The sequence below is a fragment of the Echinicola shivajiensis genome, assembly GCF_018642165.1.
Taxonomy (GTDB): domain Bacteria; phylum Bacteroidota; class Bacteroidia; order Cytophagales; family Cyclobacteriaceae; genus Echinicola; species Echinicola shivajiensis.
Genome location: NZ_JAHHZM010000007.1, coordinates 173015 through 260441, shown reverse-complemented (window position 1 = coordinate 260441; position 87427 = coordinate 173015). Strand labels below are relative to the sequence as shown.

The window sequence follows — 87427 nt, the reverse complement described above, 5'->3', positions numbered from 1 at the left end:
TCCATTGTAAAGTTTCTATTGACGTGCCTACCGAAGTAGGCAACTCTTCTTTTCCTTACCGACCTTGGTCGTATCTTATTATCGTCTTACAATACTTCAATGAACTTGTCCGACGGCGCTTTCGCCGTCATTGTGAAACCGGACTCTTTTGACCAAATCCCGTTTTCAAAACACCTGCCAAAAGCTTTCTTCTGACCGCTTTTCCGTTTCGCTGTGCAAAGCTCCGAAAAAGAATTTGTTTTCAAAAATACTTTTTAAATTATTTTTTAAGAAAGTTTCTTTTGATGATTTTAAAGTTTCACCACCTTATCTTCAATCAAACTTTCTTACTTCCCCTCGTTTGGGTCTGCAAAGTTAAAAGCTTTTTATTTCTTAAAAAACATTTTTCTGAAAAATATTTTTTAAAGCTTTTTTCAACCTCTCTTTTCAATATTTAAGCACATCCTTTTGATATGATTTCCCCGAATGGGAATGCAAACATAGAACTCTTTTTTATAATTACCAAACCTGAATTTCAAAAAATCATCAACTCACCCACAACCTACTCAATTTAAATAAAATACGTTTATTATTTTCTTGTTTGCTTATACAAAGGTACCGTACTACACGGCTCCCCATACATTATTGACTTTGCTTTACCCTTTAATAATTTCACAATTTCCCCATAGGCAAATAAAGGCACAGGAAACTTACTACAACCTTTGACCACCACAGGCTTTCCTTCAAAATCATCAGGAGAAAGATCACCTAGCGCCTTTTGAAATAAAAACTGCTCTAAATTTGCCAAATCTCCAACAACAGCTTCCTTAGCCAAACCTGAAAGATAAGTCATCACCAACATAAATGCCCAAGTAGGAACAATAGCATCTGCTGTACAAGTAACCGCAACACATTTACCACGGTATTGCTCCCAATCCAAGCCCTTCAAGTCTTTTCTAAAATCAGCCTCTTTCAAAACCAGTTGCTGAAACAGATAATCCTTAATATCAAACACCAACCTTTCCTCCTCACTATAAAAGTTTTCAAGATCAATGGTAATAATAGGACTATTAGCTACCCTGTTAACAATTTCACTCATGACAATAATGGATTTTTCTTTGATTTCACAACCCTAAACTCCTTCAAGTAGTTCGGCTCAAAGTAAGCTATATCAACAAATTCTTCTCTTTCAAACTTTTCATGTGCTATCCCCCCTACAGAAACAGCTGAATTAGTAATATCGAAAAAACGGGCATTAGAATGCATTATGACTTCTGACACCTTTTGGGCACCATCTCCTAAAAAATAAACCAAGCCATTTTTCAAATACTCCTTATAAGAGGACTCATCAATAATCTCTGGTTTTATCTCTTCAATTATGGCAAGCGAACTATTGAACACCTTACTATAAACCTCCATTCTTCTCGCATCGATCATAGGAACAATCACGGTGCCTTCTTCTGCAAATCTTCTAACCTGGTAAGCAAGCGCATCCAAACTTCCCACCCCAATCAAAGGAATATTATGCGCAAAGGATATCCCCTTAGCAGTAGAGACTCCTATTCTTAACCCCGTGTATGAGCCAGGCCCTTCTGAAACTGCCACTGCATCTAATTGGGAAGATTGCACACCCGCTTGCTCCATCAACTCTTTGATAGCAGGCATTAGTTTTTGGGCATGCACGTTTTCTTGGTGCAACTCCAACAAAGCTAACAATTGACCATCCTGATGCAGAGCCACAGAACAAACAGAAACAGCAGTATCTATTGATAATATTAATCCCATTTTTTTCTTTTTTATGTCCCTTAGTAAAAGGGTTAGCAAAGATAACAAAATCTTATTTCATGCTTCCCTAAGACAAATTCACCTAAGCTCCCTTTAAATAAAGCCTCCAGAACAAAAAAACTCCTTCCCATTCACGATTTTCATCGAAACTGAGAAGGAGCTCAAAATCTTTCTGACACCTTACTTTTTCGCCATTACAGGCCGCAAGATCTCCTCGTATCTATTTTGATCAGCTAAGACTTCCAGCGCTTTCTCTATCTCTTCATCTTTATCAATAGAAGCTTCTACTACACCTCCCTGATAATAATACCTAGAAACAATCTCATCTTTTAAAGCCTCTTTTATTTCGTCTTTATAAGTAATCAAGTCTTGTTCTTTATTATGACTCAAGCTTTTCTTCAATGAGTCTATTTCACTTTTGATGTCTTCAAAGTATTTTTCCTCCTTGGCATAAGCCTCCAAATCTTCAATAGATTTTTCCACTCTGGTAACATAATCGTAATCCTTACCTTCCAACCAAGAAACGAATTCATCATACTCCTCATCACTCACCTCAAATTCTCTTGGAGCCTCAATACTATCATGATCGTAATAATATTGGTTAACAAATTCAAAGACCAAGCTTCGTGCTACCAAGCTATAAGTAATAGGTGCGTATTTTTTCTGCTCCACATTCTCATCTGGCTCAACACCTGCCCCATCCCAAACTGTCCTGCCATTCTTAGTTTTAAACTCCTTTCTCAATGAATCAGCCACAAGACCTACATTTCCATTTTCATCCCTGTGACTATAATCAACTTCCTGAATACATCGGCCACTTGGTATATAATACTTTGCGGTGGTCACCTTTACCTGGGCATTATAAGACAAAGGAATAGTACTTTGTACAAGTCCCTTACCAAAGGTTTTTCTACCTACCAATACTGCTCTGTCATAGTCCTGAAGCGCACCAGCAACAATTTCAGAAGCTGAAGCAGACCTCTCATTAACCAAAACAGCTAATGGCATCTCTTTATCAACTGGTGATCTTGAGGTCTTATATTCAGCATTTACATTATCCAATTTACCGATAGTACTCACGACCTCTTTACCTTTTGGAATAAACAAGCTGACAATATCAACAGCTTCTTTAAGAATTCCTCCCGGATTATCTCTTAAATCTAAAATCAATTCTTCTGCCCCTTGTTCTTTTAGGTCCACCAAAGCTTTGCGAACATCATCCCCAGCATTGGTCGTAAAATCGGTCAGCTTGATATATCCGACTCTATCATTGACCATTCCATAATAAGGGACATTGGTAATGACAATCTTTTTTCTGGTCAAGTCAAATGACAAAGTATCATTATTCCTTTTAACCACTACCTTAACAGGAGTATTTGCTGGTCCTTTCAGCATCTTGGAAATATCACTTGTTGGTAACTCAACCACATTCACGGAATCAACTTCCAACAATTCATCCCCAATTCTCAACCCTCCACTTTGCGCAGGAAAACCTTTATAGGGCATCAATACCATATTAATACCGATTCTATTACCTATCAAGGCACCAATCCCTCCGTATTCCCCGGTGGTCATCGTCCTGAAATCGTCAGATTCCTCTTCAGGAATATAAGTTGTATAGGGATCGAGTTCTTCCAACATGGCATTGATCCCAACAGTCACCAACTCTTCCGGATTGATCTCATCCACATAGTAGGAATCCAATTCCCTGATTAGAGAGGCAAAAATGTCCAGATTTTTAGCTATCAGAAAAAGCTTATCATTCTTGCCTTTGAATGAAAACAAAAGTCCTGCACCTACAATGAGGACCATAACGAAGGCAATAACTCTATTTCTTTTCTTCATCTTGACTAGATTTGTTCCCTTGCTGGGCTGCAAGGCGGTTTAATATTTTAATCACCTTAGGTTGGATGACCTGAAAGGTTTCCAATTTTGATGAAACGTACACGAAAGCTATCAATTTTTTCTCGGTTTCACCATCTAAAAGAATGGATTTATTTAGCCGGTAGGCCTCTTTCACACGTCTTTTGATGAAATTCCTGTCGACAGCCTTCTTTACTTTTCTTTTGGAAACAGAAAAAAGTACCTGGTTGGTTTCCTCAGTGTGATCTAAAGGCAAATAAATTACCTTGAAGGGATATAAAAAAAAAGAGGAACCTTTATCAAAAAGTTCCTTTATTAACTTTTTAGAATGTAATCGTTCATTCTTGGGAAGCCTATAGTTCATAGCAATAAGGCATCAAAACAAAGAAATGAATTCAATTACTTCTTAAGCGTTTTTTCTGAAGACACTGTTAATTTATGTCTACCTTTAGCTCTTCTTGACTTAACTACCCTTCTTCCGTTAGGTGTTGCCATTCTTTCCCTAAAACCGTGCTTATTTCTTCTTTTTCTGCGAGAAGGTTGGAATGTTCTTTTCATGATCGTCTAATTTTCTATCAGTAAAGCGGAAATATGAAGTGATAATCTTACCAGCCCCTTACTTCATTACCGATTTATGTTTTAATTTTTATTGCTTTTCTTTGACTTCCCTTTCCAGTTGACCCCGAAAAGGATTGCAAAGATAGATAGGATTTTTTTATTTACAAACCAGTGGGTTACTTTTGTTTATTGTCAAAGCACAAATGTAAATGGAATACCTGATAAAACGAAATAATCCACTTAGTCAATTTATTGAAGTTCAGCTAAACCTTCATTGCAATGAAGGTGAAAAAATAGATTTGCAGCTCCCCTCTTGGAGGCCCGGAAGGTATGAAATCACCAATTATGCTCAAAAAATCCGGGGGTTCTCAGTTCTTCATGATCAATCAGCAATTACATGGAACAAGCAAAACAAAGATTTATGGTCTTTTAAAGCTTCCAACAAAGGGTTTTATTCTATTTCATATGAATTTCATGCCACCCAAATGGATGCTGGCGGCAGCTGGTCCGATGATGAACAGCTTTATCTTAACTTTATCAATTTCGTTTTCGAAATAAAAGGAAGGGAACAGGAGGACATCAAAATTTCCATTGAAATCCCTGAAAATTTCCAAACCGCTACAGCCCTGCCAAAAACAGGCAAAAACCAATTCAAAGCTAATAACTTCCAACATTTAGTAGACAGTCCTTTTCTTAGCAGTGCCACATTAAATCATTACACTTATCAAGTGGGGCAATCAAACTTCCATCTTTGGTTCCATGGGGAAATCCATTTTGATGTAGAAAAATTAATTGGGCAATTTACCTCCTTCACAAGCAAACAGATTCAAGCATTTGGTGAATTTCCAGCACCAGATTATCATTTTTTCTACCAACTACTACCTTATAAACACCATCATGGCGTAGAACATCAATTCTCCACGGTCATTACATTTGGACCTGCTGAAAGTCTTTCAGAAAAGAAAAATCTGGATGAGCTTTTTGGCGTGAGTTCACATGAGCTTTACCACTTTTGGAATGTTTGCCGCATCAGACCAAAGGAATTATTGCCTTATGATTTTTCTAAAGAGGCCTATATCAAAACAGGTGTCGTTGCTGAAGGGGTGACTACCTATATGGGGGACATCTTTTTGTTAAAATCTGGCTATTTCAATTTGGAAGAATATCTAAACGAAATTCTAGAAAAGCTATTCCAAAGAGAATTCGAATCATTTGGTTGGAAAAACCAATCCATTGCAGAATCCAGCTTTGACCTATGGTTGGATGGATATAAACTGGGACTTCCAGACAAAAAAGTCAGTATCTATAATAGAGGGGCCTTGATATCCCTTTGCCTTGATCTAATGTTATTGGATGAGGGCAGTTCCCTGCATAAGGTCATGAAAGACATGTGGATTAATTTTGGTAAAAACCACAAAGGTTATGATCTGAACGATTATAAAAAAACGATTTCCGATCATCACTCCACTCCCCAAATAGTCGAAAATTTCTTTGACAACTACATAATAGGCAAAAAGGACATATTTCCGATACTAAAGGAACAATTAGCAAGTATTAATATAAAAATCACAAGTAAAGTGAATAGCGATGCTTATATGTCCCAGTTTGGGATCAAAATCCAAAGTGACGGAACCATCACCAAAATCCACCCTAAATCCAATGCGTTTAGCCTCTTGATGCTTGGAGATAAAGTCGAGTTGGTAAATGGGAAAACATTTGATCCCAATAGGCCATATAAAGGCCAAAAGATCACATTCTCAATCAATAGGTTTGAAAGAACAATAAGTGTTGAACTGGAAGACAACAAAGGTTCTTATTATCCTACCTATCAATTTCAAATAATGGAAGAAAACGATAAAAGAATAAAATGGATGAAATAATTATAAAAACCCAGGGGAAACACCAGCATTTAAACCCATGATTTTCACCATCATAACATGATATTTCGTATATTATATAGCAACAAAACCCAAAAATATCATGGCAACTATTTCAGAAATCGAATCATGGGCAGATTCCCACCATCCTAAATGGATTGATTTTATCCGAGTAGTCCTTGGGCTATTCATCTTTTATAAAGGCGTCATGTTTATTGCGAATACCAACGCCTTAATGGAAATGATGAGCAATAGTGATCTCAGATTTTTCAATTTGGCTTTGGCGCATTATGTTGCCTTTGCGCATTTGGTAGGGGGAGGATTAATTGCCTTTGGTCTACTGACCCGATTTGCAATTGTTTTCCAAATCCCCATTTTGATCGGTGCGGTATTCTTTGTGAATATCAACCAAGGATTCTTATCTGTATCCAATAATATGGAGTTTGAAATTTCTTTAGCTGTACTTATTTTACTTATTGTCTTTTTAATTTACGGTTCGGGAAAATTCTCTCTTGATTATTGGATGAAAAATCATCCTAACTGGTAAAAAAACAGGGATCCAATTGGATCCCTATTTCATTATAATTTTTTATCAATTAAATAATTGATCATCGAGTTCCTGATTCATTTTCAGCGAGATCACATTTACCTCCATTGGCATAGGCATCATATTATTGGACATCGTAATCTTGGATGGCAAAGTTATCCCATCCCAATCCTTGTAATCTTCATAAACAACCCTACCTGCCAATTCCGACTCTGTCATTAACTTCAAGCCAGATTCAACACTATAATATTCCCTGGTCTCTACACCATTTGTATCCTTCAACAGCAACTTATGCGCCTCTTCTCCATCTACCTCTCCAGTCCCATCATAGCTGATTTCATAGCCCAAATCCACATAATGCATTTCAGGAATAATATAAGTTTGACTCATCATGGATTTCAATTGATCACCATTGATTTCCTGCTCCTGTCCCATACTGATCACCTTACCCTTACCATCCTTAATCAATGTTTTGGCAACCTGATTTCCATTCATTTCTGTAAGGTTCAAAGCACGCTCATTCTCCTGGTCTGTCACAACAGTAATGTTCAAGGACATTCCTTGAATATCAGCTTTCATGACCATTTCGAGATTTCGCAGATTATCGACCATTTCCTGACCACCAACAGCAGCAATATAGTTTTGCACTACCTCTTCTACCGTCACCTCCTGCCTAACTAGCTCCAGTCTGGACTCCCCTTCCATCAAAGCCTTACTTTCAAAATTTGCCCCAGCTAGCATTACAGCCAAGGCCAAAACTTTCTTTTTCATTGATTTTTATTTAAAGTCTTCGTCAGTTAGTGAAGGATTGAATTCCAAGCTCTCCACGGTAGTGTTTAATGGTACTGGAATCATAGGAGATTTCACAATGTTTTTCATTGGGTATTTCACCCCATTCTGCTCCTTGTAATCCAAAAACATCATTTCTCCTGACTTTTCGTTTTCACTCTTGATTTTTAAACCTGAATCAACACTGTAATAGTTGACTGTTTTAGCTCCAGTAGGATTAGAAACCACTACCTTATAAGCATTTTCACCTTCAATATCTTTGACACCATCTAAACTTAGGCTGTACATCAATTCCTCATAATGCAATTCTGGTACCAAAAACATATTCATTTTGGCTTCCTCATACTGTTCATCACTCAGTTCTTGAGTATTGCCCATTGCTATAACAGAGCCTTTACCGTCCGCCAAAGTAGTGCTGGAAACCGTATTTCCCATCATAGCCACTTTTTGGTTAAAGCGCATTCCAGGATCATCATAGAGGACAGTCATTTCAATAATCTGCCCCTGCACCTCTGCCTTCATGACTATCTTGGCTGTTTCTAGGGAGCTCACAGCCTCCTCTCCTCCGATGGCATCAATGTATTTATTAATCACTTTTTCAGCTGTAATATTGGCATCTGTCATCTCAATCTCCTTTGCAGGGTTCCCCTGGTTATCATAAAGACTTACAGAACCAAACTGATCCAATTTCCCCTTAAGTTCAGACCCATTGCCCACCACAGTGATATACATGTTTTCAGGCTTGATATATTTCTTTGCTGCTGTATTGATATCTTCAACTGTAAGAGCACTCAATCTTTGCAGATAGCTCGTGTAAAAATCTTTTGGAAGATCATAGCGATCAATATTTATGGCAAAGGTGGCCAAGGTCGATGGGCTTTCCAATGCCCTACCAAAACTTCCACTCAAACTTGCCTTCGCCGCATCCAGTTCTTCTTCATTAACCCCTTCTTCAACTATCCTATGAATTTCATAAATAAACTCATGAATGGCAGAATCAGTTACAGCAGTTCTAACAGAAGCGCCGGCAGAAAAGCTGGTTACCAATTTATCCGCTCCGATGGTAGAATAAGCACCGTAAGTATAGCCTTTATCCTCTCTCAAGTTCATAAATAAACGCGAAGTAGAACCACCTCCCAAAATATAATTCAAAACCCTTGTATCGAGATAGTCATCATTATCTAAACTCATCTCCAAAGGATAAGTAATGTCAATAACCGATTGTACAGAAGCAGATCTGTCCACAAGTGCTACTTCATTGTTTTCAGGCAAAGCAGGTTTTTCATACTTGAATTCTGGCACATCTCCTTTCTCCCACTTTGAAAAATGTTCTTTAACCAGCTTCTTTGCTTCCTTCTCATCTATATCTCCCACTATTGCCAGATAAGCTATATTCGGCTTAAAATAAGTTTTATAGTAAGCTTTGATATCCTCAATAGTGATATTTTCAAGACTTTCCTCTGTTTGAATTTCACCGTAAGGGTGCCCCTTACCAAACACCAAAGCAGCCGTTAGCTTTCCACTAATGGAATTAGGATCATCCTTTGATGTAGCCAAAGCTGTAATTGCTTGTTTTTTGAGCTTGTCCAACTCCTCTTGTGGAAAAACAGGATTGTAAAGCACATCAGACATCAAGTCCAAAATCTTGCCTTGGTGCTTTTTCAAAGAAGAGGCATAAATAGAAGTAGATCCTGCACTCAAGGAAGCGCCTATAAAATCCACCTCTTCATCCAGTTCATCTTTTGACCTATTGATTGTACCCGCAGTCAGCATATCTCCGACAAAACCGGTCATCCCTGCTTTTTCATTTTCCAATAAGGGATCTCTATTGATCACCAATGAAAAGGCAACCCTTGGCAATTTGTGGTTCTCAACCACAAAAACCTTTAGGCCATTGTCCAGGATAAAAGTTGCAGGATCCTCCAATTCAATTTTAGGAGCAGGCCCTGGTTCTGGATATTTACTTCTATCTACTTGTGCATAGCCTACCGTTGATAATACCATGCAAATAAGGATATATATATATGTCTTTTTCATAACAGTCACAAAATTGTCATTCACTATTGTTGAGTTTGTTCAGACTTCGGAAGGTAATACAACACGACTCTACCATCTAAGGTCAAGTATTTCTTAGCCACCCGCTGCAAATCTTCCCTGCTTACCTCTCTATACTTTTCCAATTCATTATTAATATGATCTGTCTCGCCAAAGAAAACATGTGATTGAGAAAGGTTTTGAGCTATCCCCGCCATTGTAGCGTTCTTGCTCACCAAATCATTCTCTATAATGTTTTGTAGTTTTTTAAAGTCTTGCTCTGAAACACCTTCGTTCTGAACCTGCTTTACCAATAGATCTATTTCGGATTCCAAATCTTCTGCTTTAACTCCCATATTAGTAATTCCATACATGATAAAAATACCACCGTCCTCCAGATCAAGTGGAATAGCCGCCACAGCCAATGCTTTTTGTTGCTTGTCCACCAACTCCTTGGTCATTAATGAAGAATTCCCTCCTGTCAGATAAGTAGATAACATATCCATGGCATAAGAATCAGGATCATTTTTTGGAGGTAAATTGTAAGCTTGAATCACAGCAGGTATTTGGATATTGTCATAAACTACGTCCCTGATCTCTGTTTCCTTTTTAGGCTCTTCTATTGACGGACGGTAGACTTCCTTCACCCCAGCTGAAATCTCAGAAAAATACATCTTTACCCACTCTTCTGTTTGATCATAATCAATATCTCCAGCGATGGTCAAAGTGGCATTATTGGGGACATAAAATGTTTTATAAAAATCCATAAATTCATCCAGTGATGCTTCATTTAAATGCTCTAATGAACCAATAGGAGCCCACTGATATGGATGTTCGGCATATGCCCTTTTTAGTGTTTCTGGCAAAATAGTACCATAAGGCTGATTATCATACCTTTGTCTTTTCTCCTCCTTGACAACCTCCCTTTGGGTTTCAACTCCCACTTCATCAATTTTAGCATGCAACATGCGCTCACTTTCCATATACAAAGCCATCTCCAACTTATTGGAAGGCAAGGACTCGTAATAATAGGTAATATCATTACTAGTATAAGCATTTAGTGTCCCCCCCTCTGACTGGATTTTTTTGGAATATTCTCCACGGTCAATATTCTCGCTTCCTTCAAAAAGCAAATGCTCAAAAAAATGGGCAAATCCAGTTCTTTCTGGATTTTCATTTTTGGACCCAACATGATAGAGTACAGAGGTCACTACAATGGGCGTAGTATTGTCTTTGTGCATGATCACATGTAAACCATTATCAAGCGTAAACTCCCTGAATTCAATATCATTCTGCGCGATGATTGGCGAGCATACGGAACAGGCCCATAACATCAAAAGTGTAAACTTTTTCATACTGAATGTTTAAATTAAAATTATAAAAAAGCCCAAGAATTGAGCCTTTTAAATAAATGCAATGAATACTTTAATCCCTAACGATTAAAAATATTACTTATAGTATTCACAAACAAATTTCTCTGTAGTAATACTAAAGCCCTGTACCAATTGTCATTTTGCACAAATTACCCGTAAAATTTGAGTACTTTTTAAAACAACATTTGGGTTACCTTTCAAAAAAGAGACCATTGGCCATAAAAGAAAAATCACCAAGAATCAAATTCTAAATTATAAGTATTTATAATATAAGGATTTTGCAAAACAAAAACTTTCACCTCACTATTTTTATACAATAATATATTTTATCTTTAGCGAAGTTTATTTAAAACTAAAAAAAGGGATACACCACACATGTATCCCTCTGACGTTAATCAACACGAGCACTAAATAAGTCACCAACATCATTAGTGCTAAAAAATTATCTTTAAAATTTTATTATTACGCTTACTGAACCCAGTTGAATTTAGGATCTCCTATTTACCATTTTTTTGGATCTCCTTAATTCTTAATACTAAGATAAGGGGAGTCCGTGCACTAAACTTGCACGGATAGAATTTCTTCCAAAAGAAATCTGTAAAAAATCACTCTAAGAATATTATATACAGGATATACGAATAAAACCAGCTTCTAGATCTGTCCAATCATAAAACCTTTTTTAGGTTCCAGATTATTAGAATTTACAAAAGCCTCAAAATTAGGACCAACAATACTTTGGTCTTGAAATACGCTTTGTGCCACGATGTTTATCAATTGAAAAAATCAAAAAGAAAACATACATCCCGCCAATCATAAATTTCCAACCCTAAAAATCAACCTTACCAGGTTCCAAGCCAGTCCAACTCAAGTTCTGCATCTTCAATGAAAGGAAAATAAACCCCTCCATAAATACTTTCTATTTCTTCTGGCCCTATTACTTTGAGGCTGAAATTCATTTCCAAATGCTTTTCGTCCACATAATAAAAACTATTTAGCTTTCTGGAATAGGAAACCTCCAAGCCCATATCTTTAAGGCTTTCTAAATGATTATAAAGCTGCCTTCTACTAATTCCCAGTCTTGCCGAAAGCTCCTCAGGACTCCCTGTCTTCTCTTCCCTGATCAATTTATTTATCAACTGGATTCGCTCAATATGCTTTATAAAATTCATAATACTATATTTTATAATCCTCGAAAAGTTAATATTACCTAAAAATCATTTCATGGTATTTACCTTCTAGACCAACAAGGGAATCATGAGACCCTTGCTCTACCACCTTTCCATTGTCCATGACAATAATTTGATCAAAATCTTTGACCGAAGTAAGATGATGTGTAATGAAAATAACGGTTTTCCCCTGATTTGACAACAACTTTATAACAGTGTGTAAAAATTCTTGCGCTTTCGGATCCAATGACGCACTGGCCTCGTCCAAAATCAAAATCTCTGGATCACGATAAAGCGCCCTTGCTATTGAGACCAACTGCCTTTGTCCACCGGACAAACTGGCCCCATATTCTCCTAAATGACTCGATATTCCATTCGGCAAAGCTTCGATAAACGATGTCATCCCAAGTTGATGGCATATCTCAATAATTTTCTTGACATCTGGTCGCAGATCTCCAAAAGCAATATTTTCTATTAAGCTACCCGAAATCAACTCCACCTGTTGGGGAACAACAGCTATTTGCCTTCTTAAACTATGATGACTTACATATGCTATATCATATTGACCGATTTTGATTTGACCCGACTCCACTGGATAAATATGCTGCAGTAAGGCCAGTAATGTTGATTTTCCGGATCCACTTTCACCTACTATTCCTGTTACCTTTCCCTTAGGAACACACAGGTCAAGTCCATCAAATACTTTGGCATGACTGCCATATCTAAAGGAAACATTTTGGAAAACAATATCTCCTAATGAAGAGGGCTCAAGGTCAAATTTCTCTGAGGAATTTTCCTCCATTTCCAAATCCATAATTTCAAAGAGACGGTCCGCTGCGATCATTGCATTTTGTACAGTCTTGTTCATTCCTACCAAACTGGAAACAGGAGTGATCAAATACCCCATTATAGCGTAAAAAGCCACTAACTCACCTGGGCTGATCTCATTACCTATCACATATCCAGCGCCAACCCAAAGCAACACTATTATAAACAGCCTTAATATTAAATCCGTGGCATTTGTTGAAATCACATTATTGAGACTCGACTTATATACCGAATCTAAAACAGATACAAATTTAGACTCGGTCCTTAGCTTGGCATAATCTTCCACACCAAACTTTTTGATCAACCCAACAGAACGAACAGATTCAACCATTTGAGACTCCAAATTGGCAGATTTCTCCATTAAAGTACGCTCCACCTTTTTATTGAACTTATTGGTCAATACATAAATCAATAGATAGAATGGTATTACCAATGCCATCACCAATGCCAATTTCCAATACAAAGCAAACATCAAAGCAAAGGAGAATAGGACAACAAAAACATTCACCATCAAACTGACGGACACTTCATTGATCAGTGAACGAATCTTAACGGCATCATTAATCCTGGAAATGATTTCACCCACTCTCATTGTATCAAAAAACCTTTGAGGTAAGGTCATCAAATGCTTATAATAACCTAAAATCAGACGTGCATCTATTTTTTGCCCTACTTTAAGTGCAAAGACCTTCTTATAACCACCAATAAAAATCTGAAACAAAAGCAAAACCACCATTGCCACACTCATCAAATTGAGCAAATTGGCATTCCTATCTATAAAAACATTGTCAATGATTTTTTGCAAATAGATGGAAATGGACAAACCCAATATTGAATAAACCACTGCACCAATCATTGCTTGAAAAAGCACACTTTTATGGGGACTGATTAAAAACCAAAAGCGCCTGGTCACGGAAACCGTTTGGTTCATGGCTTTAAACTCCTCGTTGGGCATTAGTATCACCATCACCCCGGACCATAACTTCTTAAACTCCTCATGGCTCATCTTTTTCATCCGTCCATCCATTGGATCCATGAGCTTAACCGATCTCCTACCTATCTTGTACACCACCATATAATGGTGCAAAGCTTTATTGATCATCATATGAACAATAACAGGCTTGGGAGATATCGCCAAACTTTCAAAAGTACCCTTTAATGCCTTGGCGGAAAATCCCAATCTCTCTGAAGCTTCCACCAATCCTAAAACATTGGTCCCCTTTTGACCTGTAGAGGCCAACAACCTAATCTTTGAAAGAGGCATCTTCAACCTGTAATAACTAGCTACTGAAGCCAGACAAGCTGCCCCACAATCTGTAATATCCCTTTGTTTGATTTTAATCACCATTAATTAAGCATTTCAGACGTTACTGCATAGCAGGATTTAGCCAATCATCCACTTGGTCATATAATAATTGATACAAACTCCTACGGGTCACCAAAAAACGACCTTTAAAAGTCATTCCTCGCCTCACTTCGCCCTCAATTCCATTTTGTAACTTCAAAGCTTTTCTCTTCAAATCACAAACCACCCTAAAAGCCACTTGGTTTTCCGAAATCATTTGAAGGTCTTTACTAATTTCACTTACTACCCCTTCAAGTAAGCCCCATTGGTTATAATCGTAGGCATCAATCTGAAAAAGGACTTTTTGCCCAGGCTTAACAAATGCAATGTCTGCGGGAGAAAGAAAGGTCACCGCTTTTAATGTACTGTCAGGAGAAATCTCTGCTATTTTCTGATTGGCAAACACAAAATCACCTGGTCTGATATTTTCAAAGTTCACTATGGTTCCTGAAACTCCCGCAAAAATCTTAAACTGGTGTAGCTTATCCCTGAGTAATTTCTTATCGTTACCCAGCTTTGCCATTTCCCGCTGGTAGCTCGACAGCTCCTGCTCCCAAATAGAAAGCTTTTTGCTCTGGAAAAGATCTAGATTTGTCAGAGCCCGCTCGAACTTTGCCCTTATTTCATCATATTCAACTAATGATAATGCCTTAGAATCAAACAATAGTTTGGCCCTTTTCACATCCCTCTTTTCCTTTTCAAGGACATTTCTAAGCTGCTGCACTTCCGAGTTATATTCATAATAAGCAGCCTTATAATATTTTGATTCCAAATCTCTTGGGGAAAAATCGCTGGTGTTAGTAGGGCTCACCTCCATCAACTTTTTAAGATCAGAGATAAATTCTTGCAATTGTATTCCCCTACTGTCAAGCCCATCTATTTCCAAATCCACTTGGTCGGACTTGATTTCTGCCAAAATACTTCCTTTCTGCACTGATCCATTCTCGACAATGTTTATAGATGAGACCCTTCCTGAAATGGGAGCATATATCTCATTTCTACTTAATGAGGTTTGAAACTTCCCATCTCCCTTCACTGATACATCCACTTCTATAAAAGGCAGGCTGCAAAAGATTCCAATTACAAGAATCAGTAAACTGATGTAGATAATGCGGGACCTAACAGTGATTTTATTCTGATAATATTCAGACGTCTGTTCGACAATGGATGAAGGAAAAACAGTCTTCATGAAAATTAATTTATAAATGAAATATACTCTATTATTCCTTTAAATAAAAAATGCAACAAACAAGTTATTTACACCTGTGAAACGTTTATTTATAAAATCACCACATACACACCATATTATATTAAGGCAATGTATAACGATGAGACGCCTAACTTGTGTTAATCAGGATCAATCTATTAAACAAGATAATGATTCAGAAAGAATTCATTCAATAGTCAAAAAAAAAGCTGCTCTTAAGTAAAAGAGCAGCTTCTTAATATTTCTTTAATCGAAAATCTTAAGCTTCAGCTGGAATTACGCTTACATAAGATTTACCATCATGCTTTTTCTTAAATTCTACCTTGCCATCAGCTACAGCGAACAAAGTGTGATCTTTACCCACTTTTACGTTCAATCCAGCGTGATGCTTGGTTCCTCTTTGTCTAACGATGATGTTTCCTGCAATAACAGCTTCTCCGCCGAATTTTTTCACACCAAGTCGTTTACTATGGGATTCTCTACCGTTTTTGGAACTACCGACACCTTTCTTGTGAGCCATAATTTTAAATGTTTTGGACTACCCTCAGATAATCTTAAAGAGTAATGTTTTCAATAAGTATTTTAGTGAATTCTTGTCTGTGACCGTTTTTCTTCTTGTAACCTTTTCTTCTCTTCTTTTTAAAGACGATTACTTTGTCACCTTTTACATGATCAAGAATTTTTCCTGTCACCTTGGCGCCAGCCAATGTAGGGGCACCTACCGATACTGCACCGTTGTCATCTGCCAACAATACCTCATCGAATTCAACGGAAGCGTCAACATCGCCTTGCAACTTTGGTGCATAGACAAATTGATCTTTAGTTACTTTGAACTGCTTTCCTGCTATGTTAACTATTGCGTACATACTAAGAACTTTTTATCAAAATTGAGGTGCAAATATACAGAGTATTTTTATAAGTAAAAAACTAATGCATAAGATTTAGAAAAATTCCTTAATAAACTCCCTTCGAGGCACTTAAGTTAATGCTATAGATCAGACAGTCAATCGGATTCAAAATTTGCATAAATAAAATCTTTACCCCATACATTTTATCCAAAACAGGCCTCCTATATTTGCGGCCCCAAATGAGAAGCATAGCCGAACCGCTAAGCGACCATATTTTGGAGGAAAATTAAAAATTATTTTAAAAACACTTGATTTTCTTTAGGATTTGAGAATCAACAAGTTCAATAATTGAAAATATAAAAACCATATAAACACCTGCTAAACAGCTATTTACACACAACATCCTAATTTGACCAAAAGTCAAATTACACTTGAATTTTGGTTCGAAATATTTTTTTTAAATTTTTTCGGACCATCCTGAAATGCCCTTAGAGGACGTTTCAATAGAATTAACACTTTAAAAAAAGCTACTCTATTAATTGAATTACAGTTATTTATGACTATTTTGACCAAGAGTCAAAAACTAAAGTAACGCACTGATGCGGGGGTTTTATTTTTGGAATTTGTTGAGCATATTTGTTCAGCGGCTCAAAATTAAAACTACTACAAACTCACTATTTTACGAAGTGAAAAGCATTAATCAGTAGCTGATTTACCGAATTTAAGAATATATACATCTTACTAATATTAGAACAAATAAGTAATGCAAAAACCGGAACCCCTATTAGCGCAAGGAGATAACAGCAGGTTCGTATTGTTCCCAATCCAACATGATGATATTTGGGAATACTATAAAAAAGCTGAAGCCAGCTTTTGGACTGCAGAGGAGATAGACCTTAGCCAAGATATTAAGGACTGGAAAAACTTGACAGCTGATGAGAAACATTTCATCTCTCATGTTTTGGCGTTTTTTGCAGCCAGTGACGGTATCGTAAACGAAAATTTAGCTGAACACTTTGTGGCAGAAGTTCAGTACACAGAAGCTAAGTTTTTCTACGGATTTCAGATCGCTATGGAAAACATCCATTCTGAAACCTATAGTTTATTGATCGACACTTATATCAAGGATGCTGCTGAAAGGGACCGACTGTTCAATGCTATTGAACATCTGGATTGTGTTAAGAAGAAAGCAGACTGGGCCCTTAGATGGATTGACAAGGGCAGTTTCCATGAAAGATTGATTGCCTTTGCGGCAGTTGAGGGAATTTTCTTCTCAGGTTCATTCTGTTCTATTTTCTGGTTGAAGAAAAGAGGCTTAATGCCGGGCCTAACCTTCTCCAATGAGTTGATTTCAAGAGATGAGGGACTACACTGTGACTTTGCTTGTCACCTGTACACCCAGCATATCACCAATCAATTGCCAAAAGAAACGGTATCTGAAATTATTCAGGACGCTGTGGCCATTGAAAAAGAATTCGTAACCGATGCCCTTCCAGTAAGATTGATCGGTATGAATGCTGAATTAATGTGTCAATATATTGAGTTTGTAGCCGACAGGCTGTTGGTAGAATTGGGCTGTGAAAAAGTTTGGAACAGCACCAATCCTTTTGACTTTATGGACATGATCTCATTACAAGGTAAGACCAATTTCTTTGAGAAGAGAGTTGGGGACTACCAAAAGGCTGGGGTTATGAAAGGTAAAGACGCATCTGATTCCTCTAAATTTTCTATTGAAGAGGACTTTTAATTAACTTTTCTTCCCACCCTTAAACTCCCCATTAGCATGTTAGTAATAAAAAGAGACGGTAGAAGAGAATCAGTAAGATTCGACAAAATCACCACAAGAATTGAAAACTTGTGTTATGGATTGGATTCACGTTATATCCACCCCATCGAAGTAGCCAAAAAAGTTATTGATGGACTTTATGACGGTGTTACCACCTCAGCTTTGGACAATCTCGCAGCAGAGGTTTGTGCATCCATGACGGTTAAGCACCCTGAATACGCCATCTTAGCAGCGAGAATTGCTATTTCAAACCTCCATAAAACTACGAGTCAGTCCTTTTCAAACACCATGAAAAGGTTATACACTTATGTAGATCCAAAAACCGGCGACAACGCTGCTCTGATTGCCCCTGATGTTTATGGAGTAATCAAAAAACATGCTGCCAAACTTGATGAAGTAATTGATTACAGCAGGGATTTCAACTATGATTTCTTTGGTTTCAAGACGTTGGAAAAAAGCTATTTGATCAAACTGGATGATAAAGTAGTAGAAAGACCTCAACATATGCTTATGAGGGTAGCTATTGGTATTCATAAAGAGGATATCGATGCGGCTATCGAAACTTATACCTTGCTATCGGAGAAATGGTTCACCCATGCTACTCCTACATTATTCAATGCAGGTACACCTAAGCCTCAGCTATCTTCTTGTTTCTTGTTGACCATGAAAGAAGACAGCATTGACGGTATTTATGATACATTGAAGCAATGCGCTAAGATTTCACAGTCAGCAGGTGGTATCGGACTTTCCATTCACAATGTGAGAGCAAAAGGCTCATATATCAAAGGAACAAATGGGGTTTCCAACGGTATTGTACCTATGCTTAGAAACTTTGATATGACCGCAAGGTACGTAGATCAAGGTGGTGGAAAGAGAAAAGGAAGTTTCGCTATCTATCTAGAACCATGGCATGCAGATATCAAGGATTTCCTTGAACTGAAAAAGAACCATGGTAAGGAAGAAATGAGAGCCAGAGACTTATTCTATGCCCTTTGGATTTCTGATCTATTCATGAAGAGAGTAGAAGCCAACGAAGAATGGTCTCTATTCTGCCCTAATGAAGCCCCTGGCCTTTCTGAATGCTATGGAGAGGAATTTGAAAAGCTTTATGAAAAATACGAAAAAGAAGGTAGAGCAAGAGAAACTGTAAAAGCGCAGGAGCTTTGGTTTGAAATTTTGGAATCTCAAATTGAGACAGGCACACCATATATGCTTTATAAGGATGCTGCCAACGGCAAATCAAACCAGAAAAACCTCGGTACTATCAAGTCTTCCAACTTATGTACTGAAATCATGGAGTACACTTCTCCTGATGAGGTAGCAGTTTGTAACCTTGCCTCCATCGCGCTTCCTAAATTCGTTACTACTGATGCCAAAGGAAACAAAACCTTTGATCATCAAAAACTATATGAAATCACTAAGGTAGCTACTCGTAACCTTAACAAGGTGATTGACATCAATTATTACCCAGTAGAAGAGGCTCGTAAGTCCAACTTCAGACATAGACCAATCGGTATCGGCGTGCAAGGCTTGGCAGATGCTTTTATCTTATTGAAAATGCCGTTTGATTCTGAAGAGGCTGCAGGTCTTAACGAAGATATCTTCGAAACCATTTATTATGCTGCCATGGAGACTTCCATGGAGTTGGCAAAGGATCATGGAACCTATGAAACCTATCAGGGTTCTCCAATTTCTGAAGGCAAATTCCAGTTTGACCTTTGGGGAGTAACACCAAAATCAGGCAGATGGAATTGGTCAGACCTTAGAGACAGAGTACTAAAATACGGTGTAAGGAATTCCTTGTTAGTTGCGCCGATGCCTACTGCCTCTACTTCTCAAATCCTGGGTAACAATGAATGTTTCGAACCATACACTTCTAATATCTACACAAGAAGAACCCTTTCAGGTGAATTTGTGGTGGTAAACAAACATTTGATGAAAGACCTTATCCGTTTAGGACTTTGGAATGACAACATGAAAAACAGACTGATTGCAGCTAATGGATCAGTTCAAGACATGCCTGAAGTTCCACAAAACATCAAGGACCTCTACAAGACAGTTTGGGAAATCTCACAAAAAGTGATTATCAATATGGCCGCTGATAGAGGTGCCTATATCTGCCAATCCCAAAGTATGAACGTATTCATGCAAGAGCCTAACTTTGGTAAGTTGACCTCCATGCACTTTTACGCGTGGAAAAAAGGTCTTAAAACGGGAATGTATTACTTGAGATCCAAAGCAGCTACAAGTGCCATCCAGTTTACTGTGGACAAATCAAATTTGCAAAATGCCGATCAGAAATCAACAGAAGTTGATCCAAACATTGGCCAGCAAAACAAGGACGCTATAGCCTGTTCCTTGGACAATCCTGATGATTGCGAGATGTGTGGAAGTTGATCCTTTCCTACCTAATTAATATTACAAAGTGCCCGAAAAAATTTCGGGCACTTTTTTTGTGCCCGAAATTAAACATCCCCAGACCTTATTGAGTTTTTAAATTAAAAGAGGCTATATCTTAAAGTGGGATAAAAAAATGATTATATTTCAGTCTTGGTGAGGCCTAAAAATTTGATATATCTTGATAATTTAATGAAGTCACATCTGATCAATTAATTACCCGGAAGTAAAATGAAAAGGTCACTACTATTTGTCATCTGCTTTATTACTACTGTTCTATTGACACAAGGACAGGGTATAATAGGTTCTCGAAAATATAAACCGTTCAAAGTAGACCTTGGAATTAACCTCACTTTTCCTACTGAATCAGCATTAACAACTGGCGGAGGATTATATGTTGAACCAAGATATGGCATCAACGACCACCTACAGGTAGGTTTACAGCTTGCCAGCAATATTTTGGGTGAAGGAGAATCCCTTTTCAACCATAAAGAAGCCATCTTTAGAGCCCAGGCCATTAGTAATTTATCAGTAAGTTCCGAATACCAATTTGGCCAAAACGAAACCCGACCATTTATTGGTGTGTTGGCCGGGATGTACAGAAGAAGCAATTATGAAATTGTCGACAGTGCTGACGGCACCATCATTACTCGCTATAATGACAAGGTGAATTTCGGTTTGGCACCAAGGGCCGGAGTGATTGCAGGGAAATTCAGGCTTAATGCCACTTACCATTTTACAGGAAAAACAATAAGTGATTTTGTCAGCATAGGTGTAGGCATGCAGTTTGGTGGTGGCAAAATAAAAGCCAAACAAAGGACCAATAACTATAACGAAGATTGGTAAACAAGCCTATTCGTTTTCCATGCTTTCACTTGACTTGGTTTGTTTCTCATATAATTCAGCATAAACGCCTTTCTGCGCCATCAAAATATCATGGGAACCTTCCTCCACTACCTTTCCATCATCCAGTACAATTATTTTATCAGCCAGCTTAGCAGAGGAAACCCTATGGGATATAATTATGGATGTCCTATTTTCCATTATACCCTTTAGCGCATTAAGAATCACATTCTCTGTTTTGGTATCTACAGCTGACAAGCAATCATCCAAAAGCAAAATGGAAGGGTCCTTGGCTATAGCCCTTGCTATAGAAACTCTTTGTTTCTGCCCACCACTAAGGGTAATCCCCCTTTCGCCTAACCTGGTTTCAAATCCAGCTGGGAAGTCAATTATATTTTGATAAACATCTGCATCCTTAGCCGCTTTTTCTACAACTTCCTTTGGAAACTTATCCAAGCCAAATCCAATATTGTTATATATGGAATCACTGAAAAGGAAAACATCCTGAGGCACATATCCGATTTGATTCCTTAGATAGGAAATATTGAATGCTTTGATATCCTCACCGTCCAACTGAATATTCCCTTCTGAAGCATCGAACATCCTCATAAGCAAATTGGCAATGGTGGATTTCCCAGAGCCCGTTGTACCAATAATGGCCAAAGATTGTCCAGGCTGAATATCAAAGCTCACTTTGTCCAAGGCTTTAATGCCAGAATCTGGATACACAAAGGAAAGCTCATTGAATACAATTTGCCCCTTTATAGGAGTGGTTAAATTCTCTTCACTGATAATATCATTTTTCTCATCCAAAAACTCATTGATCCTTGTCTGAGAGGCTGCAGCTCTTTGAACAATGCTGGTCACCCAGCCCAGCGAAGTCACTGGCCAAGTCAACATATTAACGTACAGAATAAACTCGGCAATCACACCGTAACCTATTGCTCCTTCTATTACTTGATTTCCTCCCACATAAACGGTAATGATCGTACTGACTCCAATCAATCCCATTATCAAAGGATAAAACAAAGACTGCACCTTTGTGAGGCTGATGGATTTTTCTTTGTAATCCTCACTTGCTTGGGTAAAATCCTTGCTACTATCATCTTCTCGAACAAAAGCTTTAATCACCCTGATTCCTGAAAAGGATTCTTGAACAAATGTGCTCAAGCCTGACAAACTGCGTTGAATATTTTCTGACCTTTCATTGATCATATTATTGACCAAATAAATACTAATCGAAAGGACTGGCAAAGGCAATAAAGAATAAATGGTTAAGGGCACATTGACACTCAACATATACCCAATCACCAAAGGAAAAAGCACCAATAGGTTAATTCCATACATCAATGCCGGACCAAAGTACATCCTAACCCTACTGACATCTTCCGTTACTCTTGCCATCAAATCTCCTGTACTGTTTTTTCTATAAAAACTGAGGGGCAATTTCTGATAATGATCAAAAATCTCATTCTTAAGATCGTACTCAATAAATCTGGACATCACAATAATGGTCTGCCGGATCAAAAAAAGGAAAAAGCCTCTTAAAAAGGCCATGACTAAGATCAGCACCCCAAAAACAAAAATATAATCCAAGAATGCACCCCTAATTGCTGAGGCCCCTTCCCCTTCGGGAAACATTTGATAGAAACTAAAGCTTTCCACCACATAATCGATAGCTACCCGCACCAACTGGGCAGGTATCATTACGAATACGTTGGAAATAATGGTAAAGAGTATACCTAATAGAAGATAGCCCTTATACTTGAATAAATATTTGTTCAGACGCCAGAGGGAGTTCACGAAATAAAAATTTTAAAATATCTTATTTTGTTTTATAATAATCTTTTATGTAGCTTTACCTAGCCACTATTTAGTATTTAATTCTAAATGACATGGTAAACCAAAAGACTTACCCAAATATAACATAATCTAAACTTCTAAGTTCATTATGATAGAGATTAAAACCGAGGAAATGGTCAAAGGAGACTCAATTTATGGACAAATCACATCTTTAGGGCATGAGCAATTGGTCATGTGCTACGATGAGCCTACAGGACTGAAAGCTATTATTGGTATTCACAATACAGTTTTAGGGCCAGCACTAGGTGGAACCAGAATGTGGAATTATGCTTCTGAGGAAGAAGCCATTACTGATGTATTGCGCCTTTCCAGAGGCATGACCTTCAAAGCAGCCATTTCAGGACTGAATATTGGAGGAGGCAAAGCAGTCATCATAGGTGATCCAAAACTGAAAAATGAAGCTTTTCTAAGAAGGTTTGGAAAATTTGTTCAAAGCCTAGGAGGAAAATATATTACTGCTGAAGATGTAAACATGAAAACATCTGACATGGAATATATTGCCATGGAGACCTCGCATGTTACTGGCCTTCCCGAAGTAAAAGGCGGTGGTGGCGACCCATCTCCTGTAACAGCTTATGGCGCCTATTTAGGCATGAAAGCAGCTGCAAAAAAAGCCTATGGCCAAGACAGCCTAGAAGGCAAGAAAATTGCAGTACAAGGTATTGGGCAAGTTGGTCGACACTTGATTGACCATTTGGTAAAAGAAGGTGCTGAAATCTTCATCACTGATATCTTCGAAGACAGATTGAAAGAAGTGGCTAAAAAAACCGGAGCTACGGTCATTTCACCTGAGGACATTTATGATGTAAACATGGATATCTATGCTCCATGTGCCTTAGGAGCTACGGTAAATGATGAAACTTTAAGTAGACTTAACTGTCAGGTTATTGCAGGAGCTGCCAATAATCAATTGAAGGACGAGGAAGTTCATGGACAAGCCTTGATCGAAAGAGGTATCATTTACGCACCTGACTTTCTTATCAATGCAGGTGGCCTGATCAATGTTTATGCAGAATACTTAGGTAACTACAATAGAGAACTAGCTTATCAGCAAGCGGAAAAAATCTATGACACTTGTCTGGCCATTCTCAACAAATCAGAAAAAGAGGGCATTCCTGCCCAACAAGCAGCTATTGAAATGGCTTGGAACAGAATAAACAGTATCAGTAAGCTAAAATCAACTTACTGATAAACTTACCTTTTTCATCAAACCAAATGCAATGGAAAATAAAATCCGTGCATTTGGTTTTTTTATTTTTTAACTTTGCAGAAGCAATAAGTGAAAGGGACCAATTCGTTTCACTACAAACAATTCAAATTTTACGTTCTTTATATTCAGGTAATGTTAAACAGAAGAATACTTAGAGTTAAGGCTTTTCAGAACCTTTACGCCTATGAACAGTGTAAAGCTTCCAATCTAAATTTAGCCAAAGACTACATTAGGGATGCTTTCCTTCCAGATCTAAATAGCATGGAAGTGCAAGACAAAGCCCAATTAAAAAAGGATGCGGAAACGACCATCGCACTTTTTTCTAAAAACCTGAACAATAAAGCCCTTATAGCAGCAGGTGACTACGGCACCAAAATCAAATCCATTGCTATAAAAGCGGTAAATCTTTACCACCAATACAATCAAAAAGACTTAGAATTCCTGGAAAAGAATATGGTCAGTGCTGCAGAAAGCATTCCGCAGTTATATCTTAAAGTCATCCATATTCTGAGCGGATTTAGCAATCATGTCCAAGGCGAATACGACAGAAAGCGCAAGCTAAATCAGGAGGCCCTAGTCTCTCTTTCTGGAGATTTGAACCTGGCCAATAATAAAACAATCAAATACCTTAAGGATGCTCCTGCATTTAATTCTGAAACTATCCGTCAACAAGCTGATGTAGAAGAGTTGGAATTAGAAATTCAAGAGTGGTTCCGTGAATACATCAAACCTTGGGAAAAATACCAGGAATATATCAAGTTAAACGAGCCTACTGAAGAGGAAGACTTGAACATTTTATTGGAAATGATCAAAAAAATCATTTTCAAAAACGAGGCCATCATGAGCTATTTTGCCGAGCAGGACCTTAACTGGACTGAAAACAAAGCGGTAGTAAGAAGCCTCGCAGTAAAAGTCCTCAAAAACATCAGTGAATCACCTGACAGCCAAGATTACGAACTTCCAGAAATCGCTATAAACTGGGAAGAGGATAAGGAATTTTTCCAAAATATATTTAACTTGACTATCGAAAATGACTACGAAAACAGGACATTGATAGCAGAAAAAACAAAGAACTGGGATATAGAGCGTGTCGCCTCAACGGACAAAATCATCCTCTCTATGGCCATTACAGAAATGTCATTTTTCCCTAGCATCCCTGTAAAAGTAAGCATCAATGAGTATATTGACATTTCGAAGACATACAGTACACCTAAAAGCAAGCAATTTGTAAATGGTTTATTGGATGTTTTGGCAAAAGAGCTAACCGATCAAGGAAAAATCCGTAAGAGTGGAAGAGGCCTTTTAGATAACAAGTAAACATTATTTAATTATGAGCAAACAAAGTAATTCTATTTTAGCTTTTGTTTTAGGCGCTGGAGTAGGTGCCGCGTTAGGGGTATTATTCGCACCTGATTCTGGTAATAATACCAGAGACAAACTTTCTTACCAACTTTCAAAATACAAGGCTGAACTTGAGGACTTGATCAATGACCTTATCGAAGGCAAGGATCTCCCTATGAATGAAGCAAAGACAGAAGGCAAAAAGGTGATTTCTGAAGCCAAAAGCAAGGCTGAAAATCTACTGGATGATGTCAACAAACTCATTGACCAAATCAATAAGGACAAAAATTAATAATCACAATTATTATGAAATATTTAGGACTACCTGCAATACTACTTGCAGGTTCTCTTTTTGTATCCAGTTGTGATACGAACAACAAAGAGAAAATAGAAGAACTAGAACAAAAGATTGCAAAGTTAGAGGCAGACCAAAGCACCAAAACCCCACCGGCCAACGTGCAAAATGTAGCAGCAATCGACCCTGCTAGTTTGGGTAAATTCAAATTCCCAGAAATGGAATATGATTTTGGAACCATCACGCAAGGAGAGAAAATAGAGCATTTGTTCAAGTTTACAAATGATGGAGAATCCCCATTGGTGATCTCCAATATTCAGGCTTCATGCGGATGTACTACTCCTGATTGGTCCAAAAAGCCTATAAAACCGGGTGAAGAAGGCTATGTCAAGGTCAGCTTCAACTCAGCAGGCAAGTCGGGAGCGCAAAGCCCTACTGTAACCATCACAGCCAATACTTCACCAAGCGTAACCAGACTAAAATTAAAAGGAACAGTAAACACAAGTAATACTTCGACCACCAAAACTGTTGGTCCTGTTAAAAAGTAAAGATGATTAGTACTATATTATTACAAGCACCAGCTGCCGGAGGTAGCGGTATCATGGGACAAGTTTTTCTATTTGGAGCGATCATTTTGATCATGTATTTCTTCATGATCAGACCGCAACAGAAAAAGCAAAAAGATGCCAAAAACTTTGTCGATTCCATTAAGAAAGGAGACCTAGTAGTAACCATCGGTGGAATTCACGGAAAAGTGTACAGCATCGAAGGAGAAACTGTCATTCTTGATCTTGACAAAGGATTGAAAATCAAAGTAGAAAAATCAGCCGTTTCAGCAGAATTCTCAAAGAAAGCTAATGGCACTAAATAACAAGAGGTATTGAACAAATTTGAAAAATACTTCGGGAAGCTTAAAAAAAAGAAAGCCTCTGACATTAAAGTGGTGGTCCTATGTGTGATAGCGGCCACCACTTTTTGGGTTTTGAATGCCCTTAATAAAGATAATTACCTCACAGTTGTCAATTACCCCATAACTTTTGAATACAACAGTGAGGAATATATGGCAGTGGAAAAACTCCCTACCAATATCAAGATTGAAATCAATGGCAACGGATGGGACCTATTCCGAAAATATTTCAATGTAAATGTCCCTCCTTTTTCTATAGAGCTCCCCAATCCTGATAAACAGAAATACTTACTTTCTTCTGCATACAGAAGAAGCCTAAGTGAAATATTGGAGCCTACCAATCTTTCTGCCATCCTAACTGATACCTTAAAGTTCAATATTGATAAAATCATCACCGAGGAATTTAAGGTAAGGCTGGATACGAGCGAACTTCAACTTGCCCCTCACTTTAAATTTGCCGATTCTATATTCGTGGAGCCTGTACTTATTCAAGTTAAAGGCGCCGAATCAAAAGTGGAAGCATTAAAAGACAGCTTATTTATCAATATTGAGGAAAATGGCTTGAATGGGAACTTTGACCAACTCCTTCCATTAGAATTTCCAGAAAAATTGGCCCCCTACTTAACCTTAGAACCTAAAAGTGTTCAGGTTAAATTTGATTTGGTCGAGTTCATAGAAGGGAATAAAAGAATTTCCGTTGAACAGAAAAACTTCCCGAAAAATGTAAGTATCGAACAAGAAATCAATTCAATTCTCCTCAATTACAGGGTAGATGAAAGAAGAGTAGGAGACTTGCAGGAAGTAGAGCTCGAGGGAATTATAGACTATTACCAAAGAAACAAAGACGATAGCACCGTCCGCATAGAAATACCTGATTTGCCAGATTATATTGAATCAATAGCATTCGAACCAAATACATTTAAGTTAAAATATGAATAAGCCCAAACCACTTTTAGTGGGCATCACCGGAGGCATTGGTGCTGGTAAGTCCACTTCAGCTAAAATCTTCAACATTCTGGGAATACCGGTTTATTCTGCAGACGATAGGGCCAAGTGGCTTATGGCAAATGACAAAAACCTGATTGCTGCTATCTCTAAATCTTTTGGGGAATCTTCTTATAATGCTGACGGGAGCTTAAACAAAGCCTTTCTAGCCAATGAAGTATTTTCTGATCAGGAGAAAACCAAGACTATCAATGGACTAGTCCACCCCGTTGTAAAAAATGATTTTGAAAATTGGGCCAGTAAACAATCGAGCCCTTATGTCTTAAAGGAAGCAGCCCTGCTTTTCGAATCAGGTTCTTATAAAGACTTGGACAAAATCATCAATGTAAGCGCACCGATCAAAGTTCGAATCTTAAGGGTTTTGACAAGAGATCCACAACGTTCTGAAGAACAAATCAATGCAATTATTGACCGTCAACTACCTGATGAGCAAAAAAACAAATTGTCGGATTTTACAATAAAGAATGTGGACAATAAAATGCTAATCCCTCAAGTCTTAAAAATCCATCAAAGCCTCATTGAGAAATAGTCAATCCATTTTGATATTGATCTGATCAAGATAAAACTTCATCCTCGTGTGTTCGTGGTTTAAAAAATCAATTTTATCAATCTTATCTAATTTGTGGTTATAAAAGACTTCCACATATTCATTGTCCAAAAGATAAAGGTTTACCTTATGCCCATAATACCTTATCCCTACCACAAAGGTCCCCTCTGTGTAGAGCTTTTGTATTTTCTTATGCATAGGCAATTTTTTGAATTCTCCCTTAATCATCTTTATTCCAATAAATAATCAACACCTTCCATTTGCCACCAAGTTATAAAACTATTAACCTTCTGACTTAACGTCAAGTTTCAGACAAATAATATTTTTTTATCATTTATTAAATTTAAATAGGTATATATACAACCCGCCACATATTGTTTAGCTGATAATACTTATGTATAATTGAGTAACGTTTAAATATCAACAATTCATTCAATGCGCATCAAAACAGATTCACCTTTCCTGTTAATCCTATTTTTTTCTTCCCTGATATTTTTCAGTTCATGCTCAGCTTCCAAAAAAGCATATAAAAGAAAAGTCAATACTGTAGTACAAACAGCAAAAACCTACCGGGGCACACCTTATCGCTACGGAGGCACCACCCGTGCAGGCATGGATTGCTCCGCCTTATTATACTTATCTTTTAAAAGTGTTGGGGTCACCTTACCCAGAACTTCTGATGCTCAAAGTAAAACAGGAAAAAAGGTCTCTGTAAACAAACTGGAAAAAGGAGATGTGTTATTTTTTGCCACAGGCAAAAAGAAAAGACAGGTTACCCATGCAGGCATTGTCACAGATGCTGATAGAAAAAGCATACAATTTATTCATTCATCGTCATCTCTTGGTGTAACAGAGGACAATTTATATTCTAAATATTGGCACCCAAGGTTTATTAGGGCTAGGCGCTATTTTTAATAGCTATCGGGCCTAAAATTCAATTAGGCAACTTTTTAAACAAGAATCGAGGCCCAGTACCAGCAGATTTTTAAGCTATTAAAGTCTGACTCAAGGCCTTAAAGAATATAAAAATTTGAACTAAAGCAGATTAATTTTGAAAACATCCTTTGGTATTAATCATTATTAGTTAATTTTGCAGTCGAATAATAGAAATGCATTAATTCCTTTTACATTAATACACAAAAATGGCGAATACTGGTAAGATAACTCAGGTAATTGGCCCCGTAGTAGATATTTCATTCGAAGGGGGAAAATTGCCGAATATCCTGGACGCACTCGAAATCACCAAAGAGAATGGTCAAAAAGTAGTATTGGAAGTTCAACAGCACCTCGGTGAAGACCGCGTAAGAACCATTGCGATGGACTCTTCTGAAGGTTTGACCAGAGGAATGGCTGCTGTAGACTTGGGCGCTCCTATCTCTGTTCCAACTGGAGAGGGAATCAAAGGACGTCTCTTCAACGTGGTTGGTGAACCAATCGATGGTCTACCGCAAGTAGAATCTTCTAATAAACTTCCTATTCACAGACACGCTCCTAAATTTGAGGACTTGTCTACTTCAACTGAAGTGCTTTACACAGGTATCAAAGTTATCGACTTGATCGAGCCATATGCAAAAGGTGGTAAAATTGGTCTTTTCGGTGGTGCCGGTGTAGGTAAAACCGTATTGATCCAGGAATTGATCAACAACATTGCAAAAGCTTATTCAGGTCTTTCTGTATTTGCTGGTGTTGGTGAGAGAACCCGTGAAGGAAATGACCTTTTGAGAGAAATGATCGAGTCTGGCATCGTAACTTACGGTGATGACTTCGTTGAATCTCTTGAGAATGAAGGAGGATGGGATCTTTCTAAAGTAGATCTTGAAAAACTGAAAGATTCTAAGGCAACATTTGTGTTCGGTCAGATGAACGAACCTCCTGGTGCCCGTGCTCGTGTGGCCTTGACTGGTCTTACACTTGCTGAATATTACCGTGATGGTGAAGGTGATGGCGCTGGTAAAGATATCCTATTCTTTATTGACAATATCTTCCGATTCACCCAAGCTGGATCTGAGGTATCTGCCCTATTGGGACGTATGCCATCAGCGGTAGGTTACCAGCCAACCCTAGCAACTGAGATGGGTGCCATGCAGGAGAGAATTACCTCTACCAAAAATGGTTCAATTACTTCCGTACAGGCCGTTTACGTACCAGCGGATGACTTAACTGACCCTGCTCCAGCGACTACTTTCGCTCACTTGGATGCTACTACCGTACTTTCCCGTAAAATTGCCGAGTTGGGTATCTACCCTGCTGTGGATCCATTGGATTCTACTTCTAGAATTCTTGAGCCAGGTATCTTGGGCAACGAGCACTATGACTGTGCTACTCGAGTTAAAGAATTGCTACAACGTTATAAAGAACTTCAGGACATCATCGCCATCCTTGGTATGGAAGAACTTTCTGAAGAAGATAAATTGGTTGTTCACAGAGCTAGAAGGGTTCAGAGATTCTTGTCTCAGCCTTTCCACGTAGCTGAACAGTTTACAGGACTTAAAGGTGTGCTTGTAGACATCAAGGATACCATCAAAGGTTTCACCATGATCATGGACGGTGAATTGGATCACCTTCCTGAGGCAGCATTCAACTTGGTAGGTAACATCGACGATGCTATCGCTAAGGGTGAGAAAATGCTCGCTGAGGTTAAATAATCAAAGCCCTCTAAATCTCTTTAGAGGACTGAATCACAGGGCAAAAGCTTATTCGTCTGCTTTTCCCTGTGATTTTTTAAAACAAAACTAGCAGCAACATGCATTTAGAAATCATAACACCGGACAAAAAGGTTTTTCACGGAGAGATATCAGAAGCCAGTTTTCCTGGTGCCTCTGGCGCTTTCCAAGTATTGAAAAATCACGCTCCTATTGTGTCTGCACTGGCAAAAGGAACCGTTTCTTACACTACCAATGACGGCAAGCAGTCTCTAGAAGTGGACGGCGGTGTAGTGGAAGTAAGAGAAAACGAGATTATTCTTTTAGCTGAAAAAATCCTCGATTAATCAGCTAAACATCAAGATAAATTAAAAGCGAACCAAAATTGGTTCGCTTTTTTTATTTCATTGAAAAGTCACCTCCACTAGGTAAAACCCTTCCAAATCTTTTATTTTCTCCTGAAATGGGCTGTTTTGCATAAGGATGTATTCCTTTAACAAGGCTCCCTGCCAAACCCCAACAAACATGTCTTTTTCTTCATCAACTACTTGAATAGGAGGCAATGCCATTTGATAACGATCCTTTTCGATGAGTGCTCTTCCATTAGAAATTACTTTATTGCCAGATTTTGAATAAAGTGAATAAAAACGATTATAATTTTCATCAAACGAGTTGATTATAACATACTTAGCTGACTCCTTCCAATCCCCAGCAAATCCTGATTTTCCTTTAAAAATAGACTTAACTTTTTCAAAATCATGTTCCCTAGATTTAAAATATGCCCCATTTGGCAAAATAACCTCCTGCTCCCAATTCTCTGGCATTGGATGAGGATGGTATTTTATAGCAAAACGCTTTATCAAAGTACCGGGTGATTGAACATGATAAATAGTGGCATCAAAGTTTTGATAAAACCTTATAGAATCCCTATAAAGCTCAAATGGATTTATTGGCGTAACAATTAAAGTCCCATCTAATTCAGGAGAATAACTCAATGCCGTATTTTTTAACCCGAAATCCTTGTCTAAAAAGCCCAGTTTATAATGCAAATTATTAAATGGGCCATTATGATGGCTATATGATTTAAACCCAACATAACCTTCATGACCTAATAACTTCGTGACATTACTAAAAATCAGGAGATCTTTTGTTCTAAAAGAGCTATCTGCATTAAAATCCTTATCAAAAACCACAATTTTTTTCAGATTGAAATCATAGATTTCCAAGGAGCCTTCATCATTTAACCAATAATCATTTATTTGTCGCACTTCTAATGGTCCCTCTCCTTTCTCACCTAATCGCTTAACGAACTTCCCCTGCCGATCGTAGACTTTAACTTCATCGGACATAAATCGATCAAATAGTATATAATGATCCTCCGTAATCAAAACCCTATCTACACCCTTCAAATAATTATCTTCTATCTCCTCTAGCGGAACAAGCCTAATTTCTTTTATTAAGGATGAGACATCCACACTGTCCTCAATTTCTTCCGTATTTATCTCGATTGTTTCAACACGATTTTTGATGCTTTCCTTAGCGTGGGAGCAGGCCATTAATAAAGCCAGCGCTAAAAAATAATATTTTCTCATTAGATAAAAATCCCATTTTAGTTTGACAAAAATTAACTCACGCCCAAAAATAAATACAAAAAAGCCGCCAAGCAAGCACCGGTCAAAGGACCCAAAATGGGCACCCAGCTATAGGCCCAATCACTACTGCCTTTTCCTTTTATTGGAAGTATCTGGTGCGCGATTCTTGGTCCTAAATCCCTGGCGGGATTGATAGCATAACCAGTTGTTCCCCCCATGGCTAATCCAATCACCCAAACCAAAAAAGCTACAGGCAATGCCCCTAAAGCACCAAGGCCTATAGGTGTATTGTTCACATCCTCCAACTTCGCGCCTGTGGAATATAAAATCACAAAAATCAATATAAATGTCCCGACCACCTCAGAAATAAAATTGGAGGGGTAATTTCTAATAGCAGGAGCCGTGGCAAAAGGGGCAAATTTAAGGCCTTTATCCTCTGTTGCATCAAAATGATCCTTGTATACCATCCATGCTATAAAAGCCCCAAAGCAAGCTCCTAAAACCTGCGCAAGCACATATCCTGGCACTAGGGCCCAGTCAAATAATCCTGCTACGGCCAATCCTACGCTAACTGCAGGGTTGATATGGGCACCACTGTATGGACCTGCCACTACCACCGCCACAAATACTGCCAATGCCCAAGCAGTGGTTATCACAATCCAGCCACTTTGATGCCCCTTAGTTTCCTTTAAAACCACATTGGCTACCACTCCTGATCCTAATGAGATCAAAAGGGCTGTACCAATAAATTCAGCTACATATATATTCATTGTTTATCTTAATTATTGAGATGTGTTGAAAAATGAAAGTTTTAGGATTCCTCCCAATTCTTAGTCCGCTCTACTGCTTTATGCCAGAAATGCAATTTCTTAGCCACCTCTTCATTGGCTTTCTGTGGACTGAAGCATGCATCTTCTTCCCATAATTTCTGTAAAGTAGCTTCACTATCCCAATAACCAACTGCTAAACCAGCCAAAAACGCTGCCCCCAAAGCTGTGGTCTCAGTAACCTTGGGCCTTCTAATATCACTTCCAACCAAATCTGCTTGAAATTGCATCAAAAAGTTATTGGCAGACGCTCCCCCATCCACACGCATTTCGATAGTTTTCCCTCCCGCATCTTTTTCCATGGCATTCAGTACATCGTAGACTTGAAAAGCAACAGCTTCTAATGCCGCCCTCGAAAAATGTGCCCGCGTAGTCCCTCTCGTAATACCAAAAAATGCCCCTCTGGCATCTTGATCCCAATATGGAGCGCCCAATCCTGTTAAAGCAGGAACAAAATAAACTCCCCCATTATCCTTCACTTCTTGCGCAAGGGATTCACTTTCTTTTGCGTCACGGATGATTTTTATACCATCCCTCAGCCATTGAATGGCTGCACCTCCAATAAACACACTTCCTTCTAAAGCATATTTAACTTTGCCCTTAATCTCCCAGGCAATTGTAGTCAACAACTGATTATTGGAATTCACTGGTTTTTCACCAGTATTCATTACTAAAAAACAACCTGTACCATAAGTAGTCTTGGCCATCCCGGATTCAGTACATAGTTGCCCAAAAAGTGCTGCCTGCTGATCTCCTGCTATACCAGCTATAGGAATTTTTGCAGACAGAACATCCCCGGCTGTCTCACAATAAACTTCGCTGCATGACTTTACTTCTGGTAATATAGACTCAGGAATATCAAACAAGGCCAACAGTTCTTTATCCCATTTTCTTTCATGGATATTGAACAACATGGTCCTACTGGCATTGGTAATATCTGTAATATGTGTTTTTCCCTTGGTTAACTTCCACACCAACCAGCTATCTACTGTACCAAAACAGACCTTTCCCTGCATGGCTTTTTCTCTAGCTCCTTCTACGTGATCTAATATCCATTTGATCTTAGTTGCTGAAAAATAAGCATCAATGACCAAGCCTGTCTTTGACCTGACCATATCGGAAAGTCCTTTGTTTTTCAATTCATTACAATAAACAGATGTCCTACGATCTTGCCATACAATAGCATTATAGAGCGGCTTACCTGTTTCTCTATCCCATAAAATTGTCGTTTCACGCTGATTGGTAATCCCCATGGCTGCAATTTGCTTCGGAGAAATTTCGGTCTCCGCTACCAACTCCAAAATTACAGAAGCTTGAGAGGTCCAAATTTCTGTTGCGTCATGTTCTACCCAACCTGATTGGGGAAAATACTGTTTAAAATCCTTTTGGGTCATCCCTACTGGCTGGCCTAATTGGTTAAAAAGTATTGCCCTAGAACTGGTAGTTCCTTGATCCAAGGCCAAAATGTACTGATTACTCTGGGTCATGGTTAAATAGTTAAATCATATATTTATTTGCTGTTTTCTTAAAATCTTCCAACTCACTCATTACCCACTCATCACCCTGCTTTAATTCGGCCGCCATTACTTCTGCTACCAAAGGAGCCATTTCATATGCTGCTTTGGCATCCAAAAACAATATCCGCATCCTGCGGGCCAGCACATCCTCTAATTTCATGGCCATCTCCCTCCTTACTGCCCAAACCACTTCCCCGACAGTATAAGGATAGTCCTTGTGAAGAATCTTAGCATATTCGGGTTCATCTTTGATCATTTGCAGGAGTTCCATTGCATCCGAACCATATTGCCTCCAATGCCCTTCCAAAAGGATGGGGCCAAAACCATGTATCCGTTCTTTCCAAGACTCACTTTTCTTTACACTTTTACCGGTTAAGTCTGAAAAACAATCCACTGTATCCTCCCCCATTTTCCTAAATGTAGTCCATTTGCCGCCAGTCAAGGTCACCAAACCAGATGAAGAAATAATCACCTTATGATTTCTTGAAATCTCCTTGGTCTTTGCATTTCCTTCCTTTGGAGCTGCTAATGGCCTCAATCCTGCAAAAACTGCAAGTACATCCTTTCTATTAGGCTTCTTAAGCAAATATAAACCAGCAGTCTGAAGTATAAAATCAATTTCACTGGACAATGCCTCTGGTTCGAGTTTAGTCTTTTTGCGTAAAGTATCTGTTGTACCCACTACCAATTTCCCTAACCAAGGTACCGCAAACAAAACCCTGCCATCACTAGTTTGAGGAATCATCAACGCATCTTCACTCCCTAAAAACTCCATGGGCAAAACCAAATGAACACCTTGGCTTGGCCGGATCATTTTTGGAGCATCCGGCTCATCTAACTTCAAAACCTTATCCGCAAAAACTCCAGTAGCGTTGACCACCATGCGCGCATGCACATCATAACTTTTCTTTTCTAAAACATCTTTTACCCTTACACCATTTATCCTCCCATCACCTGATTTCAATAATGAGGTTACTTTGGCATAATTAAGCACACAACCTCCCAAATCATCACAAGTCTGGGCCACACTTAACGCCAATCTGGCATCATCAAATGCCCCATCATGATAAACCACCCCCCCCAACAGTCCTTCCTGCTTGATAGTAGGTAGGCGTGCTCCCACTTCTTCCTTTGAAATATAAGAGGAATCCCCCAGACTTAACCTACCACTCATCCAATCATAAATTTTCAAGCCTATCATATATTTCAATTTATCCCAATACGAATATATAGGTATAACAAAAGGCTGTACACTTGCCAAGTGTGGCGCATTTTGGAGAATTCTGCCACGTTCACGTAATGCTTCCCATACCAAAAACACGTCCCCTTGAGCCAAATACCTCACTCCGCCATGAACCAATTTCGTACTTCTACTAGAAGTCCCTTTGGCAAAATCATTCCCTTCAAGCAGCAACACGCGAAGGCCTCTGGACAAGGCATCCAAAGCAACTCCCAAGCCTGATGCCCCTCCCCCTATCACCACAATATCCCAAGCCTCTGCAGCTTCCTTTAATTTCCTTATATTTCCTAATCTATCCATAAAAACAACTTAATACCGGAAAAGTAACACAAAAAGAAATAAAAAGAAACAAAAGGATATAAAATAATTAAATACTTGTTAAAACAAATCTTTAGTAATAATTGATTATTTTCGTTCTATCATGACAATAGCAGAAAGACATAAGTTAATATTGGATAAATTGGACCAGGAAGGATATGTGAGCGTATCCGAGCTGAGCAAAAGCATGAAGGTCACTATGGTAACCGTCCGGAAAGATCTCAAAATCCTCGAAGACAAAGGACTCCTCTATCGGACCCATGGAAGTGCCACTCCTGTACCTCCATATGTAAACGATCGGTCTGTAAATGAAAAGCAGCTGGAAAAAGTTGACGAAAAGAAACGAATAGCCCAAAAAGCTGCAGAAATGATTCTTCAGGATGACGCTATCATCATTGGATCTGGGACAACCGTCGTTGCCTTTGCACAAGTTATTCCCAAAAACTTAAGACTGACCGTACTTACAGCAGCCATGAATGTCACCATGTCACTAATAGACCTTCCAGAAGTGGAGGTGGTTCAATTAGGTGGAGTTGTAAGAAAGAGTAGTTCTTCTGTCGTTGGATACTATGCAGAAAACATGATGAAACAGTTTTCCTGCAGTAAACTTTTCCTGGGAGCAGATGGTATCAGCATGGATTATGGACTTAGCACCTCCAATATGATGGAAGCTCACCTAAATGCACAAATGATCAAGTCCGTCCAAAAAACCATTGTACTGGCTGATTCAAGCAAATTCGAAAGAAAAGGCTTTGGGAAAATATGTGATATAGAAGACATCGATGAAGTAATAACTGACAAGGGCACCCCAAGCCACTTTATCAAAAAATTAGAAGAAAAAGGGATCACTGTTACCGTGGTATAAAAAAAGGAGCAATCAAAGCTCCTCTTCTCTTTCCAACATCAATATAGCGTTTTGGGATACTATATAAAACTTCTCTTCTTCATAAATCACCTCATGTGCTCCATTCAATAAAAAAATGGCCAAATCACCTTCTTTCGCCTGCAAAGGAATATATCGAATATTCTCCTCTTTTTCCTTCCATGGCTCATCCTCTTCCACATGCATTGGGATAGGATAACCAGGTCCTGTTTTAATAATATAACCTTGCTGTACCTGCTCCTTTTCCTTTACACCTGGCGGCAGATACAGCCCACTAGAAGTTTTTTCCCCAGCCTTTTTGAGTTTGATCAATACCCGATCTCCCACTACTACCAGTTTTTTCAACTTATTATCTTCAGTTAAGCGCATAACTTCTAAGCTTTGTACTACTTTATAAAAACAAAAGCACCCCGAAAAAATCGAGATGCTTTCTTTATCCTTGATCCCGAAGAAAATTATTTCTTATCTTCTTCGTTTACTTCTTCATAATCTACATCGGAAACACTATCACCAGCGTTCGCACCTGCATCCGCAGTAGCCCCGGCTCCTGCTCCAGCAGCACCTTCAGCACCAGCTCCTTGAGTAGCGTTATACATTTCTGTAGAAGCTGCTTCCCAAGCTTTGTTAAGTTCTTCAATAGCTGGAGTGATGGCTTCCAAATCTTGAGCTTGGTGAGCTGTTTTCAATTTCTCCAATGCACCATTGATATTGGCTTTATTGCCATCAGAAAGCTTATCACCGAACTCCTTCAACTGCTTCTCAGTTTGGAAGACCAAACTGTCAGCTTGGTTAAGCTTTTCGATTTTTTCTTTCTCCTCTTTATCAGAAGCGGCATTAGCCTCAGCTTCTTTTTTCATTCTTTCGATTTCCTCGTCAGAAAGGCCGGAAGAAGCTTCTATTTTGATTTTCTGCTCTTTACCAGTTCCCTTGTCCTTAGCAGATACGTGAAGGATACCGTTAGCATCAATATCGAAAGTCACTTCGATTTGAGGCACTCCTCTTGGTGCTGGCGGGATATCGCTCAACTGGAACCTACCGATACTTCTGTTATCCTTCGCCAATGGTCTTTCACCTTGAAGCACGTGGATATCTACTGCTGGTTGGTTGTCAGCCGCAGTTGAGAAGGTCTCGGACTTCTTAGATGGAATGGTAGTGTTGGCTTCGATCAATTTGGTAAATACTCCTCCCATTGTCTCAATACCCAAAGAAAGAGGAGTTACATCTAGCAACAACACATCTTTCACTTCACCAGTCAATACTCCACCTTGGATCGCAGCACCAATAGCCACTACCTCATCAGGGTTAACACCTTTAGATGGCTTTTTACCGAAGAATTTCTCTACTTCTTCCTGAATTTTAGGGATTCTAGTAGAACCACCTACCAAGATCACTTCGTCAATTTCAGAAGCGGACATTCCTGCATCTGACAAAGCTTTCTTACAAGGCTCCATAGATCTTTTCACCAAGTCTTCAGACAATTGTTCGAACTTAGCTCTTGAAAGATTTCTCACCAAGTGCTTAGGACCAGTCTGCGTAGCTGTAATGTATGGCAAGTTGATTTCAGTAGATGAAGAGCTTGAAAGTTCGATTTTAGCTTTCTCAGCAGCTTCTTTCAATCTCTGAAGGGCCATTGGATCCTGCTTCAAATCAATATCTTCCTCTGCTTTGAATTCATCCGCTAACCAGTTGATGATCACTTGGTCAAAATCATCACCTCCCAAGTGAACATCACCATTGGTAGACTTAACTTCAAATACACCATCACCAAGCTCAAGGATAGAGATATCAAAGGTACCACCACCAAGGTCATACACAGCGATTTTCATGTCCCTGTCTTTCTTGTCCATACCATAAGCTAGGGCAGCTGCGGTAGGTTCGTTGATTATTCTTTTCACATCCAAACCTGCAATCTGGCCAGCTTCCTTGGTAGCATGACGCTCAGCATCGTTAAAGTAAGCTGGAACAGTAATTACCGCTTCAGTTACTTCTTGTCCTAAGAAATCTTCAGCTGTAGACTTCATTTTTTGAAGAATCATAGCTGAAAGCTCCTGAGGAGTATAAGATCTGTCACCAATTTTAATGGCTACAGTGTCATTAGAACCTTTTTCTACTTTATATGAAGCATGCTTTTTCTCATCAGAAACTTCTGAGAATTTTTTACCCATAAACCTTTTCACAGAAGAAATGGTATTCGCCGGGTTGGTGATAGCCTGCCTTTTGGCGGGATCCCCTACTTTTCTTTCTCCGTTTCCATTGTCCAAAAATGCCACAATAGAAGGGGTTGTTCTTCTTCCCTCACTGTTTTGGATTACCACAGGTTCGTTACCTTCCATTACGGCAACGCAAGAGTTAGTGGTTCCCAAGTCTATACCGATAATTTTTCCCATAACTTTTTATATTTCTTTATTGCTGTTTTCTATGTGATTACTCGAAAACATAATTAACAACTCATGTGCCAAGCCCTATTTCTTTCCTTTCTGTGTCAGATTGTCAGCAATCATGACAAACAGCTTAGTTTTCGGTATAAAAATCTGTCAAGCCTATCTGGAATAGCAGACATTGGAATGTTATTTTGTCAAATACACTTTTCCCTGAACCATTTTTTAAAAACTATATCCATCACATTATTCACCAGATTAGTCGCATTTTTTATTAATTATCTCATTTAATGAAGTACTTGGTGCAACCATTTGATGCTTATAAGCATCTATAAAGAGGAAGCCATGAAAAGAATGGTATTTGGCCTTGGAGCCAATGCCGTTAATACTTTTAAACAATAAACTTAAGACACAACTCCTTTATGTCAACAATAACAACTTGACCAATGAATGCTTCACTAAATAAAGAACGAATAAGATGGGCAATTGTCATTTTGATAGGCTTGATAGCTTCTTTGATCATTTCCGAGTGGGAAAAGAAATCCAAAGCTCCCAGCAACTTAAGCCAATCAGTAAATCCTCGCACTATAGGCGAATTGAAGCAACCTTTGGAACAAATATTTCTCCCTTCCTTTTCTCCAAAAAAGAAAAAACAAATCGGGCATTTATTTTTCTGATTATCGTCTAACTTAGCTGGCAAAAGCCATTTATGAAGATCCAAGACATTTATATCTACCCCATCAAGTCATTGGGAGGAATTAGATTGCAGGAAGCAGAAGTCCAAACCAAAGGCTTAAAATGGGATCGTAGATGGATGCTGGTGGACGAACATGGTATTTTCCTCAGCCAACGCAGCCTGCATCACATGGCATTGTTACAGGTGGATATCGAGACCGATGGTCTCAAAGTATTTCTTAAAAACAAACCTGACAACAATATATACATTCCCTTTGAACCCGAGACAAAGGATTTCATCCAAGTTCAGGTCTGGGAGGACAGGCTATTGGGCCAAATTGTCAGCCCAATAGCCAACCAATGGTTTTCCGAGATCTTGAACATCAATTGCCAACTGATCTTTATGCCTGAAAGCAGCCTTCGGCCGGTAGAAGAAAAATATACAGTCAATAATGAAACTGTCAGCTTTGCAGATGCTATGCCTTACCTTTTGATCGGTCAAGGCTCTCTAGATGAACTGAACTCAAGATTAGATAATCCAGTTCCAATGGAGCGGTTCAGGCCTAACCTAGTATTCAGTGGTGGAGCCGCTTTTCAGGAGGATCAATGGACGCATATTCAAATTGGAGATTGCAGCTTTAAGGTTACCAAACCCTGTGCTAGATGTGTACTGACCACTGTAGACCAAAATACTGGCATAAAGGGAAAAGAACCTCTAAAGACCTTATCCACCTATAGACGTAAAGACAATAAGGTACTGTTTGGACAAAACCTTATTTCCTTAAAAAATGGAACGGTGAAGGTAGGAGACAAACTAATTATCAAATAAAAAAGCCTCCACTAGTTGGTGAAGGCTTTGTGTTTTTCAGCTTTCTAAATCCTTTAGACCTTTTCTGCTCTCAGTTGAGCACTGTACTCCTTTACGGTATTGATAAATACTTTTACTTTCGCAGGGTCAATATCGGGATAAACACCATGACCCAAATTGGCTATATGCCTTCCAGTTCCAAATTGATCCAACATCCTTTTGGTAGCAGCTTCCACCTCAGCATCTGAGCCATACAAAGCAGCAGGATCCAAATTACCCTGAAGGGTTTTATCTGGACCTATCAATCTCCTTGACTCTTCAATTCCCATATTCCAATCCAGGCCAATAGTTTCGCAATTTAGCTTGGCCATTTCTTCTCGGGCAAAGAACGCTCCTTTTGCAAATACAGTCACAGGAACCTCAGTGATGGCATCACAAATAGCTGAAATATATTTTAGGGAATATTTCTGATAATGGTCAGGAGGAAGAATTCCGGCCCAACTGTCAAAGACCTGTACAATATCGGCACCAGCAGCAATCTGCGCTTTAAGGTAATTGATGGTTGACTTGGTGATCATATCCAATAGCGTCTCCGCCAAATCTGGATCTTGATAAAGCATGGCCCTGGACTTAGAAAAAGTCTTGCTACCTGAGCCTTCCACCATATAGGCAAAAATGGTCCACGGCGCACCTGCAAATCCAATCAACGGCACTCGACCATTCAAGGCTTTTTTGGTGATTTTTATGGCTTCAATAACATAACTAAGATCATCCACCCCATCTGCAATTCGCAGCTTTTTCAGATCAGCAGCAGAAGAAACTGTATTTGGGAATTTAGGTCCACGCTTTTCAATCATCTCATATGGCAGCCCCATAGCTTCTGGGATCACCAAAATATCTGAGAAAATTATGGCTGCATCCACCCCTAATAAATCCACCGGTTGAATAGTCACTTCAGCTGCCAGCTCAGGGGTCTGGGCCAATTCAATAAAGCCACTCACACTACTCCTTACTTCACGGTACTCCGGCAAAATCCTTCCAGCCTGTCTCATCAACCAAACTGGTGTTCTCTCTACTTGCTCCCCGCGGGCAGCTCTTAATAACAAGTCATTTTTAAATTGCATGGCACAAAGATAGTTGATGAAAAGAAATTATACGAACCCTTCCTGTCAATTGGATGGGCAGAAATAGAAAAAGCCGTTAAGATTTCAATCTCAACGGCTTCAAACATTTCTTTATTTAACTCTATTTCTTTTTAAAATCTTCTTCAGTAATTCCAAAGTGCTTCATTGTTGCCTCATAATCCGAGAAATCCATTCTGGCATCCACCAAATCGGCAGGAATGATTACGCCTCTAAAGGTCAAACCATCAGTCCAATAAGGATCCAGTTGAGTAAAATCAATTGCCCCATCCATAAATATGCTGAAATCAACAGGAGTATAATCAAAGTTATACACTAAAATTCCCTCATTGAAATAAAAGGTCTGTGGAAGCAGTCTCCAAGCAAAACTATCTTCATAAACTGGAGAAGCCTCTTCCATATAAACCAACAATGCATCACCATCCACTAGAGGCTCTGTAAATTCAAATAATTCAGCAAAAGCATTCTCATCGTTAAAATCAATAACCACCTCAAATGCCTCTCCCACAATTAATCCTCCATCTACACCTGGAGGTCCCTGAGGTCCTTCTGGGCCTTCACAGCCTTGAAAAATCATGGCTGAAGCTACAAACAATGCTAATAATATTTTTTTCATAGTTGAGATAGTTTACACTTCTTATCAATTCCTATCAGGACTCAAAGGAAGAATATTTTTTCAAATATCCAAAATGCCCTAATTATTTAACAATAACTAAAACCGTACCAGTTTTATTGTATTCTTTAGTTAGCTTTTCTTAACGGAGCTATTACCTGAACATGATCTTCTGACAATAATTTATCAATAAATAGCTCTTGAAGTCCCCATCCATTGTCGGCCGCAAATTCCCTTAACTCATCCTTGACCGTTTCGGGTCTAGGCATCACTAATTTATTCACCTTAAGGTCTGCGACCAATACTTGATCTGCTTCAATAGTCTTCTCCTCCCAATCCTTTCCGAGTTTATCATCCAAGCGATCTAAGCCCACAAAAACTTTCATCGTATCCAATTTCCCCGCAGGCTCTATATAATAGATGGTATGCATTACTCCCTCCGGATTAGCCTCCTTCAACCTTTCCACTTGCTCAAAAGTTTTCTTCAGCAATTCATCTTGTGGGGTCCCCCTATAGGTTAAACCATATAATTTGAAGGTTCCTATGGACTGTTTTTGTATTGGGATTTTTTCAAATCCACCCAAATAAGAGAAAGCTCCTACTCCCAGCAAACCTATTACCACAATGATAATCGCCGCCTTTTTCATAATCAAGTCATTAATTTATAAGGTCACCAATCGCAGGGACTTAAACTTTATTCTTTTCTCTTTAATCTTTACTCCTAAAAAAGATACCTAACACCTAAGCCTCCTTGCATTTTAATATGGCCTGGCCTGTCCACAATCTCCATCATCAAACCAATTTCCGCAAATACAGTAATCGGCAATTCTTCTAAATAATACTCTCCTCCTCCAAACACTTCTGGACCAAAATCCACGTTATTTCTATTCTCATACCTAAGGATATTGGCATCAGGTGTTTCATAGTAGGCATATTCTACAGACATACTTCTCAGCTGAAGCCCGGCCCCACCATAAGCCAATAGTTTGCCTTCTGTAATATCAAACTCTGATGTAACATCCTCATGATATGCTACACGACCATTTAAAGAAAGTCCTCCCCCTGAACTATGGTTAACATAAAAAGATCCTGGAGCAGGTTTATTATTATCAAATACTCGTCTGTAATACGATGAGCTATTGGAACTCCCCCTACCGATCATGGCTTCCAGAGATATTTTTTCTTCAATAAAAGTTTTGTAAGTAATACTTAAAGGCTCACCCAATCTCAAACCGATAGATTGTTCTTGAGCAAAGGCCATAACAGGCAAGCTAAAGATGACCAATAGCAATAATCTTTTCATAATAGTGTAAGTGTATTTTAATTCAAACGGTGCAAAATTAATTCCTATTCATCAATAACTGATCAACAGGCCCCCATATTTTAGCTGACCATGGATTTTAATTGCATCTGGTGCAACTGTGCATAATAGCCTTCCTTCTCAAGCAAGGACTCGTGAGTTCCCATTTCCTTGATTTCCCCTTTATGCAAAACAATGATATTATTCGCTTTTTGTATGGTAGACAGCCTATGGGCAATGACGATGGAGGTCCTACCCTTCATCATCTTGTCAATGGCATTTTGGATCAGCTCTTCGGTTTCTGTATCCACTGAAGAGGTCGCTTCATCCAAGATTATAATCTCAGGATTGTATACCATGGCACGAACAAATGAAATCAATTGTCGTTGACCTACAGAAAGGGTGGCGCCACGTTCCATGACATTATAATCCAATCCTCCAGGTAAACGCTCAATAAATTTTCGGGCTCCTACCAACTCTGCAGCCTCCATTACCTGTTCTCGAGTAATATCCTCATTGCCCAAAGTAATATTATAGTAAATAGTATCAGAAAAAAGGAACACATCCTGTAACACTACGCCTATATGCTTTCTTAATGTTCCCAATTCATATTCCTTGATATCTGTCCCATCCACTTTAATTGCCCCCTTGTTGATATCATAAAAACGACTTATAAGGTTAATAATGGAGGATTTACCTGCACCAGTAGCACCTACCAAAGCAACAGTTTCTCCATGTTTCACCTTAAAATTGATATCCTTAAGCACCCATTCTTCATCATTATAGGCGAACCAGACCTTTTCCAATTCGATATTACCTTTGATCTTTTCTGGAACCAGTTTCCCTTCATTTGGGATATTCTCATCACTCTCCAATAACTTGAATATCCTAGAGGCACTCACCACACCCATTTGCAGCGTATTGAAACGATCTGCCAACATTCTAATTGGTCGGAAAAACAATTGAAGGTACATAATGAAAGAAATCAACACCCCCACTTTAAGGTCCAAGCCAAAAACACCGGTGGCACCATACCATACCACCAGGCCTATTCCTACGGCTTGGATAATCTCAGCTACAGGATAATAAATAGCATAATATAATACAGACTTAACATGCGCTTTTTTGTGCTCCGTGTTGATCTCCTTAAACTTCCTGTACTCCTCGTTCTCACGATTGAAAATCTGAACTATATTCATTCCCGTAATATGTTCCTGTAGAAATGAATTGAGATTCGAAACAGCATTTCTCACCTCATTAAAGGCTACTTTTACCTTTTCCTTAAATACATAAGTAGATATGATCAGCAAAGGCAAAGTACTTAAACTCACCAAGGTCAATTTCCAGTCAACCCAGAACATCACACCCAAAATGGTAAACAATTGTAACAAGTCTCCAATTATAGCTGCAAGCCCTTCACTAAAAACATTGGAAAGCGTTTCTATATCAGAAATGTTCCTGGTAACTAGTCGACCTATAGGCGTATTATCAAAAAACTTCAAGCGCATTTTCAACAAATGCTTATAAAGTTTGACCCTAATATCTCTTATGATCACCTGGCCCAACCATCCTGAAAGATAGGTATGGGCAAATTGCACCACTGCTTGTAACACCAATAAACCCACCAGAATCATAATGATGAACATCAGCCCTTCTTGGTCCCCATACGCCACATAATTATCTATGGCTTTTTGGATAAAAAGAGGCCTGGTAGGTGCCAGTGCTGCCAAAGCAACGGTCAGGAAGATCAAAAAGAAAAACCTACCCCTATAGGGAGACACAAACCTATATAATTTACGGAGCTCTTGCGTGTCAATAATATCCCCGCTTTTTACATTTTCCTTGTCTAGACTCAAAATCTATTGCTGTTTATATAAATATTTCCTCAGGGTAAATCACACTGCTCAGAAATAATCCTCTGGCTGGCGCAGCAGCACCGGCCTTACCCCGACTTTTACTTTCTAAAATTGATTGAAACCCTTTCTTATCCATCTTTCCTGTACCTACTTCCACTAAGGTACCCACTATTGCCCGTACCATTCCCCTCAAAAAACGATTTGCCGTTATATGAAAAATCAAATGTTGGTCTTTTTGTTCCCAATAAGCCGTTTTTATTTCACATTCAAAATGGTTTACTTCTGTCTTCACCTTGCTGAAGCACTCAAAATCCCTATGGCTCAATAATAATTCGGCCGCTGAATTCATCACCTCCACATCCAGTGGGTAATAACATTGCCAGGATAACTCTTCTTCAAACGGATTTTTTCGCAAAGAGATATAGTATTCATAACTTCTCCAGACAGCATCAAAGCGAGCATGGGCTTCAGGCTTCACTTCCCTTAAGTCATAAATACTGATATCCTTGGGCAAAACAGCATTGACTTTCTTTAGAAAAGTCCGCTTATCCAAAATCTCCTCAAAATCAAAATGTAAATATTGCTGCTTTCCATGTACTCCTGTATCTGTTCTACCACTGCCCATGGTATCTACCTTGCTTCGCAAAATAGTAGCAAGCGCCTTATCTATTTCCTCTTGAACGGTAACGGCATTGGGCTGAACCTGCCATCCGTGATAATGGGTTCCCTTATAGGCTACTTCCAGAAAATACCTTTTTTGTGCTTTCATGAATCCACAAAGATACTATTCCCAATGAATATAATTTGGGAAATGAATGATTCCTTGCTAATATTCAAATTACCCTGTTTCTTTGTCAAAAGTTTTAAAATTTAATAATGATACAGCGAATTCAAACTATCTTCCTATTTCTTGTGGCTGTCGCCATGCTTTTAGTTACTTACTTCCCTATTTGGACCCAAGTAAATGTGGACCAAACTGAAAGCCTAAAATTAACAGCCTGGTCAATGACCCATATGGATGTGACCAACGATACCTTAATTGAAGAAACTGGCACTTACTATATTGGAGCACTGGCTATTCTTGCTGCCTTAGTAGCCCTTTACAGCCTTAGCCAGTTTAAGACCAGAACAAAACAGATGTTCCTAAATATGATCAACTCCTTGGTAATGGTCATTAACTTAGGTATCATCGTATACATTACTTATAGCTACAATTTAGATTTTAACCCTATGGCCAGTGGAGCCTTTATGTTGGGGTTTTATACCATTATTGTAGCGATGATCTTCAATATTGTGGCCAATAGGTTTATCAGAAAAGACGAATTATTGGTCAAATCAGTAGACAGAATTCGTTAGGCAATTACAGCTTAAAAACACAAAAGGCTAACCAATGAGTTAGCCTTTTGTGTTTTATGAATTCGCTATTTACCAAAACCGCACTCCAATAGTTGGGTAAACGGTTTTCAAATCATCTGTGGCCACTACTCCCGCCTGGATATAAAGGTGTTTGCTCAATCTATGTCTGTAAACAGCCCTCAAGGTTGTTCCTTGAAACAGTTTATAACTTCCCTGATTCAATAATATCCCCAACTGAACAGTCTGGTCATTATTTACAATGGCCCGCCCTTTATTCCAAGAAAACTCAGCATTCAAAAACCAATTACTGTTCACTTCTAAGTCTCCAGCCTCCCTATCAGGAAAATAAACAGTATTGGTAATGGAAGCGCCCAAACTGTAACCTGGCAAATTCAGATGTGCCCTAAAGCCTACCTCAGGGGTAAAATATCCCGCAGTAAAATCTATCCCCACTGGAATCCCCAATTCGATACTCTCTAAATGTCGGACATAGTTCCGGTCAATTTTATTCTTCACATTATCCAAACTCGTTGGGGCGAAATTATTGGCCAACCTAAATGCTTTGGTTTCGAACTCGGGGAATCTAGTAGCCCTTTTCATCAAGGGTTCCAACTCTGTTTTCAACTCCTCTGTGGAGAATTCACTTTCGTTGTAGTAGAACAAAACCTTTCCTTCGTTGGGCAAGCTGAACTGCAAAGTATCAGTAATCGGCCAATCTTTATCCAACCATTTCTGTTGGCTATTGGAAAGTGTATTCTCTATCTCTTGGGCCAAAACTGAAGACATAAAAATCCCCATTAGCATGGCCAATAAACCTGCCTTTTTCATTTTATCTAATGTTTTTTTGATGATTAATTCATTTAGTTGGAAACCAAAAAAGTCAATTTCACTGCCCATTAGAAAATCTCAAAACAAATTTCCCAGGACTTCTCTTTGCCTTACTCAGCTCACTTTCCGTATCCATCAGTTTGTTTTTAGCCGAGTAAGCTGTATTGATTTTGATCTTATCATTAATACCCCACGAAACAGTTACCTCATGAAAACTTTTCTCATCCCTTTTTTCTACTGGGGCATGCGCTAACTCTTTAGGCGCATTTACTGACTCCCCCATAATAAATACTGGCATGGATAACTCAGGGACTTCTATTTCATCCAAGGCAATATTATCCTTTGGAATAAAACTTTCATTGGGTATTTCCTGAACCACTTTTTTCTGAACAGGCCTTGCTTCGGCAATTTCCTGTTCACTTATTTCAGGCACCTCCCAAGGTATTTCAATTTTAGAATAAGTATTCGTCAAAAGATATTCCTGCTCATGGAAAGAAGAATCCGTTTCAACTGCCATGAAAAGTAGGTAAGCTATAACCATAGCAATGAAAATCGCAGCAGCCCCTTTCCAATAATAAAGCACGGACCTATGATTATCCAGTACTTCCTCGATACCTTGCCAAGCCTCCTGTTTGGGAGCAGTTAAAGGTAAATGTCTCAATTCTCTGGACAATTGCTTTTCCAAGCTCCTTTCGCTTTCCAGTTTATCCCAAAAATTCTTATTGGGCTGATATTCCGGTAAATCAAAATTTTCCTTCATGCCTTTAAGACTTGGTTCAAACTCTCTCTCAATAACTTCTTAGCATAAAACAGCTGAGATTTAGAAGTACTTTCCGAAATAGACAGCAGTTGAGCGCATTCTGCATGCTTATAGCCTTCCACCTCTACCAAGAGAAACACACTTCGACATCCTAAGGGCAATTTTCTAATGGCATGGTCCAACATTTCTCCATCTATCCATCCATTTATTCCCCCTTGATCAGAAAATGATTCCACTTGATCCAGTGAAGTGAAATACATCCTCTTTTTCACCATATGTATCGCTTTTCTCACTGCTATCTTTTTCATCCATGCTCCCAAAGTGCTTTCTGCCCTAAAATGTTTTATGCCTTTAAAAATCTCTATAAAGGATTCTTGTAGGGCATCATGTGCCTCAGCCTCATCATCCAAAATTCTATAAACCGTGGAATACAAGGCTACCTTATATCTCTCGAAGAGCTCAAACTGAGCTTTTCGATCCTGCCTGACACAGGCTGCAATAAGATCTTTTTCAAAAATTGACTTCATTTTGATCGGTTTCCACTATAAAGAGGCGATTAGGAGCCAAATGGTTGGAAAGACGTGGATTTTTTCTTCTATCCAATTTATAAAATTTCTAATGCATTGACACTTTCTCCTACCTGTCCTTATGTGCTCAAGATCAACACTTCAAGGTATATCAAAGAATATCTCTCATTACGGTTAATTGAGATAATCTCAAACAAATTTCCTGAATAGTTAGCTGCTAACAGCAGAATTTTATCCCAGTCTGGCCCAAATTCTTTAATTTTATTAAAAATAGACAATCATGAAGTTCGAGACCATAGCTATCCATGGAGGAAATTTGATTACGGACAGTCACAAACCGGTAGTCCAACCAATCACATTGTCCACCACATTTGAGCACCAAAAAGATTCTCTAATATATTCCCGATCCAACAATCCCAATAGAATGGCCCTAGAAAGCTTACTGGCCAAACTTGAAATGGGAAAATCTGCAGCAGCTTTTTCCTCAGGCAATGCTGCTGGTATGGCGGTTTTTCAGGCTTTACCTCATGGAAGCCATGTCATCGCCCCTACGGACATGTACCATGGTCTCAAAAAACAGTTGGTAGAAATATTCCATGACAAGTTAGAGGTAACCTTCATCGATCTAAGTAACACACAAAAACTCAAAAAATGTCTGCAACCCAATACCAAATTACTTTGGATTGAGAGCCCTTCAAATCCCTTATTAAAAATCAGTGATATCAAGACCCTATGTACCCTTGCAAAGGAAAATGATATCATCTCTATTTGTGACAACACCTTCGCCACACCTGTATTCCAAAATCCATTAAAACTTGGTGCAGATATGGTAATGCACAGCGCTACCAAATATTTTGGAGGACATAGTGATATTCTTGGAGGAGTTTTGATTACTAAGGAAGAAAATAGTTTTTGGAACCAAATACTTAATGTTCAAAAAACAGGGGGAGCAGTACCTTCTCCTTTTGACTGTTATTACTTAACTAGAAGTATAAAAACATTGGCCTACCGAATGAAGGGCCATGCAGAACATGCCGGAGTTATTGCCACTTTCCTGGATCAGCACCCACAGGTAGAAAAAGTCTTTTACCCTGGATTAACCCATCATCCCGGACATCAAACAGCAGCAAAACAAATGACAGGATTTGGAGGTATCCTTTCTTTCTTAATAAAAGGCGGGCCAGACAATGCCGATAATTTTATATCAAATCTTAAATTCTTTAGTAACGCTACCAGCTTGGGTGGTGTGGAAAGTCTAATAGAAAGAAGGGCTGCAGTAGAAGGGCCTGACACCAAAACCCCACAAAACCTTATTCGGGTATCTGTCGGCTTAGAACATTTAGATGATCTTTTGGAAGACATGGAACAGGCTTTTAAAAAAATCAATTGACTACTTAAAAAAACAAAAGCCATCCGCCTAGGCGGATGGCTTTTTTCTTTAACTGACTTTTTAAAGAAAAAGTGTGTTGAATTAGTTGGATTGTATTAATAAGGGTGACAACAACTTTGTCTGCAAATAAAAGCATTTCATACTTATTTGCAAAACTTAATAATAATTAAAGTACAATAATTTTATAAGAATATTTCAATACTGCTTTTTCAAAATACAAATACCGGAAATAATATATCACTTTTCTAATTACATAATTATTCAAATTTAGCTCAAAACTTACTAAAAATTTTGTTTTAACCCGCCCATCCTTCACGATCCAAACTTCTGTACTGAATAGCCTCGGCCAAATGCTCAACTCTTATCTGTTCACTTCCTGACAAATCTGCTATGGTTCTCGCTACTTTTAGAATTCTATCATAAGCGCGTGCCGACAATCCCAACCTTTCCATAGCAGTTTTCAACAGCTTTTTCCCCCCTTCATTAATTTGACATACTTCTTTAACCAAATGTGATGGCATCATGGCATTACAGTAAATATCCTTATGTTCTTCAAACCGTTTTACTTGCATTTCCCTGCCTGCAATTACCCTTTTCCTGATAGAAGAACTATCCTCTGCCTTTCTCATTGAGGTCATCTCTTCGAATTTGACAGGCGTCACTTCCACATGCAGATCAATCCTATCCAATAATGGACCACTTACCTTATTCAAATATCGCTGAACTACCCCAGGTGCACACACACACTCCTTATCTGGATGATTGTAGTATCCGCAGGGACATGGATTCATGCTGGCAATCAACATAAAATTAGCAGGATAATCTACCGACACTCTTGCCCTACTGATGGTTACCCTGCGTTCCTCAAGCGGTTGGCGCATTACCTCTAACACAGTCCTTTTGAACTCAGGCAATTCATCTAAAAACAATACTCCATTATGTGACAGGGAAATCTCTCCAGGCTGGGGATTCCCTCCTCCACCTACCAATGCCACATCACTAATGGTATGATGAGGAGAACGAAAAGGTCTTTGTGCAATAAGAGTAGCTTCATTCCCCAGTTTTCCAGCAACAGAATGAATCTTGGTAGTTTCCAAAGCTTCCTGCAAGGTCAAAGGGGGCAAAATAGAAGGCAGTCTTTTGGCTAACATGGTTTTGCCCGCACCTGGAGGACCTATCATCACCACATTATGACCACCTGCCGCTGCTATTTCCATGGCTCTTTTAATATTCTCCTGCCCCTGAACATCTGCGAAATCAAATTCATAATCTTCCAGACTATGGTAAAAAATATCCCGCGTATCAGTTACCAAGGGTTCTATATCCAATTCCCCTTCCAAAAAACCAATGGCTTGCTCCAAAGTTTCCACTCCTATTACATCCAGGTTATTGACTATGGACGCTTCCGAGGCATTCATTTTTGGAAGTATCACTCCTTTAAAGCCCGATCTTCTAGCCTCTATCGCGATGGGCAAGACGCCCTTGATTGGCCTCAATTGACCATCTAGGGATAATTCGCCCATGATGACATATTGCTCCAACTCCGGAAAACCAACCTGCTCAGACGCCTTTAATATCCCCATAGCAATGGGAAGATCATAAGCAGACCCTTCCTTTCGGATATCTGCTGGTGCCAAATTGACAACTACCTTTTGCCTGGGCATCCTATAGCCAAAATATTTCAGGGCTGACTCCACCCTTTGCTGGCTTTCCTTGACTGCACTGTCAGGCAGTCCGACCATATAAAAACTTGTTCCCTGACCTACATTTACTTCAATCGTAATCAGCTTGGCATCGACTCCGGACACCGTGCTTCCAAAAGTTTTAGCTACCATTTATAATGTATTCTTATAACAAAAAAGGAAATCTCCAGTCGAGATTTCCTAATATACTAATTATTATACTAGTGTTTTACTTTCTACTATTTGATGTTTTGCCGAGGTTTGATCACTGATGAATCCTTATCATCCTCTGAAACATTAATATTCTCATCACTTAGCCTTGATTTCCTGCCCTGCTCAATATCATAAAGCTTAGCCTTCAAACTATTATTTTCGGTTTCCATCTTCATGATCTTCTTGTTGAGCCCGTTGGCATACATCCCTTGAAACAACCAAGCCAATAAATACATCACAAATCCAACCAACAGCCAGGCCACCACCTTTCCAGCAGTAAGTTCCTCAATATTGAAACCATTCTTTACACTATCAAACGCCAAAAAGAAGACCAATGCAACTCCGAAAAATAGCGCTACCAAAAGCTGAAATATGCTTGTTATTTTTTTCATATGTTTAAAATTGGGTTTTCCTACCTAATATACTAAACTGACTGCATTGAGGAAAGCTTCTTGTACAATCCTTCCTTCTCTAACAGCCCCTCATGTGTTCCTCTTTCTACTATTTCACCTTGTTGGATCACCAAAATCTCATCCGCATGCTGGATGGTACTCAACCTATGAGCAATTACCAAAGTGGTCCTATGACTCATCAAATTGGTCAAGGCTTCCTGCACCAATCGTTCCGACTCTGAGTCCAATGCTGAAGTAGCTTCGTCCAGTATCAGTATTGGTGGGTTTTTCAAAACAGCCCTCGCAATACTCAGCCTCTGCCTTTGACCTCCTGACAACTTACTTCCGCGTTCACCAATATTGGTCTGATATCCATTCTCCAATTTAGCAATAAACTCATGCGCATTGGCAATCTTGGCAGCCTCTATCACTTCCTCTTCTGGAACACCTTCCAGACCAAAAGCTATATTATTAAATACGGTATCATTAAACAATATGGACTCTTGGGTTACGATTCCTATTAAACTTCTCAAGTCTGCAATTTTGTAATCCTTAATATCCACACCATCTAACTTCACCCTACCGTTAAGAGGATCATAAAACCTAGGTAACAAATCAGCAATTGTAGATTTGCCTCCGCCAGAAGGCCCTACCAAAGCAATAGTTTTCCCCTTTTCCAAAGTAAAATGAATATCCTTTAACACCAATTCTTGCTCGTAGCCGAAATTAACATGTTCAAATTCAACTGTCTTTGTAAATTGGCCAAGAGGTTTGGGAGATGCTGGATCTTGAATTTCTGAAGGGGTATCTATCACCTTGAAGATTCTTTCTGCTGATGCCAGTCCTCTTTGGATGGTGCTCATCGCCCTGGAAATCTCCTTAGCAGGATTAAGTACTTGAGTAAACAAAATAATATAAGCCAAAAACTCACTGGCGCTTAAGTCAGAGGTATTGTTAAGAACCAAGCTGCCTCCATATAGGAGGATACCTGCCACAACAAAAACCCCCAAAAACTGGGACATAGGAGATGCCAGCTCATTCCTGCGCGCCATTGAAACATTAATGGAAGAATACTTTCCCGTCTCCTCATCAAACTTATCGTAAACATAGGCCCTAGCGCCAAAAGCCTTCACCACACGCATGCCACCAATTGTTTCATCCAATATATTTACAATTCTTCCCAATGACTCTTGACTTTCAATTGCCTTCTTCTTGAGCCGCTTGGTAATTCCACCAATAAGTGCCCCTGAGATCGGAATGATAAGGATGGTAAAAACTGTCAGCTTTACCGACATAAAAAACAAGGCTCCAAAATATAAAATAATCGTAACCGGCTCTCTAAAAACAACCCTTAAAGACTGAACCACACTATTTTCGACTTCTTGGATATCATTGGTCATTTTGGACATTAGGTCTCCTTTTCGCTCATTGGAAAAATATCCGATATGCATCCTACTCACTTGGTCAAAGACATTCATCCGCATCTTTTTGATCACGTCTGCGCGCACCTTGGCCAGGACTACTCCTGATAAATAAGTAAACAAATTGGAGAGGAATACCGAAACCACGATAATTATGCACACATAAACCAAGGTCCCAAATTTACCATGCATTTCTGCCACTTGAATAAAATAGTGGTTGAACAGATGCATAAAATAATCTATGGTAAAAGAGAAATCTGGCAACATGGCATATTTCTCCAGCTCCACGGGATCCACCTGCTCAAAAATCACATCAAATAATGGCTTGAGCAAGGTGAAATTTAGCAAGCCAAAAATGATTGCCAGAAATGCATATACTATATAAAATGGAAAATATTGTCTGTACGGTCTGGCATAGGCCAGAATTCTTAAATAGGTCTTCATCTATTAAGGGAAAAACCCCATTATCTAATAATTAAAATCCTCTCGGGCAATGTTTAGCCTTAATGAAAGCTGGGAATAATTGGTCATCTCAGGACTATCAAGATCTTGGGCAGTGCGCTTTCGATAACTATGTCCTGCATCCAAAAACAAATTGTGTCGCAGCATATATGAAGCCCTTAAATTGGCAATAAACATCTTGTTTTCTACCCCCTGACCAATGGTATGCCCATATAGTCCCAAACCGTCAGTACCTTCCAATCTGTTTTTCAACAAATCACCTCCCATATTGGTTTCCTCATCTGGATCTGCCCCATAATAATGATAAACTCCTGTAAAATTAAGGGATAATTTTGGTAATGGCTGATACCTTATAATACCAATCATCTCCCTAAAATTGGCTCCCCTTGGGTGGGTAAGGGGAGTACGATAATTGGTATAGGCTTGATATTCTTCCTTTTCCTGATAGGTATAAGGTCTTGCCTGGTTATACTCCAATTGCAAATCCAAATTGGAGACATTGAACACATTGATATATTTATACCCTACTTGTAAGCCATGCTTATTTCTACTGGAGTTTTTCCCGTCCTGACCAAAAAATTCCCCAAAGACAAATTCATCCAAAGCAAATTGCCCATAAAACTGCATGGAATTAGCCACATTCCATTTAAAATCCGTCCCCAGCATCACCTTATCCGGTGTCCCCAATTGATGTTCTACCCATCTGTAAAATATTATCGGATTAAAGTACGTCCAATCAGCCTTATTGGCCATGACAGATTCAAATACACCTAGATTAAATCGCTTACCCAAATTTAGACCCAAGCGATGTAGACTAAAGAACTTCTTAGGATATCTGCCATCTGTTGGCCTTCCTATTCCATCCAAAAAAACATCGGCATTTAACTGGGCCCAAGTATTGGTAAACTGGAGTTTCCATACCCTTGTGTTTAGTTTGAAAAACATATAGGGATTGGAAAAATCAGAAAGCACCATGGACCTGTACCCCTCACCAATAAAATTTCTATCATGGCCCATCTGGGCTGAAATATGCTTACTGACCTGAACAGTCACATAGCCTCTTGCAGAGAAATAACTGTAACCATTATCTCCGTAGGTTTTCCAAAATCCTTCACCTGGCACTGCCCCATTATGCTTGGCATAGGCATCTACCCAAGAAGGAAAAATCACCTCATTGGTACTCAAATAAGTATAAAAGCCCACCTTTCTGTCCACACTTCCCCTGATAGCTATACCTCTGGTATTTTTAAAATTCATAAAATCCTCTTCTGAATCCATGCCTCCCCGAAAATATAAAACTGGATTGACATGCACACCTACCACCTTATCTCTATGGTAATAAAAATCAGACGGCTTTTTATATATCGCATTCCAGAGAGGCTTTTTGGAAAAGTCTGTCTCCTCCTCCATAAACTCCCAATTATCGTTTTTGAGGAAATTCAAATTAAATGCATCCACCCTAGACATTTCTTGCCCGTCAATTGTCCCCAAAAAATTGGCCACGTCATCTCTTCTATACGGCTTGTAGCCGGTGTGGAAGGAAGAATTAAAATTCCCTCCCAATATTTCAAAACGGTCTATTAAATGATAATAGTCCCTATTGAAATCAATATAGGCACTTTGGGCAAAACAAAGCGGAAACAGGAAAATGCTTGCAATTAGGGATAGTAAAAATCTTTTCATGGGCAGCTATTTACACAATTCTTCTATTCAACTACAAAAATTAAAACATTATTAGATGAAAACGAGGTTTTTCTAATAAAAAAGCCTTTTTCAAAAGTCCATTAAAATCATCATCAATGGTTAAACTTTCAAATTTTATTGGTCCTATAGGGCTAATCCAGCATTTTTTTCCCAATTTTGCACCGGATTAGATGGCTGAACCCCTTCTAGTTAAATAATTCATTGATAAACATTTGGAGGCTTTTACAAAAAAGGATAACTTTGTGCCTCCATTTGAAAAAGCGACATTTAATATAAATAGGGATTACCATGAAAAAAGACATTCATCCAAACTACAGAGAGGTTGTTTTTTATGACACTTCCAGTGAATATAAATTCATTACCAAGTCTACTATCGAAACTAACGAGACGATCACTTGGGAAGATGGAAACGAGTATCCAGTTTACAAAATAGAAGTAAGCTCAAACTCACATCCATTCTACACTGGTAAGAAGATGCTATTGGACACTGCGGGTCGAGTAGAAAAATTCAACAGAAGATACAAGAAGAAGTAATTCATTACTTTTCTGTAAAAAAGCGTTTTAAAAGTCTCTTGGAAATTGTATTCCAAGAGACTTTTCTATTTTTGTACCATGGAGGCAATCACATTATTTGATGACCCTGCTTATAGGGGTTCACTATTACCTTTTACTTTTACGCGCCCAGTGGCTGAAATCCGAGTGGGTATTTTAAAAATCAGTGAAAAGTGGGAAAGGCACCTTAATACTAAAGTTGGTTTTTTCACCCAGGATTATTTAAAAAGTAAATTCCCCCAAAAGGAAGGGGCAAAACTATTTATCAATGGAGGACTTTGTCCAGACCATGATTTGGTTACTGCCATCAAATCCTTAAAGAAAGGCCAAGCCCTATATAAGGACAACACCCTTTTGGCGGCGATAGTAGAAACACCTACCGATTTCTCGATAGATGAAATAAAAGAGAAAGAAGAAGCCATAGAATATAAAGGAGAAACTACTCTTATTCACCGGAATTGGCATATCTTTCAGTATAATGGCCTTGAACTCAGAAAGGACTTCCTGCTTATCACTGCCAACAGAAATTCTGTAGGAATAAACGATCCACATACACGGGTTTACAATCCTGAAATGATCTTTGTGGAAGAAGGAGCCCAAATCCGTGCGGCCATACTCAATGCAGAAGATGGACCTATATATATTGGAAAAAACGCACAGGTCCAGGAAGGTGCCATGATCAGAGGCCCCTTTGCACTTTGTGAGGGCGCTGTGGTCAATATGGGAGGCAAGATGAGAGGAGACAATACTATCGGGCCATACTCTAAAGTAGGAGGAGAAGTATCCAACACAGTCATCTTTGGCTATAGTAATAAAGGTCACGATGGATTTATTGGCAATTCTGTCATAGGAGAGTGGTGTAACTTTGGAGCTGATTCCAATATTTCCAACCTTAAAAATAATTATGCTCCAGTCAAAATCTGGGATTATACCAAAGGTGGATTTGCCAACTCAGGACTACAGTTTTGTGGATTAATGATGGGGGACCATTCCAAATGTGGCATCAACACCATGTTCAATACCGGAACTGTAGTAGGCGTCGGAGCAAATATTTTCGGTTCAGGATTTCCAAGAAATTTCGTACCATCATTTGCTTGGGGCGGTGCCGCCGGGTTTTCTACTTTCCAATTCAGAAAATTTGAGGAAACCGCAAGTAAAGTCATCGAAAGGAGAGGCTTCAGCTTTGACGAGACCGAAAAATCTTTGCTCCAGAATATATTTGACATGACCACGGCTTATCGAATTTGGGATAAGAAGGTATAAGCGAAAAGAATAAACATGCTATTTTCATCCATTCCAGGCTTACAGGAAACCAAAGACAAGCTCATTAAGGCCATCAATAACAATCATTTGGCCCATGCGCTGCTATTTCATGGACCTGAAGGTTCTGCCAATCTAAAAATGGCTTTGGCATTGGCAACCTATGTCAACTGTGAAAACCCAGGGAAAAATGATGCCTGTGGAGCATGCAGCGCCTGCCAAAAAATGGCTAAATTAGTTCATCCAGATCTGAGCTTCACTTTCCCAGTCCCAGGAAGCCTTATCAAGGATGATGATGATGGAAACGGCAAGAAAGTTGACATTTTGGCTCCTTGGAGGGAATTTGTACTTCAAAGACCCTATGGAAATCTTCAGGATTGGATATACCATAATGGATTCGAAAAAAAGCAGCTGAACATTTCAAAGGCTGCAGCGAAGCAAATCATAAAAACCATTTCCCTTAAATCATTTGAGGGAGGCTATAAGGTAATTCTGGTTTGGATTCCAGAATTGATGAATACATCATCTGCCAATGCACTATTGAAGGTATTGGAAGAACCACCAGAAAAGACGCTGTTCTTAATGGTAGCCAATCAACCTGAGCAATTGCTTACCACTATTCTTTCCAGGACCCAAAAAGTCTTGGTAAGGGCATTTACAGATGAAGAGATCAAAGGACATCTGATTGCTGAAGGGCTTTGCTCCAAGGAAGCGGGGATGCAGATCGCTCCATTGGCAAATGGCAATATGCGAGAAGCATATCGTTTGGCGGATCAGGTAGTAGATGAAAACACCGCCAAATTCCGAGACTGGATGCGACTTTGCTTTACCTTGGATATCAACAATATCATGTCTTGGTCTGACAATTTCCAAACCTTGGACAAAGAAGGCCAAAAAGCACTTTTCCTTACGGGGCTGAACATATTAAGGGAAAGTTTATTGAAGAGAAGCCAATTGGAAGACTTGATGAGGACAGCTCCAAATGACAGGGAATTCATTGAGAACTTCAGTCTAAAGGCCCTTACGGAAAACAAAATCCTCAGCATATACCAAATGCTGAACACAGCCCATTACCATTTAGAAAGAAATGCAAATGCTAAAATCCTTTTTGCCGATCTTTCTTTTAACATGGCCAAAGTCCTAAGAAAAAAGGAGGAAGAATGAAAAAGTTCGTTATCGGCAGAAGAGAAAAAATCAGCCTTCCCGAATGGGGGCTGGACATGATTTCCTCCAAAGTGGACACTGGAGCATATACCAATGCCATCCATTGCGAATGGGTGGAAGAAAAGGAAATAGATGGTAAAAAGGTATTGGAATTCAAACTCCTTGCACCCACCCATCGCCTTTATAACGATAAATTAATCCAAACTAAAAAATACAGTCAGAAAAAAGTAAAAAACTCCTTTGGAGGTGCAGAGTTAAGATACAAGGTATCCACCAAAGTGCTGATGTTTAATCAGGAATTTGAAACAGAATTCACCTTATCAGACCGGTCTAAAATGCGTAATGCGATTCTTTTAGGCCGAAAAATGCTAAAAGGAAGGTTCATAGTAGATGTAGATGAAACCAACCTATCAAAAAAATATAAAGCTTCACAGCCATGAGAATAGCCGTACTTTCAAGAAACCCAAACCTTTACTCCACCAGGAGGCTAAAGGAAGCCATAGAAGATGCTGGACATGAGGCATTGATCATTGATCATTCATTATGTGACTTGGTCATCGAGCAGGAAGGCCCTTCTATATTTTATAAAGGGGAAAAGCTTAGGGACATTCAAGCCATCATTCCTAGGATAGGAGCTTCTGTGACTTTTTACGGCACTGCCGTAGTCCGCCAGTTTGAACTGATGGGCGCATTCTCAGCGGTAGAGTCCCAGGCAATTGTAAGAAGTAGGGACAAATTAAGGAGTTTACAGATACTTTCCAGAGAAGGATTGGGCATGCCCAAAACGGCCTTCACCAATTTCTCCAAAGGAGGGGAGAAGCAGCTGATAGACCAAGTGGGGGGAGCACCTCTAATAATCAAACTTTTGGAGGGCACCCAAGGATTAGGAGTAGTGCTGGCAGAAACCAAAAAGGCAGGACAATCCGTAATTGAAGCATTCCATGGCCTTAAAGCCAGAATTATCGTTCAGGAATTTATCAAGGAAGCAAAAGGTGCAGATATCAGGGCCTTTGTGGTCAATGGCAAAGTGGTAGGCGCCATGAAAAGACAAGGTGAAGAAGGCGAATTCCGATCGAACCTTCACCGTGGTGGACAAGCTACCGTAATCAAACTTTCCACAGCTGAAAGGAGGGCTGCCCTTGCCGCGGCCAAGGCTTTGGGGCTGGCAGTAGCTGGTGTTGACATGTTACAATCCGCCCGCGGCCCATTAATCTTGGAAGTAAACAGCTCTCCGGGACTGGAAGGCATAGAAAAGGCCACGGGAGTTAATATAGCGGGAAAAATCGTGGAGTATATCGAAGCTTCCGCAAATAAAAAAACTAGTAAAAGCAAAATCAAACAATAATGCAGCCTATCAAAATAGGAACCAGAGGCAGTAAACTTGCACTGTTTCAAGCTTATCATATAGCAGACCTTTTAAAAGCCCAAGGAATTCAAACAGAGATTGTCACCATTGAAACCAAAGGCGACAAAATATTGGATGTTTCCATTTCAAAAATAGGCAGCAAAGGCGTATTTACTGAAGAACTGGAGGATCAATTGGCATCTGGTGAAGTGGACATTGCCGTTCACAGCGCCAAAGATATGCCTTCAAGTCTTCCAGAAGGGTTTGAGCTCATTTCCTTTACTGAGCGAGAAAAGGTAAATGATATCATCTTGAGCCACAATGCAAACATCGATTATACCAATCCTGAAAAGCCCCTACTTTTAGGAACGTCTTCTACCAGGAGAGTGGCCACTTTAAAACATTTCTACCCTCATATCAAAACCGTAGAGGTCAGAGGCAACCTTCAGACCAGAATAAAAAAAATGGAGTCAGGTGTTTGTGACGCACTACTTTTGGCCTATGCAGGCGCTCATAGGATGGGCTATGATGATATGATCCGACATGAGCTTTCCCTAGATGAATTTACCCCAGCTGTGGGACAAGGAAGTATTGCAGTAGAAGCATCTTCAAAATTGGACAGCGATCTGAGAAAGCTGATCATTAATGCCACCCATCACGAGGAAACAGGCTATCGTCTAAAAGCTGAGCGCAGCTATCTGAAAGTCCTTGAAGGAGGATGTAGCATTCCCGTATTTTGTCTTGCAGAATATGACAATGGCCAACTGACCCTCAATGGAGGAATCGTAAGCCTAGATGGAAAAGAAAGAATTCAGCATAGCATTACAGGTCCCGCTGAAAAAGCAGAAGACTTAGGCAAGGAACTGGCTGAAAAAGTCATCCAATCAGGCGGCGGCAGAATGTTGGCCGAAATAAAAGACACCCTTAAAAAGTAAATCATGAAATTAAGATTTCTTTGGGTAGTTTGTTTGCTACCCTTGTTGATCTCTTGTTCATCTGACAAGGATGCATTGATCAAAATTCATACTAGGCATGGAGACATTTTCGCCATTTTACATGATCAAACTCCAAAGCACAAGGAAAACTTCATCAAATTGGCAGAAGCTGGAAGGTTTGATTCCACCCAATTCCACCGTATCATCGACAATTTCATGATTCAAGCGGGCGATGTTTTTTCTAAAGAAGGCTTGCCAGAAGATGAATGGTACACCATCCCCGCAGAATTTAACGATGACCTTATTCATGAAAAGGGAGCCATTGCAGCTGCCAGACAGGGAGATAATATCAATCCAGAAAAGCGATCCAGCGGTTGCCAGTTCTATATCGTCGAGGGCCAGGAATATACCGAATTAGAATTGACCACAGACATGAGGCGTTTACAAAAACAGTTCATGAAATATATCAGTTTGGAGAGCAACAAAGATTTGGGAAAGCGTTATGCTGAACTTTATGCTTTTGGTGATTTCAAAGGAATGAATGATTTGATGCTTTCAAAGAAAGTTATCATGGAAGACTTTTATGATATCAATTTGGATAAAAAATTAAGCCCAAAGCAAATTGAAGCCTATACGAGCGTAGGTGGAACCCCCCATTTAGATGAGGGTGGATATACTGTATTTGGCAAGGTCATCAAAGGAATGGATGTGGTGGATAAAATTTCTGCCGAACAAACCAATCCAATGGACCAGCCCATTGATCCGGTTTACATCACTGTTGAAGTGGAGAACATGAGCAAAAAGAAAATCACGAAAGATTACGGTTTTGAATACTAAAAACAATCATCAGGACACCGTCTTGGTCACAGGTGCCAATGGCCTGCTAGGTCAAAAGCTGATCAAAAGACTCCTCGAAAAAGGCTCATTCAAAATAGTCGCTACTGGAAGAGGAGGCTGCAGGCTCCCCAAAGACTGGCAAGGCTTCGACTATGAACCAATGGACATTACCGACCCCGTATCCATCGAAAAAGTCTTTGCTACTTATCATCCTGAAATAGTTATCCATGGTGCCGCCATGACCAATGTGGACCAATGTGAAACTGAACAGGAAGCCTGCTATGCGCAAAACGTAAGTGCGGTTAAAAACATCATCACAGCCTCTGAGAAAATTGACGCTTACCTGCTCCATGTTTCTACCGATTTCATTTTCGATGGTGAAGCAGGCCCATATACTGAGGAGGCAAAAGCCAACCCTATCAATTATTACGGAGAAACCAAATTAGAGGCAGAAAACCTGGTTTTCGCTTCGAAATTAAAATGGGGCATAGCAAGAACGGTTTTGGTTTACGGCCTTTCCCACGACATGAGCAGATCCAATATTGTCCTTTGGGTAAAAAACTCAATAGAGCAAGGAAAAGAATTGCAGGTAGTAGATGATCAACTTCGGACTCCTACTTTGGCAGAAGATCTCGCAGAAGGTTGCCTATTGATGGCTGAACAAAGAGCTACCGGGATTTTCAATATTTCTGGGGAAGAGCTTTTGACTCCTTATGAAATGGCTATGCAGACTGCAGACTTCTTCAAATTGGACAAAACCAAGATCAACAGGGCTGACTCCAACACCTTCCAACAAAAGGCAAAAAGACCCCTAAAAACAGGATTTATCATCAAAAAAGCGAAAGAACAGCTTAATTATCAACCAAAAAGTTTTATAAATGGAATTGGTATTCTAGCAAAACAGCTTAATTTAGCCGATTGATAAATTCAACTAATATTAGCACAATCCAATTTTATCCCTCATAATCATGAATCACATCCTTAATTTATTTAGCTCATATGGCTATAGGGATGGTATTCTTAAACCGAATACCTCCTTATCATAAACCGGAACACCAAGTCCGGCGGATGAAAAATCAGTATTTAAGGGAGATTGGATTGGGAGATATAAACTAAAAACAGAATTTATCCTAAAGTTTATAAGACTCAAATATACAAATCAAACTTAAACACATTATGTATAGAAAACTTCTATCCTTCTTAATTTTTCTACTACCCATTTCCCTATACGCACAGGAAACTTCACCTACGGAAGACTTAAGTTTTGGACAAAGAATCGACCAATCATTTCAACCTGTAGCGGATGCTTGGGAGAGCCTCGTTCTTTACCCTATCACCATAGGTGACTATAATATTCCGATCGTTTTGATTTTATTGGTTTGTGGTGCAACATTTTTCACCATTTACTTTGCAGTTCCTGGCATTACCAAAATGCCTTTGGCCATCAATACCGTTAAGGGAAAATATGATGATATGGAGAAAAACTATAAAGACCCTGAAACTGGGGAAATTATGGTGGATGACTCTAAGGGAGGAGAGGTAAGTCACTTTCAGGCCCTAGCTACAGCTGTATCAGGAACCGTCGGTCTTGGTAATATTGCAGGTGTTGCAGTGGCCATTGCCATCGGTGGACCGGGAGCTACTTTCTGGATGATCATCTGTGGTATTTTAGGGATGAGCACCAAATTCGTCGAATGTACCCTTGGTGTGAAATACAGGGATGTAGACAAGGATGGAGTAGTATATGGTGGCCCAATGTACTATCTATCCCGTGGACTAGGACATGATCTTAAAAAAGGGCGCTTGGGACAATTTCTAGGAGGACTATTTGCAGTGCTTTGTGTGGGAGCTTCATTTGGGGGTGGAAATGCCTTCCAATCCAACCAAGCAGCCTCCCAACTTTCAAACCTGTTAGGCATCAACTTCCAAACCAATGGTTTTTGGATCGGTATTGTACTTGCCATGTTGGTTGCAGTAGTAATCATCGGAGGAATCAAAAGAATTGCCACTATTACTGAGAAAATCGTTCCATTCATGGCTGGTGTTTATGTATTGGCTTCCTTGATTATTTTAGGGGCGCATTATGATTATATAGACGATGCATTTGGATTGATCATTGAAGGTGCTTTCAGCCCCATGGCAGGACTTGGCGGTATGGTAGGTGTCCTTATTGTAGGTTTCCAGAGAGCGGCCTTTTCCAATGAGGCGGGTGCTGGATCTGCTGCAATCGCCCACTCTGCTGTGAAAACCAAATTCCCTGCAAGTGAGGGTGTAGTTGCTCTTTTGGAACCACTTATTGACACTGTAATCGTATGTACGATGACTGCATTGGTTATCATCTTTTTCAATATTGACGGTGGTCTTGGCAATGTAGAAAGCATATTCAATTATGGAGGTGATGGCAGCGGAAATGTAATCCTTAAAGATGGAGGAGCATCAGTTGGTGGTGTAGAGCTTACTACAATGGCCTATGACACTGTGATTCCTCACTTCTCCTATGTGTTGACAGTAGCCATCATTATGTTTGCTTTTTCGACCATGATCTCCTGGTCATATTATGGACTTCAATCTTGGAAATTCCTTTTTGGAAGAAGTAAGGCTGCTGACCTTAGTTATAAAATCATATTCCTGGCATTTATTGTAATTGGAGCTTCTACCACCTTAAATGCCGTAGTTAAATTCTCTGATGCCATGATCTTGGCCCTGGTATTCCCGAATATGATTGGATTGTTCTTCTTATTCCCCAAGGTAAAGCAAGAACTAAAAAAATATACCGAAGCAATCAAAAACATGTAATAATATCTTCACTAAACTTCAAACACCTTGCTCTGGCAAGGTATTTGAAGTTTAGGAGAAAGCATATTTTAGATTTCAACGGATAAATATTAAGTGATGAAAAAATTATTGGCCCTTTTTGCATTTTCTTTTCTTGCATTGTCTACCCAGTTGAAGGCCCAGGACTTTTCCATAGGCCCAAAACTAGGCATATCCCAAGGAAACATCAGCGTAAACAATGGTGAGTACAAAAGTGGTAGCAGCAAGTTGGGCTACCATATCGGTGCCTTTGCCAGGATGGGTGGAAGATCCCTGTATCTACAACCAGAGGTCTTGTATGTAAATACAGGTGGAGAAATCACCAAGACAAACGGCCCTGATGAGCAAAGTTTTGAAGCTAGCTTCAACAGGTTGGATGTCCCTGTTATCTTAGGTTTTAAATTGGGAAATCTATTTAGAATACAAGGTGGGCCAGTTGGCAGCTTTTTGCTTAACTCCAAGTTTTCTGAGGAGCTTGAATCCGACCCCGTTCCTGATTATAAGAAATCCACCGTTGGATATCAGGCAGGTATTGGATTGGATATTGCCAATATGATCATCGACTTAAAATACGAAGGTTCGTTGAGCAAACAAGCAGAAAGCATTGCTGGACTGGAAACGGACCAAAGACAAAACCAGCTGATCTTATCACTTGGTTTAAGGCTGTTCTAAAAAATAAAAAGAGCGATGAAATTCATCGCTCTTTTTATTTCAATTGGTCCAAGCTTTCTCGAGGTTTGTCTTTCAATTTTTTATAGGCTGAAGGAGTCATGCCCACCACTTTTTTAAACTGGCTCGACAGGTGCTGGACACTGCTATACCCTAAACGCCAAGCAATTTCACTCAATTGCAACTCTTGGTAACAGAGCAATTCCTTGGTCTTTTCTATCTTAAGATGGATAAAATATTTCTCTATGGTTATACCCTCAGTAGTACTGAACAAATGACTTAGGCTACTATAATCTTCTGGGATAATCGAATTGATATAAGCTGAAATATTTAAATCTGTACTAAGCTCCTCCTCCTGCATCATCGCATGCAAGGCATTCTTTATCCGTTCAACCGTCTGGATTTGTTTTCCCTTCAATAGTTCAAACCCCATCCCATGTAATGCTTTTTCAAGGCTTTTCTCTATTTCTTTATCAAGAGGAGACTGAACGCTCACCTTCCCTAATTCGACCTTGTCAACAGCAACACCCTGGTCCTTAAAAATCTTTTCTACCGCCATGATACAGCGAGGACAAACCATATTTTTAATTAAAATTTCCGACATACTCTTTAAACTGATTTGACCAATTAGAAGTTCTGAAAATTTTATCAACCCCTATAGAACTCATTTTTCTTGGCCTAATCTAATTCTTTGTTTTCAATATAACTTACTGTAATTTGCTTTGATTATATTTCAATATACCATGAATAAAACCAATTCCTTGATGTTTTTTGATCGCAAAAGCCTGAGTGATGAAGTGTTAGCGTCTTTTTATCAAGCACTTTTGGTACCTAGGAAGATCGAAGAAAAAATGTTGATTCTTTTACGTCAAGGAAAAATCAGCAAGTGGTTTAGCGGATGGGGTCAGGAAGCAATTTCTACGGCTGCTGTAATGGCCATGGAACCTGATGAGTTCTTGCTCCCTATGCATAGGAATTTAGGTGTATTTACAGGCAGGGGCATTCCCTTGGACAGGCTATTCGCCCAATTCCAAGGCAAAATCACTGGCTATACCAAGGGCAGAGATCGATCCTTCCACTTTGGCTCAATAGAGCACCATATAGTAGGAATGATCTCCCATTTGGGGCCTCAGATGGCTTTAGCAGATGGAATAGCCCTTTCTCATAAACTGAAAAAAGAAAAAAAAGCCACTTTGGTTTTCACCGGTGATGGTGCCAGCTCAGAAGGAGACTTTCATGAAGCCCTGAACATAGCCGCAGTATGGCAATTACCAGTAATTTTTCTAATTGAAAATAATGGCTATGGGCTTTCCACTCCAAGCCATGAACAGTTCAGATGCGAACAGTTTATAGATAAGGGACCTGGCTACGGTATGGAAGCAGTCAAGGTGGATGGGAACAATATCCTGGAACTTTACCACTGCCTTTCAGAAATAGCAAAAGATATCAGGGAGAACCCGAGACCCTTTATCGTAGAGGCATGCACTTATAGGATGCGTGGCCATGAAGAGGCTTCAGGGACAAAATATGTCCCCCAGGGCTATTTTGAGGAAGGTGCCAAAAAAGACCCTATCAAAAACTTTGAGGAATTCTTGGTTTCAGAAGGCATTCTGAATAAAAGTAGAAAGCAGGAAATCCACCAAGATATCCAGGAAAAAATCGAAACAGGCCTTGAAAAGGCTTTTGCCAGTTCTCCGCCTGAAGCAAATACAGTAAGGGAGCTGGAGGATATTTATGCCCCTTATGATCCAATATTAATCGAAGCTACATCCAACAAAACCTCTGAAAAAAGATTGGTTGATGCGGTTCAAGATGGGCTGAGAAAATGCATGCAACGCCATCCTGAATTAATCCTCATGGGACAGGACATTGGAACTTATGGAGGGGTATTCAAAGTCACTGATGGATTTATAGAGAAATTTGGTCCTGAAAGGGTACGCAATACCCCGCTCTGTGAAAGCGCCATAATTGGCACAGCACTGGGGCTGTCCGTTGCCGGTTATAAATCTGTGGTAGAAATGCAGTTTGCAGATTTTGTCAGCTGTGGCTTTAACCAAATTGTCAACAATTTGGCGAAACTACATTACCGTTGGGGGCAAAATGCAGATGTGGTCATCCGTCTGCCAACTGGCGCCGGAGTTGGTGCAGGGCCTTTTCACTCTCAGTCTAATGAAGCTTGGTTTTTTCATACCCCAGGGCTTAAAATCATTTATCCATCCTCCCCTTATCAGGCCAAAGGCTTGTTGGCTTCAGCTATTGAAGACCCTAACCCATGCCTATTTTTTGAGCATAAAGGGCTTTATAGATCTATAAGCGAAGAAATACCTGATGACTATTACAATCTTGAAATTGGCAAAGCCCATTTGGTGAGTGAAGGAGAACAGCTTAGCATTATCACCTATGGGATGGGAGTTCATTGGGCAAAAGAGGCCACCCAAGAAACTGGCATAAAAGCGGACATCCTTGACCTATGCACCTTATTACCATGGGACAAGGCTGCAGTTGCTACCACGGTGAGAAAAACCAATAAGGTCATCATTCTTCATGAAGATTGTTTAACTGGGGGAATTGGAGCAGAAATTGCAGCTTGGATAAGCGAGCATTGCTTTGAAGAACTCGATGCTCCAGTGATGCGAGAAGCTAGCCTGGATAGCCCAGTACCCTTTGCCGCCAATCTAGAAAATAACTTCCTGCCCAAGGACAGGTTTAAAGAAAAGTTGGAAAAACTCCTTAAATACTAAAAAAGGCTGCCCTTAACGGACAGCCTTCAGCCCAAACCTATGCTACTTGGTGGGATTAGAAATAAATGTATTTCTTTCTCCCTTGGGCATCCTTGATTCTTACATATAGTCCTTCAACTTCCCTGTTGGTAATTCTATAATCTCTCTCAAATCCATCTTTAACTTTCACTATGTCACTGGCAATTTTATGGTTGCCCTCATCAAAAATATCCACTTGAGTTCCTTCTTCCTCTATCCCCAACACCATTAGGTTGATGGTATGATTGTCCACTACTTTACCAAAGGCCACTATGGGCATTTCAAAAACCACTTTTTTCTCTTCAGTCTCTACATTATAGATAGCGACTTCATCCTTGGTCTTGATTTTTACTGAATAATTTCCTTCTGGCAGATCCGTTAGATCATATGGGATTTTCATCGGGGTCTTGGCATTGTACTTATTATGCGCCAAGATTTTATTTTCTTCATCTAAGATGGAAATGGTTACTTTACCTACAGGTTCCTTAAAACTGATTTTGACCTTTTCGTCATTAGCTTCAACGCTTGTCACGGCCATTAGACTTTCTTTTGTAGAAGGATTTGGATCAACAGAAGCCTGTGCGATAAAAATTAATCCTAATACGAATACGGAGGTTAATAATGCTTTCATGATGGTGTATATTAATTAATTGAATGTTTTATTTTTTGTGATTGTACCTCCATTATTGCCAATTATGTACCACACCAAATTCACCATCTATTATTTGGCATTTTTTAATTTTTCAAAATGAAGCAATTGTTAAAAAATTTCAATATCGGCTCCTTTGGCACAGTCCCAATTCTCAGAAAGTTGTATCGTACTGATATAGGTGTCCGCTAATATGATCGCATCCGATACAGTTTTTGGCTATTTTCTACTTTCGACTAGCTACGGACTTATTGTCTAAGGGAGTTAGAAAAAAATATATTTTTTTATTATTACTCAATAAAAAAATAAAGGTATAGGATATCATTTAGTCAAAATTGTTCTATTTCGGACAATAAACTGTACTATTCCGACACAAAACAATACCAACCCGTGGCTGAAGATTCCTTCTTGACCCAGCAATTTTAAGCAGCAAGATGGGTACAATCTATATCCCTTTTCGCCAAAAGGATTTTCGACAATAGCTAGTTATAAAAACCTAAATCCCCGACCCAATAACTAAAACTAATTTTATGGCATGGACATTGGCTAATGCAGATAGAACTAAACCAACTATTTATTATGAAAAGGAATACTTTAATAATGGGGCTTTTAACTCTGGGAAGCCTAGGATTTTTATCCTCCTGTAACAATGACGATACAGATGAAATGCCCAGAGCCAATGTAACAGTAAAAGCCAGAGCAGTGGCAGAAAACAACTCAGAAGAAAACAATGGGCTCATTTCTGGAGCAAGTATTACCAGTGCAGATTTTTCCTTTGGCAACCTTTCTATCATTGGAAGCTCAAGTGCCTCTGGAAATATCCAGTTACCTGTAGAAGAATCGATGAGCTATAGCCTCAACCTGATCCAAAGTGCGCTGCCACAAAGTGAAACACTCGGCAGCATTAGTTTAGACGCAGGAAATTATTCTGGAATAACTTTGCAATTCCAACAGGATGAGGCTTTGCTTGAAAGTGATGAAATGTTTGAAAAAACCATCAATATCCAAGGAAATGTAAATGGACAGTTATTGAATATTTATACTGATACAGAAGAAATACTTACTGCTGCAGCCAATGGAGGAAGCCTTAAAATAGAAGGCAACCAAGAAGTGTACATCAACTTTGACCTCAACCTACTACTTGAAAACACTGACCTTAGCTTAGCTGTTGATGGAAATAATAATGGCGTGGTTGAAATTGAACCGAACAATATGGATGGCAATAGGAATATTTACCTTACCATGATGGGCAATTTGGAAAAGGCGCTTTATATCTCAAAAAATTAAATAAAAAAAGGCGCTTTGAGATTTCAAAGCGCCTTTTCACTAACAATATACTTATTAAAGTGCAGAGAAATATTTACCCTGACCATTTTCACTACTTACTTCAAAAACCAAGTTGTCAATAGAAGTTACTTTTTCAAACTTAAAGACCTTTCCGAACTTGTTTCCTTCGAAAGACGATTCAAAGATCACATTTCCGTTATCAAAAATCCTTACTGTTTTTTTGGCATCATCAGTTGATTTAACCAAAACGGCTACATTATCATCACCTAATACTTTTACTTTGGTGAAATAATCAACCTGCTCTTTTTTCGCTCCTACAAATACATCCATGTTTTGTAGTGTTCCTTGCTCAGGAGTAAACACTTCGATTTTATAATCTCCTTCAGCTAGTGCTGTAAGATCATATTTTTTAGCGAAAAACTTCTCACTTGAAATAATGTCTTTATATACTACTGAACTGTTTTCATCTTTGATTCTTACCAAAACCTTGCTGTTTGGTACCGCTAGGAATTTCACCTCAACTTTTTTGTCAGCAATTTTTTCGATTTTAACAACTTTGTCGTCCAAATCGGATTTAGCAAATGTACTTACTGAAATACCTAATGCTAAGATTGATGCAATAATTAATCTCATGATTTTAGAAATTTTATTTGATGCTTTATATTTTCTTAAATTTTCCAGCTCGAGACCACTAGGCCTCGGGCCATTTCTAGAGGCTAACTATTTTGGGTGGGCTTGTTATGATCTCCGATCACCTTACAAAGGTACAAACCAATAATTCTATTGCAAAATATTCAATCAAAACAATATAGTTTTAACGATTTAATAACAATTAAGCCAAAAAACTAATCATATAACATTTTATAAAAAATGAAAAGCAAAAACAGACAACACAAGTAATTCAAAATTTTAATTTGAAAAAATAAACTACAAAAAAATTAAATTTATTTAAAAAATATATGATTTAACATTATCACAATATTAATTGGAATAATACCGAAAACGGTTGCGGGACATTTTGATTCAAAATCATGTACAATAGCATCATTAAAATCAAAACCCTTTCCTATTAATTCACCAACAATAGCCCAGTATATAAAGATGTTTTCATCACCAAGAAAGCACACTTGGGTAGCAACAAAAAAGACCATCCGCCTAGGCAGATGGTCTCCATATTATGTTGGTTCAATTCTATTAAAGAGCAGACAGGTATTTGCCATCACCATTTTCACCTCTTACTTCGAATACAAGGTCTTTAAGTGATTCTACTTTTTTAAGTTTGAATAATTTCCCGTATTTATTCCCTTCAAAAGAATCTTCAAATACCACATGCCCTTTATCAAGGATGCGTATAGTCTTCTTACTTTCCCCCTGGGTTTTCACCAATAGAGCCACATTTTCATTGTCTATGACTTTTACTTTGGTGAAGTAATTAGAACCAGCTGCTTTTTCTCTACCTAATGACACTTCAAAGTTATCAATGGTACCTTCTTCTTTGGTAAACACTTCAAACTCATAATTTCCCTCAGCTAAGGCAGATAGGTCATAACTCTTTTTGAACTCCTTATCGGTACTGATGATTTCCTTAAATACCAAAGTATTTCTATCATTCTTGATTCTCACCAATATTTTACCAGTAGGTTCCGATAAATACTTTAGCTGAACTTTTTTGTCCCCAACTTTCTCAAGGACCACCGTTGATTTTTTGTCTTTTTCTTTCTCTAGGTCTTTTTGACCTGCTGAATAAGCAAATGCATTTCCTGAAATGCACACTGCTACTAAAGTTGCAATAATTAATCTCATGGTTTCAAAATTTTAAGGGTTATAACTAACACTTGTCAAACCTCCCGACTGTCCCTTGGGCGCCGGATTTTTCTGAGGCTAATTATTTTGGGCAGGTACTATTAATTACTTAATCACGTGATTGTAATTCAAACGTAAAAAACAGGATTCAAAATTGCAAATACCGCAACAAAAAATAATTTTTATTAACAATTTGACAATATTCGAAATTCAGTGATAATTATTTAATATTGAAAAGCCGAAACCGTTTGCAGGCAATTCAAACAATAGTCCAGTTCAAAAAACACCAAATAAATTACATTTTTCACAAAAGGCATAAAATGAAAAAAATTTAAAAAAAGATCAATAAACAAACCTAAAAACAATAAATACACATAATTATTTAAAATACGGGGTTTAAAACAAACCTAAAAATCACATTAATACAATAAAAGGCAACACTCATTTCTTTCCCAATATATCCAAGTCACCCTATCAATTATCTGCTTTTGGAGGCTCTGGCTATAAGAAAAAACCTTGGTTCTATATGATTTACTGTGGGCAACTTTTACTTTGTTTGCCAAATTTCAGTGTGATCCTTACCTCATCTGATTTGTTACTTTTTTCCTACAGGTGAAAAAAGTAACCTAAACCTGTCCGCCTAAGGAGGAAACCCCGCCGCTACGCCACAGCGCACAGGTATACATCTATTGAGTTAAAATTAAAGCCCTCCCTCATGCAGGCAAACTCCTCCTGCATAGCTACCTGCAACCTCTTTGTTCAGCACTTCTTCAGACCTGCCTAGCCGGACAGGCAGGCAAGCCTGCCTTATTGCTTACCCACTTCTTTAATTTCTTAACGCTCAATATCTGTAAGGCGGATTTGCAAATATAATTGAGGTCGCCTGCGACAGGCTTGCTAAGAAGGTATCCCTTATTAAGGTTTAGTCACATTATTAAATATAGAGCCACAATCTTCTGCTATTATTATCAGCTAATTCAGAGAGAGACCTTTGCTCAACTTTCTATAAGTCTATCATCTAATGTCTAGCCTCTGAGCAAATACTTTGTACTTAATACTAGCTACTTGATACTTATTTCACCTTCAGCTTATAAAAAACATTATAATCCCGCTCCACTTCCGGGTCAAGATTGTCATTAACATAGATAAATCCTTCTTCGTCCGAAAAGTTGATGCCGCCATGAACTGGCAGCTCATTGATCACCCCTACTTGCTTGCCATCCTTAATAACCATATAATATGGCTTGGCATACTGTTCAGAGGCCTCCTTAAATTCTGGCAACTGATAGTACTGCTCACTTTTGGCTCGTAATTCCTTCAATATCTCCTTAGGTATCCTGGTATAAAAGCCCACCAAATATCCATCATCCAAAACCCTTAGGTCTGTAAAAAAGGGATAATCATCCAACCAACGCTCAGCATCAAGATCTATATCTGGAGCTAAATCAGGCCTGAAACGATGACTCAGTTTGACACTATCTTTTAAAATCGGTTCTTCTCCAGAATAATCATATATAAAAAGCTGATTCCCTGCAGATGGCAGCAAAGCCATTTCTTTATTCTTCCTGTTAATGGTCACCAGAGGAGAAGCCTCTCCCACATATCGGCCAGACTTCCTAGGTTCCCATTCCTCAGGATAGGTAGTAATTAGCTCACTCTCTACATCTTCAATATTATAGTTAAAAACTGTTTTCGCTTGGCTGTAAAAACCTGCACCTAGTTTTTCTGCATTGACCTCCTTATGGTTATAGGCATTTCTTTCCTCTCCAAGAACATACAACTCACCATTTTTACTGTAGGGATGAAAGGTAGTTCTTGTCGCATTTATGGTAATGGAGAATATACCTTCGGTCACTGCAGGCAAACTTTTCTTCTTGTTTCCTTGATAGTCAAAAACATAATAACCGGTCATTAGATTTTGGGCCACCCAAGCAGTATCGTTCAACAATCTATATCCAACCCCATAGCTTCCAATTCCATTGGGGCTGTCGTTAAGAATATCATATTCCTTTATCACAGTCCCATTTTCATCTACCAATAAAGGCTGTCGACTTTGATTGTTTCTCAGCATAAAATAGCCCAAACTCGCCAGATGATCATCCATCAATAAGGGTTCCAGCTCATCTACCACCAAAGAATCCACGAGTTCCAATTCTAGATCAGCTGTCGGCCCTTGCAGTATTTGCTTTTCCTTTTTCCCACAGCCAACTAATAATACAGCCACACCAATAGCTATCAGTAATGAATTCCTTACCATGATTTGATTTCCTTTTTAATGTCCTTTTATCCTCAATGACCATCCAGTCCACATCCCAAACATAAGTAGTACCAAAAATACATTAATTAAATTTTAGTTTTAAAACTATTTTTGTAGTTTACACTATTATTATATCAACATTACTTTTAAATATGCGATACTTTATAATCTTTTCCTTTTTCCTATTAACAATAAACTGTAGCCAAAAACAGGAAACCTCCACTTACAACCAAAGAAAAAAAATAAATTTTACAGCAAAAGATATCCCTGCACCGAAAAAACTAACAGGCCTAAAGCTATCCTTCCAAGAATTCTTAAATCCAAGACATATCTTATACTTGGACAATCATCTTATTATCGCTGAAAATAGCCAACAAGAATCTGACGTTTTCTATTTGTATAACCTGGAAAAAAGGACCTTTCTTAAAACAATGGGAAAAAAGGGACTTGGTCCAGGAGAAATAATAACATCATCTAGCTTGGAAGCCGGTTTCAAAACTGGAGAATTCTGGAACTATGATTCCAACTGCAGAACAATCAATAAATTCAATATAAATGATGATGATAGCAGCAAACTGGCTACCACTCAAATAAAAGCCCCTACCAACCTAAATCTGGTCACTGAAATGACTCTTACTTCACAAAGCTCATTTATCGTTAAGACAGCAAATATTTGGGATAAACTGGCAGAAATAAATTTTGAAGGAGACACCCTAAGAAAACTGGGCTCTTGGAAAAACATGATCGATAAAAAGGGACTCAATCCCTTCTCTGTTTCCCATATCTGCCAAGGCAAACTTAGTAGCTCTTTGGACAAGAAATATGTGGGGATTTCTGGTATACTAAAAGACTTTGTGGAAATCTTTGAGCTCGAAACGGGCAAGATTTTATATATAGAAGGGCCTTTAGGCGAAGATCCCTCATTTGAACTTCGTCAATGGACAACAGAAACCTATCCGGTCTTTCATCAACCTTCTACTATGCATTACAGCCAGTTATACTTAGCCAAAGACAGTTTTTTCGTCTTGTATATCGGCAAAACAAATTCAAGAGAATCTGTTCCCGACTCTCATTCAAAAATATTTCAATTTGATTATGAGGGGAATTTCCTAAATAATTATCTCTTAGATTATCCCATACTAAGCTTTTCAATGGATGAAAAAGAGATGAAAATTTATGCTATCACTAAAGATGAAGATCCCAATGTGGCGGTTTTTGAACTTTAATAAATTTTGTATAAAACTTCTAATTCCCCAATACTGAGACTTTCAGAACATAAAAAACAATTCAGGGACTCCTTTTAATGATAGCCTCCTTTATGAAAAGTTAAAACTAATTTTTAACCAATAAGCCCTAGGACCATGCTAAAGCCTTTTTACATCTTTCTTTTAGTCTTTCCAGCTTTCCTTTCCTGCGAAACCCAAGAGAAAAAATCAAGCCAACTTGGCGAGATAAAAAAAGCGAGTACAATAAGACTCGAAATTCTCGATAGCGTACAAATCCACCTTCTAGGCCTTCCTGTAATTCATGATATTGACCCCAAGACTGAAACTATCATATTTACCGATGACAGCCCCAATTCAGAAGAAATTCAAGTAGCAGATTTTGATGGAAATATCCATGCATCATTTTCAAAATTGGGAGATATACCCGATGGTTATGGAGGATTAATGTCTCCCTTGAGGATTGACTCCGACAGTTCTTTTTTGGCATATGGTTATAATGGATTTTTGAGGTACGATTTTGCGGGAAATTTGCTATCCAAGGTAAAGCATAAAGATTTTGAGTATTATAATTTCTCCAATAAAACCATGGGCTTTGGAATGGAAAAATTGGGAAACAGATATATCTATTACAATCAAGGCTCCGGAAAAGTGGACTATACCAGTTTGGAAAGCTACAAAGAAATGACTTTGATGAATTGGCTTGACCCAGAGAAAGGGGAAAAAGAGCCCTTTATTTCCTTTCCCGAAGGAAGTCTTTTTAGGAATGGCAAGCATTTTTTCAGGGATTCTTGGGCTCCTGCGTATACCTCAACCGACGATAGAATTTATATCGTATTTGGGATTGAACCTGTGATTTATGAATTTGAGGCCAAGCCTCCTTATACATTGATTTCTTCTATCCCCATTGAATTGCCCAATTATCGTTACTTCAAGGGAGGCGACCTAAAATCCACTGCTGACTTTGTAGGGCTATTTTTGACAACAGGCAGAATCTATAATATTAAAAAAATTGATGATCAATTTTTAGTGGCCTATTTCCCTGGTTATGACGCCCAGGACAGGGAAACAAGTGAGAGCAATAAAACGCCAGAGGAAGCAAAACTTTTTAGGGAAAGGATGGCTAAAAAGTATTCCAATCATATTGCTGTCTTTGATACTTTGGGCAATAGACTAAATGATTTTATTCCCAAAGATTTGAGGGCAAATAGCATGCTGGTGCGCGACGGTCAAATTTGGATGCAGGAAAAACCTGATCCAGAAGTGGAAAAAGATTATTTCACGATTTATAAAGTGGGGTTGAAGGATGACAATTGACCATTCTTCTCCGAATAACATTTCCTAATCAAAGCTATTTACTAAAACACCATTTCTATGGATAATCTCAAGTTTCTATCGAAATCTCAGCTTATTTCTTTTCTTCTATTATTAGGTATATTTTTCACAAGGAATACTCTCGCACAATATTCCTTAGAAAAAGTAGATGAATTTCAGATCAACTCACTCTGGCCAGTGGAGATCATAGACCACTACCCAAAGGATGGCCTTTATCTCGGTTATATTCATAAACGCAGCGAAGGAACTGAAATCGCTATCCTGAATGAGAAAGGAGAAATTCTCATCAGCAAAAACATGCAAGGCGATGCCCCTGACAAATACACCACGTCCTTAAATTGTCTTGGTTTTTCAGAAAACGGGGATATATGGGCATTAACGGCTACAGAGCTATTGCTTTATGATCAAAAGTTAGTTTTGCAAAAACGACAACCCTATAAATCCAGTGTAAAAATACACCTCTATAGCAGCTTGAGACCTTTTGCCCATTTCTACAAAAACAATGACCCTTCCTCCCTTTATTTTATTTCCAATCCTTCAGGAGTAAGCAAATATATGGGAAAAAGAGATTTTAGAAGCACCAACCTTATCGAGATTTCCAATGAACAGGAAAGTAACTCCTATGAAATTGCACCTGTAGCAGAAAGGGCTCTATATAAGTCCCTTGACCCATCCATTAATGATGTTTACTCTCCCATATACACTTTGCAAGGAAAAAACAATCCTAAGCTGTATTTGACCACTTCTTTGGACAATGAAATCACTGTTTTAGATATCAATACGGGCGAAGTAATATCAAGGGTAAAAATCAACCACGATGAGTTTAAAGTCCTTGAGAGCCAATCTATCTCCCTTGACAATATGCCCTCCAATGGAAGAATCACCCTGTCAGCCTTCAATCGTAATCTGTTCAAATTGGATGGTGAATTGATGGCACTGGAATATGTAAAGGATATTTCCCTTGGGATTTACGAAAAAAACAAAGCGGAGGATCCTAACTACCACCACTTCAAGGATCCGAACTATCACAAAATCATCCTACTGGACGAACATAAGCAGCTGAGCAAAGACCTATCCATTCCTTATGGAAAAATAGCCATGGCCTTACCGGGAAACCGTCTCTTGATCCGATTGATCAACCCAGATGAGGAAGAGGATTTTATCCAATATGGCATTTACCAAATTACCGAATCAGATAACAACTAATATGAAAAGCGTCTACTTATTTTTAACAGTTATTTGTCTTTCTCTTTCCTGCAGTTCGCCATCCTCTAAGCAGAACGCTGGAAACATAATCTCACTGGAAAACACCAAAAAACTTCAGACGACTAGTCTTGAAATCATTGATGCCATTCCTTTGGAAACCAATTCGGAGAACTTGATGGGAAATAGATTAAGAATCAGAAAATCCGGATCCCATTTATATATCATGGATGAGGAAAGCAAACGTAAAAGCCTTCATGTTTTCGACCAAGCGGGTAACTATGTCAAAATGGCCATTGAAGAAGGCGAAGGTCCTGAAAACATTCCGTCCTTGGATGATTTCCATATAGGCACTGATGGAAAATTGGAGCTACTATCAACAGTGGGAGACATGGCCACCATTTATCAAATCAGCACATTAGGAAGCCCTGAAATCAAATTCAAATCAGAATATGTTGCTACATCTTTCACCAAACTTCCAAATGACGAGTACTTACTCTGTGGCGGATATAATCTACCTATAATTAAAAATAGGGTGGTCAAAGTATCAGCAACGGGTGAAATAGTAGATACTTATCTTCCAAATGAATATTCAGGACAACTACTTCCCATGACAGAGCGGAACTTCTTTCTCTCTGGTAATAAAGTCAATTTTATTGAGTCATTTGACCATCAAACCTATCAATACGCAGGGGATTCCATAAAGCCGATTTATACAATAGACTTCGGCCCTTATGCTATTCCATCATCCTATTGGGATATGGATTTTATGGAAGGCTTTTCCATGCTGAATGAAAAGGGTTTTGGCAACATCACAGCCATTTTCCAAGGCGACCAAAACACCTTGATCGAATGCATGCTCCAGGGGCCTTTTGGAGTCTATAAGCAACTTTTATTCTTGGATGATGATAAAAACACCAAATACAGTATTAAAATAAATGAAGAGGAATCACCTGTTTTCTATTACCCAATAGGAATAGATCAGGAGGGGCACTTTCTCTTTCTCACTTATCATGATTCGCTAAAAGACTATTTAGCCCAAATAGGACAGCCTATTAACTTTTCTCTGCCTGAGAGTGACTTCAACTTTCCTGTTATCATCTCTACCACTTTAACTCCTTGATGCATGAAACAGTATCTTATATTTTCACTTTGTATAATAATCCTTACCATAAGCTCTTGTAATCATAAACAAAATCCGCTTGACCTACCTCAGAATCTTGAAATCATTCCTTCAATAGATAATTCAACAGACATTTACTTTAATTATGAATATCAGGTCGTGGTTTATTTAAACACAGACAAGCTAAACTTACATGCACTTTCAGAAGTTTTTGAATGGGCTGAAACAAAGGAAAAATACTCAGAAATAGCCTTTATTTTCTATCTAAGCGGTCAAGACAAAGAAAAAATCGAGAGAGAGCTCAATAATTACCACTTTCCTTTTCCGGTCCTTTATGATCCTTCCGGTTCCTTTTTCCAGCAAAATAAGCTGGACACGGTATCGCTCGACAACAAAAACCTTTTACCTTTTTTGGTTAAAAAACATCAAGTACAAGGACTTGCTCAAATAGGTGTCACCAAGCACTTCCAACAACAACTGGAGTATTTATTAAACGAAAACAAATAAAACCATGAAATCAACTTTTTTCATTGCGTCCCTATTTATTTGCCTCTCCTGTGAAAAGCCTACTGCTTCTAAGAAAAACATAGCCACCATCTCCTTATCTGATTCCAGGGAAATTCAAATGAGCAAAATCATTAGTGAGATTGAATACATTCCCCTACCTGACAATTTCAATTTTTTCTTTACAGACAAAATCCTTTTTAATGGGGAAAGCTATTTCTTTGGGGATTTTGGGCATACCTATAAAATTGCCATCCTTGACAAGTATTTTAGATTATCAGGAACCATAGAAAACTATGGAGGAGGGCCAGGAGAATACCAATACATTCAGGATGCATGCATCAATAATTCATCAAAGACCTTGGACATTCTCTCAGGAACCAAGCTTATCCGCTATGATTTTGAGGGTAATTTCAAAGAAGAATTTAAAATCCCTTTTCTCATTTCCAAACTGGAACACCTTCAAAACGATGATTATATCATTCATATCCACCCAGGGATCAAAAGTAGCCTAGCTAAAAACGACAAGGCACTGGATAATCATTTGCTCTACCAATGGAACTGCAAAACAAACGAGCTGGCGCCCATTTTACCCAATCCCTATGAGGGGCAAATACCCTTTATGAGCGAATCCAATATCTTGAAAAGAGTAAAGGATGATTATTTCTTTACCAAATCATTTACCGATTCCATCTACTGGCTCAGAGACAATAAAGTATTCCAAAAATATCATTTGGAGTTCCAGAACAAATTAATCCCAATGAAGCTTCTGCAAGAAAATGACTTGGTCGAATTACTAAATAAGCCCAGCACAAGAGAAAGGTATATCTATCATAATGCCAGGCTATATGCCAGTGAGGACTATTTGATCACCTCTTATATAGAAAATGCCAGTGGAACATTAATTTTTAACAGAAACACAGGTAAATCCATCTCTGCCAGCAGGTTCATCAACGATATTGATAATGGTCTACCTTACCTCAACCCTAGGTTCCTTCAGGATAATATTATCTTCAATATCTTCTCCCCTGAATCGTTGATGGAACATTATGAAAAACATCAGGAAAAACTATCTAAGGATGACAATGCCTTTACCAAAATGGCCAATCAAGTCAACCAGGATTCAGGAAGTGTTTTGGTAAGATATCATTTGAAATAGTTATCAAATCATGGCATGACTTAAAGTCATGCCATGATTCTAAAAGCCCATCCAAACTTCCTGCTTTATACCTCGAGTTCATATTCCATATTTCCCCCATAGCACTTCCCTATGCGTATTTTATTCGACCCCTTCAGGGTCGCGAAATCTTATGATGCTTCACCATTAGGTATGTTTAAGCCCTTCGGGCTTTGAGTCAAGATAATTACTACTGTACAGTCGACAGGCTTACTACTTTACACTCCATACTTTATTCTTTCCTCTACTCTCTTGATAAAAAAATTAGAAGCACAGAGGGCACTGAGTTTTCACAGAGGTCTCTATTTTTTTTAAAAAATTCAATCTTTGTGGCCTTTGAGCTTCCATAGGGTCCTTTGTGATAAAATCTTTACTCTACGTACTTCCTACTTTGTACCTCGTACTTGATACTTCATACTCTCCTCCTTCCTCCACAAAAATACCGGCAAGGCCACAAATACCCCTAGCATACTGAACACCAGTCCCCCAATGGTGCCAATGGCCAGCGAAAACCAGAAAATCTCGTTTTGCCCTTCCATAATAAATGGAATCAATCCAAAGCAGGTGGAAAGAACCGTCAATAAGATAGGGATGGATTTACCTGCTACTGACTTCAGTACATTGCGGTTATACCATCCATTTTCTCTATTGTTCAGGTCATTGACGATGAAAATCGCGGCATTTACCGCCAATCCCCCTAGCATCACAAAGGCCGCATAGCCCCCTTGGTCAAAATAAAAATCAAATAGTGAAAAGATCAGGAACAAGCCGATAAAGGCAATAGGGATCACGGCAATGATGTAGAAAGGCTGTTTGAGATTTTCAAATAATACCCCGCAGATAAAGAAAATAGCCACAATCAAGACCAATAGCAGGGTATACTGTCGTTTGCTTTTTCCATAGCCCCAGCCATAAGAAGAGGTCTCAGCAGCATAACCAATAGGCATACTGGTTTTCATCTCTTCCAGCACTTCATCCAAGTATTCACTGCCAAACTTCCTTGAGCCCATATACTCAAAGGCTACCCTTCGGATATATTGCCGATCTTCCTTGTGCAGGGAGTTGGTGGTAGTTTCCTTGACCAATGTTCCCAAACTGGACACTTTAAACATGTTGTCTTCAGAACTGATCAGGGTAGTTTCCTCTAGATCAAAACGTGAAAAATCTTCGGCATGCTTTTCCCTCACTACCACACCATAATTCTTGTCCTCTAGGTTCAAATAAAGACTTGCCCCAGTGGGTTTGGATCTATCATTTAAGGCCCTCATCACCTCATATTGGTTGGTGCCCTGCAGCGCCAGCTTCTTCTGATCAAAGCGAAGCACAAATTCCTCTGAGCTCCTTTCGTTATAGGACAGCTTTTCATTGGTGTTGACTTCTTGGATCCTTTTGTGCTTCATCAGTTTTTCTGCCAGTACTTCCGACTGCCTTGCCAGCTCATCATAATTATAGCCCTTCATCATCACTGTAAAGGATGGGATTCCTTCTCCTCCCGGGCCGGCACTGAAACCTTGCCCCACTCCATAGATACTCCACCTTGCACCGCTCCAATCTGTTGCTTTTACTGACAGTCTTCCCTTTAGCTGATAAGGCAAGGCTGAATTTTCATAAGCTTCCTTAAAGGTAATGGTAATGGAAGCATATTGCCCCGAAGATACATTGCTGACAAACTTGTCCACGCCTTCCACGCCCTCCAAAAACTCCTCAAACTCCCGAATGATAAAGTCCATCTGATCGAGGGTATTGCCAAATGGCAGGCGCACATTGACATATAGCCTTGTCTGGGCCGCTTCCCTGTAGCCCGACTTTTCAAATACGCCCCGAACAAACATCCGCAAAGAACCACCCAAAGCCTTGTCCACATAGGGCCTGATATCCTCTTGATAAATCGTGCTGCCAATGACCTTATTGTACCAATCCTGCCCTTCCCATTTGGCCGGCAGATAAAATATAGGCAAGCCAAAAAGCAAGACCAAAAACAGCACAAAGGTCTTGCGGTAATGGGCTGCATAACTAATGATCCTTTGATATCTCCTAAACCACCTTACCCTTCTCCTCAACTTGGGGACAGGGATACTTCTTCTCTGGCCTACTTTTTCCCCAAACAACAATTGGTACATGGCCGGGGTAAACAAGAGGGCCACCATCAGCGATACTGCCAACATCACGGCTACCACCACCGCAAAGTCTGTCAGGTTTTTCTGGTCTTCTTCCGGCAATAAAAATACCATAAGCAAAGCGGCAATGGTGGTCAGGGAAGCGGCCAAAAGGGCCAAAAAGACCTTTCTGTTTTTATGTTTGTGCAGGTGATCGATCATGATAATGGCATTGTCCACGATCAAGCCAAACGAAATGGTCAGGCCGGCAATGCTGTACAAGTGCAGATGGGTCCCCAGAGAATAGAGGATTATTCCTGTAGCACTCAGGTTGACCAGAATCCCCAAAAACAGTACGGTCAGGTAACGCCAGTTCCGGTTGATCAAAAAGATAAAGACCACCAAAATCAGGATGGACAGCCCAGACCTTTTATAGATTTTGTTCAGCTCCTTGGACAGGTATTCGGTATCATCCTGCTCCAAGCGTACATCATACCCAGTTGGCAAAAGCTCAGCTGCTTCCTTGATGGCCTTCTTCAGCTTTTGTGCCAAAACCACTTTGTTTACCCCTTCCCTACTGGTAATACTCATGGTCACGGAGTTATTGCCATTGATCCTATAATAGCGGTTGGGCTCGGCTTCCTCCAAGGTCAGCTGGGCAATGTCCCTGAGGTAAATATCCTTCCCATCCCGGTTGGTAATCCTAAGCATTTCCAACTGTTCCATTTCGACCAAGGAGCGGTCCACCTGAATAAACAAGGCTTCCCCATGATGGTTCAGGGCCATCCCGGGAAAACTAGTCCCAAAAGCACTGCGCAGCACTGAATTCAGCATTCCCCTGCTAATGCCAAAAGCTTGGAGTTTTTGTATATCGTAGGTCACAAAAAGCTGTAGGTCCCTAGCTCCATAGACCTGAATTTCCTCCACCTCCTCAAAGCGATTAAGGACAGACTTCAGCACATCCTCAGTGACCTTTTTGATTTCAAAGGCCGCAAAGGGCGCATTGATGCTGTATTGGAGAATGGGCGGCTCATTATTTCGCTGGGCAGACTGATAAACCAGCGGAAAGCTGACTTTCTTATCCAGGGATGGATAAATCTGCCTGATCAAAGAAGTTACTTCAAACTTCTTGAATTCCATGTCCGTGTGCTTATCAAAGCGCAAGGTGACCGAACCGCCATTATAACGGGAAACCGACTCGATTTTCTTAAGCTCGGACAACTGGCTAAAAAGTCCCTCCAAAGGCGCTGTCCCCAACTTTTCCACCAAATCTGGCGAAGCATCCCTCACCCCATAGGAAATACTGAGCACCGGCTGCTGTTCCCGCGGATTTAGCTCAACGGTAAGTTTGGGCACCAAGGCAAAGCCTATGATGGCCAGCACAAAAAACGATATGACAATTCTAAATGGACTCAAATTTTGTTTTAGACACTAGATTTTAGACATAAGATTTTAGACTTTAGATTAGTCTTGAGATGTGAGTATTGAGTCTTGAGACTCAAGTCATGTTGTCCATTCAGCTGTGCTGATGGACTAAATAACACTCCGCTTTTACTTTTATTTGAGTCAGAGACTCCAAGTCAACAAGTACCAAGTCAGAGACTTGGTTCAACCTACTCAACTTCCATCGTGCCAGGCCTTGACAGATCAGCACAACGAACTCGTTTGCAATACTCAATACTAACTACGCTGTTATCCCGTCGACTCTGTCGCGGGATCATATAGCCTGGAGTCTCTGACTCTGCTTTTCTTTTTATTTGAGTCGGAGACTCCAGGTCAACAAGTACCAAGACGGAAACTTGGTACAACCCAACACAACCAAAAGATCTTCAGTACAACTGAGACTTGGTAGAAATGAGTTGATTTAATCAACGAACCAACCATTTAATAGACGCTTACCTCCACCAAGCCCTTCCTTCCCGAATAATCCCTTGCGCTACTGAAAAGATATTCTTCAGGCTCTTCTACTATCATTGCCTTTACTGGATTGTTATGGATATAATTAAGTTTCTGCTCAAAGAATTTCGCTGATTCAATCCCAATAGCCCTATTATCATCCTCCCAAAACTTATAGCTATCCACCCGCTTTACCATGGTTCCCCTGAACCTCATTCTATCCAACAACCACTTTCTTCTTGACTCAATAGATTCCTTCTCCAAACTCTCCAAAACTTTTCTGAACACATACTTTTTAAAATCCCTGAGAAAATCACTTAGCTTAAAAGGCTCCTTAATTCTTGCTAAAAGGTGCAAATGATTGCTCATCAAACACCAGGCATATAACTCCAAACCTTTGTTCTTCACGCAATAATTCAGACTATCTACCACTTCTAGCTTATATTCTTTTCGTATAAACACGTCCAGCCAATCCACCACCGTCAAAGTCAAAAAGTAGACTCCATTTTGATCGGTAATGCGATATGGCTTGTCTGAATTTATCATCTATTGTTTTCTTTATCTGTTATCCCGCCGGCTGTGCCGCGGGCTAAATAACTTAGCATCTTGGTGTTATCCCGCCGACTCTGTCGCGGGATCAAATAGCTTGGAGTCTCTGACTCCGCTTTTCCTTTTTATTTGAGTCGGAGACTCAAGGTTAACTAGTACCAAGTCGGAGACTTGGTACAACATTTCTAATATCTTCACACTTCGTACTTGATACCTGATACGCTGTTATCCCGCCGACTCTGTCGCGGGATCAAATAGCTTGGAGTCTCTGACTCCTCTTTTCCTTTTTATTTGAGTCAGAGACTCAAGGTTAACTAGTACCAAGTCGGAGACTTGGTACAACATTTCTAAAATCTTCACACTTCGTACTTGATACCTGATACTTCGTACTAAACTCTAGCCACATCAATCTTTCTTCTTTCCTCTTTATTCTTTTTTCTACTAAACGCCCAATAAGCCAAAGGCACAAAATACAATGCCGTCATCGTCCCAATGGTCAATCCACCGATCACGCTGAACACCAAGGGTCTCTGTAGGTCCGCTCCCAAGCCTGAGCTGAACACCACTGGCAGCAAGGCCAAAATCGTGGTGATCGAAGTCATCAGAATAGGTTTCAGCCTGATTTCCCCAGCCTTAAAAAGGGCCTTTTCCAAAATCTCCCTGCCCGTTAAATTCTCTTCCTGCTCCGCATAACTCACCCTCAATCTGTTAATGGTATCGATTTTTAGAATGGCATCGTTGACCATAATCCCCAGCATTACCACCAGTCCAATCGCCGACATAATATTGAGAGAAGTGCCGCTCAGCCAAAGCACCAGTAGTGCCCCTCCAATTCCCAGAGGCAGGGTAAAGATCACAATCAGCGGTTGTACAAAACTCTCAAACTGGGCAGCAAGGATAAAATAAAGCAGCAATACCGCCACGCCCAAAATCCCGATCAATTGCTGAATGTTTTCCTGATCTTTGAAATATTGCCCGGAAAAAGACACACTGAGGTTTCTATCCAATCCCCAGTTTTTAAGCTCCCTATCCCTATTTTGTGGATTTGGCGCAGTAATTTCCACGGATTGG

80 protein-coding genes (1 of these 80 only partly in view) are annotated in these 87427 nt (G+C 39.2%); 37 read left to right on the top strand and 43 right to left on the bottom strand.

Annotated elements, in window-relative coordinates; translation table 11 throughout:
* Positions 1–568: 568 nt before the first annotated feature.
* From KMW37_RS13720 to rpmH, 5 genes are all read right to left on the bottom strand, one after another.
* Positions 569–1078, bottom strand: a complete 510-nt coding sequence (locus KMW37_RS13720) for a DUF2480 family protein (RefSeq protein WP_215225201.1) — start codon at positions 1076–1078, stop codon at positions 569–571.
* On the bottom strand, positions 1075–1764 hold the full coding sequence (gene tsaB / locus KMW37_RS13715; protein WP_215225200.1) for a tRNA (adenosine(37)-N6)-threonylcarbamoyltransferase complex dimerization subunit type 1 TsaB: 690 nt from the start codon (positions 1762–1764) through the stop codon (positions 1075–1077). The genes KMW37_RS13720 and tsaB overlap by 4 nt, the downstream gene beginning before the upstream one ends.
* 180 nt (positions 1765–1944) lie before the next feature.
* Positions 1945–3609: a S41 family peptidase gene (locus KMW37_RS13710; RefSeq protein WP_215225199.1), complete on the bottom strand. Its 1665-nt coding sequence runs from the start codon at positions 3607–3609 to the stop codon at positions 1945–1947.
* The gene (gene rnpA, locus KMW37_RS13705; RefSeq protein WP_215225198.1) at positions 3593–3991 is read right to left on the bottom strand and encodes a ribonuclease P protein component; all 399 of its coding nucleotides are present in this window, start codon (positions 3989–3991) and stop codon (positions 3593–3595) included. The genes KMW37_RS13710 and rnpA overlap by 17 nt, the downstream gene beginning before the upstream one ends.
* Before the next feature lie 35 nt (positions 3992–4026).
* A complete protein-coding gene (gene rpmH / locus KMW37_RS13700) occupies positions 4027–4185 on the bottom strand; it encodes a 50S ribosomal protein L34 (RefSeq protein WP_186756147.1) in 159 nt (52 codons plus the stop codon).
* Positions 4186–4394: 209 nt separating this feature from the next.
* Between rpmH and KMW37_RS13695 the strand changes: the two genes are divergently transcribed.
* Together KMW37_RS13695 and KMW37_RS13690 are read left to right on the top strand one after the other, a co-directional pair.
* Positions 4395–6065 carry a M61 family metallopeptidase gene (locus KMW37_RS13695; protein WP_215225197.1) on the top strand — a complete coding sequence of 557 codons (1671 nt, stop codon included), beginning with the start codon at positions 4395–4397 and terminating at the stop codon, positions 6063–6065.
* Between the two features lie 100 nt (positions 6066–6165).
* Positions 6166–6609 (top strand): DoxX family protein, encoded by a 444-nt coding sequence (locus tag KMW37_RS13690; RefSeq protein ID WP_215225196.1) that lies wholly within the window; start codon positions 6166–6168, stop codon positions 6607–6609.
* A gap of 45 nt (positions 6610–6654) precedes the next feature.
* Here KMW37_RS13690 and KMW37_RS13685 read toward each other — a convergent pair whose 3' ends face one another.
* The 8 genes from KMW37_RS13685 to rplU form a co-directional block, all read right to left on the bottom strand.
* Positions 6655–7380 carry a peptidase, M16 family protein gene (locus tag KMW37_RS13685; RefSeq protein WP_215225195.1) on the bottom strand — a complete coding sequence of 242 codons (726 nt, stop codon included), beginning with the start codon at positions 7378–7380 and terminating at the stop codon, positions 6655–6657.
* Positions 7381–7386: 6 nt separating this feature from the next.
* Positions 7387–9402: a M16 family metallopeptidase gene (locus tag KMW37_RS13680; RefSeq protein ID WP_394369622.1), complete on the bottom strand. Its 2016-nt coding sequence runs from the start codon at positions 9400–9402 to the stop codon at positions 7387–7389.
* 56 nt (positions 9403–9458) lie between these two features.
* Positions 9459–10787: a M16 family metallopeptidase gene (locus KMW37_RS13675; protein ID WP_215225193.1), complete on the bottom strand. Its 1329-nt coding sequence runs from the start codon at positions 10785–10787 to the stop codon at positions 9459–9461.
* 857 nt (positions 10788–11644) lie between these two features.
* The gene (locus KMW37_RS13670) at positions 11645–11974 is read right to left on the bottom strand and encodes a helix-turn-helix domain-containing protein (RefSeq protein WP_215225192.1); all 330 of its coding nucleotides are present in this window, start codon (positions 11972–11974) and stop codon (positions 11645–11647) included.
* A gap of 34 nt (positions 11975–12008) precedes the next feature.
* On the bottom strand, positions 12009–14147 hold the full coding sequence (locus KMW37_RS13665; protein ID WP_215225191.1) for a peptidase domain-containing ABC transporter: 2139 nt from the start codon (positions 14145–14147) through the stop codon (positions 12009–12011).
* A gap of 19 nt (positions 14148–14166) precedes the next feature.
* The gene (locus KMW37_RS13660; protein WP_215225190.1) at positions 14167–15333 is read right to left on the bottom strand and encodes an HlyD family secretion protein; all 1167 of its coding nucleotides are present in this window, start codon (positions 15331–15333) and stop codon (positions 14167–14169) included.
* A gap of 277 nt (positions 15334–15610) precedes the next feature.
* Positions 15611–15871, bottom strand: coding sequence for a 50S ribosomal protein L27 (gene rpmA / locus KMW37_RS13655; protein ID WP_215225189.1), 261 nt, complete (start codon positions 15869–15871; stop codon positions 15611–15613).
* Positions 15872–15905: 34 nt separating this feature from the next.
* Positions 15906–16217: a 50S ribosomal protein L21 gene (gene rplU / locus KMW37_RS13650; RefSeq protein ID WP_215225188.1), complete on the bottom strand. Its 312-nt coding sequence runs from the start codon at positions 16215–16217 to the stop codon at positions 15906–15908.
* A 745-nt stretch (positions 16218–16962) separates the two neighbouring features.
* On the opposite strand from rplU, the gene KMW37_RS13645 reads away from it, so the two are divergent.
* The 3 genes from KMW37_RS13645 to KMW37_RS13635 all read left to right on the top strand — a co-directional run bounded on the left by KMW37_RS13645 (position 16963) and on the right by KMW37_RS13635 (position 21228).
* Positions 16963–17946 (top strand): ribonucleotide-diphosphate reductase subunit beta, encoded by a 984-nt coding sequence (locus KMW37_RS13645; protein ID WP_215225187.1) that lies wholly within the window; start codon positions 16963–16965, stop codon positions 17944–17946.
* Positions 17947–17982: 36 nt separating this feature from the next.
* Entirely contained in the window at positions 17983–20382 is a 2400-nt protein-coding gene (locus tag KMW37_RS13640; RefSeq protein WP_215225186.1) for a ribonucleoside-diphosphate reductase subunit alpha, read from the top strand.
* Between the two features lie 231 nt (positions 20383–20613).
* On the top strand, positions 20614–21228 hold the full coding sequence (locus KMW37_RS13635; protein ID WP_215225185.1) for a hypothetical protein: 615 nt from the start codon (positions 20614–20616) through the stop codon (positions 21226–21228).
* A gap of 6 nt (positions 21229–21234) precedes the next feature.
* Here KMW37_RS13635 and KMW37_RS13630 read toward each other — a convergent pair whose 3' ends face one another.
* On the bottom strand, positions 21235–23028 hold the full coding sequence (locus KMW37_RS13630; RefSeq protein ID WP_215225184.1) for an ABC transporter ATP-binding protein: 1794 nt from the start codon (positions 23026–23028) through the stop codon (positions 21235–21237).
* 148 nt (positions 23029–23176) lie between these two features.
* Here KMW37_RS13630 and KMW37_RS13625 point away from each other — a divergent pair, with 148 nt between their 5' ends.
* The 7 genes from KMW37_RS13625 (at position 23177) to coaE (ending at position 28375) form a co-directional block, all read left to right on the top strand.
* Positions 23177–24277, top strand: coding sequence for a Glu/Leu/Phe/Val family dehydrogenase (locus KMW37_RS13625; protein ID WP_215225183.1), 1101 nt, complete (start codon positions 23177–23179; stop codon positions 24275–24277).
* 153 nt (positions 24278–24430) lie between these two features.
* Positions 24431–25615 (top strand): transcription antitermination factor NusB, encoded by a 1185-nt coding sequence (nusB, locus tag KMW37_RS13620; protein WP_215225182.1) that lies wholly within the window; start codon positions 24431–24433, stop codon positions 25613–25615.
* A gap of 13 nt (positions 25616–25628) precedes the next feature.
* Positions 25629–25931 (top strand): YtxH domain-containing protein, encoded by a 303-nt coding sequence (locus tag KMW37_RS13615; protein WP_215225181.1) that lies wholly within the window; start codon positions 25629–25631, stop codon positions 25929–25931.
* Positions 25932–25945: 14 nt separating this feature from the next.
* Complete coding sequence (locus tag KMW37_RS13610; RefSeq protein WP_215225180.1) at positions 25946–26482, top strand: DUF1573 domain-containing protein; 537 nt, start codon at positions 25946–25948, stop codon at positions 26480–26482.
* Between the two features lie 2 nt (positions 26483–26484).
* A complete protein-coding gene (gene yajC, locus KMW37_RS13605; RefSeq protein ID WP_215225179.1) occupies positions 26485–26805 on the top strand; it encodes a preprotein translocase subunit YajC in 321 nt (106 codons plus the stop codon).
* A gap of 9 nt (positions 26806–26814) precedes the next feature.
* The gene (locus KMW37_RS13600) at positions 26815–27780 is read left to right on the top strand and encodes a YbbR-like domain-containing protein (RefSeq protein ID WP_215225178.1); all 966 of its coding nucleotides are present in this window, start codon (positions 26815–26817) and stop codon (positions 27778–27780) included.
* Complete coding sequence (gene coaE, locus KMW37_RS13595) at positions 27773–28375, top strand: dephospho-CoA kinase (protein WP_215225177.1); 603 nt, start codon at positions 27773–27775, stop codon at positions 28373–28375. The genes KMW37_RS13600 and coaE overlap by 8 nt, the downstream gene beginning before the upstream one ends.
* Here the strand turns inward: coaE and KMW37_RS13590 are convergent, their stop codons facing one another.
* Positions 28376–28621 carry a hypothetical protein gene (locus tag KMW37_RS13590; protein WP_215225176.1) on the bottom strand — a complete coding sequence of 82 codons (246 nt, stop codon included), beginning with the start codon at positions 28619–28621 and terminating at the stop codon, positions 28376–28378. It abuts the gene before it with no gap.
* Positions 28622–28828: 207 nt separating this feature from the next.
* On the opposite strand from KMW37_RS13590, the gene KMW37_RS13585 reads away from it, so the two are divergent.
* From KMW37_RS13585 to atpC, 3 genes are all read left to right on the top strand, one after another.
* The gene (locus KMW37_RS13585) at positions 28829–29308 is read left to right on the top strand and encodes a C40 family peptidase (protein ID WP_215225175.1); all 480 of its coding nucleotides are present in this window, start codon (positions 28829–28831) and stop codon (positions 29306–29308) included.
* Between the two features lie 227 nt (positions 29309–29535).
* Entirely contained in the window at positions 29536–31038 is a 1503-nt protein-coding gene (gene atpD, locus KMW37_RS13580; RefSeq protein WP_215225174.1) for a F0F1 ATP synthase subunit beta, read from the top strand.
* A gap of 98 nt (positions 31039–31136) precedes the next feature.
* Positions 31137–31382 (top strand): ATP synthase F1 subunit epsilon, encoded by a 246-nt coding sequence (gene atpC / locus KMW37_RS13575; RefSeq protein WP_215225173.1) that lies wholly within the window; start codon positions 31137–31139, stop codon positions 31380–31382.
* A gap of 57 nt (positions 31383–31439) precedes the next feature.
* Here the strand turns inward: atpC and KMW37_RS13570 are convergent, their stop codons facing one another.
* From KMW37_RS13570 to KMW37_RS13555, 4 genes are read right to left on the bottom strand one after another with little or no spacing between them, the layout of a single operon-like run.
* The gene (locus KMW37_RS13570; RefSeq protein ID WP_215225172.1) at positions 31440–32627 is read right to left on the bottom strand and encodes a 6-bladed beta-propeller; all 1188 of its coding nucleotides are present in this window, start codon (positions 32625–32627) and stop codon (positions 31440–31442) included.
* Between the two features lie 32 nt (positions 32628–32659).
* Positions 32660–33397, bottom strand: coding sequence for an MIP/aquaporin family protein (locus KMW37_RS13565; protein WP_215225171.1), 738 nt, complete (start codon positions 33395–33397; stop codon positions 32660–32662).
* A gap of 41 nt (positions 33398–33438) precedes the next feature.
* Positions 33439–34941: a glycerol kinase GlpK gene (gene glpK / locus KMW37_RS13560; protein WP_215225170.1), complete on the bottom strand. Its 1503-nt coding sequence runs from the start codon at positions 34939–34941 to the stop codon at positions 33439–33441.
* 10 nt (positions 34942–34951) lie between these two features.
* The gene (locus KMW37_RS13555; RefSeq protein WP_215225169.1) at positions 34952–36511 is read right to left on the bottom strand and encodes a glycerol-3-phosphate dehydrogenase/oxidase; all 1560 of its coding nucleotides are present in this window, start codon (positions 36509–36511) and stop codon (positions 34952–34954) included.
* Between the two features lie 121 nt (positions 36512–36632).
* Between KMW37_RS13555 and KMW37_RS13550 the strand changes: the two genes are divergently transcribed.
* Positions 36633–37394: a DeoR/GlpR family DNA-binding transcription regulator gene (locus tag KMW37_RS13550; RefSeq protein WP_215225168.1), complete on the top strand. Its 762-nt coding sequence runs from the start codon at positions 36633–36635 to the stop codon at positions 37392–37394.
* 12 nt (positions 37395–37406) lie between these two features.
* On the opposite strand, the gene KMW37_RS13545 is transcribed toward KMW37_RS13550, so the two are convergent.
* The 3 genes from KMW37_RS13545 to KMW37_RS13535 form a co-directional block, all read right to left on the bottom strand.
* A complete protein-coding gene (locus KMW37_RS13545) occupies positions 37407–37781 on the bottom strand; it encodes a co-chaperone GroES (protein ID WP_215225167.1) in 375 nt (124 codons plus the stop codon).
* Positions 37782–37867: 86 nt separating this feature from the next.
* A complete protein-coding gene (gene dnaK / locus KMW37_RS13540) occupies positions 37868–39799 on the bottom strand; it encodes a molecular chaperone DnaK (RefSeq protein WP_215225166.1) in 1932 nt (643 codons plus the stop codon).
* Positions 39800–40181: 382 nt separating this feature from the next.
* Positions 40182–40511, bottom strand: a complete 330-nt coding sequence (locus tag KMW37_RS13535; protein ID WP_215225165.1) for a hypothetical protein — start codon at positions 40509–40511, stop codon at positions 40182–40184.
* Here KMW37_RS13535 and KMW37_RS13530 point away from each other — a divergent pair.
* A complete protein-coding gene (locus KMW37_RS13530; RefSeq protein ID WP_215225164.1) occupies positions 40500–41294 on the top strand; it encodes an MOSC domain-containing protein in 795 nt (264 codons plus the stop codon). The two genes, KMW37_RS13535 and KMW37_RS13530, sit on opposite strands and share 12 nt — an antisense overlap.
* A 53-nt stretch (positions 41295–41347) precedes the next feature.
* Here KMW37_RS13530 and hemE read toward each other — a convergent pair whose 3' ends face one another.
* From hemE to truA, 6 genes are all read right to left on the bottom strand, one after another.
* Positions 41348–42397 carry a uroporphyrinogen decarboxylase gene (gene hemE / locus KMW37_RS13525; protein ID WP_215225163.1) on the bottom strand — a complete coding sequence of 350 codons (1050 nt, stop codon included), beginning with the start codon at positions 42395–42397 and terminating at the stop codon, positions 41348–41350.
* Between the two features lie 121 nt (positions 42398–42518).
* Entirely contained in the window at positions 42519–43031 is a 513-nt protein-coding gene (locus KMW37_RS13520) for a hypothetical protein (protein ID WP_215225162.1), read from the bottom strand.
* Between the two features lie 125 nt (positions 43032–43156).
* Entirely contained in the window at positions 43157–43675 is a 519-nt protein-coding gene (locus KMW37_RS13515; RefSeq protein WP_215225161.1) for a hypothetical protein, read from the bottom strand.
* Positions 43676–43749: 74 nt separating this feature from the next.
* Entirely contained in the window at positions 43750–44331 is a 582-nt protein-coding gene (locus KMW37_RS13510; protein WP_215225160.1) for a hypothetical protein, read from the bottom strand.
* 80 nt (positions 44332–44411) lie between these two features.
* Positions 44412–46184, bottom strand: a complete 1773-nt coding sequence (locus tag KMW37_RS13505) for an ABC transporter ATP-binding protein (RefSeq protein ID WP_215225159.1) — start codon at positions 46182–46184, stop codon at positions 44412–44414.
* Positions 46185–46197: 13 nt separating this feature from the next.
* The gene (truA, locus tag KMW37_RS13500; RefSeq protein ID WP_215225158.1) at positions 46198–46953 is read right to left on the bottom strand and encodes a tRNA pseudouridine(38-40) synthase TruA; all 756 of its coding nucleotides are present in this window, start codon (positions 46951–46953) and stop codon (positions 46198–46200) included.
* 107 nt (positions 46954–47060) lie between these two features.
* Between truA and KMW37_RS13495 the strand changes: the two genes are divergently transcribed.
* A complete protein-coding gene (locus KMW37_RS13495) occupies positions 47061–47540 on the top strand; it encodes a DUF4293 domain-containing protein (protein WP_215225157.1) in 480 nt (159 codons plus the stop codon).
* A gap of 69 nt (positions 47541–47609) precedes the next feature.
* Here the strand turns inward: KMW37_RS13495 and KMW37_RS13490 are convergent, their stop codons facing one another.
* From KMW37_RS13490 to KMW37_RS13480, 3 genes are read right to left on the bottom strand one after another with little or no spacing between them, the layout of a single operon-like run.
* Positions 47610–48368 carry a hypothetical protein gene (locus tag KMW37_RS13490; RefSeq protein ID WP_215225156.1) on the bottom strand — a complete coding sequence of 253 codons (759 nt, stop codon included), beginning with the start codon at positions 48366–48368 and terminating at the stop codon, positions 47610–47612.
* A gap of 58 nt (positions 48369–48426) precedes the next feature.
* Positions 48427–49128, bottom strand: a complete 702-nt coding sequence (locus KMW37_RS13485; protein WP_215225155.1) for a hypothetical protein — start codon at positions 49126–49128, stop codon at positions 48427–48429.
* The gene (locus tag KMW37_RS13480) at positions 49125–49655 is read right to left on the bottom strand and encodes an RNA polymerase sigma factor (RefSeq protein WP_215225154.1); all 531 of its coding nucleotides are present in this window, start codon (positions 49653–49655) and stop codon (positions 49125–49127) included. Before KMW37_RS13480 ends, KMW37_RS13485 begins: the two co-directional genes overlap by 4 nt.
* Positions 49656–49935: 280 nt before the next feature.
* On the opposite strand from KMW37_RS13480, the gene KMW37_RS13475 reads away from it, so the two are divergent.
* Positions 49936–51045: a trans-sulfuration enzyme family protein gene (locus KMW37_RS13475; protein ID WP_215225153.1), complete on the top strand. Its 1110-nt coding sequence runs from the start codon at positions 49936–49938 to the stop codon at positions 51043–51045.
* Between the two features lie 296 nt (positions 51046–51341).
* On the opposite strand, the gene KMW37_RS13470 is transcribed toward KMW37_RS13475, so the two are convergent.
* The 4 genes from KMW37_RS13470 to KMW37_RS13455 form a co-directional block, all read right to left on the bottom strand.
* Positions 51342–52880 (bottom strand): YifB family Mg chelatase-like AAA ATPase, encoded by a 1539-nt coding sequence (locus KMW37_RS13470; protein ID WP_215225152.1) that lies wholly within the window; start codon positions 52878–52880, stop codon positions 51342–51344.
* 86 nt (positions 52881–52966) lie between these two features.
* Positions 52967–53332, bottom strand: coding sequence for a hypothetical protein (locus KMW37_RS13465; protein ID WP_215225151.1), 366 nt, complete (start codon positions 53330–53332; stop codon positions 52967–52969).
* Positions 53333–53364: 32 nt separating this feature from the next.
* Entirely contained in the window at positions 53365–55197 is a 1833-nt protein-coding gene (locus KMW37_RS13460; RefSeq protein ID WP_215225150.1) for an ABC transporter ATP-binding protein, read from the bottom strand.
* Positions 55198–55221: 24 nt separating this feature from the next.
* Positions 55222–56898, bottom strand: coding sequence for a hypothetical protein (locus tag KMW37_RS13455; protein ID WP_215225149.1), 1677 nt, complete (start codon positions 56896–56898; stop codon positions 55222–55224).
* Positions 56899–57207: 309 nt separating this feature from the next.
* Here KMW37_RS13455 and KMW37_RS13450 point away from each other — a divergent pair, with 309 nt between their 5' ends.
* From KMW37_RS13450 to KMW37_RS13405, 10 genes are all read left to right on the top strand, one after another.
* Positions 57208–57453, top strand: coding sequence for a type B 50S ribosomal protein L31 (locus tag KMW37_RS13450; RefSeq protein ID WP_186756068.1), 246 nt, complete (start codon positions 57208–57210; stop codon positions 57451–57453).
* Positions 57454–57531: 78 nt separating this feature from the next.
* Positions 57532–58734, top strand: a complete 1203-nt coding sequence (locus KMW37_RS13445; RefSeq protein WP_215225148.1) for a GlmU family protein — start codon at positions 57532–57534, stop codon at positions 58732–58734.
* A 15-nt stretch (positions 58735–58749) separates the two neighbouring features.
* Entirely contained in the window at positions 58750–59895 is a 1146-nt protein-coding gene (locus tag KMW37_RS13440) for a DNA polymerase III subunit (RefSeq protein ID WP_215225147.1), read from the top strand.
* A complete protein-coding gene (locus tag KMW37_RS13435) occupies positions 59892–60335 on the top strand; it encodes an ATP-dependent zinc protease family protein (RefSeq protein ID WP_215225146.1) in 444 nt (147 codons plus the stop codon). Before KMW37_RS13440 ends, KMW37_RS13435 begins: the two co-directional genes overlap by 4 nt.
* A complete protein-coding gene (gene rimK, locus KMW37_RS13430; RefSeq protein ID WP_215225145.1) occupies positions 60332–61240 on the top strand; it encodes a 30S ribosomal protein S6--L-glutamate ligase in 909 nt (302 codons plus the stop codon). Before KMW37_RS13435 ends, rimK begins: the two co-directional genes overlap by 4 nt.
* Positions 61240–62175, top strand: a complete 936-nt coding sequence (gene hemC, locus KMW37_RS13425) for a hydroxymethylbilane synthase (RefSeq protein ID WP_215225144.1) — start codon at positions 61240–61242, stop codon at positions 62173–62175. Before rimK ends, hemC begins: the two co-directional genes overlap by 1 nt.
* Positions 62176–62178: 3 nt before the next feature.
* Positions 62179–63012 (top strand): peptidylprolyl isomerase, encoded by an 834-nt coding sequence (locus KMW37_RS13420; RefSeq protein ID WP_215225143.1) that lies wholly within the window; start codon positions 62179–62181, stop codon positions 63010–63012.
* The gene (locus tag KMW37_RS13415) at positions 63002–63934 is read left to right on the top strand and encodes an SDR family oxidoreductase (protein WP_215225142.1); all 933 of its coding nucleotides are present in this window, start codon (positions 63002–63004) and stop codon (positions 63932–63934) included. The genes KMW37_RS13420 and KMW37_RS13415 overlap by 11 nt, the downstream gene beginning before the upstream one ends.
* Before the next feature lie 254 nt (positions 63935–64188).
* Positions 64189–65808, top strand: coding sequence for an alanine/glycine:cation symporter family protein (locus KMW37_RS13410; RefSeq protein ID WP_215225141.1), 1620 nt, complete (start codon positions 64189–64191; stop codon positions 65806–65808).
* A gap of 96 nt (positions 65809–65904) precedes the next feature.
* The gene (locus KMW37_RS13405) at positions 65905–66498 is read left to right on the top strand and encodes a porin family protein (RefSeq protein WP_215225140.1); all 594 of its coding nucleotides are present in this window, start codon (positions 65905–65907) and stop codon (positions 66496–66498) included.
* Between the two features lie 34 nt (positions 66499–66532).
* On the opposite strand, the gene KMW37_RS13400 is transcribed toward KMW37_RS13405, so the two are convergent.
* Positions 66533–67099: a helix-turn-helix domain-containing protein gene (locus tag KMW37_RS13400; RefSeq protein ID WP_215225139.1), complete on the bottom strand. Its 567-nt coding sequence runs from the start codon at positions 67097–67099 to the stop codon at positions 66533–66535.
* Positions 67100–67238: 139 nt separating this feature from the next.
* Here KMW37_RS13400 and KMW37_RS13395 point away from each other — a divergent pair, with 139 nt between their 5' ends.
* Complete coding sequence (locus tag KMW37_RS13395; RefSeq protein WP_246581487.1) at positions 67239–69236, top strand: alpha-ketoacid dehydrogenase subunit alpha/beta; 1998 nt, start codon at positions 67239–67241, stop codon at positions 69234–69236.
* 55 nt (positions 69237–69291) lie between these two features.
* Here KMW37_RS13395 and KMW37_RS13390 read toward each other — a convergent pair whose 3' ends face one another.
* A complete protein-coding gene (locus KMW37_RS13390; protein ID WP_215225138.1) occupies positions 69292–69885 on the bottom strand; it encodes a DUF3244 domain-containing protein in 594 nt (197 codons plus the stop codon).
* Positions 69886–70482: 597 nt separating this feature from the next.
* On the opposite strand from KMW37_RS13390, the gene KMW37_RS13385 reads away from it, so the two are divergent.
* Entirely contained in the window at positions 70483–71190 is a 708-nt protein-coding gene (locus tag KMW37_RS13385) for a hypothetical protein (RefSeq protein ID WP_215225137.1), read from the top strand.
* A gap of 54 nt (positions 71191–71244) precedes the next feature.
* Here the strand turns inward: KMW37_RS13385 and KMW37_RS13380 are convergent, their stop codons facing one another.
* The 3 genes from KMW37_RS13380 to KMW37_RS13370 all read right to left on the bottom strand — a co-directional run bounded on the left by KMW37_RS13380 (position 71245) and on the right by KMW37_RS13370 (position 75250).
* Positions 71245–71823 (bottom strand): DUF3244 domain-containing protein, encoded by a 579-nt coding sequence (locus tag KMW37_RS13380; protein ID WP_215225136.1) that lies wholly within the window; start codon positions 71821–71823, stop codon positions 71245–71247.
* 561 nt (positions 71824–72384) lie between these two features.
* Positions 72385–72993 (bottom strand): hypothetical protein, encoded by a 609-nt coding sequence (locus KMW37_RS13375; protein WP_215225135.1) that lies wholly within the window; start codon positions 72991–72993, stop codon positions 72385–72387.
* 1072 nt (positions 72994–74065) lie between these two features.
* On the bottom strand, positions 74066–75250 hold the full coding sequence (locus KMW37_RS13370; protein ID WP_215225134.1) for a hypothetical protein: 1185 nt from the start codon (positions 75248–75250) through the stop codon (positions 74066–74068).
* Positions 75251–75402: 152 nt separating this feature from the next.
* On the opposite strand from KMW37_RS13370, the gene KMW37_RS13365 reads away from it, so the two are divergent.
* The 6 genes from KMW37_RS13365 to KMW37_RS13340 all read left to right on the top strand — a co-directional run bounded on the left by KMW37_RS13365 (position 75403) and on the right by KMW37_RS13340 (position 81797).
* A complete protein-coding gene (locus KMW37_RS13365; protein ID WP_215225133.1) occupies positions 75403–76476 on the top strand; it encodes a BF3164 family lipoprotein in 1074 nt (357 codons plus the stop codon).
* A 135-nt stretch (positions 76477–76611) separates the two neighbouring features.
* Entirely contained in the window at positions 76612–77790 is a 1179-nt protein-coding gene (locus tag KMW37_RS13360; RefSeq protein ID WP_246581486.1) for a hypothetical protein, read from the top strand.
* 57 nt (positions 77791–77847) lie between these two features.
* Positions 77848–79014 (top strand): hypothetical protein, encoded by a 1167-nt coding sequence (locus KMW37_RS13355; RefSeq protein ID WP_215225132.1) that lies wholly within the window; start codon positions 77848–77850, stop codon positions 79012–79014.
* Between the two features lies 1 nt (position 79015).
* Positions 79016–80134 (top strand): 6-bladed beta-propeller, encoded by a 1119-nt coding sequence (locus KMW37_RS13350; RefSeq protein ID WP_215225131.1) that lies wholly within the window; start codon positions 79016–79018, stop codon positions 80132–80134.
* A 3-nt stretch (positions 80135–80137) separates the two neighbouring features.
* Positions 80138–80641, top strand: a complete 504-nt coding sequence (locus KMW37_RS13345; protein ID WP_215225130.1) for a hypothetical protein — start codon at positions 80138–80140, stop codon at positions 80639–80641.
* Positions 80642–80645: 4 nt separating this feature from the next.
* Complete coding sequence (locus tag KMW37_RS13340) at positions 80646–81797, top strand: 6-bladed beta-propeller (protein WP_215225129.1); 1152 nt, start codon at positions 80646–80648, stop codon at positions 81795–81797.
* Between the two features lie 404 nt (positions 81798–82201).
* On the opposite strand, the gene KMW37_RS13335 is transcribed toward KMW37_RS13340, so the two are convergent.
* The 3 genes from KMW37_RS13335 to KMW37_RS13325 all read right to left on the bottom strand — a co-directional run.
* A complete protein-coding gene (locus KMW37_RS13335) occupies positions 82202–85327 on the bottom strand; it encodes an efflux RND transporter permease subunit (RefSeq protein WP_215225128.1) in 3126 nt (1041 codons plus the stop codon).
* Positions 85328–85795: 468 nt separating this feature from the next.
* Positions 85796–86353 (bottom strand): REP-associated tyrosine transposase, encoded by a 558-nt coding sequence (locus KMW37_RS13330; RefSeq protein ID WP_215225127.1) that lies wholly within the window; start codon positions 86351–86353, stop codon positions 85796–85798.
* A gap of 392 nt (positions 86354–86745) precedes the next feature.
* Positions 86746–87427 carry the 3' portion of an efflux RND transporter permease subunit gene (locus KMW37_RS13325; RefSeq protein WP_215225126.1) on the bottom strand. 2390 nt of this gene lie beyond the right edge of the window, so 682 of the gene's 3072 nt are visible here — the last part of the coding sequence; its start codon lies beyond the right edge, outside the window — the gene reads right to left on this strand; it ends in the stop codon at positions 86746–86748.

Excerpts from the sequence above, each read along its gene's own strand:
- KMW37_RS13380 (WP_215225136.1), bottom strand. The coding sequence starts at position 71,823 with ATGAGATTAATTATTGCATCAATCTTAGCATTAGGTATTTCAGTAAGT.
- KMW37_RS13405 (WP_215225140.1), top strand. The coding sequence starts at position 65,905 with ATGAAAAAATTATTGGCCCTTTTTGCATTTTCTTTTCTTGCATTGTCT.
- KMW37_RS13340 (WP_215225129.1), top strand. The coding sequence starts at position 80,646 with ATGAAATCAACTTTTTTCATTGCGTCCCTATTTATTTGCCTCTCCTGT.
- KMW37_RS13590 (WP_215225176.1), bottom strand. The coding sequence starts at position 28,621 with ATGATTAAGGGAGAATTCAAAAAATTGCCTATGCATAAGAAAATACAA.
- KMW37_RS13615 (WP_215225181.1), top strand. The coding sequence starts at position 25,629 with ATGAGCAAACAAAGTAATTCTATTTTAGCTTTTGTTTTAGGCGCTGGA.
- rpmA (WP_215225189.1), bottom strand. The coding sequence starts at position 15,871 with ATGGCTCACAAGAAAGGTGTCGGTAGTTCCAAAAACGGTAGAGAATCC.
- KMW37_RS13420 (WP_215225143.1), top strand. The coding sequence starts at position 62,179 with ATGAAATTAAGATTTCTTTGGGTAGTTTGTTTGCTACCCTTGTTGATC.
- KMW37_RS13515 (WP_215225161.1), bottom strand. The coding sequence starts at position 43,675 with ATGAAAAAGGCGGCGATTATCATTGTGGTAATAGGTTTGCTGGGAGTA.
- KMW37_RS13470 (WP_215225152.1), bottom strand. The coding sequence starts at position 52,880 with ATGGTAGCTAAAACTTTTGGAAGCACGGTGTCCGGAGTCGATGCCAAG.
- rnpA (WP_215225198.1), bottom strand. The coding sequence starts at position 3,991 with ATGAACTATAGGCTTCCCAAGAATGAACGATTACATTCTAAAAAGTTA.
- KMW37_RS13445 (WP_215225148.1), top strand. The coding sequence starts at position 57,532 with ATGGAGGCAATCACATTATTTGATGACCCTGCTTATAGGGGTTCACTA.
- KMW37_RS13545 (WP_215225167.1), bottom strand. The coding sequence starts at position 37,781 with ATGCGCTTAACTGAAGATAATAAGTTGAAAAAACTGGTAGTAGTGGGA.
- rplU (WP_215225188.1), bottom strand. The coding sequence starts at position 16,217 with ATGTACGCAATAGTTAACATAGCAGGAAAGCAGTTCAAAGTAACTAAA.
- KMW37_RS13675 (WP_215225193.1), bottom strand. The coding sequence starts at position 10,787 with ATGAAAAAGTTTACACTTTTGATGTTATGGGCCTGTTCCGTATGCTCG.
- KMW37_RS13555 (WP_215225169.1), bottom strand. The coding sequence starts at position 36,511 with ATGGATAGATTAGGAAATATAAGGAAATTAAAGGAAGCTGCAGAGGCT.
- KMW37_RS13375 (WP_215225135.1), bottom strand. The coding sequence starts at position 72,993 with ATGAGATTAATTATTGCAACTTTAGTAGCAGTGTGCATTTCAGGAAAT.
- KMW37_RS13690 (WP_215225196.1), top strand. The coding sequence starts at position 6,166 with ATGGCAACTATTTCAGAAATCGAATCATGGGCAGATTCCCACCATCCT.
- KMW37_RS13495 (WP_215225157.1), top strand. The coding sequence starts at position 47,061 with ATGATACAGCGAATTCAAACTATCTTCCTATTTCTTGTGGCTGTCGCC.
- KMW37_RS13395 (WP_246581487.1), top strand. The coding sequence starts at position 67,239 with ATGAATAAAACCAATTCCTTGATGTTTTTTGATCGCAAAAGCCTGAGT.
- KMW37_RS13400 (WP_215225139.1), bottom strand. The coding sequence starts at position 67,099 with ATGTCGGAAATTTTAATTAAAAATATGGTTTGTCCTCGCTGTATCATG.
- KMW37_RS13640 (WP_215225186.1), top strand. The coding sequence starts at position 17,983 with ATGTTAGTAATAAAAAGAGACGGTAGAAGAGAATCAGTAAGATTCGAC.
- KMW37_RS13410 (WP_215225141.1), top strand. The coding sequence starts at position 64,189 with ATGTATAGAAAACTTCTATCCTTCTTAATTTTTCTACTACCCATTTCC.
- KMW37_RS13385 (WP_215225137.1), top strand. The coding sequence starts at position 70,483 with ATGAAAAGGAATACTTTAATAATGGGGCTTTTAACTCTGGGAAGCCTA.
- KMW37_RS13565 (WP_215225171.1), bottom strand. The coding sequence starts at position 33,397 with ATGAATATATATGTAGCTGAATTTATTGGTACAGCCCTTTTGATCTCA.
- glpK (WP_215225170.1), bottom strand. The coding sequence starts at position 34,941 with ATGACCCAGAGTAATCAGTACATTTTGGCCTTGGATCAAGGAACTACC.
- KMW37_RS13330 (WP_215225127.1), bottom strand. The coding sequence starts at position 86,353 with ATGATAAATTCAGACAAGCCATATCGCATTACCGATCAAAATGGAGTC.
- KMW37_RS13610 (WP_215225180.1), top strand. The coding sequence starts at position 25,946 with ATGAAATATTTAGGACTACCTGCAATACTACTTGCAGGTTCTCTTTTT.
- KMW37_RS13685 (WP_215225195.1), bottom strand. The coding sequence starts at position 7,380 with ATGAAAAAGAAAGTTTTGGCCTTGGCTGTAATGCTAGCTGGGGCAAAT.
- KMW37_RS13585 (WP_215225175.1), top strand. The coding sequence starts at position 28,829 with ATGCGCATCAAAACAGATTCACCTTTCCTGTTAATCCTATTTTTTTCT.
- KMW37_RS13350 (WP_215225131.1), top strand. The coding sequence starts at position 79,016 with ATGAAAAGCGTCTACTTATTTTTAACAGTTATTTGTCTTTCTCTTTCC.
- dnaK (WP_215225166.1), bottom strand. The coding sequence starts at position 39,799 with ATGGGAAAAATTATCGGTATAGACTTGGGAACCACTAACTCTTGCGTT.
- KMW37_RS13455 (WP_215225149.1), bottom strand. The coding sequence starts at position 56,898 with ATGAAAAGATTTTTACTATCCCTAATTGCAAGCATTTTCCTGTTTCCG.
- KMW37_RS13450 (WP_186756068.1), top strand. The coding sequence starts at position 57,208 with ATGAAAAAAGACATTCATCCAAACTACAGAGAGGTTGTTTTTTATGAC.
- KMW37_RS13370 (WP_215225134.1), bottom strand. The coding sequence starts at position 75,250 with ATGGTAAGGAATTCATTACTGATAGCTATTGGTGTGGCTGTATTATTA.
- atpC (WP_215225173.1), top strand. The coding sequence starts at position 31,137 with ATGCATTTAGAAATCATAACACCGGACAAAAAGGTTTTTCACGGAGAG.
- KMW37_RS13345 (WP_215225130.1), top strand. The coding sequence starts at position 80,138 with ATGAAACAGTATCTTATATTTTCACTTTGTATAATAATCCTTACCATA.
- truA (WP_215225158.1), bottom strand. The coding sequence starts at position 46,953 with ATGAAAGCACAAAAAAGGTATTTTCTGGAAGTAGCCTATAAGGGAACC.
- KMW37_RS13465 (WP_215225151.1), bottom strand. The coding sequence starts at position 53,332 with ATGAAAAAAATAACAAGCATATTTCAGCTTTTGGTAGCGCTATTTTTC.
- KMW37_RS13480 (WP_215225154.1), bottom strand. The coding sequence starts at position 49,655 with ATGAAGTCAATTTTTGAAAAAGATCTTATTGCAGCCTGTGTCAGGCAG.
- KMW37_RS13360 (WP_246581486.1), top strand. The coding sequence starts at position 76,612 with ATGCTAAAGCCTTTTTACATCTTTCTTTTAGTCTTTCCAGCTTTCCTT.
- KMW37_RS13680 (WP_394369622.1), bottom strand. The coding sequence starts at position 9,402 with ATGGTATTATCAACGGTAGGCTATGCACAAGTAGATAGAAGTAAATAT.
- rimK (WP_215225145.1), top strand. The coding sequence starts at position 60,332 with ATGAGAATAGCCGTACTTTCAAGAAACCCAAACCTTTACTCCACCAGG.
- KMW37_RS13570 (WP_215225172.1), bottom strand. The coding sequence starts at position 32,627 with ATGAGAAAATATTATTTTTTAGCGCTGGCTTTATTAATGGCCTGCTCC.
- KMW37_RS13645 (WP_215225187.1), top strand. The coding sequence starts at position 16,963 with ATGCAAAAACCGGAACCCCTATTAGCGCAAGGAGATAACAGCAGGTTC.
- KMW37_RS13510 (WP_215225160.1), bottom strand. The coding sequence starts at position 44,331 with ATGAAAAGATTATTGCTATTGGTCATCTTTAGCTTGCCTGTTATGGCC.
- rpmH (WP_186756147.1), bottom strand. The coding sequence starts at position 4,185 with ATGAAAAGAACATTCCAACCTTCTCGCAGAAAAAGAAGAAATAAGCAC.
- KMW37_RS13355 (WP_215225132.1), top strand. The coding sequence starts at position 77,848 with ATGGATAATCTCAAGTTTCTATCGAAATCTCAGCTTATTTCTTTTCTT.
- KMW37_RS13530 (WP_215225164.1), top strand. The coding sequence starts at position 40,500 with ATGAAGATCCAAGACATTTATATCTACCCCATCAAGTCATTGGGAGGA.
- KMW37_RS13665 (WP_215225191.1), bottom strand. The coding sequence starts at position 14,147 with ATGGTGATTAAAATCAAACAAAGGGATATTACAGATTGTGGGGCAGCT.
- KMW37_RS13460 (WP_215225150.1), bottom strand. The coding sequence starts at position 55,197 with ATGAAGACCTATTTAAGAATTCTGGCCTATGCCAGACCGTACAGACAA.
- KMW37_RS13490 (WP_215225156.1), bottom strand. The coding sequence starts at position 48,368 with ATGAAAAAGGCAGGTTTATTGGCCATGCTAATGGGGATTTTTATGTCT.
- hemC (WP_215225144.1), top strand. The coding sequence starts at position 61,240 with ATGCAGCCTATCAAAATAGGAACCAGAGGCAGTAAACTTGCACTGTTT.
- KMW37_RS13475 (WP_215225153.1), top strand. The coding sequence starts at position 49,936 with ATGAAGTTCGAGACCATAGCTATCCATGGAGGAAATTTGATTACGGAC.
- yajC (WP_215225179.1), top strand. The coding sequence starts at position 26,485 with ATGATTAGTACTATATTATTACAAGCACCAGCTGCCGGAGGTAGCGGT.
- KMW37_RS13440 (WP_215225147.1), top strand. The coding sequence starts at position 58,750 with ATGCTATTTTCATCCATTCCAGGCTTACAGGAAACCAAAGACAAGCTC.
- KMW37_RS13485 (WP_215225155.1), bottom strand. The coding sequence starts at position 49,128 with ATGAAGGAAAATTTTGATTTACCGGAATATCAGCCCAATAAGAATTTT.
- KMW37_RS13435 (WP_215225146.1), top strand. The coding sequence starts at position 59,892 with ATGAAAAAGTTCGTTATCGGCAGAAGAGAAAAAATCAGCCTTCCCGAA.
- KMW37_RS13390 (WP_215225138.1), bottom strand. The coding sequence starts at position 69,885 with ATGAAAGCATTATTAACCTCCGTATTCGTATTAGGATTAATTTTTATC.
- KMW37_RS13365 (WP_215225133.1), top strand. The coding sequence starts at position 75,403 with ATGCGATACTTTATAATCTTTTCCTTTTTCCTATTAACAATAAACTGT.
- KMW37_RS13520 (WP_215225162.1), bottom strand. The coding sequence starts at position 43,031 with ATGAAAAAAATATTATTAGCATTGTTTGTAGCTTCAGCCATGATTTTT.
- KMW37_RS13635 (WP_215225185.1), top strand. The coding sequence starts at position 20,614 with ATGAAAAGGTCACTACTATTTGTCATCTGCTTTATTACTACTGTTCTA.
- KMW37_RS13670 (WP_215225192.1), bottom strand. The coding sequence starts at position 11,974 with ATGAATTTTATAAAGCATATTGAGCGAATCCAGTTGATAAATAAATTG.
- nusB (WP_215225182.1), top strand. The coding sequence starts at position 24,431 with ATGTTAAACAGAAGAATACTTAGAGTTAAGGCTTTTCAGAACCTTTAC.
- KMW37_RS13720 (WP_215225201.1), bottom strand. The coding sequence starts at position 1,078 with ATGAGTGAAATTGTTAACAGGGTAGCTAATAGTCCTATTATTACCATT.
- hemE (WP_215225163.1), bottom strand. The coding sequence starts at position 42,397 with ATGCAATTTAAAAATGACTTGTTATTAAGAGCTGCCCGCGGGGAGCAA.
- coaE (WP_215225177.1), top strand. The coding sequence starts at position 27,773 with ATGAATAAGCCCAAACCACTTTTAGTGGGCATCACCGGAGGCATTGGT.
- atpD (WP_215225174.1), top strand. The coding sequence starts at position 29,536 with ATGGCGAATACTGGTAAGATAACTCAGGTAATTGGCCCCGTAGTAGAT.
- tsaB (WP_215225200.1), bottom strand. The coding sequence starts at position 1,764 with ATGGGATTAATATTATCAATAGATACTGCTGTTTCTGTTTGTTCTGTG.
- KMW37_RS13710 (WP_215225199.1), bottom strand. The coding sequence starts at position 3,609 with ATGAAGAAAAGAAATAGAGTTATTGCCTTCGTTATGGTCCTCATTGTA.
- KMW37_RS13625 (WP_215225183.1), top strand. The coding sequence starts at position 23,177 with ATGATAGAGATTAAAACCGAGGAAATGGTCAAAGGAGACTCAATTTAT.
- KMW37_RS13660 (WP_215225190.1), bottom strand. The coding sequence starts at position 15,333 with ATGAAGACTGTTTTTCCTTCATCCATTGTCGAACAGACGTCTGAATAT.
- KMW37_RS13550 (WP_215225168.1), top strand. The coding sequence starts at position 36,633 with ATGACAATAGCAGAAAGACATAAGTTAATATTGGATAAATTGGACCAG.
- KMW37_RS13695 (WP_215225197.1), top strand. The coding sequence starts at position 4,395 with ATGGAATACCTGATAAAACGAAATAATCCACTTAGTCAATTTATTGAA.